At 73.4% G+C, this 113,058-nt stretch carries 103 protein-coding genes, 1 pseudogene and 2 riboswitches (1 of these 106 running past the window's edge); of the genes and pseudogenes, 59 read left to right on the top strand and 45 right to left on the bottom strand.

What is annotated here, in order from left to right:
• The first annotated feature begins 445 nt into the window (after positions 1–445).
• From ggt to K4S16_RS04680, 3 genes are all read left to right on the top strand, one after another.
• On the top strand, positions 446–2,308 hold the full coding sequence (gene ggt / locus K4S16_RS04690) for a gamma-glutamyltransferase (RefSeq protein ID WP_375708321.1): 1,863 nt from the start codon (positions 446–448) through the stop codon (positions 2,306–2,308).
• Between the two features lie 52 nt (positions 2,309–2,360).
• Positions 2,361–2,723, top strand: a complete 363-nt coding sequence (gene cutA / locus K4S16_RS04685; protein WP_149257505.1) for a divalent-cation tolerance protein CutA — start codon at positions 2,361–2,363, stop codon at positions 2,721–2,723.
• Positions 2,724–2,809: 86 nt separating this feature from the next.
• Positions 2,810–3,724 carry an oxygenase MpaB family protein gene (locus K4S16_RS04680; RefSeq protein WP_235036568.1) on the top strand — a complete coding sequence of 305 codons (915 nt, stop codon included), beginning with the start codon at positions 2,810–2,812 and terminating at the stop codon, positions 3,722–3,724.
• Between the two features lie 3 nt (positions 3,725–3,727).
• Here K4S16_RS04680 and K4S16_RS04675 read toward each other — a convergent pair whose 3' ends face one another.
• The 6 genes from K4S16_RS04675 to K4S16_RS04650 form a co-directional block, all read right to left on the bottom strand.
• Positions 3,728–5,269, bottom strand: a complete 1,542-nt coding sequence (locus K4S16_RS04675) for a DHA2 family efflux MFS transporter permease subunit (RefSeq protein ID WP_149257504.1) — start codon at positions 5,267–5,269, stop codon at positions 3,728–3,730.
• A 104-nt stretch (positions 5,270–5,373) separates the two neighbouring features.
• The gene (locus K4S16_RS04670; RefSeq protein ID WP_117399389.1) at positions 5,374–5,673 is read right to left on the bottom strand and encodes a metal-sensitive transcriptional regulator; all 300 of its coding nucleotides are present in this window, start codon (positions 5,671–5,673) and stop codon (positions 5,374–5,376) included.
• Between the two features lie 89 nt (positions 5,674–5,762).
• A complete protein-coding gene (locus tag K4S16_RS04665) occupies positions 5,763–6,353 on the bottom strand; it encodes a histidine phosphatase family protein (protein ID WP_149257503.1) in 591 nt (196 codons plus the stop codon).
• A 69-nt stretch (positions 6,354–6,422) separates the two neighbouring features.
• Positions 6,423–7,538 carry an alanine dehydrogenase gene (gene ald, locus K4S16_RS04660; protein WP_149257502.1) on the bottom strand — a complete coding sequence of 372 codons (1,116 nt, stop codon included), beginning with the start codon at positions 7,536–7,538 and terminating at the stop codon, positions 6,423–6,425.
• Positions 7,539–7,703: 165 nt separating this feature from the next.
• Positions 7,704–8,870, bottom strand: a complete 1,167-nt coding sequence (locus K4S16_RS04655) for a glycerate kinase (protein ID WP_375708320.1) — start codon at positions 8,868–8,870, stop codon at positions 7,704–7,706.
• 179 nt (positions 8,871–9,049) lie between these two features.
• On the bottom strand, positions 9,050–10,495 hold the full coding sequence (locus K4S16_RS04650) for an NCS2 family permease (protein WP_149257501.1): 1,446 nt from the start codon (positions 10,493–10,495) through the stop codon (positions 9,050–9,052).
• A gap of 171 nt (positions 10,496–10,666) precedes the next feature.
• Between K4S16_RS04650 and K4S16_RS04645 the strand changes: the two are divergent.
• The 9 genes and pseudogenes from K4S16_RS04645 to K4S16_RS04605 all read left to right on the top strand — a co-directional run.
• Positions 10,667–10,999: pseudogene (locus tag K4S16_RS04645) on the top strand (PucR family transcriptional regulator); the annotation flags it as partial.
• A gap of 14 nt (positions 11,000–11,013) precedes the next feature.
• Positions 11,014–12,312 carry a helix-turn-helix transcriptional regulator gene (locus K4S16_RS04640; protein ID WP_149257500.1) on the top strand — a complete coding sequence of 433 codons (1,299 nt, stop codon included), beginning with the start codon at positions 11,014–11,016 and terminating at the stop codon, positions 12,310–12,312.
• Between the two features lie 54 nt (positions 12,313–12,366).
• Positions 12,367–13,485: a DUF5685 family protein gene (locus K4S16_RS04635; RefSeq protein WP_268843209.1), complete on the top strand. Its 1,119-nt coding sequence runs from the start codon at positions 12,367–12,369 to the stop codon at positions 13,483–13,485.
• A gap of 113 nt (positions 13,486–13,598) precedes the next feature.
• Positions 13,599–14,231 carry a copper resistance protein CopC gene (locus tag K4S16_RS04630; protein WP_149257498.1) on the top strand — a complete coding sequence of 211 codons (633 nt, stop codon included), beginning with the start codon at positions 13,599–13,601 and terminating at the stop codon, positions 14,229–14,231.
• Positions 14,224–16,293: a cytochrome c oxidase assembly protein gene (locus K4S16_RS04625; protein ID WP_149257497.1), complete on the top strand. Its 2,070-nt coding sequence runs from the start codon at positions 14,224–14,226 to the stop codon at positions 16,291–16,293. The genes K4S16_RS04630 and K4S16_RS04625 overlap by 8 nt, the downstream gene beginning before the upstream one ends.
• A 58-nt stretch (positions 16,294–16,351) precedes the next feature.
• Positions 16,352–17,584: a sensor histidine kinase gene (locus tag K4S16_RS04620; protein ID WP_235036566.1), complete on the top strand. Its 1,233-nt coding sequence runs from the start codon at positions 16,352–16,354 to the stop codon at positions 17,582–17,584.
• Complete coding sequence (locus K4S16_RS04615) at positions 17,581–18,231, top strand: response regulator transcription factor (protein WP_149257496.1); 651 nt, start codon at positions 17,581–17,583, stop codon at positions 18,229–18,231. Before K4S16_RS04620 ends, K4S16_RS04615 begins: the two co-directional genes overlap by 4 nt.
• Positions 18,232–18,248: 17 nt before the next feature.
• Positions 18,249–19,184 (top strand): TIGR03621 family F420-dependent LLM class oxidoreductase, encoded by a 936-nt coding sequence (locus K4S16_RS04610; protein ID WP_149257495.1) that lies wholly within the window; start codon positions 18,249–18,251, stop codon positions 19,182–19,184.
• Positions 19,185–19,318: 134 nt separating this feature from the next.
• Entirely contained in the window at positions 19,319–20,416 is a 1,098-nt protein-coding gene (locus K4S16_RS04605; RefSeq protein ID WP_149257494.1) for a hypothetical protein, read from the top strand.
• Here the strand turns inward: K4S16_RS04605 and K4S16_RS04600 are convergent.
• A complete protein-coding gene (locus K4S16_RS04600) occupies positions 20,410–22,164 on the bottom strand; it encodes a hypothetical protein (RefSeq protein ID WP_149257493.1) in 1,755 nt (584 codons plus the stop codon). The two genes, K4S16_RS04605 and K4S16_RS04600, sit on opposite strands and share 7 nt — an antisense overlap.
• A gap of 101 nt (positions 22,165–22,265) precedes the next feature.
• Here K4S16_RS04600 and K4S16_RS04595 point away from each other — a divergent pair, with 101 nt between their 5' ends.
• From K4S16_RS04595 to K4S16_RS04585, 3 genes are read left to right on the top strand one after another with little or no spacing between them, the layout of a single operon-like run.
• The gene (locus K4S16_RS04595; RefSeq protein WP_160160848.1) at positions 22,266–22,940 is read left to right on the top strand and encodes a response regulator transcription factor; all 675 of its coding nucleotides are present in this window, start codon (positions 22,266–22,268) and stop codon (positions 22,938–22,940) included.
• On the top strand, positions 22,937–24,400 hold the full coding sequence (locus K4S16_RS04590) for a HAMP domain-containing sensor histidine kinase (protein ID WP_235036565.1): 1,464 nt from the start codon (positions 22,937–22,939) through the stop codon (positions 24,398–24,400). Before K4S16_RS04595 ends, K4S16_RS04590 begins: the two co-directional genes overlap by 4 nt.
• Positions 24,397–24,939: a hypothetical protein gene (locus K4S16_RS04585; RefSeq protein WP_149257491.1), complete on the top strand. Its 543-nt coding sequence runs from the start codon at positions 24,397–24,399 to the stop codon at positions 24,937–24,939. The genes K4S16_RS04590 and K4S16_RS04585 overlap by 4 nt, the downstream gene beginning before the upstream one ends.
• Here the strand turns inward: K4S16_RS04585 and K4S16_RS04580 are convergent, their stop codons facing one another.
• Both K4S16_RS04580 and K4S16_RS04575 read right to left on the bottom strand, forming a co-directional pair.
• Positions 24,940–25,656 carry a metal-dependent hydrolase gene (locus tag K4S16_RS04580; protein WP_200841685.1) on the bottom strand — a complete coding sequence of 239 codons (717 nt, stop codon included), beginning with the start codon at positions 25,654–25,656 and terminating at the stop codon, positions 24,940–24,942.
• A 142-nt stretch (positions 25,657–25,798) separates the two neighbouring features.
• A complete protein-coding gene (locus K4S16_RS04575) occupies positions 25,799–26,149 on the bottom strand; it encodes a helix-turn-helix domain-containing protein (RefSeq protein ID WP_235036564.1) in 351 nt (116 codons plus the stop codon).
• 89 nt (positions 26,150–26,238) lie between these two features.
• Here K4S16_RS04575 and K4S16_RS04570 point away from each other — a divergent pair, with 89 nt between their 5' ends.
• The gene (locus tag K4S16_RS04570; RefSeq protein WP_149257489.1) at positions 26,239–26,862 is read left to right on the top strand and encodes an NAD(P)-dependent oxidoreductase; all 624 of its coding nucleotides are present in this window, start codon (positions 26,239–26,241) and stop codon (positions 26,860–26,862) included.
• 1 nt (position 26,863) lies between these two features.
• Here K4S16_RS04570 and K4S16_RS04565 read toward each other — a convergent pair whose 3' ends face one another.
• From K4S16_RS04565 to map, 3 genes are read right to left on the bottom strand one after another with little or no spacing between them, the layout of a single operon-like run.
• A complete protein-coding gene (locus tag K4S16_RS04565) occupies positions 26,864–27,919 on the bottom strand; it encodes a DNA polymerase ligase N-terminal domain-containing protein (protein ID WP_149257488.1) in 1,056 nt (351 codons plus the stop codon).
• 19 nt (positions 27,920–27,938) lie between these two features.
• Positions 27,939–28,625, bottom strand: coding sequence for a helix-hairpin-helix domain-containing protein (locus K4S16_RS04560; protein ID WP_149257487.1), 687 nt, complete (start codon positions 28,623–28,625; stop codon positions 27,939–27,941).
• A 58-nt stretch (positions 28,626–28,683) separates the two neighbouring features.
• Positions 28,684–29,535, bottom strand: coding sequence for a type I methionyl aminopeptidase (gene map, locus K4S16_RS04555; protein WP_149257486.1), 852 nt, complete (start codon positions 29,533–29,535; stop codon positions 28,684–28,686).
• Positions 29,536–29,604: 69 nt separating this feature from the next.
• Here map and K4S16_RS44950 point away from each other — a divergent pair, with 69 nt between their 5' ends.
• Positions 29,605–29,781 carry a hypothetical protein gene (locus K4S16_RS44950; RefSeq protein WP_200841684.1) on the top strand — a complete coding sequence of 59 codons (177 nt, stop codon included), beginning with the start codon at positions 29,605–29,607 and terminating at the stop codon, positions 29,779–29,781.
• Here the strand turns inward: K4S16_RS44950 and K4S16_RS04550 are convergent, their stop codons facing one another.
• Positions 29,782–30,378 (bottom strand): hypothetical protein, encoded by a 597-nt coding sequence (locus tag K4S16_RS04550; RefSeq protein ID WP_149257485.1) that lies wholly within the window; start codon positions 30,376–30,378, stop codon positions 29,782–29,784.
• 88 nt (positions 30,379–30,466) lie between these two features.
• On the opposite strand from K4S16_RS04550, the gene npdG reads away from it, so the two are divergent.
• The 4 genes from npdG (at position 30,467) to K4S16_RS04530 (ending at position 33,428) form a co-directional block, all read left to right on the top strand.
• Complete coding sequence (npdG, locus tag K4S16_RS04545; RefSeq protein WP_149257484.1) at positions 30,467–31,159, top strand: NADPH-dependent F420 reductase; 693 nt, start codon at positions 30,467–30,469, stop codon at positions 31,157–31,159.
• A gap of 37 nt (positions 31,160–31,196) precedes the next feature.
• Complete coding sequence (locus K4S16_RS04540) at positions 31,197–32,282, top strand: TrkA family potassium uptake protein (RefSeq protein WP_149257483.1); 1,086 nt, start codon at positions 31,197–31,199, stop codon at positions 32,280–32,282.
• A 77-nt stretch (positions 32,283–32,359) separates the two neighbouring features.
• Positions 32,360–32,680, top strand: a complete 321-nt coding sequence (locus tag K4S16_RS04535; protein ID WP_149257482.1) for a hypothetical protein — start codon at positions 32,360–32,362, stop codon at positions 32,678–32,680.
• Positions 32,681–32,690: 10 nt separating this feature from the next.
• Positions 32,691–33,428, top strand: a complete 738-nt coding sequence (locus K4S16_RS04530) for a hypothetical protein (protein ID WP_235036563.1) — start codon at positions 32,691–32,693, stop codon at positions 33,426–33,428.
• Between the two features lie 95 nt (positions 33,429–33,523).
• Here the strand turns inward: K4S16_RS04530 and panB are convergent, their stop codons facing one another.
• Positions 33,524–34,375 (bottom strand): 3-methyl-2-oxobutanoate hydroxymethyltransferase, encoded by an 852-nt coding sequence (gene panB, locus K4S16_RS04525; protein ID WP_149257481.1) that lies wholly within the window; start codon positions 34,373–34,375, stop codon positions 33,524–33,526.
• A 153-nt stretch (positions 34,376–34,528) separates the two neighbouring features.
• Here panB and K4S16_RS04520 point away from each other — a divergent pair, with 153 nt between their 5' ends.
• From K4S16_RS04520 to K4S16_RS04510, 3 genes are all read left to right on the top strand, one after another.
• Positions 34,529–36,100: an MFS transporter gene (locus K4S16_RS04520; protein ID WP_149257480.1), complete on the top strand. Its 1,572-nt coding sequence runs from the start codon at positions 34,529–34,531 to the stop codon at positions 36,098–36,100.
• Positions 36,101–36,129: 29 nt separating this feature from the next.
• Entirely contained in the window at positions 36,130–36,759 is a 630-nt protein-coding gene (locus K4S16_RS04515) for a TetR/AcrR family transcriptional regulator (RefSeq protein ID WP_149257479.1), read from the top strand.
• 86 nt (positions 36,760–36,845) lie between these two features.
• The gene (locus K4S16_RS04510) at positions 36,846–38,978 is read left to right on the top strand and encodes a SpoIIE family protein phosphatase (RefSeq protein WP_235036562.1); all 2,133 of its coding nucleotides are present in this window, start codon (positions 36,846–36,848) and stop codon (positions 38,976–38,978) included.
• Between the two features lie 676 nt (positions 38,979–39,654).
• Here the strand turns inward: K4S16_RS04510 and K4S16_RS04505 are convergent.
• Entirely contained in the window at positions 39,655–41,442 is a 1,788-nt protein-coding gene (locus tag K4S16_RS04505; RefSeq protein WP_149257478.1) for an NAD+ synthase, read from the bottom strand.
• Between the two features lie 32 nt (positions 41,443–41,474).
• Positions 41,475–42,734, bottom strand: coding sequence for an MFS transporter (locus K4S16_RS04500; protein ID WP_308800779.1), 1,260 nt, complete (start codon positions 42,732–42,734; stop codon positions 41,475–41,477).
• Positions 42,735–42,789: 55 nt separating this feature from the next.
• On the opposite strand from K4S16_RS04500, the gene K4S16_RS04495 reads away from it, so the two are divergent.
• A complete protein-coding gene (locus K4S16_RS04495; RefSeq protein ID WP_149257477.1) occupies positions 42,790–43,815 on the top strand; it encodes a DUF5937 family protein in 1,026 nt (341 codons plus the stop codon).
• On the opposite strand, the gene K4S16_RS04490 is transcribed toward K4S16_RS04495, so the two are convergent.
• Complete coding sequence (locus tag K4S16_RS04490) at positions 43,755–44,774, bottom strand: terpene synthase family protein (protein WP_149257476.1); 1,020 nt, start codon at positions 44,772–44,774, stop codon at positions 43,755–43,757. The genes K4S16_RS04495 and K4S16_RS04490 overlap by 61 nt on opposite strands.
• A gap of 172 nt (positions 44,775–44,946) precedes the next feature.
• Between K4S16_RS04490 and K4S16_RS44945 the strand changes: the two genes are divergently transcribed.
• From K4S16_RS44945 to K4S16_RS04470, 5 genes are all read left to right on the top strand, one after another.
• Positions 44,947–45,771 (top strand): transporter substrate-binding domain-containing protein, encoded by an 825-nt coding sequence (locus K4S16_RS44945; protein WP_200841682.1) that lies wholly within the window; start codon positions 44,947–44,949, stop codon positions 45,769–45,771.
• Positions 45,729–46,598, top strand: a complete 870-nt coding sequence (locus K4S16_RS44940; RefSeq protein WP_235036561.1) for an amino acid ABC transporter permease — start codon at positions 45,729–45,731, stop codon at positions 46,596–46,598. The genes K4S16_RS44945 and K4S16_RS44940 overlap by 43 nt, the downstream gene beginning before the upstream one ends.
• Positions 46,595–47,422 carry an amino acid ABC transporter ATP-binding protein gene (locus tag K4S16_RS04480; RefSeq protein WP_149257475.1) on the top strand — a complete coding sequence of 276 codons (828 nt, stop codon included), beginning with the start codon at positions 46,595–46,597 and terminating at the stop codon, positions 47,420–47,422. Before K4S16_RS44940 ends, K4S16_RS04480 begins: the two co-directional genes overlap by 4 nt.
• A gap of 125 nt (positions 47,423–47,547) precedes the next feature.
• Complete coding sequence (glnA, locus tag K4S16_RS04475; RefSeq protein ID WP_149257474.1) at positions 47,548–48,909, top strand: type I glutamate--ammonia ligase; 1,362 nt, start codon at positions 47,548–47,550, stop codon at positions 48,907–48,909.
• Between the two features lie 27 nt (positions 48,910–48,936).
• A complete protein-coding gene (locus K4S16_RS04470; protein WP_149257473.1) occupies positions 48,937–52,014 on the top strand; it encodes a bifunctional [glutamine synthetase] adenylyltransferase/[glutamine synthetase]-adenylyl-L-tyrosine phosphorylase in 3,078 nt (1,025 codons plus the stop codon).
• 72 nt (positions 52,015–52,086) lie between these two features.
• Here K4S16_RS04470 and K4S16_RS04465 read toward each other — a convergent pair whose 3' ends face one another.
• The gene (locus K4S16_RS04465) at positions 52,087–52,968 is read right to left on the bottom strand and encodes a phosphatase PAP2 family protein (RefSeq protein WP_235036560.1); all 882 of its coding nucleotides are present in this window, start codon (positions 52,966–52,968) and stop codon (positions 52,087–52,089) included.
• A 237-nt stretch (positions 52,969–53,205) separates the two neighbouring features.
• Here K4S16_RS04465 and K4S16_RS04460 point away from each other — a divergent pair, with 237 nt between their 5' ends.
• Positions 53,206–54,816 carry an alpha/beta hydrolase gene (locus K4S16_RS04460; RefSeq protein WP_200841681.1) on the top strand — a complete coding sequence of 537 codons (1,611 nt, stop codon included), beginning with the start codon at positions 53,206–53,208 and terminating at the stop codon, positions 54,814–54,816.
• Between the two features lie 25 nt (positions 54,817–54,841).
• Here K4S16_RS04460 and K4S16_RS04455 read toward each other — a convergent pair whose 3' ends face one another.
• A complete protein-coding gene (locus K4S16_RS04455) occupies positions 54,842–55,234 on the bottom strand; it encodes an OsmC family protein (protein ID WP_149257472.1) in 393 nt (130 codons plus the stop codon).
• 81 nt (positions 55,235–55,315) lie between these two features.
• Entirely contained in the window at positions 55,316–57,451 is a 2,136-nt protein-coding gene (locus K4S16_RS04450) for a DEAD/DEAH box helicase (RefSeq protein ID WP_149257471.1), read from the bottom strand.
• A 299-nt stretch (positions 57,452–57,750) separates the two neighbouring features.
• On the opposite strand from K4S16_RS04450, the gene K4S16_RS04445 reads away from it, so the two are divergent.
• On the top strand, positions 57,751–58,335 hold the full coding sequence (locus tag K4S16_RS04445; RefSeq protein WP_149257470.1) for a hypothetical protein: 585 nt from the start codon (positions 57,751–57,753) through the stop codon (positions 58,333–58,335).
• A 105-nt stretch (positions 58,336–58,440) separates the two neighbouring features.
• Here K4S16_RS04445 and glnA (K4S16_RS04440) read toward each other — a convergent pair whose 3' ends face one another.
• Positions 58,441–59,865: a type I glutamate--ammonia ligase gene (glnA, locus tag K4S16_RS04440; protein ID WP_149257469.1), complete on the bottom strand. Its 1,425-nt coding sequence runs from the start codon at positions 59,863–59,865 to the stop codon at positions 58,441–58,443.
• 154 nt (positions 59,866–60,019) lie between these two features.
• Here glnA (K4S16_RS04440) and K4S16_RS04435 point away from each other — a divergent pair, with 154 nt between their 5' ends.
• Entirely contained in the window at positions 60,020–60,496 is a 477-nt protein-coding gene (locus K4S16_RS04435) for an RDD family protein (RefSeq protein ID WP_149257468.1), read from the top strand.
• Between the two features lie 103 nt (positions 60,497–60,599).
• Here K4S16_RS04435 and K4S16_RS04430 read toward each other — a convergent pair whose 3' ends face one another.
• Positions 60,600–61,295: a DUF4191 domain-containing protein gene (locus K4S16_RS04430; RefSeq protein WP_149257467.1), complete on the bottom strand. Its 696-nt coding sequence runs from the start codon at positions 61,293–61,295 to the stop codon at positions 60,600–60,602.
• A gap of 47 nt (positions 61,296–61,342) precedes the next feature.
• Complete coding sequence (gene lipA, locus K4S16_RS04425) at positions 61,343–62,269, bottom strand: lipoyl synthase (protein ID WP_149257466.1); 927 nt, start codon at positions 62,267–62,269, stop codon at positions 61,343–61,345.
• A 205-nt stretch (positions 62,270–62,474) separates the two neighbouring features.
• Here lipA and K4S16_RS04420 point away from each other — a divergent pair, with 205 nt between their 5' ends.
• On the top strand, positions 62,475–62,975 hold the full coding sequence (locus K4S16_RS04420) for a YfbM family protein (protein WP_149257465.1): 501 nt from the start codon (positions 62,475–62,477) through the stop codon (positions 62,973–62,975).
• Here K4S16_RS04420 and lipB read toward each other — a convergent pair.
• The 8 genes from lipB to K4S16_RS04380 all read right to left on the bottom strand — a co-directional run bounded on the left by lipB (position 62,957) and on the right by K4S16_RS04380 (position 71,943).
• Positions 62,957–63,670 carry a lipoyl(octanoyl) transferase LipB gene (gene lipB, locus K4S16_RS04415; RefSeq protein ID WP_235036559.1) on the bottom strand — a complete coding sequence of 238 codons (714 nt, stop codon included), beginning with the start codon at positions 63,668–63,670 and terminating at the stop codon, positions 62,957–62,959. The two genes, K4S16_RS04420 and lipB, sit on opposite strands and share 19 nt — an antisense overlap.
• A gap of 37 nt (positions 63,671–63,707) precedes the next feature.
• Positions 63,708–64,445: a peptidase E gene (locus K4S16_RS04410; protein WP_149257464.1), complete on the bottom strand. Its 738-nt coding sequence runs from the start codon at positions 64,443–64,445 to the stop codon at positions 63,708–63,710.
• 84 nt (positions 64,446–64,529) lie between these two features.
• Entirely contained in the window at positions 64,530–65,417 is an 888-nt protein-coding gene (locus tag K4S16_RS04405; protein ID WP_149257463.1) for a TIGR01777 family oxidoreductase, read from the bottom strand.
• 126 nt (positions 65,418–65,543) lie between these two features.
• On the bottom strand, positions 65,544–67,043 hold the full coding sequence (gene sucB / locus K4S16_RS04400; protein ID WP_149257462.1) for a 2-oxoglutarate dehydrogenase, E2 component, dihydrolipoamide succinyltransferase: 1,500 nt from the start codon (positions 67,041–67,043) through the stop codon (positions 65,544–65,546).
• Positions 67,044–67,079: 36 nt separating this feature from the next.
• A complete protein-coding gene (gene lpdA, locus K4S16_RS04395; protein WP_149257461.1) occupies positions 67,080–68,471 on the bottom strand; it encodes a dihydrolipoyl dehydrogenase in 1,392 nt (463 codons plus the stop codon).
• Positions 68,472–68,628: 157 nt separating this feature from the next.
• Positions 68,629–70,161 carry a leucyl aminopeptidase gene (locus tag K4S16_RS04390; RefSeq protein ID WP_149257460.1) on the bottom strand — a complete coding sequence of 511 codons (1,533 nt, stop codon included), beginning with the start codon at positions 70,159–70,161 and terminating at the stop codon, positions 68,629–68,631.
• A 62-nt stretch (positions 70,162–70,223) separates the two neighbouring features.
• Entirely contained in the window at positions 70,224–70,982 is a 759-nt protein-coding gene (locus K4S16_RS04385; RefSeq protein WP_149257459.1) for an adenosylcobinamide-GDP ribazoletransferase, read from the bottom strand.
• Between the two features lie 16 nt (positions 70,983–70,998).
• A complete protein-coding gene (locus tag K4S16_RS04380) occupies positions 70,999–71,943 on the bottom strand; it encodes a bifunctional adenosylcobinamide kinase/adenosylcobinamide-phosphate guanylyltransferase (RefSeq protein WP_149257458.1) in 945 nt (314 codons plus the stop codon).
• A gap of 65 nt (positions 71,944–72,008) precedes the next feature.
• Between K4S16_RS04380 and K4S16_RS46370 the strand changes: the two genes are divergently transcribed.
• Positions 72,009–72,923: a thioredoxin domain-containing protein gene (locus tag K4S16_RS46370; RefSeq protein ID WP_149257457.1), complete on the top strand. Its 915-nt coding sequence runs from the start codon at positions 72,009–72,011 to the stop codon at positions 72,921–72,923.
• A gap of 37 nt (positions 72,924–72,960) precedes the next feature.
• Positions 72,961–73,158 carry a hypothetical protein gene (locus K4S16_RS04370; protein WP_149257456.1) on the top strand — a complete coding sequence of 66 codons (198 nt, stop codon included), beginning with the start codon at positions 72,961–72,963 and terminating at the stop codon, positions 73,156–73,158.
• Positions 73,159–73,245: 87 nt separating this feature from the next.
• On the opposite strand, the gene K4S16_RS04365 is transcribed toward K4S16_RS04370, so the two are convergent.
• Positions 73,246–74,247, bottom strand: coding sequence for an aldo/keto reductase family protein (locus tag K4S16_RS04365; RefSeq protein ID WP_149257455.1), 1,002 nt, complete (start codon positions 74,245–74,247; stop codon positions 73,246–73,248).
• Between the two features lie 111 nt (positions 74,248–74,358).
• Positions 74,359–74,934, bottom strand: a complete 576-nt coding sequence (locus K4S16_RS04360) for a DUF3043 domain-containing protein (RefSeq protein ID WP_235036557.1) — start codon at positions 74,932–74,934, stop codon at positions 74,359–74,361.
• Between the two features lie 133 nt (positions 74,935–75,067).
• Here K4S16_RS04360 and K4S16_RS04355 point away from each other — a divergent pair, with 133 nt between their 5' ends.
• The 4 genes from K4S16_RS04355 to K4S16_RS04340 all read left to right on the top strand — a co-directional run bounded on the left by K4S16_RS04355 (position 75,068) and on the right by K4S16_RS04340 (position 77,781).
• Positions 75,068–75,877: a PspA/IM30 family protein gene (locus K4S16_RS04355; protein ID WP_200841680.1), complete on the top strand. Its 810-nt coding sequence runs from the start codon at positions 75,068–75,070 to the stop codon at positions 75,875–75,877.
• Positions 75,874–76,152, top strand: a complete 279-nt coding sequence (locus tag K4S16_RS04350) for a hypothetical protein (RefSeq protein WP_149257453.1) — start codon at positions 75,874–75,876, stop codon at positions 76,150–76,152. The genes K4S16_RS04355 and K4S16_RS04350 overlap by 4 nt, the downstream gene beginning before the upstream one ends.
• 138 nt (positions 76,153–76,290) lie before the next feature.
• Positions 76,291–77,208, top strand: coding sequence for a zinc metalloprotease HtpX (gene htpX / locus K4S16_RS04345; protein WP_149257452.1), 918 nt, complete (start codon positions 76,291–76,293; stop codon positions 77,206–77,208).
• A 3-nt stretch (positions 77,209–77,211) separates the two neighbouring features.
• Positions 77,212–77,781: a hypothetical protein gene (locus K4S16_RS04340; protein ID WP_149257451.1), complete on the top strand. Its 570-nt coding sequence runs from the start codon at positions 77,212–77,214 to the stop codon at positions 77,779–77,781.
• Between the two features lie 48 nt (positions 77,782–77,829).
• On the opposite strand, the gene nadA is transcribed toward K4S16_RS04340, so the two are convergent.
• The gene (gene nadA, locus K4S16_RS04335; RefSeq protein ID WP_149257450.1) at positions 77,830–78,984 is read right to left on the bottom strand and encodes a quinolinate synthase NadA; all 1,155 of its coding nucleotides are present in this window, start codon (positions 78,982–78,984) and stop codon (positions 77,830–77,832) included.
• A 236-nt stretch (positions 78,985–79,220) separates the two neighbouring features.
• Here nadA and K4S16_RS04330 point away from each other — a divergent pair, with 236 nt between their 5' ends.
• Together K4S16_RS04330 and K4S16_RS04325 are read left to right on the top strand one after the other, a co-directional pair.
• Positions 79,221–79,583, top strand: a complete 363-nt coding sequence (locus tag K4S16_RS04330) for an iron-sulfur cluster assembly accessory protein (protein ID WP_149257449.1) — start codon at positions 79,221–79,223, stop codon at positions 79,581–79,583.
• Positions 79,584–79,804: 221 nt separating this feature from the next.
• Positions 79,805–80,791, top strand: coding sequence for a carbohydrate kinase family protein (locus K4S16_RS04325; RefSeq protein ID WP_149258024.1), 987 nt, complete (start codon positions 79,805–79,807; stop codon positions 80,789–80,791).
• Positions 80,792–80,934: 143 nt separating this feature from the next.
• Here the strand turns inward: K4S16_RS04325 and K4S16_RS04320 are convergent, their stop codons facing one another.
• Positions 80,935–81,243, bottom strand: a complete 309-nt coding sequence (locus tag K4S16_RS04320; protein ID WP_149257448.1) for a sulfurtransferase TusA family protein — start codon at positions 81,241–81,243, stop codon at positions 80,935–80,937.
• Positions 81,240–82,418: a cysteine desulfurase family protein gene (locus tag K4S16_RS04315; RefSeq protein ID WP_149257447.1), complete on the bottom strand. Its 1,179-nt coding sequence runs from the start codon at positions 82,416–82,418 to the stop codon at positions 81,240–81,242. The genes K4S16_RS04320 and K4S16_RS04315 overlap by 4 nt, the downstream gene beginning before the upstream one ends.
• 163 nt (positions 82,419–82,581) lie before the next feature.
• Between K4S16_RS04315 and coxB the strand changes: the two genes are divergently transcribed.
• The 4 genes from coxB to K4S16_RS04295 all read left to right on the top strand — a co-directional run bounded on the left by coxB (position 82,582) and on the right by K4S16_RS04295 (position 86,861).
• Complete coding sequence (gene coxB, locus K4S16_RS04310; protein ID WP_149257446.1) at positions 82,582–83,373, top strand: cytochrome c oxidase subunit II; 792 nt, start codon at positions 82,582–82,584, stop codon at positions 83,371–83,373.
• On the top strand, positions 83,370–85,037 hold the full coding sequence (gene ctaD / locus K4S16_RS04305) for a cytochrome c oxidase subunit I (protein WP_149257445.1): 1,668 nt from the start codon (positions 83,370–83,372) through the stop codon (positions 85,035–85,037). Before coxB ends, ctaD begins: the two co-directional genes overlap by 4 nt.
• Positions 85,038–85,040: 3 nt before the next feature.
• Positions 85,041–85,451, top strand: coding sequence for a cytochrome c oxidase subunit 4 (locus tag K4S16_RS04300; RefSeq protein WP_149257444.1), 411 nt, complete (start codon positions 85,041–85,043; stop codon positions 85,449–85,451).
• Between the two features lie 141 nt (positions 85,452–85,592).
• Positions 85,593–86,861: an Ig-like domain-containing protein gene (locus K4S16_RS04295; protein WP_235036556.1), complete on the top strand. Its 1,269-nt coding sequence runs from the start codon at positions 85,593–85,595 to the stop codon at positions 86,859–86,861.
• A 7-nt stretch (positions 86,862–86,868) separates the two neighbouring features.
• On the opposite strand, the gene K4S16_RS04290 is transcribed toward K4S16_RS04295, so the two are convergent.
• From K4S16_RS04290 to K4S16_RS04270, 5 genes are all read right to left on the bottom strand, one after another.
• Positions 86,869–88,284 carry a M48 family metallopeptidase gene (locus K4S16_RS04290; RefSeq protein WP_149257442.1) on the bottom strand — a complete coding sequence of 472 codons (1,416 nt, stop codon included), beginning with the start codon at positions 88,282–88,284 and terminating at the stop codon, positions 86,869–86,871.
• Positions 88,281–89,549, bottom strand: a complete 1,269-nt coding sequence (locus tag K4S16_RS04285; RefSeq protein ID WP_149257441.1) for a hypothetical protein — start codon at positions 89,547–89,549, stop codon at positions 88,281–88,283. The genes K4S16_RS04290 and K4S16_RS04285 overlap by 4 nt, the downstream gene beginning before the upstream one ends.
• Positions 89,550–89,588: 39 nt before the next feature.
• Positions 89,589–90,419, bottom strand: a complete 831-nt coding sequence (locus K4S16_RS04280) for a CHAP domain-containing protein (protein WP_149257440.1) — start codon at positions 90,417–90,419, stop codon at positions 89,589–89,591.
• A gap of 8 nt (positions 90,420–90,427) precedes the next feature.
• A riboswitch (cyclic di-AMP (ydaO/yuaA leader) is annotated at positions 90,428–90,581 on the bottom strand.
• A 139-nt stretch (positions 90,582–90,720) separates the two neighbouring features.
• A riboswitch (cyclic di-AMP (ydaO/yuaA leader) is annotated at positions 90,721–90,919 on the bottom strand.
• 497 nt (positions 90,920–91,416) lie between these two features.
• Positions 91,417–92,466: a C40 family peptidase gene (locus tag K4S16_RS04275; RefSeq protein ID WP_149257439.1), complete on the bottom strand. Its 1,050-nt coding sequence runs from the start codon at positions 92,464–92,466 to the stop codon at positions 91,417–91,419.
• A 189-nt stretch (positions 92,467–92,655) separates the two neighbouring features.
• Positions 92,656–94,062 (bottom strand): NYN domain-containing protein, encoded by a 1,407-nt coding sequence (locus tag K4S16_RS04270; protein ID WP_200841679.1) that lies wholly within the window; start codon positions 94,060–94,062, stop codon positions 92,656–92,658.
• A gap of 161 nt (positions 94,063–94,223) precedes the next feature.
• Between K4S16_RS04270 and K4S16_RS04265 the strand changes: the two genes are divergently transcribed.
• The 3 genes from K4S16_RS04265 (at position 94,224) to K4S16_RS04255 (ending at position 97,222) form a co-directional block, all read left to right on the top strand.
• The gene (locus tag K4S16_RS04265; protein WP_149257438.1) at positions 94,224–96,038 is read left to right on the top strand and encodes a DEDD exonuclease domain-containing protein; all 1,815 of its coding nucleotides are present in this window, start codon (positions 94,224–94,226) and stop codon (positions 96,036–96,038) included.
• A gap of 39 nt (positions 96,039–96,077) precedes the next feature.
• Positions 96,078–96,827 (top strand): rhomboid family intramembrane serine protease, encoded by a 750-nt coding sequence (locus K4S16_RS04260; protein WP_149257437.1) that lies wholly within the window; start codon positions 96,078–96,080, stop codon positions 96,825–96,827.
• Positions 96,828–96,934: 107 nt separating this feature from the next.
• On the top strand, positions 96,935–97,222 hold the full coding sequence (locus tag K4S16_RS04255; RefSeq protein ID WP_149257436.1) for an Lrp/AsnC family transcriptional regulator: 288 nt from the start codon (positions 96,935–96,937) through the stop codon (positions 97,220–97,222).
• A 26-nt stretch (positions 97,223–97,248) separates the two neighbouring features.
• Here K4S16_RS04255 and K4S16_RS04250 read toward each other — a convergent pair whose 3' ends face one another.
• Positions 97,249–97,950 carry a cache domain-containing protein gene (locus K4S16_RS04250; protein WP_149257435.1) on the bottom strand — a complete coding sequence of 234 codons (702 nt, stop codon included), beginning with the start codon at positions 97,948–97,950 and terminating at the stop codon, positions 97,249–97,251.
• 17 nt (positions 97,951–97,967) lie between these two features.
• Positions 97,968–98,684, bottom strand: coding sequence for a FadR/GntR family transcriptional regulator (locus K4S16_RS04245; protein WP_149257434.1), 717 nt, complete (start codon positions 98,682–98,684; stop codon positions 97,968–97,970).
• 78 nt (positions 98,685–98,762) lie between these two features.
• Here K4S16_RS04245 and K4S16_RS04240 point away from each other — a divergent pair, with 78 nt between their 5' ends.
• Genes K4S16_RS04240 through K4S16_RS04225 form a run of 4 tightly spaced genes read left to right on the top strand, consistent with a single transcriptional unit; the run spans position 98,763 to position 102,770 of the window.
• Positions 98,763–99,794 (top strand): ABC transporter ATP-binding protein, encoded by a 1,032-nt coding sequence (locus K4S16_RS04240; RefSeq protein ID WP_149257433.1) that lies wholly within the window; start codon positions 98,763–98,765, stop codon positions 99,792–99,794.
• 47 nt (positions 99,795–99,841) lie between these two features.
• Entirely contained in the window at positions 99,842–101,050 is a 1,209-nt protein-coding gene (locus K4S16_RS04235; RefSeq protein WP_200841677.1) for an ABC transporter substrate-binding protein, read from the top strand.
• Positions 101,047–101,961 carry an ABC transporter permease gene (locus K4S16_RS04230; protein ID WP_149257432.1) on the top strand — a complete coding sequence of 305 codons (915 nt, stop codon included), beginning with the start codon at positions 101,047–101,049 and terminating at the stop codon, positions 101,959–101,961. The genes K4S16_RS04235 and K4S16_RS04230 overlap by 4 nt, the downstream gene beginning before the upstream one ends.
• Positions 101,961–102,770 carry an ABC transporter permease gene (locus tag K4S16_RS04225; RefSeq protein WP_149257431.1) on the top strand — a complete coding sequence of 270 codons (810 nt, stop codon included), beginning with the start codon at positions 101,961–101,963 and terminating at the stop codon, positions 102,768–102,770. The genes K4S16_RS04230 and K4S16_RS04225 overlap by 1 nt, the downstream gene beginning before the upstream one ends.
• Positions 102,771–102,837: 67 nt before the next feature.
• Here K4S16_RS04225 and trpD read toward each other — a convergent pair whose 3' ends face one another.
• Together trpD and K4S16_RS04215 are read right to left on the bottom strand one after the other, a co-directional pair.
• Positions 102,838–103,887 (bottom strand): anthranilate phosphoribosyltransferase, encoded by a 1,050-nt coding sequence (trpD, locus tag K4S16_RS04220; RefSeq protein WP_149257430.1) that lies wholly within the window; start codon positions 103,885–103,887, stop codon positions 102,838–102,840.
• Between the two features lie 100 nt (positions 103,888–103,987).
• Entirely contained in the window at positions 103,988–104,410 is a 423-nt protein-coding gene (locus K4S16_RS04215) for a response regulator transcription factor (protein WP_149257429.1), read from the bottom strand.
• Positions 104,411–104,574: 164 nt separating this feature from the next.
• On the opposite strand from K4S16_RS04215, the gene K4S16_RS04210 reads away from it, so the two are divergent.
• The 6 genes from K4S16_RS04210 to K4S16_RS04185 all read left to right on the top strand — a co-directional run.
• Entirely contained in the window at positions 104,575–105,159 is a 585-nt protein-coding gene (locus K4S16_RS04210; protein WP_235036555.1) for a heme-copper oxidase subunit III, read from the top strand.
• 40 nt (positions 105,160–105,199) lie between these two features.
• Entirely contained in the window at positions 105,200–106,111 is a 912-nt protein-coding gene (locus K4S16_RS04205; protein ID WP_149257427.1) for a c-type cytochrome, read from the top strand.
• Entirely contained in the window at positions 106,108–107,205 is a 1,098-nt protein-coding gene (locus tag K4S16_RS04200; protein WP_149257426.1) for a ubiquinol-cytochrome c reductase iron-sulfur subunit, read from the top strand. The genes K4S16_RS04205 and K4S16_RS04200 overlap by 4 nt, the downstream gene beginning before the upstream one ends.
• On the top strand, positions 107,202–108,836 hold the full coding sequence (locus K4S16_RS04195) for a ubiquinol-cytochrome c reductase cytochrome b subunit (protein WP_149257425.1): 1,635 nt from the start codon (positions 107,202–107,204) through the stop codon (positions 108,834–108,836). Before K4S16_RS04200 ends, K4S16_RS04195 begins: the two co-directional genes overlap by 4 nt.
• An 82-nt stretch (positions 108,837–108,918) precedes the next feature.
• Entirely contained in the window at positions 108,919–110,046 is a 1,128-nt protein-coding gene (locus K4S16_RS04190) for a glycosyltransferase family 4 protein (RefSeq protein WP_149257424.1), read from the top strand.
• 988 nt (positions 110,047–111,034) lie between these two features.
• A protein-coding gene (locus K4S16_RS04185) for a peptidoglycan DD-metalloendopeptidase family protein (protein WP_149257423.1) crosses the window boundary here: on the top strand, positions 111,035–113,058 show its 5' portion. Its footprint extends 196 nt past the window's final position; only the first 2,024 of its 2,220 coding nucleotides appear in the window; the start codon lies at positions 111,035–111,037; the stop codon falls past the right edge of the window.

Genomic DNA, 113,058 nt, shown 5'->3' with positions numbered 1-113,058 from the left:
GGTCCCCCAGGGCCTGAACCCGCGCCGCTGTTCGCGAGGTGATGGCTTGCCGAAGTCCCTAAGAATTCACCAAGTATGGGCAAAATAGCAACGTTTTGTGGGTGATTGCTGTACTCGCGCCGTTGGCGGATGCTGCCAAACCGCAGGTCGACGACGTGCCGCAGCGGGTCCCTCACGCTCGGCACAGGGGAGGCCGAATCCCTTTCTGGTGGAGCGTTCCGAGCGAATACGCCTCATTTCCAATGGGGAAAGCGCTTAATGATCTTTGCCCCGTGTGGACCACGTGGGGGGCGCGTCCGAGGTCGGCCGACGCGGACGGTGGCGCGGGGCCAAGATCGATGGCACCGTAGGGGCGCCGCGTTCGTCTGGAGGTCCGGTGTTGCGCTCCCCGTCGCCCTCGCAAGCGTCGTCGTTCTCCCGAGCATCGTCCCCGCTCCGCCCGCCCGTGCCGCCGGTTCGCAAGAGGCGGCGCACGGCCGTCACCGCCGCCGTGGCCGCGCTGACGGCCGCCGCGTCTCTCACCACCCCGGCCGCCGCGGGCGCCGCGCCGGTTCCGCGGCCCGCGCCGGGGCATCCCGCGCCGCCGGCCAAGCAGGCGGTCGCGACCGGGTTCGGGGGCGCGGTCTCCACCGTCGACCCCGACGCCAGCCGGACGGCCCTGGAGGTCCTCAGGCGCGGCGGCAACGCGATGGACGCGGCGGTCGCGTCCGCCGCCACGCTCGGGGTCACCGAGCCGTACGTGTCGGCCATCGGCGGTGGCGGCTACATCACGTACTACGACGCGAGGACGCGCCGCGTCCACACGTTCGACGGCCGCGAGTTCGCGCCGCGGCGGATGCGGCCGGACTCGTTCCTCGACCCGGCGACCGGCAAGCCGCTGCCGTTCGACCAGGCCGTCACCAGCGGGCTGAGCGTCGGCGTGCCGGGCACCCTCGCCCAGTGGGACCTCGCGCTGCGCCGCTTCGGCACCCGCGACCTCGGCGCCCTGCTGCGTCCGGCGATCAGGGTGGCGGACCGGGGGTTCGTCGTGGACCAGGAGTTCCACGACCAGACCGCGGTGAACGAGGCGCGCTTCCGCGACATCGTCCCGACCCGGGAGCTGTTCCTGCCCGGCGGAAAGGTGCCCGAGGTCGGCTCGGTGTTCCGCAACCCCGACCTCGCCGACACCTACCGCCAGCTGGCGAGGCGCGGCACGGGCTGGTTCTACGGGGGCGGGCTCGGCCAGGAGATCGTACGGACGGTCGCCGAGCCGCCGGTGGACCCGGAGGCCGAGCGCAACGTCCGCCCCGGCCTGATGGAGCGCGGCGACCTCGCCGAGTACCGGGCGGTGCCGCGCAAGCCCACCCACGTCTCCTACCGGGGCGCGGACGTGTACGGCATGCCGCCGTCGTCGTCCGGCGGCTCCACGGTCGGGGAGGCGCTCAACATCCTCGGCAACTTCCGGCTCGACCCGCGCGACCCGGTCACGGCCCTGCACTACTACCTGGAGGCGTCCAAGCTCGCCTACGCCGACCGCGGCCGCTACGTCGGCGACGCCGACAAGGTGGACGTGCCGCTGGACGAGCTGCTCTCCTCCGGGTTCGCCCGCGAGCGCGCCTGCCAGATCAAGCCGGACCAGGCGGCCCCCGCGCCGGTCGCCCCCGGCTCGCCCGACGGGCGCTACGACCCGTGCGTCCCGGCGGGCACCCAGACGAGGGCGCTGGCGTTCGAGGGCCCGCAGACCACCCACCTCGTCGTCGCCGACAAGTGGGGGGACGTCGTCTCCTACACGCTGTCGATCGAGCAGTTCGGCGGCAGCGGCATCACCGTTCCAGGACGCGGGTTCCTGCTGAACAACGAGCTGACCGACTTCTCCTTCCAGCCGCCGGCGCCCGGCCAGGCGCCCGACCCGAACCTGCCCGGCCCGCACAAGCGGCCGCGCAGCAGCATGGCGCCGACCGTCGTGCTCAAGGACGGGCGCCCGATGCTCGCGGTCGGCACGCCCGGCGGCTCGACGATCATCACCACCGTGCTGCAGATCCTGATGAACCGCGTCGACCTCGGCATGGACCTGCCGACCGCGCTCGCCGCGCCGCGCGCGACGCAGCGCAACACCCCGCAGGTCTTCGCCGAGCAGGCGTTCATCGACCGGTACGGCCGCGACCTCGCGGCCCGCGGCCACCGGCTGGAGCTGTTCCCCGGCCCGCCGCGGGGCGTGATCGGCGCCGCGACCGGGCTGGAGTTCCTGCGGCCCGGCCTCGTCCAGGCGGTCGCCGAGCCGACCCGGCGCGGCGGCGGCAGCGCGCTCGTCGTCCGTCCGGCCCGTTGACACTTGCCTACCCGGGTGCGTGCCCGGGCGGTGAACGGGAAGGAGTCGTGCCATGGCGCACTCATACGTGCAGGTGACGACCGCGACCGACTCCCGCGCCGAGGCCGCCGAGCTGGCCCGGTCGGCGGTCGCCGAGCGGCTCGCGGCCTGCGCGCAGCTGGTGGGTCCGATCGCCAGCACCTACTGGTGGGAGGGCGAGATCGAGTCGGCGGAGGAGTGGCTGGTGCTCTTCAAGACCTCCGCCGACCGGTTCGACGAGCTGGCCACCCTGATCACCGAGGGGCACTCCTACGACACTCCGGAGATCATCGCGACGCCGGTGGTGGCGGGCAGCATGGACTACCTCGCCTGGGTCACCGAGCAGACCGAGCCGGGGGAGCGGGACGAGGCGATCGCGGAGGACGACCAGGATTGATCGTGTGACCGCCGTCATGGCAGGGTAAGCCTCCAATTACGCGGTACGGGCGAAATGTTCGATCGCGGCGGCGGAAGGCGGTCGAGGTGCACGAGATCAACGGGGTGCCCGAGGCTGGCGGCGGAGTCCACGAGCTCGGCGCGGGCCACGGGGCCGGCGAGGACCACGGGCTGTTCGGGCCGGGCTCGGTGACGTGGCACGTCATGGGCGAGCCCGTGCTGATCGTCGGCGGGATCCGGGCGCTGCTCCTCCAGGCGCTCCACCCGCGCACGATGTGGGGGACCGCGCAGAACTCCGAGCTCATGGACCCCTCCGCGGCCTGGGCGCGGCTCGTCCGGACGGTCGAGTTCGTCCGCGTCCGCACCTACGGGACGCACGAGGAGGTCGAGCGGGTGGGCCGCCGCGTCCGCCGGCTGCACTCCAAGCTGACCGGCCTCGACATGCGCACCGGCGAGGCCTTCCCGGTGGACGACCCCGAGAACCTGCTGTGGGTCCACATGGGCGAGGTCGACTCCTACCTGGACGTGGCGCGCCGCGCCGGGGTGCCGCTGACCGCACGCGACGCCGACGCGTTCGTCGACGAGCAGCGGCGCGCCGCCGAGGTCGTCGGCCTCGACCCGGCGGACGTGCCGGCCACCGTCGCCGAGATGCGCGACTACTACGAGGAGATGCGGCGGCGGATCTGGGCGTGCCGGGAGGCGCGCGAGGGGCTCCGCCGCATGTTCAGCCCGGCCGTGCCGCGGCCGCTGCTGCCGCTGAAGCTCGCGGCGCCCGGCCTCGGGGTGCTGGTCGTGTCGACGCTGCCGCGCTGGGCCCGCCGCATGTACGGGCTGCCCGGGCTGCCGACGTCGGACCTGGCCGCGACGGTGACGCTGAAGGGGCTCTACCGCACCACGCAGGTCGTCCCGGAGAGGTTCCGGTACTCGCCGGACGCCCGGCGGGCCAAGCGGCTCACGCGCGAGCAGGAGACGGGCCCGGCCAGCTGGTCGATCGCCTCCTGAGCCTCACCCCGCCGGGGGAGCGTCCGGCACCGTGTCGCGGTCGCGGGCGCTGTGGTGGGGGAGGAGCAGCGCGGGCAGTATCAGCAGCGCGGTGAGGATGAGGGCGACCCAGAACGTGTGCGCGAACGCGGCCGCCAGCTTGGGCGCGAGCTGCTCGCGGACCCGCTCGGGGAGCTGCCCCATGGCGCCCGCGGCGCCGCCCCCGCCGCCCGCCTGCGGGATCCGGTCGCTGATCTGGCGGGACAGGACGACGGCGAGCAGCGCCGTGCCCACCGACCCGCCGAGCTGGATGATGATGTTCAGCGTGCTGCTCGCCCGCGGCACCACCGCCCGGCCCAGCGTCGTGAGCGCCGCCGACATGGTGGGCATCATCGTGCAGCCGAGCCCGAGGCCCCGCACGTAGAGGGCGCCGCCGAGCAGCCAGTAGGAGGTGTCCGCGCTCACCATCGCGAACGGGACGGTGCCGAGGACCAGCACGACGATGCCGACCGGGACGATCCGCCCGGCGCCGAGCTTGTCGGTCACCACGCCGGCGAGCGGCATCGCGGTCGCGGCGCCGAGGCCCTGCGGGGCGAGCAGCAGGCCCGCCGCGAACGCGCCCTCGCCGCGGGCGGTCTGGTAGTACAGCGGGATCAGCAGCATCGAGCCCATCAGCGCGATCCCGACGAGGAACACCGCGACGGCCGCGGTCGCGAACGTCCGGTCGGCGAACAGCCGCACGTCGATCAGCGCGCGCTCGCGCCGGCGCAGGCTGTGCAGCGCGAACAGCCCGACCAGGGCCGCGCCGCAGGCCAGCCAGGCGATCGTGGCCGGCCGCCCGAAGCCGCCGCCGCTGCTCGCCGTGGACAGGCCGTAGATGAGCAGGACGAACCCGGGCGGCAGCAGGGCCAGGCCGCGCAGGTCGAGGCCGGGCGCCGTGTGCGCCCCGTGGTCGTGCGGCACCTTCCACCAGGCGAGCGCGAGGGCGAGCGCGCCGACGGGCAGGTTGACGAAGAAGATCCAGCGCCAGTCGACGTCCTGGACCAGCCAGCCGCCGAGCACGGGGCCGAGCACGGGCCCGAGCAGCATCGGGACGCCGACGATGCTCATGACGCGGCCCATCCGGCGCGGCCCGGCCGCCATCGTCAGGATGGCCATGCCGGTCGGCATGAGCATGCCGCCGCCGAGCCCCTGCACGACCCGGAAGACGATCAGCGACCCGATGTCCCAGGCCGCGCCCGACAGCACCGACCCGAGGACGAAGAGCACGATGGAGGTCATCCACACGCGGCGCCCGCCGAACCGGTCGACGGCCCAGCCGGTGAGCGGGATGACGGTGCCCATCGCCAGCATGTAGCCGGTGATCACCCACTGGATCGTCGACAGGCCGGTGGAGAAGTCGCGCCCGAGCGTCTCCAGCGCGACGTTGACGATCGTGGTGTCGAGGATCGCCATGAGGGTCCCCGACACGATGACCAGGCCGAGGACGATCGTCGGCCGGTCGAGGCGTTCTCCGCCCGCGGCGCCTCCCGGCGGCGCCACCCCCGTGGAAGGGCTCTCGGCCATGGTCGGCCTCCTCGCGTCGGGTTCCGGTTGCCCCGTTTCCGTCGGTCTGGGCGCGAAACGCCCCGAGATCCGTCAGTCGTCGGCCGCCGCTCCCGGCGGGTCGCTCAGCCGCGGCGCATGAGCCGCCCGACGGCCGCCATCAGCTCGGTCGACATCGCGTCGCCCTTGCCCTCCTCGGCGCCCTCGGCCACGCAGTGCCGGACGTGCCCGTCCAGCAGGCCGAGCGCCACCTTGTCCAGCGCCGCCTGGACGGCGCTGATCTGCGTGAGGATGTCGATGCAGTAGCGGTCCTCCTCGACCATCCGGTCGATGCCGCGCACCTGGCCCTCGATCCGGGCCAGCCGCGTCTGCAACTGGTCCTTGGTGGCGGTGTACCCGCGGGTGGGGGTCTCGCTGGTCGCCATCTCCGTCCTCGCAATCCTTCCGGGGGCGCACGCCCGGGTACCCCTGGGGGACATCCCCCAACAGGTACCTTATGCGCTGGACGTCGCGCTCACGGTGCAGGCACGTTCCACGCGCTGATGACCGGCCGGTCGTGCTCGGTGCCCAGCGCCGAAACGGTCCCGGTGTCGAGGGCGAACAGCCGCCCCAGCGCGGGCTCCAGTCCGAGCCACCGCGCCGTCAGCACCCGCAGGACGTGCCCGTGCGCGACCAGCGCGACGTCGCCGTCCGCGAGCAGCGGCCGCGTCCGCGCGAGGACGGCGTCCGCCCGCGCGCCGACCTGCCCCACCGTCTCACCCGGATGGCCGGCGTCGCCCGGAACCACGCCGTCGTCCCACAGGTACCAGCCGGGGCGCTCCTTGCGGATCTCCTGGGAGCTGACGCCCTCGTAGCCGCCGTAGTCCCACTCCCACAGGTCGGGGTCTGCATCGTCCGCCGGCAGGCCCGCGAGCTCGGCCGTCCGCCGTGCCCGCTCCGCGGGGCTGACCAGCGTCCGCGTGATGGTCCGCCCGGCCAGCGCGCCGCGCAGCGCGCCGGCCTGCTTCTCGCCCAGCGCGGTCAGCGGCACGTCCGTCCGCCCGGTGTGCCGCCGCGCCCGGCTCCACTCGGTCTCCCCGTGCCGCACCAGGATCAGTTCGCCCATGACCGCCTGTCTACCCGGCGCTTGCCATTCGAAGAACCCCCGGAACGGGTGAGAGGGCGGGTGAGTCCGTCAGGCGAGGATCGAGGCGAGGGGCGTGTGGGGGAGGCCGTGGGCCTCGGCGACGTGGTCGTAGACGAGCGCGCCGGCGTGGGTGTTGAGGCCGAGGGCCAGGGCGGCGTCGGCGCGCAGGGCCTCGCGCCAGCCCTTGTCGGCGATCTGGACGGCGTAGGGGAGCGTCACGCCGGTCAGGGCGTAGGTGGAGGTGTTGGGGACGGAGCCGGGCATGTTCGCGACGCAGTAGAACGTCGATCCGTGCACCTTGTAGGTGGGGTCGGCGTGCGTGGTGGGCCGGGAGTCCTCGAAGCAGCCGCCCTGGTCGATGGCGATGTCCACCAGCACCGAGCCGGCCTTCATGCCGGCCACCAGCTCGTTGGAGATCAGCTTGGGCGCGCGGGCGCCGGGGATGAGGACGGCGCCGACCACCAGGTCGGCGGCGCGGGCCTCCTGCTCGATCGTGTAGGCGCTGGACACGAGGGTGCGCAGGCGGCCCTGGTAGACGGCGTCGATCTCGCGCAGCCGGTCCACGTCGACGTCCAGGACGGTGACGTCCGCGCCCATGCCGACGGCGATCTGCGCGGCGTTCAGGCCGGACACGCCGCCGCCGATGACGACGACCTTGGCGGGCGCGACGCCGGGCACGCCGCCGGGCAGGACCCCGCGGCCCCCGTTGGACGCCATCAGGTTGTAGGCGCCGACCTGCGGGGCGAGCCGTCCGGCGACCTCGGACATCGGGGCGAGCAGCGGCAGCGAGCCGTTCGGGAGCTGCACGGTCTCGTACGCGATCGCGGTGGCGCCGGCCGCCAGGAGCGCGTCGGTGCACTCCCGCGAGGCGGCCAGGTGCAGGTAGGTGAACAGGACCTGCCCCTCGCGCATCCGGTGGTACTCGGGCGCGATCGGCTCCTTCACCTTGAGGACCAGCTCGCCCTCGGCCCAGACCTCGTCCGGGCCGTCGAGGATCTTGGCGCCGGCGGCGGCGAAGTCGTCGTCGGGGATCGCCGAGCCGGTCCCCGCCCCCCGCTCCACGAACACCTCGTGGCCGCGCCGCGTGAGCTCGTGCACGCCCGCGGGGGTGATCGCCACCCGGTACTCGTGGTTCTTGATCTCTCGTGGGATACCGATCTTCACCGGGGGGCTCCTCCGTCAACGCTGACCAGGACGTACGCCTCCAGCGTGCGGCGCGGAGCCGACCCCGGGCTATGCGCAGCCTGTCAAGGCATCGACCCTTTCGACGACATGGTGTAAAGAGCGGTCCGCGGGGGCCGCCCGACGCGGCCGTTGGAGCGCTCCGAACTAGGCCGGGGCCGGGGGGAGCCACTCGTCGGCGATCGCGACCGTCAGCTGCTCCAGCAGCGGGCCCGCGCGGCGCACGCGGCGCTCGTCGTCGGGCTCGATGTCGGCCAGCGCGTAAGCCGCCTGGATCCGGGCCTTGCGGAGCTGCTCGCCGGTGAGGCTCCGGCGGCCGGCCACCGCGACGACCGGCGCGCCCGCGCGGGCGGCGGCGCGGGCGACGTGGACCGGCGCGCCGCCGCGCAGCGACCGGGCGTCGAGCACGCCCTCCCCGGTGACGACCAGCCGGGCGCCGCGGGCCTTCTCGGCGAATCCCAGCAGGTCGAGCATCAGGGCGGGACCGGGCTCGATCGTCGCGCCGAGGAAGGTGAGGGCGGCGAACCCGACGCCGCCCGCCGTCCCGGCGCCGGGCAGGTCGCGGGCCGCCCGGCGGGCCGCCGCCTCGGCCAGGTCGGCCCAGCGGCGCAGGCCCAGGTCCAGCAGGCGCACCTCGTCGCGGTTCGCGCCGCGGCGCGGCCCGTCCACGGCGGCGGCGCCGGTGCGGCCGAGCAGCGGCCCGGCCGGCTCGCCCGCCACCACCACCTCGACGCCCGACATGTCGAGCAGACCGCGCAGGTCGAGGGCGTGCAGCGAGCGCAGCGCCGCCCCGCCGGGCGGCAGGTCCCTGCCGAGCGCGTCCAGCAGCCGCCCGCCGAGGCCCTGGACGAGGCCCGCGCCGCCGTCGGTGCAGGCGCCGCCGCCGAGGCCGAGGACGATCCGCCGCGCGCCGAGCCGCACGGCGTGCGCGAGCAGCTGCCCCGTCCCGAGGCTGGAGGCGGTGAGCGGGCGCGGCCTGCCGCCGGGCAGCCGCCGCAGCCCGGACGCCTCCGCCAGCTCGACCACCGCGCTGTCGCCGTTCAGTGCCAGCCGCGCCGTCACCGGCCGGCCGGTCGGCCCGCACACCTCGACCTCGACCCGCCGCCATCCGGCCGCCACCGCGGCCTCGACGGTGCCGTCGCCGCCGTCGGCCACGGGCAGCTCCACGAGCGCGACGCCGGGCCGCGAGCGGCGCAGCCCGGCGGCGAGATGCCGGGCCGCCCGCGCCGCGGTCAGCGCTCCCGGGAACCTGTCAGGCGCCAGCAGGACGTGACCTGGCGGGGACGGGTGGGAGGGAGAGTCCGCGGACACCACAGCCACGCCTTTCACGCCGGGGGGTAAGGCCCTACCTTCTGCTTACGCCATGACGGCACTATTTGACACCCGCAACCGCCCTCGAGACTTCCAAACGGGCGAGTTCTGTCGCGGAGCGGTCACCGTGCGTCCGGTGTTTCCCCGGCCGGGGCGGATCGTGCGCGGACGATCCGGCGGGATCAGGTGACGCCGAGCCACTCCTCGATCGGATGGATGGCGAAGAAGACCACGAAAAGGGCGGCCACGATCCAGAGCGCGGGCGAGACCTCGCGGGCCTTCCCGCGGGTGACCTTGATGACCGCGTAGCCGACGATGCCCATGCCGAGGCCGGTGGTGATCGAGAACGTGAAGGGCATCAGCACGATGGTGAGGAACGCCGGGATCGTGATCTCCAGGTCGTTCCAGTCGACCTTGGAGACCTGCGTCATCATCAGCGCGCCGACGACCACCAGGGCGGGCGCCGCGGCCTGCGCCGGGACGGTCGCCGCCAGCGGGGTGAGGAACAGCGTCACCGCGAACAGCGCGCCCGTGGCGATGTTGGCCAGGCCCGTGCGCGCGCCCTCGCCGACGCCCGCGGCCGACTCGACGAACACCGTGTTCGCGGACGAGCTGGTGAGGCCGCCGAACGCGGCGGACAGGCCGTCCACCGACAGGATCCGGCCGAGGCGCGGCACCTCGCCCTTCTCGCTCACCAGGCCCGCCTCGTCGCTGATGCCGAGGATCGTGCCCATCGCGTCGAAGAACCCGGAGAGCACCAGTGTGAAGAGCACGACCAGCGCGGTGATGACCCCGGCCCGGCCGAACCCGCCGAACAGGGAGATCTCGCCGAACAGCCCGAAGTCGGGGGCGGCGAACAGCTTGTCGGGCATGTCCGGGGTGACCACGCCCCAGCCGCCCTGCTTGACGGTGGCGTTCTCCTGGATGAGCACGGCCCCGACGGTCCCGGCGATGATGCTGATCAGGATGGCGCCGGGCACCCGCCGCACGTACAGCACGATCATCAGCAGCAGGGTCGCCGCGAACACCAGCGTCGGCCACGTCTCCAGGCGGCCGCCGGTGCCGAGGGACAGCGGCGGGCTGGTGGCGCTGGAGGTGACGAACCCGGCGTCGTAGAGGCCGACCAGCGCGATGAACGCGCCGATCCCGACCGCGATCGCGTGCTTGAGCGCCAGCGGGATCGCGTTCATGATCCGCTCGCGGATGCCGGTGACCGCCAGCAGCACGATGACCGCGCCCTCGATCACCACGAGGCCCATCGCCTGCGGCCAGGTCATCACCGGGGCCGCCTGGAACGCCACGACCGCGTTGATGCCGAGGCCCGCGGCGAGCGCCAGCGGGGCGTTGCCGACCAGCCCCATGATCACGGTGGTGACCGCGGCGGACAGCGCCGTCATCGTGGTCAGCTGCGGGATCGACAGGGTCGCCCCGGTGACGTCCTTCGCCCCGCCGAGGATGAGCGGGTTCAGCAGGATGATGTAGGCCATCGCGAAGAACGTGGTGACGCCGCCGCGCAGCTCGCGCGGAACGGTGGTGCCGCGCGCGGTGAGGTCGAACAGCCGCTCCAGCGGCCCGCGCCCGCCCGCCGGCGGTGAATCGTCGGTCGGTCCGGCTTTGGTCTTGGACATGACGGGCGCTCCGCTTTCAGCAGCATTGTCTTCGGAAACGGCGAGCACAGGGTAGCCCTACCGGGCGGGGGTGTGGCCACCGGCTCCCTCCCGGGAAGGAGGTGTCGGGACGTGATTCCCGCCCTCCGCAGCGTGACGGGGGCGATGCGTCCCCTATAGCCTGCCCTGGTGCGAATGCGAGACTCCGCCGGGGCGACGGCCCTGGACTCCTACGCGTGGCTGCTCGCGTCCGTCCCCGAGCGGACGCGGTCGTCGTTCCGCGCGCGGATGCTCGGCCCGCTGGAGGAGTACGACAGCACCAGGCAGGCCGATCTCGTGCACACGCTGGAGGTCTTCCTGTCCTGTTCGGGGTCCTGGAGCCGCACCGCGACGCAATTGCACGTCCATGTGAACACGCTTCGGTACCGAATCCGGAGAATCGAGGACCTGACCGGACGGGATCTCGGCAGACTTGAGGACCGAGTCGACTTCTTCCTCGCCCTGCGCGCGGCGAGCACCTTGTAGGCGGTGGTCACACGATGGATCGGGAGACACTGGGGCAGCGCATCCGCGCCCTGCGGATCCGGCAGGGCGTGAGCCAGGCGCAGCTCGCCTTCCCCGAGCTGTCCGACAGCTACATCTCGCTGATCGAGAGCGACAAGCGGGTGCCGGCCCCGAGCGTCGTCGAGCTGCTGGCGGCGAAGCTGAACTGCTCGGCGACCTACCTCGTCAGCGGCGTCAGCGAGGACGTCGTGGACGAGCTGCGCGTCACCCTCGACTACGCCGAGATCGCGCTCAGCAACGGCGCGGCGGCGGAGGCGCGGGCCCGCTACGCCGAGGTGCTCGGCAGCGCCGACGCGGTCGCACTGCCCGAGATGCTGCACCAGGCGCGCTGGGGCCACGCCCTCGCGCTGGAGGCCGCGGGCGAGCTGGAGGCCGCGATCGCCGAGCTGAAGGCGCTGACCGGGCAGGCCTCGGCCGAGGCCGACCTCGACCACTGGGCGAAGGTGCACGTCGCGCTCAGCCGCTGCCTGCGCGAGCGCGGCGACATCAGCGCGGGCGTGGAGGCCGCCGAGACCGCGCTGCGGCATCTGATCGCCACCGGCGCCGACTCCACCGACGCCGCCGTGGACCTCGGCGCGGCGCTGCTGTCGGCGTTCATCGAGCGGGGCGACCTCGTCCGGGCCCGCCAGCTCGCCGCCCAGCTCGTCGAGCGGGCCGAGCGGATCGGCAGCCCCCGCGCCCGGATGGTCGCCTACTGGGAGGCCGCCTACGTCGCGGAGATCCGCGGCGAGTACGACGAGGGCGTCGCCCTCGCCGAGCGGGCGCTCATGCTGGCCGGCGACGGCGAGGACCCCCGCAACCTCAACCGGCTCCGCGTCATCTACGCCGGACTGCTGCTGCGGGCCAAGCCCGACCAGGCCGCGCGCGCCCGCGAGCTGCTCGCCCGGGTGCGCGAGGAGATCAGCGCCAGCTCGTCCGGCGAGATCGACGTCGCCTGGTGCCTGACCGAGCTGGCCCGCGCCGAGACCGCGCTCGGCCGCCCCGCCGAGGCCGTGGCCCTCGCCGAGGAGGCCCTCGACCTGCTCGGGGACGCCCCGCGCCGCGCCACCGCGGGCGCGCTGACCGTGCTCGGCGAGGCGTCGGTGCGGCTCGGCCGGCACGACCGCGCGGTCGAGGTGCTGACCCGGGCCGCGACCTGCCTGGAGGAGATGGAGTCCTCCCGGGAGGCCGCGCAGGCGTGGTTCGACCTCGCCGAGGTGCTGGCCGGGACGGGGACGTCCGACGAGCCCCGCATGGCCGCCTACCGCCGTGCCCTGACCTGCGTCGGGGTGTAACCGAACCGTCCCGGGCGCCGCCGCGTCAATGAATAATGCTGCGGTTGGTCTGAGATGGGGGAGTTGCTCGTGTTCGGTGTTGTATGTCCGTGCCGTCATGTTCTGTGCGGGTCGCTGTTCAAGGACTGGATGGCCCACCTGTGCGGGCTGTGCCTGGCGCTGCGGGCCGAGCACGGCCAGGCCGCGCGGCTCGTCACCAACTACGACGGGCTGCTCGTCTCGGTGCTGGTGGAGGCGCAGTCCCCGGAGCTGTCGCCGCGCCGCAAGGCGGGGCCGTGCGCGCTGCGCGGGATGAAGACCGCCGAGGTCGTCACCGCGCGGGCGCAGGGCGCGCAACTCGCCGCGGCCGCGTCCCTCCTGCTCGCCGCGGGCAAGACCCGCGACCACGTGGCCGACGGCGACGGGCCCTACGCGCGGCGGCTCGTCGCCGCCGCGGCCGGGCGGATGGCCGACAGGTGGGACGCCGCGGGCGGGCGCACGGGCGCCGCCGTCGGGTTCGACCCGGCGGTGCTGCGCGACGCCGTCGCCCGGCAGCCGGTCCTGGAGGCGGCGCCCGGCCTCGGGCTGCTCGACCTGACCGAGCCCACCGAGACCGCCGTCGCCGCCGTGTTCGCGCACACGGCCGTCCTCGCGGGCAAGGAGGCCAACGCCGAGACGCTCGCCGAGGCGGGCCGCTTCTTCGGGCGCCTGGCGCACCTGATCGACGCCGTCGAGGACCTCGCCGCCGACGAGGAGGCGGGCGCGTACAACCCGCTCCTCGCCACCGGCACCACCCCCGAGGAGGCCCGCCGGCACGCCGACGACGCGCTGCACGGCCTGCGGCTCGCGCTCGCCGACCTGGAGCTGGAGCGGCCGCGCCTCGTCCGGGCCCTGCTGGACCGCGAGGCGGGCCGCTCGGTCGAGCACGCCTTCACCGCCCCCGTCGACCTGTCGAAGGGGCCGCGCCCCCCGCGGCCCGGGCTGCCGATCCCGTGCTTCACCGGGGCGCTGGTCTGCGCGACCTGCGGGATCTTCCAGCCCGAGTGGAGCGAGCACCACGGCGAATCGTTCTGCGACCGCTGCTGGTGCAGCCGGCACGCCGACGGCTGCGACTGCTCCGGCTGCGACTGCTCCGGCTGCTGCGACTGCTGTGACTGCGACTGCTGCGATTGCGACTGCTGCGACTGCGGGTAACCGATCGGTGCCGTTCTCCCCGATCGCGCCATCGCGCGACCCGGGACGTGCCATGGTGGCGGGCTCAGTAGGGTAGACGGAGCCCTTCGACTCACTAGAGAACCCGGCCATCCATGAACATGTTCACGTCCCGCCGCCCCCTGCGCCGCCTCGGCCTGATCGCCGCCGCCGCCCTCGCCTTCGGCGCCCTCAGCGCGCCGCCCGCGCTGGCGCACACGAAGCTGGTCGGCAGCACGCCCGAGAAGGGCAAGGCGGCGGACTCGGTCACCGAGGTCACGCTGGTCTTCAGCGACAAGATCAGCGTGGCGAAGGTCGTCGTCAGCGACGGGCGGAAGAAGGAGTTCCAGGCGGGCGCGGCCGAGCGCGCCGGGACCAAGGTCACGCAGAAGCTCACCGGCCCGCTGCCCGCCGGCTCCTACACGGTCGCCTACCGGGTCGTGGGCGAGGACGGGCACCCGATCGAGGGCGACGACCTGGCGTTCAGCGTCACCGGAGGCGGCGGGGCGGCCGCCTCGCCCGGGCCGTCGGCGGGCGGGGTCGGCGCCGAGGAGCAGACGGGCCCGGCCGCCAACACCGACGAGCAGCCGCTCAAGATCGACCAGGAGCAGGCCGCCGAGGAGGACTCCGGCTCCGGGATGCTCCTGTGGGTGCTGATCATCGCGGGCCTGCTCGTGGGCGTCGGTATCGGGGTGCTCATCGTGTTCCGCGCCAAGCGCAAGCACCAGGCGGCAACCGGCGGTGAGTAAGGGCAGCCTGGCCGTCTGGCGGGCGGGGGCGGCCGCCCTGGCCGCGTCCGCCGTCCTGCTGGTGGCCGGGCTCGTCCTCGGCGGCTCGGTCACCGAGAAGGTCATCCCCGGCCTCGGCGACGCGGGCGCGCTCACCCGGTGGGGGCTGCCGGTCTCCCGGATGGCGATGGACCTGCTGTCCGCGCTGACCGTCGGCGCCCTGCTGGCCGCGGCCGCGTTCCTGCCCGTCGAGGGCGGCCGCGCCGCGCCGCGGCTGTCGAAGGACGCCCTCGGGTACCTGGGCGCCGCCTCCTGGATCGCCGCCGCCTGGGCCGCCGCCGCGGCGGCCACGCTGGTGTTCACCGTCGCGGACGTGCTCGGCCAGCCGGTCGGCGACGTCCTCACCGGCAGCGAGCTGAGCAGTTACGTCGGCTCGCTGCCGCAGGGCACCGCCCTCATGATCGTGGTGCTGCTCGCGGTCGTGGTCGCGCTGCTGGCGCGCACCACCACCACGCCCGCCGCCGCGTTCGGGCTGCTCGCCATGGCCGGGATCGCGCTGCTGCCCGCGCCGCTCACCGGGCACTCGGCCTCGGCCGCCAACCACTCCACCGCGACGACGGGCGTGGCCCTGCACGTCGCCGCGGTCGCCCCGTGGGTCGGCGGGCTCGCGATCGCCTGCGTCCACGCGCTGCTGCGCCGCGACCGGCTGGCGCTGGTCACCGGGCGGTTCAGCCGGATGGCCCTGTGGTGCTACGTCATCGTCGGCGCCAGCGGCCTGGTGAACGTGATCGCCCGGCTGCCCGACCCGCGGGAGATGGTCGAGACCGACTACGGGCGGCTCGCCCTCGGCAAGATCATCGCGTTCTGCCTGCTCGGCTGGTTCGGCTGGTGGCACCGGACGCGGACGCTGCCCGCGGTGGCCGGCGGCAGGCCGGGGGCGTTCGCCCGGTTCGCCTCCGTCGAGGCGGCCGTGATGGCCGCCACCATGGGCCTCGCCGTCGCGCTGGCCCGCACCGCGCCGCCCCCGCCGGCCGAGCCGGAGTCCGCGGTCAAGTCGCTGCTCGGCTACGACATGCCGCCGCAGGTCACCCCGCTGCGGCTGCTGACGCTCGGCCAGTTCGACCTGTTCTTCGCCGCCCTCGTCGCCGTGCTCGGCGGGCTGTACCTCGCCGCCGTGGTCCGGCTGCGGCGGCGCGGCGACTCCTGGCCCCTCGGCCGCACCGCCTCCTGGCTCATCGGGCTCGTGACGATCGTCGCCGTCACCCAGACCGGCATCGCCCGGTACGCGCCGATCCTGTTCAGCGTCCACATGGCGCAGCACATGGTGCTCAACATGCTGACGCCGATCTTCCTGGTCATCGGCGCACCGGTGACGCTGGCGCTGCGGGCGCTCAAGCCCGCCCGGCTGCGCGGCGACCGCGGGCCGCGCGAGTGGCTGACCGCCGTGCTGCACAGCCGGTACCTCGCGGTCGTCGCCCATCCCGCGGTCGCGACGCTCGTCTTCGTGGTGAGCACGTTCGCGCTGTACTTCACGCCGCTGTTCGAGGCCGCGATGCGCAACCATCTCGGCCACATCGCGATGATGGTCCACTTCCTGGCCAGCGGCTCCCTGTTCTTCTGGGTGCTGCTCGGCGTCGACCCGGCGCCGCGGAAGCTGCCCTACCCCGCCCGCCTCCTGCTGCTGTTCGTCACGATGCCGTTCCACGCCTTCTTCGGCATCGCCCTGATGAACATGAGCCAGGCGCTCGCCCGCGGCTGGTACACCTCCGTCGACCCGCCGTGGGGCACCACGATCCTGCACGACCAGCACACCGGCGGCGCCATCGCGTGGGGCTTCGGCGAGGTCCCGACGTTCCTCGTCCTGATCGTGCTGGCGTTCCAGTGGTACGCCCACGACCAGCGGCAGGCGCGGCGCATGGACCGCAAGGCCGACCGGGCGGCGAAGGCCGGCGGGCGGCCCGAGGACGACGAGCTCGCCGCCTACAACGCCCGCCTCGCGAAGCTCGCCGAGCGCGACCGCGCCGCCGGGCCGCAGGGCGCCGCCGAGCAGCAGGGCGCCGCGGAGCAACAGGACCGGGCGTGAGCGTGCGCTCCCCCGTGCGGGGGAGGGGCCTGACCGCCCGTTCTGCGAGGATCGAGCCGTGCTCCGTGTGCTCCGCCCGCTGATCGAGCCGGTGACCTGGCGGCGCTGGTCCCACCTCGTCGTGGGCGGCGCGCTGCTGATGCCGTACTGGTTCCTCGCGATCAGCCTCATCCCGCTGCTGCCGATGGGCAACGGCCTGTTCAAGGCCGTGCTGATGCTGGTCGTCATGCCGGCCGCGGCGACGTTCGTCACCGGGCTCGTGCCGACGGTGCGGCTGCTGGAGAGCTCCCTCGCCAAGGAACTGCTCAGGGGCCCGGCCGCGGCGCTCGTGCCCGGCTCGGCGGTCTCCTGGGAGAGCCGCGTCCGGGCCGCCGCGTGGTTCACCCTGCACCTCGGCACGGGAGTGGTGGTCAGCGGGCTGAGCCTGGCCCTTCCGCCGGCCGCCGTCGTGATGGTCCTCGCGCCGGCGGTGAGCTGGGACACCCGGTTCCTGGAGTCCTGGGGATGGCAGAGCGCCTGGCACCAGTGGCCCGCGCCGCCGATCGGGGTGGCGTCGCTGGCCCTGCTGCTGGCGCTGATCGTCGGGGCGGGCGCGCTGCTGGCCCGGCTGGCGCCGGTGTTCCTCGGGCCGTCCGCCGCCGAGCGGCTGGCGGACATGCGGGCCGAGGCCGTCAAGCTCGCCGAGCGCAACCGGCTGGCCAGGGAGCTGCACGACTCGGTGGGGCACGCGCTCAGCGTGGTGACCCTCCAGGCCGGCGCGGCCGGGCGGGTGCTCGACAGCGACCCCGGGTTCGCGCGCGAGGCGCTCGCCGCGATCGAGGAGTCGGCCCGGGCCGCGCTGGAGGACCTCGACCACGTCCTCGGCCTGCTGCGCGACGACCGGTCCCGCCCGGCCCCGCAGGCCACGCTGAAGGACCTCGGCCGGCTGCTGGAGCAGACGCGGATCGCGGGGGTGGCGCTGGACGCGGAGGTGGACCCGGAGGTGGAGCACGTCCCGGCCGCGGTGTCGCGGGAGGCCTACCGGATCGTCCAGGAGGGCCTGACGAACGCGCTCCGGCACGCGGGGAAGGTACCGGTGCGGCTCCGGCTCGGCACCGACGGGGAACGGCTGGAGGTCGAGATGACCAATCCGCTCGGCGCGACCCGCGGCGAGGGCGCCGGCCACGGCGGCGGCCGCGGCCTCGGCGGCGTCCGCGAGCGCGTCACCGTGCTGCGCGGCGAGATGTGCGCGGGGGCCGACGGCGACCGCTGGCGCCTGCGCGTCTCCCTGCCGCTAAGGTCCGGGGCATGACGATCAAGGTTCTGCTGGTCGACGACGAGCGGCTGATCCGGGCGGGGCTGGCCGCCATCATCGACGCCGAGGACGATCTCGCCGTCGTCGGCGAGGCCTCCGACGGGTCGGAGGTGCCGGGCGAGGTGCGCCGGCTGCGCCCGGACGTCGTCCTGATGGACGTGCGGATGCCGCGGCTCGACGGCATCCAGGCGACCCGGCACCTCCTGGCCACCGTGCCGGAGCCCCCGCGGATCATCGTCGTCACCACGTTCGAGAACGACGAGTACGTCTACGACGCGCTGAAGGCCGGCGCCAACGGCTTCCTGCTCAAGCGGACGCGGCCGGAGGAGATCCTGCAGGCGATCCGGATGGTCGCGCACGGCGACAGCCTGCTGTTCCCGGCGGCGATCCGGGAACTGGCCGGGCGGCACGGGCCGTCCGGCGCCGGGGGCGCGGACTGGCACGGCCGGCTGACCGGCCGGGAGGGGGACGTGCTGCGGCTGATGGCCAAGGGCTACTCGAACGCGGAGATCGCCGAGGAGCTCTTCGTGAGCCCGCAGACGGTGAAGACGCACGTCGGGAACATCCTCGCCAAGACGCAGGCCCGCGACCGGACGCAGGCGGTGATCTTCGCCTACGAGACGGGCTTCATCACGCCCGGGTGAGGTGGCAGGGTGACCGCATGAGGGACTTCCGCTTCGGGTTCAACGTCTTCGACATCGTCTCCCGGGAGGACTTCGCCGAGCGGTGCCGCCGCGGTGAGCGGTACGGCTACGACGTCGCGCTCGTGCCCGACCACCTCGGCGCCCCGGCCCCGTTCCCGACCATGGTGGCCGCCGCGGACGCGACCGAGCGGCTGCGCGTCGGCCCGCTCGTGCTGAACGCGGGGTTCTGGAACGCGCACCTGCTCGCCCGGGAGGTCGCCACCGCCGACCGGCTCACCGGGGGGCGGGTGGAACTCGGGCTCGGCGCCGGGCACATGAAGTGGGAGTTCGACGCGGCCGGGATCCCATGGGAGCCGTTCGCCGCCCGCGCGGAGCGGATGACCGGGCTGATCGAGGAGCTGGGCCGGCTGTTCGGCGGGGGCGACTACGAGCGGCACCGGCCGGTGGCCGAGTTCTTCGGGCTGGCGGAACTGGCGCCCGTGCAGCGCACCGGGTTCGGCGGGTCGGGCCCGCCGCTGCTGGTCGGCGGCACCGGCGACACGATCCTGCGGGCGGCGGCCCGGCACGCCGACATCGTCGGGATCGCCGGCGCGTACCAGATGAAGGGCGAACCGCCCGGGACGTTCCGGTTCGGCACCGCCGAGGAGGCGGAGGAACGGGTCCGCTTCGCCCGCCGGCACGCGGGGGACCGGGCGGCGCGGATCGAGTGGAACGTGCTCGTCCAGCATGTGCAGGTGACCCCCGACCGGCGGGCCGAGGCCGAGCGGATGCGCGCCGAGCGCGTCCCGTACATGACGGTCGAGCAGATCCTCGACACCCCGTTCGTCCTGCTCGGGACGGAGACGCAGATCGCCGAGCAGCTCCGGGAGCGGCGCGAGCGGTACGGGTTCTCCTACATCACGGTGCACTCGCCCTTCATGGACGTCCTCGGCCCGGTGATCGAGCGGGTCTGAGCCCCTCGGCGGCGGGACGGGCGCCGGGCGCGCCGGGCGTCCTCGGCCCGCAATTCGAACAGGGCTTACACCTCATTTACCTACAGGTAGCTACAAAAGAGACAGAAAGGAATAAGAGCGACGATCGGGGGATCATGGACGCCGTTACCCTGGCCGGGCTGCGCAAGCCGAGGCCCTATCCGGCGGTGTCGGTGCTGATGCCGACGCACCGCTCCGCCCGGGACGGCCGGGAGGACCGCATCCGGCTGCGCAACCTGCTGGGGGAGGTCCGGCGCCGGCTCCACGACGACCCCAAGGTGGCGCCCGACGCCGCCGACCAGGTCGTCCGGGAGCTGGAGCGCGCCGCGGGCGAGGTCGATCCGCGGCACGCGTCCGACGGGCTGGTGCTCTTCGCCGCCCCGCGCGGCGAGCACCACGCGTTCACGATCGGCCAGCCCGTGGACGAGCGGGTGGTCGTCGACACCGGATTCGCCACCCGCGACCTCGTCGCCGACTACACCCGCACGCCGCGCTACTGGCTGCTGTCCCTGTCGGACCACCGCACGCGGCTCTGGAGCGGTCTCGGCGCGGAGCTGGTCGAGCACGCGCGCGGCGGGTTCCCCGTCGAGCCGGAGCCGATCGACGAGGCGAGCGCCGGGCGGCTGGCCCGCCGGGCCGCCCAGGGCGGTGACGGCGAGCGCCGGCGCCAGGCCATGCGGGACGTGGTGTCCGCGCTCGAACGCGTCCTCGCGCGGGACCGGCGCCCGCTGCTCGTCGCCGGCGTCACCCGGCACCAGGCGCTCTTCGACGAGGTCGCCGGGCCGCACGTCACCGTGGCGGGCCGCGTCGACGGCAGCTTCGAGGGCGTCGCGCCGAGCGCGCTCGCCGAGGCGGCCCGGCCCGCGCTCGCCGCCTACGAGGACCTCCGCGAGGTCGGCGTGCTGTCGGAGCTGGAGGCCGCGCGCAGCATCCAGCGGTACGCGGGCGGGCTCTGCGAGGTGGCGGAGCTGGTCGAGGAGGGGCGCGGCGAGCACCTGGTCGTCGAGCGCGGCTACTACGCGCCCGCGGTGCGCAGCGGGGGCGAGCTGATCCCGGTGGACGGCATGCCCGGCGTGCTCAAGGGCGCGGACGTGGTCGACGACGCCGTCGACCACGTCATCGAGACGGTGCTGGAGTACGGGGGCGAGGTCACCTTCGTCTCGGACGGCTTCCTGATCGACCACGACCGGATCGCGCTGGTGACGCGCTACTGAGCCGGGCCCGCGCAGGACGGGTCGTGCCAGCCCACCCAGCCCAGCGACCAGAACCGTCCGGCGTGCGGCCGCCAGCCCGCAGGGTGCGCGGGCCAGGACGCCTCCGGCCGCGTCCCCTCCGGGAGGGGCACGACGACCGTGCACACGCCCGGCGCGGGCGGCCGTCCGGCGCGGACGTCGAAGGTGCCGAGGCGCGTCCACCACACGGGGTACATCAGCGCGGTCCTGACGGCCCAGTTGAGCGACGCGTCCGTGACGACCCCGCCGGAGGCCGGACCGGCGAGCGGGGGCTCGGCCGGCACGCGGCGCGCGTGCGGTCCCATGACGAACGCCAGCGCCGCGAGGTTCACGCCGGCGAGCGCGACGGCGGTCAAGGCCGTCCTGTTCAGCCTGGACGCCACGAGCAGACCGCAGAGCAGGGCGAGCGCGGCGAGCGTCGCCTCGCGCAGGTGCAGCGCGCCCCGGTCGGCGGTCAGGAACGTGACCTCGGGGAAGTCGAACCCGATGAAGACGTGGGTGCGGAGCCGCTCGCCGGCGTAGGCGGCGACCCAGACCCCGGATCCGCCCAGCAGGAGCGCGCACGCCGCCGCCAGTCCGACCGCCCTGCCGGTGGCGAGGCGCATGAGGGCGGCGGCCCCGGCGAGCGCGTAGACCAGCGCCACGCACGCCAGGTAGCGGCCGTAGGCGAAGTTGCCCACCCGGTGCTCGTCCGGCAGCGCGGCCGAGGAGGCGTAGGCGATGCCGCAGGTCGCGGCGAGCAGCACGCCCGCCATGATCCTGTCCGCCGCGGGCGCGCGCCGCCGCGCGAGGACCGCCGCGACGGCCACCAGCCCGGCCCCCGCCAGCCCCCAGGTGGACACGATCAGGTACCAGAGCTGCCCGGCCGCCCCCGACAGCGCCCACTCCTGCCCGGGGACCGTGGTCAGCCGCGACGTCAGGATCCCCGCGAGGTCCCGCGTCCCGCGCGGATACAGCTCGGCGCGGATGTGCGCGTTCAGCGCCGCGCCCGCCGCGTACCCGGCGACCGCGACCGCGCCCCCGGCGAGCACGGCGCGGATCCTCCGGCGTCCGGGCAGGGCCGTGACCAGCAGGGCGGCGCAGTGGACGGCGAGGAGGACCGATCCGCGGGTGTGCACCGCCGCCGTGCAGGACGCGACCAGGCTCGCGAGGGCGGCGTCGAGGGCGCGGCCGCCGCGGACGAAGCGGTCCAGGGCCAGCAGCCACGCCAGGACGAGCGTCGGCAGGACGGCGTCCGCGAGCGCGAAGGCGCCGAAGAACGTCGTCGCGGGCAGCAGCGCCGCCGCGAACGCGAGCGGCAGGGCGGACCGGCGGGCGAGGCCGAACCGGCGCGCCGCCGCGTACCCGAGCGGGAACAGCAGCGCGCCCAGCACCGCGTTGATCGCCATGACGGTCGTGTAGACCGTCGCCGGTTCGTGGGAGAACCAGTAGGCGGGGGCGAGGACGAGGGGGTACCCGCCCTGGTAGAAGGTGTTGCCGGACAGGTCGCCGCCCGGCCCGCCGGCCAGCAGCCGGGCGGCGAGCAGGTAGCCGGTCTCGTCCGGGTTCGCGGCCGGGCCGGTCCGCGCCCAGGCGAACCAGAGCCGGACGGCCGCCTGCGCGAGCACGCCGGCCGCGAGGAGCCAGGGCAGCGCGCGCGGGAACCGCCGGGCGCGGTCCGGCGGGGCGGTCGGCGCCTCGGCGGCCGGCCGGGAACCCTGGCGGCGGGGCGGGAGCAGGGCGAGCGTCATGCGCCCCACGGTTCCGGCGGGCTGTCATGATCGTGTGCCGGTGATGTCCGGATCTCGTGACACGAACGGCCAGATGATCGAGAGCGGCCGATAATGTGCGGGTGGCGAGCATTCTGTTCATCGAGGATGATCCGTCCGCCAGGGCGGCGCTGGAGCTGGCGCTGACCCGTCAGGGGCACGGGGTGACGTCCCGGGCCACCGGCGAGGACGGGCTGGAGGCGCTGCGGGCGCGGCGTCCCGAGATCGCGATCCTGGACGTGATGCTGCCCGGCATCGACGGGATCGAGGTGTGCCGCCGCATCCGCCGGGAGGACCCGCTGCCGGTCATCCTGCTGACCGCGCGGGGCGACGACCTCGACGTCGTCCTCGGCCTGGAGGCGGGCGCCGACGACTACGTGGTGAAGCCCGTGGAGCCCCGCGTCCTGGACGCCCGGATCCGCGCGGTCCTGCGCCGCGCCGACCAGACCCGCATGGACCGGTCCGTCTACGGCGACCTGGTCATCGACCGGACCTCGCTGAAGGTCACCAAGGACGGCGCCGACCTGCGCCTCACCCCGACCGAGCTGCGCCTGCTGCTGGAGCTGACGCGGCGGCCCGGCCAGGCCCTCACCCGCCAGCACCTGCTGGCCGAGGTGTGGGAGCACACCTATCCGGGCGACTCGCGGCTCGTGGACGCCTGCGTGCAGCGCGTCCGCGCCAAGATCGAGGACGAGCCGGCCGAACCGCGGCTGATCGAGACGGTCCGGGGCTTCGGCTACCGGTTCACGGCGCCGTGAGGCGCCTCCGGTTCGGGCTGCGGATGCGGCTCGCGGCCGCGTTCACCGCGGTCGCGCTGCTGGCGTCCGTGCTCGCCTCCGGCATCTCCTACGTGCTCCTGCGGCGGGTGATGCTGCAGCGCGCCCAGGACGCGGTGCTCAACGACGTCCGCACCGCCCTCGCCCAGCAGGTCCCGCCCAACCTGCCGCCCGACGCGGAACCCCTGGTCGCCGCGGCCCTGAAGGACGCGCTCGGCTCGGGCCCGGGACGCGAGGCGGTGGCGGTGCCGTTGCGCCTGGACGGCGGCGTCTCCCTTCCGCCCCCGGGCAGCCTGAACGTCGTCGTCACCCGCGAGTTCGCCCGGCGCGCGATGCGGGGGGTGGTGTTCCAGCGCGTCGTGAAGCACGACAGGGCGTTCGGCAGCGATCCCTACCTGCTCGTCGGCGCCCGCGTCACCGGTTACGAGACCACGGTGGACGAGCCGGCGCGGACCACGCCGCCGATGGTGTTCGTCACCGCGAGCCTGCGCCGGGAGGCCGCCGACCTGGGGCTGTTCACCCGCACCCTGCTGATCGCGGACGCCGCGGCGCTGGCGGCCGCGCTCGGCCTCGCGCTGCTGGCCACCGGGGGCGTGCTGCGCCCGGTGCGCCGCCTCGGCGCCGCCGCCCGCGCGCTCGGCGAGGGGAGGCTGGAAACCCGCGTGCGGGTGCGGGGCCGCGACGAGCTGGCCGACCTCGCCGTCACCTTCAACCGGACCGCGCAGGCGCTGGAGCGGACGGTGACGGAGCTGCGGGCGATGGAGGCCGCGTCCCGCCGGTTCGTCGCCGACGTCTCCCACGAGCTGCGCACGCCGCTGACCTCGATGATCGCCATGACGGGCGTGCTGGCCGAGGAGGCGGAGGAGGGCGGCGACGGGGCCGCGGTCCGGCTCGTCGCGGAGGAGACGCGGCGGCTCGTCCAGCTCGTCGAGCACCTGATCGAGATCAGCCGGTTCGACGCGGGCGCCGCCGCCCTCGTCCTGGACGACGTCAACGTCGCCGACGCGGTCGCGGCCACCCTGGACGCGCGCGGCTGGCGGGAGGAGGTGGCGGTGGAGGGCCCCGCGGACCTGTTCGTCCGGCTGGACCCGCGGCGGTTCGACGTCATCGTCGCCAACCTCGCCGGCAACGCCCTCAAGCACGGGCGCCCGCCGGTCTCGCTGCGCTTCGGACGGCCCGAGGACCCGGAGGCCGGCGGCGTCCGGGTCGTGGTCGCCGACCACGGCCCCGGGCTCCCCGACGACGTGGTCTCCGTGGTCTTCGACCGGTTCGTCAAGGCGGAGGCGGCGCGCTCGCGCAGCGAGGGCAGCGGACTCGGCCTGTCGATCGCGAAGGAGAACGCCCTGCTGCACGGGGGCACCCTGGAGGCGGCCAACGGGCCGGAGGGCGGCGCCGTGTTCACCCTGTGGCTGCCCGACGGAGAAGGAGGCGAGGGCCCATGAGGCGACGGCACCGGGTGCGGGCGCTCCTGGCGGCGGCGTCCTGCGCCGCCGTGGCCGGCTGCGGGATCCGGCCGACCGGGATCATCGCCGCGGGAGATCCGCCGATGGCGCAGGCGCACGCCGCCGCGATCACCGTCTACCTCGTGCGGGGCGGCGAGCCCGGGCGGGGCGGCAAGCTGGTCCCGGTGACGAGGCCCGGGCTGCCCGGCCAGGCGAACCTGGCCATCGAGCAGCTCACCGTGCCGCCGACCGAACGGGAGCGGCTGATGGGGCTGCGCACCGAGGTCCACGAACGGCTCGACGCGTACTCGGTCGACGACGTGTCCACCCCGGTGGGCCGTCGTGCCCAGCTGGTCGTCCGGCCGGCCGACCGGAAGACCGGGACGAGGAGGTGGTCGCGGACGGCCATGGCCCAGATCGCGTGCACCGGGCAGACCATCCAGGGCATCCAGAACGTCAACCTGTGGAGCACGTTGAGCTCGACCAGGAACGAATGGAGGGTCCTGACCTGCGAGGATTTCTCCGACATGCTCGGATGATCAGCCCCGCGTCAGCCACTGGGCGGTGATGTCGCCGAGCACGGACCGGACGGTCAGGATCGCGATGCCGAGGACCAGGACCGGCATCACCACCCATCGCTCCACCTTGCCGTCCGTCCGCGGGATGACAGGCAGTTCGACCCGCCACGGCAGCGGCCAGAAAACGGGACAGCCCCGCGGTGTCAGGCAGTCGCCGGCGACGTGGGCCAGGCAGCCGAGCGTCACCGCGAACCCGACGAAGCTCATGTCGATGTTGCGCATGAGCCAGACGGCGATCAGGGCCAGTGCGCAGTCGGCCAGCGCCGACTGCGGCTCCGCACCCTCGAAGTCGAGCCCGACGCCGCGCAGCCCGAGGCCCACGATCATGAACAGGCAGGCCCACCAGGCCCAGATGTAGTGGGTGGCGAGGGTGTCCATCGCCCAGCCGATGCCGACCGCGAACAGGATCGAGTGGGTGGCGTGCCGGTGCCCGCCCGACACCTTCCCGATCCACTTGCACATGTGGTTCGTGATCGGCCCGAAGGTGTTGGCGATCCGGCCGTTGTGGTGGTCGATGTCCGGCAGGATCGCGGCGCCGGCGCACACCACGGCGCCCGCCATGACCTGCTCCGGCGACAGCGCCACCGCGTGCTCGCCGAGCAGCCGCTCCTGCCCGATGATCGGGACGGCGGCCAGCCACGCCAGCGCGCCGCTCAGGGCATGCGTCTTGCCCATCATGTGCCGTTCCCCCGCCTTCCAGCGCGTATCGCCGCCCGTCTCAGGGCGGGACTCTAATCCGCTCCTGATCGTTTTCGGCGAAGACGCGCCGAAGGGGGCGTCACGTCCCTTTGATGCGCGGAGGGACCCGCCGGTTCCGCCGTCAGACGGCGTTCCGCTCCCGCGCGGAGACGACCGCCTCGACGTTCTCCTCGGCCCATTCGGTAATGGCCCCGATGGGCTTTTGGAGTGAGTGGCCGAGCGGCGTGAGGGCGTACTCGACGCGCGGCGGCACCTCGGCGAAGACGGTCCGGGTGAGCAGGCCGTCGCGTTCCATGGCGCGGAGCGTCTGGGTGAGGACCTTCGGCGTGACGCCGCCGATCAGGTTGCGCAGCTCGGTGAACCGGCGGGGGCCGCCGCTCAGGCTGAGCACGACGAGGACCGACCACTTGTCGCCGATCCGGTCCAGGATCAGCCGGGTCGGGCAGTCGGGGTCGAACGCGTTGCCCTTCATAGTTTCCATAGGGTACCTATGGCACGTTGAAGTGACCAGTATCTGATAGATACCTTCGGCGGCGACGACGACGTTCGAGGAGGTCATCGATGAGGATTCTGCTGATCGGCGCGACCGGCATGGTCGGCCGGCGGATCGCCGCCGAGGCCCGCGGCCGCGGTCACGAGGTCACCGGTGTCACCCGCGGCGGGAACGAGGGGACGGCCCGGGCCGAGGCGGGCGACGCCGCCGCGATCGCCCGGCTGGCCGAGGGGCACGACGCCGTCGTGCTGAGCGTGCCGCCGCCCCGGGACGGTTCGGAGACCGAGGGGCCCCTGCTGGCCGTCACCCGCGGCGTCCTGGACGCCCTGCGGCGGGCCGGCGTCCGCCGCCTCGTCGTGGTCGGCGGCGCGGGAAGCCTGGAGGCCGCGCCCGGGGTGCGGCTGGTGGACACCCCCGAGTTCCCCGCCCTCTACAAGAGCGAGGCGCTCGCCGCGGCCGCGCAGCTCGGCGTCATCCGGACGGAGGCAGGCGACCTGGACTGGACGTTCATCTCGCCTGCCGCGGTCATCGCGCCCGGCGAGCGCACGGGCACGTTCCGGCTGGGCGGCGACCGGCTCCTCACCGACGCCGGCGGCGACAGCCGCATCAGCGCCGAGGACTACGCCGTCGCCCTGGTCGACGAGCTGGAGAAGGGCAACGCCGTCCAGCGCCGGATCACAGTGGCGTACTAGGTCAGGAGGGGATGAAGCGCCAGGCGCCGGACTCCTCGCCCGGCTCGTAGGGGGAGTCCAGGCGCTTGGCGACGACGCCGGGCAGCCCCTGCTCGCGCGCCGCGTCCAGGACGGCACCGCCGTCGCCGGGGAACCAGGGGGCAGTCTGCCAGCGCGGCCCCGACAGGCCGAGGCCGTCGAGCCGCTCCCGCCGCTCCCGGTACGGGACGTCCAGCAGCGGATGCCCGTCCAGGTGCAGCACGTCGTAGACCATGTAGGTCTCGCGGCCGTCGAGGACGGCCAGCTCCCCGTCCAGCAGCGCGGGCCGGACGCCGAGCTCAGCCCCGAGCCGGGAGCCGAGCCCGCCGGGGCCGTCCACGTCGCGGCCCCGCCCGTCGGTGAACCGCGTCCGGCCGCCCTCGACATAGGCGGCCATCCGCTTGCCGCCCCATGCGAACTCGAATCCCCACGCCCGCGGGTCGCGGGGCAGGCGGGCCCGCTCCTGCGGCCGCATCGGGCGCAGCGACCCCGGGAGCGGCTCGGCGTCCGGGTCGGCGGGCGGGTCCATCCGGTGGATCATCCAGTTCTTCCCGCGCGTCCTGAACAGCACGTAGCGGCCGGAGACGCGCGAGCCGTGGATGACGACCTTGACCTCGCGCTCGGACCACTTCTCCGTCTCGTAGGTCCCGCGGTCCCAGATCGTCATCCTGCCCGCGCCGTACTCGCCGCGCGGGATCTCGCCCTCGAAGGCGGCGTACTCCAGGGGATGGTCCTCGGTGTGCACGGCGAGGTGGTTGGTCTCCGGGCTCCACGGCAGGCCCTTCGGCACGGCCCACGAGACGAGCACGCCGTCGCGTTCGAGCCGCAGGTCCCAGTGCAGGCTGGTCGCGTGGTGCTCCTGGATGACGAACGTGTCGTCGTTCCCGCGCGGCAGCGCCTTGTCGGCATGCGGGACCGCCGCGTCCTCGGGGACGGGCTCCGGCGTCCGCCCCGGATCCCGCTTGCCCCGGTACTCGGCGAGCCGGTCGCCCTCGCGGGCCGGGGGAGAGGAGCGCTTCGCGGACTTCTTCGGGGTCACGCCCGCTGCATACCCGCGATCAGCGGATGAAGACGGCGTAGTCGGCCAGATCGCCGGTGAGGGAGGGCGGCAGCCCCGCGACGGCGGACAGCTCCTCGGCGGAGAGGAACCCGCCCGTCTCCGCCCGTACCCGCTCGATCCTGTCCGCCAGTTCCGCGGTGATGCCGGGCAGCAGCTCCAGCGCCTCCGCGGGCGCGTGGTTGACGTCGACCAGCCCGCCGTCGTTGTACTGGCGCGGCAGGTCGGGCCGTCCGATGCGCAGCTCCTTGGCGAGGCCCGGGTCGGACGCGGCCAGCTCCCGCGCCTTCTCCCGCAGCAGCCGCTGCCGCTTGACCCGCTCCACGACGGCCTCGTTGTCGACGCCCGACAGCCCGTGCGGGTCGAACACCCCCCGCCGGATGAGGAAGGCGTGCCCGCAGCCCACCACCGCCAGGACGGCCATCAGCATGCCGGCGAACCGCACGTTGCCCCGGTCGTCGGCGGCGGACAGCATGGACAGCAGCAGCGCGAACACCCCGGCGTAGGCGACCGTCGACACCAGCAGGTGCAGGCTCCGCCGCCACAGCAGCGCGGCGGCGAACGTGAACGGCGTCGCGAAGCCGAGGCTCAGGAACGGCAGCGCCGCCCACGTCACGCTCAGCGCCGCCCGCCCCGGCGGCATGGTGTCGGACGGCACCCTCGGCTCGTACGGCGCTGGGGCGTTCATCTCTTGAGAGTCTCCCGGCCGGATGTGGGGCGAATCGGACTCTAGATCGAGGTGTGGGTCACGGGAGGGTGAGGATTTCGTGGCCGTCGTCGGTGACCAGCAGTGTGTGCTCGAACTGCGCCGTGCGCCGACGGTCCTTGGTGACGACCGTCCAGCCGTCCGCCCAGATGTCGTACTCGGGGGTGCCGAGGGTCAGCATCGGCTCGACCGTGAACGTCATGCCCGGCTCGATGACCGTCGTGGCGCCCGGGTCGTCGTAGTGGGGGACGACGAGGCCGGAGTGGAACGTCGTGCCGATCCCGTGCCCGGTGAAGTCGCGCACGACCCCGTACCCGAACCGCTTGGCGTAGGACTCGATGACCCGCCCGATCACGTTCAGCGCCCGGCCGGGCTTGACCGCGCGGATGCCGCGCATCGCCGCCTCGCGGGTGCGCTCCACCAGCAGCCGCGACTCCTCGTCGACGTCTCCGCACAGGAACGTCGCGTCGGTGTCGCCGTGCACGCCGCCGATGTAGGCGGTGATGTCGACGTTGACGATGTCGCCGTCGCGCAGGACCGTGTCGTCCGGGATGCCGTGGCAGATCACCTCGTTGATCGAGGTGCACAGCGACTTGGGGAACCCGCGGTAGCCCAGCGTGGAGGGGTAGGCGCCGTGGTCGAGCATGAACTCGTGGCCGATGGCGTCCAGCTCGTCGGTGGTGACTCCCGGGCGGACGTGCTTGCCGACCTCCTCCAGCGCCTGCGCGGCGATCCTCCCGGCGACCCGCATCCGCTCGATGGTCTCGGGCGACTTGACGTCGGGCTCGCCCGTCCGCGGCCGCTTCTTCCCCACGTACTCCGGGCGCGGAATGTTCGAGGGAACCTTGCGCATCGGGGAAACGCGTCCAGGCCGGAGCAACTGCGTCGTCATAGTGATGGAGTGTAGTCAGCGCGGTCCGGGCAACAATCCCGTGCCAGCGCATGATCGAGAGGAGCGCCCATGGCCGGTGACGACGGTGACTGGTGGTTCTGCCTGAAGCACATGAAGGTCGAGCACGGGGCCGGCTGCCCCGGCAAGGACCGGATGGGCCCGTACAAGACCGAGGGCGAGGCCGCGAACGCCCTGGCCATCGCCCGCGAGCGCAACGAGGCGTGGCGCAGGCAGAACGAGGACTGACTAGTCGGGGACCGGGCCGGAGACGGCGTCGAGGAGCCGGGCGAGGCGGCGCCGCAGCCCGCGCGGCGTCCGCGCCGGCTCCCGGCCCGCGGCCGCGCTGACGAGGTGCTGCGCCCCGTCGAACGACATGAGGGCCTCGTCAGGCGGGACGGTCAGCGCCTCGTGGGCGAGGCCGCGCAGCTCCCGGTCGCCGCCCTCCAGCGCGAGGACGGTCGCCCCGGTGCGGCGGGCGTCGTCGACCCGCTCCAGCAGCGGGACGGGCGCCTCGTCCTCGGCGACGACGAACAGCGTCTCGCCGCGCCGCGCCGCCTCCAGCCGCTCCAGCCCGATCCGCAAGTGCGCGGGCGCCCCGGCCGGCGGCTCCCAGCGCACCAGCGTGGGGGCGAGGCCCGGGGCGCCGCCGAGCCGGCTCTCGTCGTCGAGGTGCGCCGCCAGATGCCACGGGTCGCCCCCGGGCGTGCCGACCAGCAGCAGCCCACCGGGGGTCCGGGAGGTGACGCGCAGCGCCCGGCCGAACTCCTCGGTCCGCTCCAGCCAGCCGGTCGTCGACAGGACCTCGCGCAACATCGTCATCTGCTCGGCGTCCACGGGCACCATGGTGCCTCACGCGGCGGCCGGTGCAGGCCCTTTTCCGGAGCCGACCCGGCGGCGGGCGCCCGGACCCGCGCCTGGCAGACTCGGCCGCATGACTGAGCAGCAGAAGACGCCCTACGACCTCCCTGACGCGAGCGGCCTGTCCATCGGCATCCTGGGCGGGACGGGGGACCAGGGCAAGGGCCTCGCGCGCCGGTTCGCGCTCGCCGGGCACCGGGTGACGATCGGGTCGCGCAGGGCCGAGCGCGCCCAGGCCGCCGCCGACGAGCTCGGCGCGGACCTGCCCGTCTCCGGCGCCGAGAACCCGGTCGCGGCCGGCGGGTCCGACGTCGTGATCGTCGCGGTCCCGTGGGAGGGGCACAAGGCCACGCTGGAGTCGCTGCGCGCCGAGCTGGCCGGCAAGATCGTCGTGGACTGCGTGAACCCGCTCGGCTTCGAGAAGGGCAAGGGCGCGTTCGCGCTGCCGGTCGAGGAGGGCAGCGCCGCCGAGCAGGCCGCCGCCGTGCTGCCGGACAGCCGGATCGTCGCCGCGTTCCACCACGTGTCGGCCAGGCTGCTGCTCGACCCCGAGGTGAACGAGATGGAGCTGGACGTCCTGGTGCTCGGCAACGACCGGGAGGCCACCGACCTCGTCCAGGCCCTCGCCGGGCGGATCCCCGGGATGCGCGGCGTCTACGGCGGGCGGCTGCACAACGCCCACCAGATCGAGGCGTTCACCGCGAACCTCATCTCCATGAACCGCCGCTACAAGGCCCACGCCGGGCTCCGGATCACGGACGTCTGACCGGGGCGGACCGGTACGGTGCCAGGATGATGCCGGAATGAACGGCTCGGACGCCGCGCGGCGGCCGCTCGTCATGCTGCCGTCGTCCAGGACGGGGCCGCTGCGGGCGGTGGCGAAGCGGGTCGGGCTGGCGCTCGTCCTGCTGTTCCTCGTCGTGGCCGTCGTGTACCTCGACCGCGACGGATACCGTGACAGCGGCGGCGGGCGGCTGTCGCTGCTGGACGCCTTCTACTACGCCTCGGTGACCATGTCGACGACCGGGTACGGAGACATCACCCCGGTCAGCGACGGCGCGAGGTTCGTCAACATCGTCTTCATCACGCCCGTGCGGGTGCTGTTCCTCATCGTCCTCGTGGGCACGACCCTCGAGGTGCTGGCGGAGCGCACCCGCGACGACTGGCGAAAGTCCCGCTGGAGGGCACGCGTGCGCGACCACGTCGTGGTGGCCGGTTACGGCACGAAGGGCCGGAGCGCCATCAGGACCCTGCTGAGCACCGGGGTGCCGCCCGAGTCGATCGTGGTCGTGGACCCGGACCCGCGGGTGGTGGCCGAGGCCGCCGAGGCGGGATTCGTCGGCATCGTCGGGGACGCGACCCGCAGCTCGGTGCTGAAGCAGGCGTCCGTCCAGCGCGCCCGCGAGATCGTGGTGGCGAGCGCCCGCGACGACACCGCCGTGCTGATCACCCTGACCGCCCGGCAGCTCAACCCGCGCGCCGGCATCCAGGCGGCGGTGCGCGAGTCGGAGAACGCCCCGCTGCTGCGGCAGTCGGGCGCCGACCACGTGGTGACCTCGTCGGAGGCGGCGGGCCGGCTGCTCGGGGTCTCCACCACGCAGCCGAACGTCGGCGAGGTCATCGAGGACCTGCTGGACCAGGGGAGCGGCCTCGACCTGGTGGAGCGCGAGGTCCTCCCGGAGGAGGTCGGCCGTTCGCTCGGCGCGGTCGGCGACCCGGCGCTCGCGGTGGTCCGCGGCGGCCGGCTGCTGCCGTTCGACGACGTCGGCTGCGCCGTCCTCGAACCCGGCGACCTGCTGATCGTGGCGCGGTCCCTCGGCCGGCGCCGCGGCCCGTCCGGGCCCGACGGGTCCGAGGCCCCGGACGACCCGGGGGAGCGGACTTCCTGACGCGGGCGGGAGCGGTTTCGCCCTGCGCCGCGTCCTACTCCTGACATACCATCGGAGTGGCGACAGGCAGGGTGGAGATGAGAGAGAACCGGTCGGCAGACCCGTGGAGCGCGTTCCTGGCCCCTTCCGGGCGGAACGACGCGGTGCGGGCGCCCGGGGCCGCCCCCGCCGGGGAGCCCGGCGTCGCCGGCTACATCGAGCCCGGCGCGGAGGACGCGTGTCGCCGCGTGCTCGCCCAGTTGCGGGCGGCCAACGGCCCGATGTCGCTGGAGCAGATCCACCACGCGACCCGGCTCGGGCTGCTGGAGGTCGCGAGCGCCGTCGACACGCTCCGCGAGCGCGGCCTGGTCGCGGTGGAGCGGGAGATCGACGAGGTCGTCCGGCTGACCGGCGAGTGACCGCGGCCCGATGATCGGATACGTCGTCGCCGTCTCGCTGAGCTGCCTCGTCGGCATCGCCGAGCTGGTCAGCCGGTACCGGGACCGGCCCACCACGCTGGTCCGGGTGCCGAGCACCTGGGCGTACGTGCTGATCAACGGGGGAGCGGGCGCGGGCTCGCTGCTGCTCCTGCACACCTTCGACTGGCGCTTCGGCGTCCAGTCCGCGCACGTCGCGGAGGCGACGCAGGTGCTCGTGGCGAGCCTCGGCTCGATGATGGTGTTCCGCAGCGCGGTGTTCACCGTCCGGGTCGGCGACGAGGACGTCGCGGTCGGGCCGAGCACGCTGCTGACCTCGCTGCTGGCCGCCGCCGACCGGGGCGTCGACCGGATGCAGGCCAAGACCCGCGCGCACGAGGCGGGGGAGATCATGCGGGGCGTCTCGTTCGCCAAGGCGCGGCTGGCGCTGCCGACGTACTGCCTCGGCCTGCTGCAGAACGTGCCCGCCGAGGACCAGGCCGACCTGCGGACGGCCGTGGACGCCCTCGCCGGCAGCGAGATGACCGACGGTCAGATGGCCCTCAACCTGGGGCTGCTGCTGATGAACGTCGCCGGCCCCGACGTGCTGCGCTCCGCCGTGGAGACGCTCCGCGACGAGATCACGGCGGACGACGCGGCCCCGCGCCGCGTCCCGCCGCCGCGCGACGGCCAGGTCCACGAGGGCGGGCGGCCCCGGCCCGAGCCGGTCCGCTCCGACCCCGACCAGTAGCGAACGTCACACCGCGCGGGGAACGGCACACGGCCGCGCCGGTGACGGCGCGGCCGTGCGGGGGTGGGCCCGTTCGGCGCCGATGCCCGCGCGGGCTAGTGGTAGGTGTGCTCGGGCGCCGGGAAGACGCCGCCCACGACCTCGTCGGCGAAGGTGCGGGCCGCCTCGCCGAGCAGGGTGTTCATGTCGGCGAACTTCTTGACGAACTTCGCGGTGTGCGGGGTGAGCCCCGCCATGTCCTGCCAGACGAGGACCTGAGCGTCGGTGTGACCGCCGCCCCCGATGCCGATCGTCGGGATGGACAGGGACGCGGTGACGCGGGCGGCGAGGTCCTCGGGGACGCATTCGAGGACGACGGAGAACGCGCCCGCGGCCTCCAGGGCCTTGGCGTCGGCCATCAGCTCGTCGCCGTCCTGTCCGCGACCCTGCACCCGGTAGCCGCCGAAGGCGTTCACCGACTGCGGGGTGAGGCCGAGGTGGCCCATCACCGGGATGCCGGCCGCCACCATCGCCTCGGCCTGCGGGAGGACGCGGCGTCCTCCTTCAAGTTTGACGGCGTGCGCGCCGGTCTCCTTGAGGAACCGGGTGGCGGTTCTCAGCGCGTCGGCGACGCCCGTCTGGTACGAGCCGAACGGCAGGTCGGCGACGACCATGGCGCGCTTGGAGCCGCGGACGACGGCCGCGGTGAGCGGGATCAGGTCGTCCACGGTGACGGGGATGGTCGAGTCGTAGCCGTAGACGACCATCGCGGCGGAGTCGCCGACGAGCAGCACGGGGATGCCGGCCTCGTCGAAGACCCGCGCGGTGAGCGCGTCGTAGGCGGTGAGCATCGGCCACTTCTCGTGCCGCTCCTTGGCCGCCGCGATGTCGCGTACGGTGACCCTGCGCCCGCTCGTACCGCCGTAGAGTGCGGTCGGCTGCGCCGGGGATGGGACGGAAGAAGACATGCAGAACCTCCGCTGGTCTTGAGGCGCCACTGTGGCGTACCCAGACGGAATCGATGGTGCCACCTGACCAACGATTCGGGTACCCCTCCCCATTCCGAAAATTTCTTCGCCGGAGCGGGAAGAGATTCCGAAACGATACCGTTGCGTATCGACATGGACCCCCAGACGATCCAGCGGCGCCGGTGGTACATCCTCGGCGTCCTGACCATGAGCCTGCTGGTGGTGGTGCTCGACAACACCATCCTCAACGTCGCGCTCAAGACCATCGCCGACCCCGACAAGGGCCTGGGCGCCACCCAGAGCCAGCTCGAGTGGGCGATCAACTCCTACACGCTCGTCTTCGCCGGCCTGCTGTTCACCTTCGGGGTGGTCGGCGACCGGATCGGCCGCAAGCGCGTGCTCGTCGGCGGCATGGCGGTGTTCGCCCTCGCCTCGCTGGCCTCGGCCTACGCGCAGTCGCCCGAGCAGCTCATCTACGCCCGCGCCCTGATGGGCCTCGGCGGCGCCGCGGTCATGCCGCAGACGCTGTCGATCATCACCAACGTCTTCGAGCCGCACGAGCGCGCCCGCGCCATCGGCATCTGGGCCGGCGCGGTCGGCCTGGGCGTCGCCATCGGCCCGCTCACCGGCGGCCTGCTGCTCGCCCACTTCTGGTGGGGCTCGGTCTTCCTCATCAACGTGCCGGTCATCGCGGTCGGCGTCCTCCTGATGGCGTTCCTGGTCCCCGAGTCGCGCAACCCCGCCCCCGGCCGGCTCGACCCGGTCGGCGTGGTGCTGTCGGTGATCGGCCTGGTCGTCCTGTCGTACGGGATCATCCAGGGCGGCGAGAAGGGCGACTGGCTCCAGTTCCCCGTGCTCGGCCCGATCCTCGCCGGCGCCGCCTTCCTCGCGCTGTTCGTGTGGCACGAGGCCCGCACCGCGTCCCCTGCCTTCGACGTCCGGCTGTTCAAGGACGCGCGGATGTCGGCCGCCGTCGCGTCCATCGCGCTGTGCTTCTTCGCCGCGACCGGCGTGTTCTTCTTCGCCAACTTCTACATGCAGTCGGTGCGCGGCCTGACGCCGCTCCAGTCCGGCGCCATGGTCCTGCCGTTCGCGGTCGCCCAGCTCGCCTTCGCGCCGCGCAGCGCCGCGATGGTCCGCCGCTACGGCGCCAAGGCGGTCTGCACCGCCGGGCTGCTGCTGGTCTCCGCCGCGCTGGCGAGCTACCAGTTCGTCGGCGTCCACACCTCCATGTGGATCCTCGGTGCCATCTTCTTCGTGCAGGGCGTCGGGATGGCCAACGTGATGCCGCCCGCCACCGAGTCGGTCATGTCCGCGCTGCCGCGCGAGAAGGCCGGCGCCGGATCGGCCATCAACAACACCGCCCGCCAGGTCGCGGTCGCGATGGGCGTGGCCGTGCTCGGCTCCGTCGTCGCCTCCGTCTACCGCGGCGACCTGCGCGACGAGCTCGCCGCGCTGCCCGCGGGCGCGCGGCAGGCCGCCGCCGAGTCGATCGAGGGCGCGCACGCCGTCGCCGCCCAGATGGGCCCCGCCGGGCAGGGCCTGGTCGGCCCCGCCGACGCCGCCTTCGTGCACGCCATGCACGCCGCGTCCGTCGCCGCGGCCGTGATCTCCTTCCTCGGCGCCCTGGTCGTCCTGAAGTGGATGCCGGGACGCGGTGCCGCGGCGGCGCCCGAGCAGGCGCCGGCGCCGGCCGGGCGGCGCCCGGAGAAGGCAGCCGTGTGACGGGGCCGGTGTGGCAGGGTGAGGGCATCATGACCGGGACCGAGCGGCGGCACGCGGGGCGGCCTCGCAGCGAGCGCGCCGAGAAGGCCATCATCGAGGCCACCCTGGACCTGCTGGCCGAGGAGTCGGGGGTGGCGGGCGTCTCCATCGAGGCGGTCGCCGCCCGCGCCGGCGTCGGCAAGACGACGATCTACCGGCGCTGGCCCAGCAAGGAGGCGCTGATCGTGCACGCGCTCGGCGCCGTGAAGGAGCCGCTGCCCGAGCCGTCCGGCGCGTCCGTCCGCGAGGACCTCACCGAGATCGCGCGGCGCCTCGCGGGCGACCGGCACCGCCGCTACTCCCGGTGCTTCTGGAACGTCGTCGGCGGCGCGGAGAAGCACCCGGAGCTGTACGCCCGCTACCGGCAGGACGTCATCGAGCCGCGGCGCGACGTCGTCCGCAGGGTGATCCAGCGCGGGGTCGACTCGGGGGAGCTGCGCGCCGGCCTCGACGTCGAGGTCGCGATGTCGCTGCTGCTCGGCTCGCTGACCGCCAAGCGGCCCCAGGAGACGTTCCCCGAGGGGTACGCCGAGGCGGTCGTCGACACCCTCTTCGAGGGCATCGGCAGCGCCCGCGAAGGCCGTCCGGAAGCGGACGACGAGCGGTTTTCGGCGCGGTAAGCGCGATCTTCTCCCCTTACCGCTGCGTCATGCCCCATACTGTCGCTGGGTAGTGGTGAGACGACCGGCTGTCTGGAGCGCGTCACGTGAGATCCGTCATGGCGCCGCGAGGCGATGCCCCCGCCACCGATTCGGCGTCCCGGACCCTTGTCCTGGGCATCGACGGTGCCCGGCGAATCGTGCAGTGCGGCCCCAACGCCAAGGCCGTCCTCGGCCGTGCCCCCGAGGACCTGATCGGCCGCCCGGCCACCGACCTGGTCGGCGACGAGGCGAAGGCCGAGCTCGAGACGCTCCTGGAGGCCAACGACGCCGGCCAGGAGCGCAACGGCGTGATGGGCGTGCTGCGCGGCGACGGCGGCGCGTCCGCCGACGCCCTGGTCACCGTGCAGCCGATGCTCGGCGGCGGCCCGGGCACGGCGCCCTCCGCGCTGCTGTTCGTCCGGGTCGAGCTGCCGCCGAGCGAGCGCTACCAGGACCCCGCCCTCATGCGGCGCGCCCTGATGGACGACCCGCTCACCCGGTTCGGCGCGACCCTCGACCTCGACCAGTCCGCCCGCGGCCTCGTCGACGTCGTCGTCCCGCACTTCTGCAACGCCGCCTCCGTGCTGGTCCTGGAGAGCCTGGTCGCCGCCGACGAGGTGCACACCGAGTCCGGCTCGGCGGTGCTGCGCCGCATCGCGGTCACCTCCGACGACGGCAACCCGGCCTGGACCTCCACGTTCCCCGTCGGCGAGGTGCTCGTCTTCCCCGAGGGCACCCCGTACCGGCAGGTGATGGAGACCGCGCGGCCCGTCCACCTGCCGCACATCGAGGTGGACGCCGCGAGCGAGATCGCCCGGCTGTGGCGGCGCGGCCCGGCGGGCGAGCTGCTGTCCAACGTGTCGATGGTGCTGCTGCCCATGATCGCCAGCGACACGCTGCTCGGCTTCATCGCCTGCACCCGCATCCCCGGGTTCCGCAAGTTCGACGCCTACGACGTCGAGATCGGCATGGAGTTCGCCGCCCGCGCCGCCATCGTCATCGACAACGCCCGGCGCTACAGCCGCGAGCGGGCCACCGCGCTCGCGCTGCAGCGCAGCCTGCTGCCGCTGCGGCTGTCCGCGCCGTCCTCCGTCGAGGTCCGGCACCGCTACCTGCCGGGCAGCAAGCTCGTCGAGGTCGGCGGCGACTGGTACGAGTCGATCGCGCTGCCCGGCGCCCGCGTCGCCCTGATCGTCGGCGACGTCGCCGGGCACGGCGTCCGCGCCGCCGTCACCATGGGCCGGCTGCGCACCGCCCTGCACACGCTCGCGAACCTGGAACTGCCGCCCGCCGACGCCCTGCACGTCATGCACGAGCTGATGATCGAGCTGGGCGAGCAGGAGCCGCACTTCGCCACCTGCGTGTACGCGGTCTACGACGCGACCACCGGCACCATCGAGATCGCCTCGGCCGGGCACCTGCCGCCGCTGCTGGCGAGCCCGACCGGCGACAACGAGTACCTGAAGGTCCCGCCCGCCCCGCCGCTCGGCGTCGCGGGCGGCGCCGCCATCGAGAGCCGCGAGTTCACCGTCGAGGACGGCAGCCTCTTCGTCATCTACACCGACGGCCTCGTCGAGAACCGGGGCCGCGACATCGACGACGGCCTCGCCCGCCTCCAGAAGATCTTCGGGCGCGACTCGGTCGACCGCTCCATGGAGGACCTCGCCAAGACCACCCTCGCGGGCGTCTACGCCGACCAGCACCGCGACGACATCGCCGTCCTGATCGCCCGGCTGCGCCGCCTCCCGGCCGACCGCTACTCCTCCTGGACGCTGCCCGCCGACCCGGCCGCCGTCCGCCGCGCCCGCGGCCTCGTCCGCGCCCGCCTGGCGGAATGGGACCTGGAGGACCTCGACTACACCACCGAGCTGCTGGCGTCCGAGCTCATCACCAACGCGCTCCGCTACGCCCCCGGCGCGATCGAGCTGCGCCTCCTGCTGGAGCGCACCCTCGTCGTGGAGGTCCTCGACCGCTCCGCCGCCCTGCCGCGCCTCCGCCGCGCCGAGGACGACGACGAGAACGGCCGCGGCCTGCTGGTGGTCAGCCAGCTGGCCCACCGCTGGGGCAGCCGCCGCACCGCCGCCGGCAAGGTCGTCTGGTGCGAGCAGATCGTCCCCGGCGTAGACCCCGACGCCTCGGAACAGGTCCCCGCCTGGCCCGAAGAGGCCTGGCCCGGCGAACTCCACCACAGAGAGTAAAGGGGGGCGGTGTCTTCCCAGGGGGGCGACCCCCTGGAACCCCCGTTGCGAGCCGGGCGATCCTCACGCCACGGTTTCGGTGGGTTGTGCCCGTGCGGGTTCGTGTCGTGGCGCTGCGGTCGCCCGGCTCGGCGGGTCGGGCGACCTCCAGGCGCCAGAGCGCCTTCCGGCCGCCCGACCCGCGCCGTCGCTCAAGTCCACTCCAAGAGCGCCACAGCTGGCACATCCAAGAGCGTCAAGGTGTGCACGTCCAAGAGGGTTGGACCAAGAGCGTGGGGCGTGGACGGTTCACACCCTCTTGGACTTGGTGCTCAGCCGGGGCGCGGGCAGGCGCGTGGAGCGAGTGCAGCGAGCGGAACGCGCGTGCCCGCCGACGCAGGCGACCGCAGCGACGCCGCACAAGCCGCAACAGGCACAGAGACCGCGACGGCGGCGTGAGGATCGCCTGCGTCGTGACGGGGGTTCCAGGGGGTCGCCCCCCTGGGTGAACGCAGCGCGGGCAGGCGCGTGGAGCGAGTGCAGCGAGCGGAACGCGCGTGCCCGCCGACGCAGGCGACCGCAGCGACGCCGCACAAGCCGCAACAGGCACAGAGACCGCGACGGCGGCGTGAGGATCGCCTGCGTCGTGACGGGGGTTCCAGGGGGTCGTCCCCCTGGGTGAACACAGACCCCTGGGCTAACACTTCTCCCTCCAGCGGTTGGTTATGGGGAGGCGGCGGTCGCGGCCGAAGTTCTTTGGGGTGATCTTGGGGCCGGGCGGGTACTGGCGGCGCTTGTACTCGGCGATGTCGACGAGGCGGATGGCGCGTTCGACCAGGGCGGGGTCGTGGCCGGCGGCGACGAGGGCGTCGCGGCCCATGTCGCGTTCGACGTAGTCGGTCAGGACCGGGTCGAGGAGGGCGTACTCGGGGAGGGTGTCGCGGTCGCGCTGGTCGGGCCGCAGCTCGGCGGACGGCTCCTTGACGATGATCGCTTCGGGGACGGGCTCCTGCTCGAAGGGGTGCAGGAGCGGCGAGTCCGAGCCCACCTGGGTGTTGCGCCAGCGGGCGAGCTCCCAGACGGTGAGCTTGAAGACGTCCTTGATGGGGCCGAAGCCGCCCGCGGAGTCGCCGTAGAGGGTGGAGTAGCCGGTCGCGAGCTCGCTCTTGTTGCCGCCGGTGAGGACGAGGTGGCCGTGCTCGTTGGACAGGGCCATCCAGACGTTGGCGCGGATGCGGGCCTGGAGGTTCTCCTCGGCGAGGCCGTGCAGGTCGAGCTGCTCCTCGAAGGCCTCGACCATTCCGGCGATGGGGACGATGCGCGAGTTGATCCCCTGCCGCTTCACGAGCTCCTCGGCGTCCACGACGGAGCCCTCGGAGGAGTAGCGGCTCGGCAGCAGGACGGCGTGCACGTTCTCCGGGCCGATGGCGTCGGAGGCGATGGTGGCGACGAGGGCGGAGTCGATGCCGCCGGACAGGCCGAGGACGACGGAGCGGAAGCCGTTCTTGCGGACGTAGTCGCGGGTGCCGAGGACGAGCGCCGCGTACACCTCGGCGAGGTCCTCCAGGGGCCGCGCGACCGTCGGCGCCTCCGCGGGGTAGGCGGGCAGCGGGTCGGCGGACAGGACGCGCCGCTCGATCGTGATCGTGGTGCCGTCCTGGGCGTCGACGCGGGTGGGGCCCTCGTCGGCGGCGGGGCCGGCCGCGGGCAGGTCGAGGTCGGCGACGAGGAGGTGCTCGACGAACTGGGGGGCGCGGGCCAGGGGGGAGCCGTCCGGGCCGACGATGACGGAGTCGCCGTCGAAGACGAGCTCGTCCTGGCCGCCGACCAGGTTGACGTACGCGAGCGCGCAGCCGGCCTCGCGGGCGCGGTCGGCGCACAGTTCGAGGCGGACGTCGTCCTTGTTGCGCTCGTAGGGGGAGGCGTTGACCGCCAGCAGCAGGCCGGCGCCGGTGGCCCGGGTGACGCCGACCGGGCCGCCGTCCTGCCAGAGGTCCTCGCAGATGACGGTGGCGACGTCGACGCCGTGCACCCGGACGACCGGCAGCCGGTCGCCGCGCGCGAAGATCCGGTACTCGTCGAACACGCCGTAGTTGGGCAGGTGGTGCTTGGCGGAGCGGACGACCACCCCGCCGCCGTGCAGCCATGCGGCGGCGTTCAGCGGAAGGGCGCCGGGCCGCCGGGCCTTGCCCTCGCCGACGGGCGGGCAGTCGAGGTAACCGGTGACGACGGGCAGGTCGCCGAGGCCCTCGTCGGCGAGCCGGCGGGCGAGGCTTTCGAGGACGTCGCGGGACGCCTCGACGAAGGACGTGCGGAGCGCGAGGTCCTCCACGGGATAGCCGGTCAGCATCATCTCCGGGAATGCGACGAGGTGCGCGCCCGCCTCGGCGGCGCGGCGCGTCCACGCCACGATCTGGTCGGCGTTGCCGTCGAGGTCGCCGACGGTCGAGTTCACCTGTGCGAGAGCGATCCTGAGTTGTGCCACGGTCCAAGGGTAGAACCCCGGACCCGGTTTCGTCACTTTGACGAAAAGTGGGCGTCGAGCACGGCGGCGTGCCGTCGCCGGATCGCGGGGCCGAGCGCGAGCTGCGCCGCGGCGGCCGCGAGGGCGAGACCCGCGCAGGTCAGCCACAGTGCGGGCCCTCCGCCGGCGCCGAGCAGCTGGGTGCCGCCGAGCGGCGCCAGCAGGAAGCCGCCCGACCACGCCATCCCGTACAGGCCGCCGTACCGGCCGCGCAGGGGCGCGGGCGCGAGGTCGGCGACCACGGCCTGCAGGACGGACGCGGCGGTGATCTCCCCCAGCGTCCACACCAGGATCGTCGCGGTGTAGGCGGCCACCGACGAGGCGAGCGAGGTGAGCCCGTAGCCGACCCCGACCATCGCGAAGCCGGCCACGAGGACAAGGGTGTGGTCGCGCCTGGCCAGCCACGCGTTCACCAGCGGCTGGACGATCACGATCAGCACGCCGTTCGCGGCGATCGCCAGGCCGTAGGACCGCGGGCCGAGCCCGTCCTCCCTCATGGCGAGCGGCATCGTCGTCATGCCCTGCATGAGCACGAACGTGTAGACGAGGGTGACCAGCACGTAGCCGACCATCACCCGGTCGCGCAGCACCCGGCCGAACCCGCCCGCCGGCCCCGCGTGGACGTCCCGGACGCGGGTCTCGGGGACCGCCCGCCACACGAGCAGCCCGAACGCCGCGCAGGTGAGGGCGTCGATCCAGAACAGCCAGAGGAAGCCCTCCTGCGCGAGCGTCCCGCCGAGCACCATGGCGACCGCCCAGCCGAGGTTGACCGCCCAGAACAGCAGCCCGAACGCGCGCGGGCGGTCGGCGGGGGAGACGATGTCGGCCACCATCGCCTGCGCGGCGGGCCGGTACATGTCCAGCAGCAGGCCGAGCACCAGCGCCGCCGCGAGGATCGCGGCGAGGCCCTGGGCGTAGCCGAGCGCGAGCATGGCCGCGCCGGTGCCGACGGTCGCGGACGTCAGCGTCACGCGGCGGCCGAAGCGGTCGGCGAGCGCGCCGCCCGCGAGCTGCCCGACGAGCGAGCCCGCGCCCAGGACGGCCATCGCCACACCGGCCTGGGCCAGCGACAGCCCGCGCACGGTCGTCAGGTAGAGGCCGAGGAACGGCTCGACCATGGTCCCGAGGCGGTTGAGCAGGGTGCCCGCCCACAGCACCCAGTAGGTCCGGGGGAAGCCGCCGACACGGGGGCGCAGGAACGCCGCGAACCTGCCGGGAGGGGGACCGACAGGAGTCTCTTCCAGAGTGGTCACTTTCACGATGGTGGGGGCCTCGCGCGCGCCGAGACATTTATTTAGTCTGTACTAAATGATCGAGTTCGTCCTCGCGCCGGACGACGTGGCGCGGGTCCGGTTCGCGTTCTCACCGCTGTGGGAGATGGTGCGCAGCGTGCGGGTGCTCGCCGATCCGTCCGGCCACGCGCTCCACCTGCCGTGGGTGCGCAGGGTCCGGCCCCGGCTGCGCGGGCTCGGCATCGAGCCGCTGCTGGAGGTCGTCTCGCCCGCCGGGTACATCCCCGACTTCCTCACCCCGCCCCCGGACACGCCGCTGCCCGACCTCGGCGCGGAGCTCGCGGCCGTGCGCGCCGCCCCGCCCGAGGTCGTCGCCGCGGAACTGACCTGGACCGGGCACGGCAGGCGGCTCGCTCCCGCCCGCCGCGCCATGGCCGCGGATCCCGCCCGCGCCCTGGAGACGCTCGCCGACCTCCTCGAACGGTACTGGGAGGCCGCCGTGGAGCCGTTCTGGCCGCGCATCCGCGACCTCCTGGAGGGGGACGTCCTGCGCCGCAGCGCCGCGCTCGCCGCCGAGGGCGCCGCGGGCGTGTTCGCCGACCTGCACGAGGCCGTCTCCTGGCGCGCCGGGACGCTCACCGTCGACCGCCCCTGGGACTTCCGCGGGGAGCTGGCCGGGCGCGGGATCCTGCTCGTCCCGAGCGCGTTCGTGTGGCCGCAGGTCTCGGTGATGGTGCCGCCCTACCAGCCGATGCTCAGCTACCCGCCGCGCGGCGTCGCGACGCTCTGGGAGACCGGGCCGGCGGACGGGCCGCGCGCCGGCGCCCTGGCCGCGCTCATGGGGCGCCGCCGGGCCGAACTGCTCGCGGCGCTCGCCACGCCCGCCTCCACCACCGACCTCGCGAGGCGGACGGGGGTGACCGCGGGCGCGGTCAGCCAGCACCTCGGCGTGCTGCGCGCCTGCGGCCTCGTCACCGGGCACCGCATGGGCCGCCGGGTCCTGTACGTCCGCACGCCGGCCGGGGACGCCCTCGCCGGCGCTCAGCGCAGCGACGCGAGCGCGTCCAGGCGCGGCGGCGCCGGGGAGGCGTCCGGACCGTAGCGGCCGGACTCGGCGAGCCAGTCCATGTGCGCGCGCGGCGTGTCGAGCAGGACCTTGACGACCTGTGCGGCGGCGGCGCGCTGCGCGACCGTGAGGTCCAGCCGGTCGAGCATCGCGGGCAGGCTGCGCGCCGCCGACCACGCCTCCTCCAGCCGCTCCGCGATCCGGTCGGCCACCAGGGCGGCCGCGCGCGCCGCGTCCAGCCCGTGCTCCCCGGCGAGGACCGACGGCAGGTCGTGGACGTCGCCGCGCGCGGCCTCCATGTCGTGCGAGGCGAGGTCGTTGGCCCAGGCCACCGCGTCGGCGACGCCGTCGGCGAGGGTCTTCCACCGGGGCGTGCGCAGCAGCCGTGCGGGCAGCTCGACGCCGAGGACGGCCTCGATGAGGTCGAACAGGAACGGGCCGCACGCCCGGCGGCGCAGCGACCGGTACTCCGCCTCGGTCGGGACGTGCCCGATCCGCCGGTTGACCGCCTCCTCGGCGCAGCCGTCCCGATGAGCCTCCAGATGCAGCATGAAGCGGCGGCGCCAGTCGCGGCTCATCCCCTTGGACGTGGCCTGCCACAGCTCCACCAGCACCGCCTCCAGCGGGCGGGCGCCGGGCCGGGCGTGGCCGCGCCGCATCGCGCGCAGCAGGTCGTCGTAGAGCGCATGGACGGCGCTGCCGCTGTCGGCGAGGGGCGGGTGGTCCAGCGTGTCGTCCAGGGCCAGCGTCCAGGTGAGCCAGCGGGCGAACAGGTCCACGGCGGCGAGGTCGGCGGACGGCAGGACGCGGGCGGCGAGCCGTTCGCAGCGGGCCCGGCCGAGCGGGGAGGTGTCCGGATCTCCGAGCACCAGTCCGCGGCCGCGGGCCCAGGCCTCGACCTGCGCGCACAGCTGCCACGACTCCGGGTGCATGGCCGACGGCGTGGCCAGGGCGGTCACCCGGTCGGTCATCGAGAGAAGAAGTGAGATGTCCACGACGCGACCCACGCTAACGATCAGTGCCGCGGCCGCCCATGATCGCCACGTCAATTTCCGGGAAACGGATATCCGGGGACGGTCACGGGCGAGTCAGCCCCCGCCCCTGCCGTCCACCCGGGCGGCCGTGCGATAGTGCCTTGATCAGAAGGCAGCATGATCAGGAGGAAACGTGTCGAGACGGACGACACTCCGGGCGCTCGGCGCGGGGCTCGCGGCCCTGGCGCTGACGGCGTCGGCGTGCGGCGGCGACAAGGGCGCGACGGTGCAGGGCGTGAAGCTCATCGAGAAGGGCGCGCTCACCTCGTGCACGCACCTGCCCTACCCGCCCTTCCAGTCGGAGGACAAGAAGTCGGGCAAGGTCGTCGGCTTCGACGTCGACCTCATCGACCTGGTCGCCAAGCGGCTCGGCGTCACCCAGAAGATCGTGGACACCCCGTTCGAGACGATGAAGACGGGCTCGGCGCTCAACGCCGGCAAGTGCGACATCCAGATGGGCGGCATGACGATCAAGCCCGACCGGGTGAAGTTCATGGACGTCTCCGCCCCCTACTTCGACGCCACCCAGTCGCTGATGGCGAAGAAGGGCAGCGGGATCACCTCGCTCGACGACGTCAAGGCCAAGAAGCTCAAGCTCGGCTCGCAGGCGAGCACCACCGGCGAGGACTTCGTCAAGGGCAAGGGCTTCGACCCGCGCTCGTTCGACAACTCCAACGCGGAGCTGAACGGCCTGCGCACCGGCCAGGTGGACGTGATCGTCCAGGACGACCCGGTCGTCAAGGGCTGGCTGAAGGACCCGGCGAACTCCGGCTTCGAGATCGCCGCGAACCTCAACACCGGCGAGCAGTACGGGTTCTGGATGCGCAAGGGCCACAACCCCGAACTGGTGAAGCTCACCAACCAGGTGATCGCGCAGGCGAAGTCGGACGGGACCTACAAGCGGATCTACGAGAAGTGGATCGGTCCAATGCCGCCGAGCGCCGGCGGCGGATCGTGACCGCCGAGCCGGCCGGGGCGGCGGCGCCGGGCGGGCTGACCCGCCGGCGCCGCCGGCAGCTCTCCCTGGGCGGCCAGTACGGGATCTTCATCGTCGTCATCGTGCTGGTCGCGGCGCTCGCCGACTGGGGCACCCTGCGGCTCAACTTCGCCAACTGGGACGTCGCGAAGAGCCTGTTCCCCGACATCATCACGATCGGGCTGCGCAACACCGCCGTCTACACCGCGGTCGGGTTCGGCCTCGGCCTCGGCGGCGGGCTGGTCGTCGCGCTGATGCGGCTGTCGTCGGTGCCGCCGTACCGGTGGTTCGCCACCGGCTACATCGAGGTCTTCCGCGGCCTGCCGCTCCTGCTGATCTTCATCTTCGTGGGCGTCGGCGTGCCGCTGGCCTTCCCCGGCACCAACATCCCCGGCGGCGCCGCGGGGCAGGCGGGCCTGGCCCTCGGCCTCGCCGCCACCGCGTACATGGCCGAGACGATCCGGGCCGGGATCGAAGCCGTCCCGAAGGGGCAGCTGGAGGCGGCGCGGTCGCTCGGCATGTCGCACACCCGCGCGATGCGCTCGATCGTCATCCCGCAGGCGTTCCGGATCATCATCCCGCCGCTGACCAACGAGCTGGTGCTGCTCTGCAAGGACTCCTCGCTGGTGCTGTTCCTCGGCATCACGCTCGAACAGCGGGAGCTCACGAAGTTCGGCCGCGACCTCGCGGGCGAGCAGGGCAACACCACCCCGATCATCGTGGCCGGGATCTGCTATCTGCTCATCACGATCCCGCTGAGCCTGCTGGCCCGGCGGCTGGAGGCGCGGCAGCGCAGGGGGCGGCGATGACGAGCCTCGGCAAGGACACCGGGAACCCGGCGGCCATCGAGATCAGCGGTCTGCACAAGTCGTTCGGGGCGAACGAGGTGCTGCGCGGCATCGACTTCCGCGTCGAGGCGGGGGAGGTCGTCTGCGTGATCGGCCCCTCCGGGTCGGGCAAGTCGACGCTGCTGCGGTGCGTCAACCTGCTGGAGGAGCCCTCCGCCGGGACGGTCCGGGTCGGCGGCGCCGAGGTCACCGACCCCGAGGTCGACATCGACGCCGTCCGCCGCCGGATCGGCATGGTCTTCCAGTCGTTCAACCTGTTCCCGCACCTCACCGCGCTCGGCAACGTCGTGATCGCCCAGCGGAAGGTGCTGCGGCGGGGCCGGGCGGAGGCCGAGCGGACCGCCCGGGAGAACCTGGAACGGGTCGGGCTGGCGGACAAGGTCGACGCCTACCCGGCGCAGCTGTCCGGCGGCCAGCAGCAGCGCGTGGCGATCGCCCGCGCGCTCGCGATGGGCCCCGAGGTGATGCTGTTCGACGAGCCGACGTCCGCGCTCGACCCCGAACTGGTCGGGGACGTCCTCGGCGTCATGCGCGGGCTCGCGGAGGCGGGGATGACGATGCTCGTCGTCACCCACGAGATGAGCTTCGCCCGGGAGGTGGCCGACCGGGTGGTGTTCATGGACGGCGGGGTGGTCGTGGAGGAGGGCCCGCCCGCCCGGGTGATCGGCGATCCGGAGCACGAGCGGACGAGGACCTTCCTTTCGCGCGTCCTCGACCCGGCCGCCGCGCGGATCGAGGACGGTCCCGGGTCGGATATGTTCCGATCACCGGCCGCGGACGCGTAACGTCGCGGTAACAGCGGCCGGGCATACTGCAGATGTAGCCGGACCGGCTCAGCACGGCCGGCATGCCGGGCCCGCGTCGTCGACACCGCAGTCCCGCCGACAGGGCAGTACCGAGGGAGAGGGCATTGGACCGTCAGCAGGAGTTCGTGCTCCGCACTCTTGAGGAGCGCGACATCCGCTTCATCCGGCTGTGGTTCACCGACGTGCTCGGGTTCCTGAAGTCGGTGGCCGTCGCCCCCGCCGAACTGGAGGGCGCCTTCGGCGAGGGCATCGGCTTCGACGGCTCGGCGATCGAGGGCTTCGCCCGGGTGTACGAGGCCGACATGATCGCCAAGCCGGACCCGTCCACCTTCCAGGTGCTGCCCTGGCGGTCGGAGTCGCCGGGCGTGGGCCGCATGTTCTGCGACATCCTCATGCCGGACGGGACGCCGAGCTTCGCCGACCCCCGCTACGTCCTCAAGCGGGCGCTGGCGCGGGCCGCCGACCTCGGGTTCACCTTCTACACCCACCCCGAGATCGAGTTCTTCCTGCTCAACGACAAGCCGGAGGACGGCCGCGAGCCCGAGCCGGCGGACTCGGGCGGCTACTTCGACCACACCCCGCACAGCGCCGCGCACGACTTCCGGCGCAACGCCATCACGATGCTCGAGGCGATGGGCATCTCGGTGGAGTACAGCCACCATGAGGGCGCCCCCGGCCAGCAGGAGATCGACCTCCGGTACGCCGACGCGCTCACCACCGCCGACAACATCATGACGTTCCGGCTCGTCATGAAGGAGGTCGCGCTGGAGCAGGGCGTGCACGCCTCGTTCATGCCGAAGCCGTTCACCGAGTACCCCGGCTCGGGCATGCACACCCACATGTCGCTGTTCGAGGGCGACCGCAACGCCTTCTACGAGCCCGGCGCGGAGTACAAGCTCTCCAAGGCGGGGCGGGCGTTCATCGCCGGGCTGCTGCGGCACTCCGCGGAGATCACCGCCGTGTGCAACCAGTGGGTCAACTCCTACAAGCGGCTGTGGGGCAACGTCGGCTCGACGGCGGGCCTCGGGGGAGAGGCCCCCTCCTACATCTGCTGGGGGCACAACAACCGGTCCGCCCTGATCCGCGTCCCCATGTACAAGCCGCACAAGGGCCACTCGACCCGCATCGAGTTCCGGTCGCTGGACACGGCCGCGAACCCCTACCTGGCGTTCGCGGCGATCCTCGGGGCCGGGCTCAAGGGGATCGAGGAGGGCTACGAGCTGCCGCCGGGCGCCGAGGACGACGTCTGGGCCCTCACCGTGGCCGAGCGGCGCGCCCTCGGCATCGAGCCGCTGCCGCAGAACCTGGACGAGGCCATCCACGCGATGGAGCGCAGCGAGCTGATGGCCGACGTCCTCGGCGAGCACGTCTTCGACTTCTTCCTGCGCAACAAGCGCCAGGAGTGGGAGGACTACCGCCGCCAGGTGACCGAATTCGAGCGGAAGCGGCTGCTGGCCGTCCTCTGAGGCCCGTACCGGATTACGGTTGGTCCTGTGACCGAGTCCTGGACTTCCGACCGCCGTCCCTCGCTCGCCGGACGCCTGGCGCGGCTCGGCTTCACCCACGCGGCGCGGGCGGAGCGGCTGCTCGCGGAGGCCGAGCGGGACGGCTCGGGGCCCGATGACCGCCTGCTCGACGCGCTCGGCGGCACCGCCGATCCCGACCTCGCCCTCGACGGGCTGCTGCGCCTGCTCCCCGCCGCCGGCGGCGAGCTGCGCGCGGCGCTCGCCGCCGAGCCGGGGACGCGGGAGCGGCTGACCGCCGTCCTCGGGGTGAGTGCGGCGCTCGGCGACCACCTGGCGCGGCACCCGGACCACTGGCGGGTGCTGCGCGACGGCTTCGCGGGCCCGCTCGGCACCCCCCGCGACGACCTGCTCGCCGCCGTCGGCGCCGACCCGTCCGCCGAGGAGCCGGTGGCCCGCGGCGAGGACGCGCTCGTCGGGCTCCGCGTCGCCTACCGGCGCCGCCTTCTCGCGCTGGCCGGACGCGACCTGATCGGCCTGGCCGACGTCGCCGAGGTCGCCGCCGAGCTGGCCGACCTCGCCGCCGCCGCGCTGGAGGCCGGCCTCGCGATCGCCCGCGCCGAGGTCCCCGGGCACGAGGCGTGCCGGCTCGCCGTGATCGGCATGGGCAAGTGCGGGGGCCGCGAGCTGAACTACGTCAGCGACGTCGACGTGGTCTTCGTGGCGGAAGCGCGGGGTGCCGGCGAGACCGGTGAGGGGCAGGACGAGGACGCCGCGCTGCGCACCGCGACCCGGCTGGCGTCGGCGATGATGCGGGCCTGCTCGGCCTCGACCGAGGAGGGCTCGCTCTGGGAGGTGGACGCGGCGCTGCGCCCGGAGGGCAGGTCCGGGCCGCTCGTGCGGACCCTCGCCAGCCACCGCGCCTACTACGAGCGGTGGGCCAAGACGTGGGAGTTCCAGGCGCTGCTGAAGGCCCGTCCCGTCGCGGGCGACGCCGGCCTCGGCGCCCGCTACCTCGACATGATCACCCCGATCGTGTGGAAGGCGGCCGAGGGGGAGAGCTTCGTCGAGGACGTCCAGGCCATGCGGCGCCGCGTCGAGGCCGACCTGAACCAGCGCACCGCCGACTCCGAGCGGCAGCTCAAGCTCGGGCCGGGCGGGCTGCGCGACGTCGAGTTCGCGGTGCAGCTGCTCCAGCTCGTCCACGGCCGCGCCGACGAGAAGCTCCGCAGCCCGACCACGCTGGACGCCCTCGCCGACCTGTCCCAGGGCGGCTACGTCGCGCGCGACGACGCGGCGGCGCTGGCGTCGGCGTACCGGTTCCTGCGGCGCGTGGAGCATCTCGTCCAGCTGCACCGGCTGCGCCGCACCCACCTCGTCCCGGACGACGAGGGCGGCCTGCGCCGCCTCGGCCGCGCCCTCGGGCTGCGCACCGACCCGGTCGGGGAGTTCACCGCGCTGTGGCGGCGGCACGCCCGGGAGGTCCGCCGCATCCACGAGAAGCTGTTCTACCGGCCGCTGCTGCGGGCGGTGGCCCGGCTGCCGGGGGAGGAGTCCCGGCTCACCCCGGAGGCGGCCCGCGTCCGGCTGGAGGCGCTCGGGTACGCCGACCCGGCGGGCGCGCTCCGGCACATCGAGGCGCTGACCGCGGGCGTGTCGCGGCGGGCCGCGATCCAGCGGACGCTGCTGCCGGTCATGCTCGGCTGGTTCGCCGACGCGCCCGACCCCGACGCGGGGCTGCTCGGGTTCCGGCAGGTCAGCGACGCCCTCGGCACCACGCCCTGGTACCTGCGGCTGCTGCGCGACGAGGTGACCGTCGCCGAGCGGATGGCGTGGGTGCTCGGCTCCAGCCGCTACGCCACCGACCTGCTGCTGCGCGCCCCCGAGGCGGTCGCCCTGCTCGGCAGCGACACCGGCCTGGAGCCGCGCCCCTGCGAGGCGCTGCGCGCGGAGGCGCTCGCCGCCGTCCGCCGCCACAACGAGGGGCCGCGCGGGGCCGCCGCGCCGGAGGCGCGGGTGAGCGGCGCGCCAGAGGCGCGGGTGAGCGGCGGCGCCGAGGAGGCGGTCGGGGTGGTGCGGGCGCTGCGGCGCCGCGAGCTCTTCCGCGTGGCCGTCGCCGACCTGCTCGGCCTGGTGGACGTCCGCGCGGTGGGCGAGGCGCTGACCGGCATCGCCTCCGTCACCGTCGAGGCCGCGCTCCAGGCCGCGATCAACAAGATCGAGATGGAGTCCCGCGGCCCGCTGCCGACCCGGATGGCGGTCGTCGCGATGGGCCGCTTCGGCGGCCACGAGCTCGGCTACGGCAGCGACGCCGACGTGATGTTCGTGCACGACCCGCTGCCCGGCGCGGACGAGGGCGCCGCCGGTCGCGCCGCGCACGCCGTCGCCGAGGAGCTGCGGCGCCTGCTCGCGCTGCCCGCCCCCGACCCGCCGCTGGTGGTCGACCCGAACCTGCGCCCCGAGGGGCGCCAGGGGCCGCTCGTGCGCACCCTCGCGTCCTACGCCGCCTACTACGCCCGCTGGTCGGAGCCCTGGGAGGCGCAGGCGCTGCTGCGCGCCGACCCGATGATCGGCGATCCGGAGCTGTGCGAGCGGTTCCGCGCGCTGATCGACCCCGTCCGCTGGCCCGAGGACGGGATCGGAGAGGACGCCGTCCGGCAGATCCGGCGGCTGAAGGCGCGGATGGAGTCCGAGCGGCTCCCGCGCGGCGTCGAGCGGCGCCTGCACACCAAGCTCGGGCCGGGCGGGCTCGCCGACGTGGAGTGGGTCGCGCAGCTGCTCCAGCTCCGGTACGCCCACGAGGTCCCGGCGCTGCGCACCACCCGCACCCTGGACGCGCTGGACGCCGCGGTCGAGGCCGGCCTACTGAGCGCCGAGGACGCCGAGGTCCTGTCGGAGGCGTGGTGCATGGCCACCCGGATCCGGGGGGCGCTCATGCTGGTGCGGGGCCGGGCGTCGGACCTGCTCCCCACCGACCACCGCCGCGAGCGCAGCGCCGTCGCCCGCGTCCTCGACTATCCCGGGACGGGCGACCTCCTGGAGGACTACCGGCGGCACGCCCGCCGCGCCCGCGCCGTCGTCGACCGCGTCTTCTACGGCGCCGACTGAGCCCCCGGCCCGCGGGACCGGGCGGCGCGTAGTCCCCGGGATGTACGCGGTCGGCCCGGAGTCGTACGCCCGTCAGGGGCGGGTGGCGCCGCCGGTGGCGGCGGAGCCGGCCCCGGAGCCGCCCGTGCGCCGCCCGGTCCACTGGTGGAGCCGGTGCGCGACGTGGGTTCTCGCGATGATGAGCGGCGCGGGGCAGCGGGTGTACAGGATCCACGACACCCACAGCGCGCCGCCGATGAGCGCCATGCCCGCCACCGCGTCCAGCACGTAGTGGTTCGCGGTGGAGAGGATCACGACCACGGTGGTGGCGGGGTAGAGCACGCCGAGGAGCTTGGCCCACGTCTGCGTCGCCAGCTTGACCAGGACGAGCCCGCACCACAGCGACCAGCCGGCGTGCATGGACGGCATGGCCGCGTACTGGTTGGTCAGGCTCCCGGACGCGTCGCTGGCGTACAGGCCGAGCGAGTGCAGCGCGGTCACCGGGTCGACGAAGCCCTCGCTGTGCAGGAACCTCGGCGGCGCCAGCGGGTACAGCCAGAAGCCGATCAGCGCCACGCCGGTGGCGACCATGATCGACGTGCGGAGCCACCGGTAGTGCTGCGGCCGGTAGCGGTACAGCCAGACCACGACGGCGAGCGTCACGATGAAGTGCATCGTGGCGTAGAAGACGTTGGCGGTCCGCGCCAGCCAGGGCACGGTCAGCAGCGTCTGGTTGAGGTGCAGCTCGAAGTCCAGCCCCAGGTAGCGCTCCACGCGCAGGATCTCGTCGGCGTGCGCGAACGCCGGCCCGGTGCCGTCCTGAACCAGGACGATGCGCGTCAGCGTATAGCCGGTGTAGAAGAGGACGACCAGCAGGAGCTCGCGCCAGACAGGGGGCGCGGTGAGGATGCGGCGCCGCATTCCGGTGGCGCCGGCCTCGCTTCTGCGGGCCGCTGGGGGGGCGGGTTGAGCCATGGTACCTATCTTTGCCGCACGGCCCCCGAATGAGATCACCGCGACGAATGGTCTTCATCTCAGACTTGAGTAGTACGACCCTGATGCGGTATCCGGACTTTCGGGGGAGGGCCTCAGGGACGCCGGGGGACCCCCGCCGCTCCTCCTCCCACCGGACCCGTTGGAGCCGACCAGGAGTCAGCATAGAGGGCCCTGGGTAGATCCCGATCGCTTCACACGATGCGAACGGGAGGACGAATGGCCAGGTATCGGGGGACATCCGGCGTGATGCCGGTGGGCGGTGCGGCCCTGGCCGTCTTAGTGCTGCTCTCCCTCTCGGCGGGGGCGGGCCGCCCCCGCACGGCGCTCGGCGAGTCGCGCACCGCGCTCGGCGAGCCCCGCGCGGCGACCGGCACCCCGCCGGCGGCCGCCGGCGCGCAGGCGGCCGCCGTCCCGCGGCCGGCGTGGGGGCGCTGCACCGGCCTGCCGTCCCCGGCGCCCGGGAGCAAGCGGCCCCGCGGGGTGCGCTGCGCGACGCTCCGGGTGCCGCTCGACCACGCCAAGCCCTCCGGCGAGCGGATCGGCATCGCGCTGATCAAGGTGCCGGCGGCCGATCCGCACCGGCGCATCGGCTCGCTGGTGTTCAACTTCGGCGGCCCCGGTGGTGAGGGCGTCGACACGCTCGCCCAGGCCGCGGGCCAGTACGCCGACCTGCGCGCCCGCTACGACCTCATCGGCTTCGACCCCCGCGGCGTCGGCCGCAGCAGCCCCGTCGCCTGCGCGGACACCCGCCGCATGGACGCGCTCGCCGCCATGGACGACAGCCCCGACACCGCCGCCGAGGAGCGGGCGTACGCGGCCGGGCGCGCCGCCTTCGTGCGGCAGTGCGAGGCGCGGTCGGGACGGCTGCTGCCGCACGTCGGCACCGTCGACGCGGCCCGCGACCTGGACATGATCCGCGCCGCCGTCGGCGACGAGCGGCTGCGGTACTTCGGGATCTCCTACGGCACCTGGCTCGGCGGCAGCTACGCGCACCAGTTCCCCGGCAGGGTGGGGCGGGCCGTCCTGGACGGGGCCGTCGACACCCGGCTCAGCCGCGCCGACCTGGCGCGGCAGCAGGCGGCCGCGTTCCAGCGCGCCGCCGGCGAGTTCGGGACCGCATGCGCCCGGCTCGGCGCCAAGCAGTGCCCCCTCGGCAAGGACGGCCCGTCCGTCGCCGCGTCCATCGGCCGGTTCCTAACCGGGCTCGACCGGAAGCCGCTGCGCACCTCGTCCGGGCGGAGGCTCACCCAGAGCCTCGGCACGGCAGGCGTCGCCGCCGCGCTCTACTCCCAGGACGCCTGGCCGTACCTCGCGCAGGGCCTCGTCGACGCGGTGAGGCGCCGCGACGGGAGCCTGCTGCTGATGCTCGCCGACGTCCAGAACGGGCGGCGGCAGGACGGCACCTACAGCAGCCTCGCCGCCGCCAACACCGCCATCACCTGCGCCGACAGCACCGACCGCTACACCGTCCGCGACGTGCGCCGGCTCCTGCCGCGGTTCCGCGCGGCCTCGCCGATCTTCGGGGAGCCGCTGGCGTGGGGCCTGCTCCAGTGCACGGGCTGGCCGGTGCAGGGCGACCCCGCCGCGCGCGAGGTGTCCGCGCCGTCCGCGGCGCCGATCCTCGTCGTCGGCAACACCGGCGACCCCGCCACCCCGTACGCGTGGGCGGCCGCGCTGACCGAGGCGCTCGGCGGCGGGGCCGCGCTCCTCACCCTCAAGGGCGAGGGGCACGGCGCCTACGACACCGGCGACCACTGCGTCCGCGAGGCCGTGCACGCCTACCTGCTGCGCGGCGCGCTGCCGGCGGCGGGCGCCACCTGCGGCTAGCGGCCCGCGGCGCGCCCGGGGGCCGCTACACGACCTGCTCGACCTTCATCGGCTCCCGGAGCGCGTTGCCGACGGTGCAGTACTTCTCGTGGACGCGCGCGGCCACGGCCTTCAGGACGTCCTCGGCCTCGTCGTCGCCCTCGGGCAGCTCCACGTCGTAGGTGACCGTGATCGTGCCGAGCGTGCTCGTCGCGACCTTGTCGGCCTGGACGGTCGCGGCGAGGCGCGCCATCCGGTGCCCGCGCTTGGCCGTCAGCGGTTCGACGGTGACCAGCTCGCAGCCGCCGAGCGCGGCCAGCAGCAGCTCGACCGGCGTGAAGACGCCCTCGGTGTCCCCGTCCCCGATCGCGACCGCCGCGCCCCGGCCGTTGACGGCCCGGAAGCCGTCCTCGGTGCGCTCCACCCTGACCTCCGCCATGACAATCCCCTTTGATCGGCTGGTCTCCGCCCGCGAGAACGCGGGCATGCCCCGCGTTCTTCCCTGCGTCCCGGGCCTTCCCTACGTCCCGAGTCTCTCCTGCTCCTCGGCGACGATCTGCCGGGCGAGGTCGCGCTCGGAGATGTCGACCGCGTCGGGGGTCTGCTCCGCGAGGTCGCTGCGCCGCGCGTACTCGTCGAAGAGCATGGTCTTGACGTGCAGGATCTCCAGCATCCGCTCGTCCACGCCGCCGGGCGTGATCAGCCGGTGCACCTGGACGGTCCGCACCTGCCCCATCCGGTGCGCCCGCGCGATCGCCTGCGTCTCCATCGTCGGCTTCACCTGCGGCTCGCAGAGGATCACCACCGACGCCGCCTGCAGGTTCAGCCCGACCCCGCCCGCCTGGATCTGCGCGAGCAGCACGGCGTGCCCCGGCTCGGCGGTGAACTCGTCCACGATCTCCTGCCGCCGCGCCGGCGGGGTCTCGCCCGAGATCGGCCCGCGGGTGTCCGGCCCGAGCGCCTCCCCGACGGCGGCCAGCACGTCCCGGAAGTAGGAGAACACCACGACCTTCAGGTCGTTCTCGGCGGCCTCGACCACCAGCTCCTTCAACCGGTCGAGCTTGGCCGACCGCTTCGGGACGGCGTAGGCGGCCCGGCGCATCGCCATGAAGTTGCCCGCCGCCACGGCCTTGCGGTAGGCGGCCGCGTCGGCCCGGCTGAACTCCTCCAGCTCGTCCACGTGCACGACCTCGGGCAGCTCGACGAGCACGTCCCGCTGGTTGCGCCGCAGGTACACCGGCGCCACGGCCGACCGGAACGCCCGCGCACCCATCGCCGCGTCGTGCGGGCGGACCCGCTCGGCGACCTCGGGCCGCAGATGGGCGACGAGGCTCCGGAACTCCTCGACCCGGTTCTCCATCGGCGTCCCGGTGAGGAACAGGACGTTCTCCGTCCTGCGGCACCACTCGGCGACGGCGCGGGCGCGGCGGGTCTCGTGGTTCTTGGCGTAGTGGGCCTCGTCCACCACGAACATGCCGACCCGCACGTCCTCCGGGACGCCGAGGGAGTGGAGGGTGGCGAGCGTCGTCACCGCGATGCCGCCGTCCCCGGCCCACTTGCGCAGCGCCCCCGCGCGGCCGGACCCGTGCAGCGGGTGCGCGGCGATCGTGCTGCGGGTCTCGATCTCCCGGACCCAGTTGATCAGCACGCTCGCCGGGCACGCCACCAGGAAGTGCGTGGCCCCCCGCGCCCGCAGATGGGCCATCGCGGCGATGGCCTGGACCGTCTTCCCGAGCCCCATCTCGTCGCCCAGGATCACCCGCTTCTGGACGAGCGCGAACCGCGCCCCGAACGCCTGGTACCCGCGCAGCGACACCCGCCGGAACCGGTCGTCGAGCGGCTGGGCCTTCACCCGCGCCGCGAGGTCGGTCGGCAGGAAACCCTCGGCGGCCTCCCGCTCCGGGTCCGCCGCCGCGAGCTCGGCCAGGAGCGTCTGGTACTCGGCGGCCCGCAGCTCGAAGTCGATCCAGGCCTCGTCGGCCGACACGTGCGGCCGCAGCAGGTCGACCGACGCCTGGGAGATCAGCAGCCGGGTGCCGCGCGCCTCCTCGGCGGCGAGGGCCTCGGCCAGCTCGCCGACCGCCGCCCGCGCCCGCTCGCGCCGCGCCGGCGGCGCGAGGAGCCTGCGCCACCACGACCCGGCCGGCCGCGCGTCCTGCACCAGCGGCGCGACGCGCTCGTCGACCTCCTCCGCCACCGCGCGCGCCCGCGGCAGCTCCGGCCCCGCGTTCACCAGCCGGTGCAGCGCGACGACGGCGGGCGTCATCGCCTCGTCCCGCCGGTCGACGTCGATCCGCACCGTCGCCGACCGCTCCGCCGCCTCCGCCAGGCTCCCGGCCGCCGCGTGGAGCTGCTGCGCCGTCTGCGGCCCGATCCCGGGCAGCAGCTGGAGCCGGTACGGCGTCGAGTCGAGCACGTCCGCGACGCTGGTGAACCCGGCCTCCTCCAGCGGCCCGAGCCGCAGCCGCCCGTCCGTGACGTCCTTCAGCCGGGCCAGCGGTATCGAGGTGAGCTGCTCGCGCGCCGCCTCGGTCCGCAGCGGCGCCAGCGCCGCGTGCACGTCGGCCAGCGCCCGCCGGTGGTCGGCGACCAGGTCCCGCGCGGCGCCCAGCAGCGAGTACCCGCCCCTCAGGACGTCCTTGGCGTCGTATGCCATCCCGCCCTCCAACCCGCGCGTTCGGCCCACATGATGCCAGCCCCGCACGCGTGCGGCGGCCGCCCCGCCCGGGCGGCCGTGCGCCCGAGCCGATCCCTAACGCCGCCCCACCGTAGGCGGCCCCACCGACACATCGCGGGAGCGGCCCGGGGACCGGCGAGAACCCTGCCGCGCGCGGCGTCGCCGCGGAACCGACGGAGGCACGGGAGCGTCCCAGCACCACGGGTGAGAACTACGACCGAGCGCTGATGTCCCGGTCGCGGACACCGGCCAGGTCACGGGCGGAAAGGCGAAGACCGATGGAGCCGCAGAGACTGCGGATAGACCTGCCGGACCCGTCACCCGGCTTGAGTCGGCAGACCAAGTTCTGGCTGGTCTTCACGAGCGTGTTCATGGTGGCGGTGTTGGTGGGCGTGCCCGTCTTCCTGAAAACGGCCACCGATCGAGCGCCCCGAGAGGGCGACTGTCTGGAGGCGGAGGGGCGCGGCGGCAAGACCGGGTACACCGGCGACTTCCGCATCGTCGCCTGCTCCGCCCCGACCGCCGCATACCGAGTGGCCATGCTGGGCGGCCACCTGGGATGCGACGACAACACCTACGGAGAAACGGTCTCTTCCGGAGCCCGGGGCGGACGGTACCTGTGCCTCATGCTGAACGCGAAGGTCGGAGACTGCTTTCATCAGGAGGTCGGTTTTCCCGCGGGCAAGGCCACCAAGGTGGCGTGCGGGCCGTCGGCGACCTACAGGATCACTGCCGTGGTCCCTGGCAGGACGGACCCCACCCTGTGCGGCCCGGATGTGAATCCGCTGGAGGGGGAGCCCGCCAAGCCCATGGCGCTCGTCTATCCCCGGCCGCCCGTGACGATGTGCACGGTCGGCGTCTGACCGGGAGCGGTCCTGCGAGGAGGCGGTCCGCGGTCGCTCGCGGACCCGGGCCGGAACCGGGCTGAGGCGCGCCGACGACGTTCCGCGTCAGCGCGCCTCCGCGGCCTAGATGTCGTAGTAGAGCTCGAACTCGTGGGGGTGGGGGCGCAGGCGGATGGGGTCGATCTCGAACTCGTTCTTCATCGTGATGTAGGTCTCGATGAGGTCGGAGGTGAAGACGCCGCCCTCCAGCAGGTAGTCGTGGTCGGCCTCCAGGGCGGCGAGGACCTCGGGGAGGCTGCCGGGGACCTGCGGGATGGCGCGGGCCTCCTCGGGCGGCAGCTCGTAGAGGTCCTTGTCGACCGGCTCCGCGGGCTCGATCTTGTTCTTGATGCCGTCCAGGCCGGCCATCAGCATGGCGGAGAAGGCCAGGTAGGGGTTGCAGGACGGGTCCGGCACGCGGAACTCGATCCGCTTGGCCTTCGGGTTCGAACCGGTGATCGGGACGCGGATGCAGGCCGAGCGGTTGCGCTGGGAGTAGACCAGGTTGACCGGGGCCTCGTAGCCGGGGACGAGACGGTGGTAGCTGTTCACCGTGGGGTTGCTGAAGGCCAGCAGGGACGGGGCGTGCTTGAGCAGGCCGCCGATGTAGTAGCGCGCGTTGTCGGACAGGCCCGCGTAGCCGACCTCGTCGTAGAACAGGGGCGAGCCGTCCTTCCAGAGGGACTGGTGGCAGTGCATGCCCGAGCCGTTGTCACCGAAGATCGGCTTCGGCATGAACGTGACGGTCTTGCCCTCGGCGCGCGCGACGTTCTTGACGATGTACTTGTAGAGCATCAGGTTGTCGGCCGTCTTCAGCAGCGTGTCGAAGCGGAAGTCGATCTCGGCCTGGCCCGCGGTGCCGACCTCGTGGTGCTGCATCTCGACGTGGATGCCCGACTCGATGAGCTGGGCCACCATCTCCGAGCGCAGGTCGGTGTAGTGGTCCATCGGCGGGACGGGGAAGTAGCCGCCCTTGTAGGGGGGCTTGGCTCCGAGGTTGCCGCCGGGCTCCTCGCGGCCGGTGTTCCAGGCGCCCTCGACGGAGTCGAGGTAGTAGTAGCCGGCGTTCTGCTTGGTCTCGAAGCGGACGTCGTCGAAGATGTAGAACTCGGCCTCGGGGCCGAAGTAGCACGTGTCGGCGATGCCGGTGCCGCGCAGGTAGTCCTGGGCCTTGCGGGCGATGTTGCGCGGGTCGCGGCTGTAGGGCTCGCCGGTCAGCGGGTCGTGCACGAAGAAGTTCAGGATCAGCGTCTTGTGCTGGCGGAACGGGTCCACGACGGCGGTGCTCGGGTCCGGCAGCAGGAGCATGTCGGACTCGTGGATCTCCTGGAAGCCGCGGACGGACGACCCGTCGAACATCAGCCCGTCGGTGAAGACGCTCTCGCCGAAGCTCTCGACGGGGAAGGTGAAGTGCTGCATCTTGCCCGGCAGGTCCACGAACCGGCAGTCGACGAATCGCACACCTTCGTTCCCGATGTAGCTCAGGACCTCTTCGGCGCTGCTGAACATCCAGCCTCCTCAGGGCGGTTCTCGGCTTCACCGACGTTATGTCCGCGCCGTTTCCCGGCCATGTCTCGTATGTTTCCGCTGTGTTACGGGTCACTCCGGGCCTCCCCCCGGGAGCCGTGTCCGAACCTTCGGAGGGACGGGATAGCGTAGGGGCATGAGCGGTGGTAAGGCGGCCGGGCCGCGGTGGACGCAGACGTGGCTCGGCGGTGCGCGCTCGGCCGGCGCCGACCTCGGCGAGCCCGGGAAGCGGATCGGCCTCCCGGAGAGCGGCAGCGGATCCGTCGCGCCCTACGGCCGCCGGCTCCTCGCCCTGTTCATCGACTGGGGCCTGTCGATGCTGGTGGCGAGCCTGCTCGCGCGCTCGTTCGGGTGGGAGCCCGCCGAGCGCAGCACGTGGACGCTGCTCATCTTCGGCCTGCAGGCGTGGGTGCTCACCGCGTTCCTCGGCACGACGATCGGCAAGCGGCTGTGCGGCATCCGGGTCGCCCGGCTGGACGGGCGCCCCGTCGGCCTCGGCTGGGCCCTCGCCCGGACCCTGCTGCTGCTCCTGGTCATCCCCGCGCTGATCTGGGACCGCGACTACCGCGGCATGCACGACCGCGCGAGCAACACGGTCGTCGTCACCATCTAGCCTCGCCGTCACGATCCAGCGGGACGGCCGGCCCGGAAAGCCGGAAGCCGGCCACCCAAAAAAAGAAAGCGCCCCCGAGGGGGCGCTTTTTCTGTGGGGGGCGTCAGCGCAGCTTGGGCTTGGGGCCCTTGGGCATCTTCGCGCCCCTCGGCATCGGGCCCTTCGGCATCTGCATCGACCTGGGGAGCGCCCGGAGCCGGTCGTTCAGCTCGGCGACCTGGCCCTTGGTGAGGTTGCGGGGCAGCTTCATCAGGTGGCGCTGCAGCTTGTCGACCGGGATCTGCCCCTCGTCGTCGCCGACCTGGACGTCATAGATCTCCACCTGCTGGGCGGAGCGGGCGATGCGCTTCTTCTCCGCGCCGAGCAGCGGGCCGACGCGGTTGCGCGGGCCCTCCGAGACGAGCACCACGCCAGGGCGCCCCACCACGCGGTGCACCATGTCGAGGTTGCGGTTGCCGCTGACCGCCTCGGTCACCGTCCAGTTGCCGCGCATGTTCTTCAGCACCGCGGCGGCCGCGCCCGGCTGCCCGGCGATCACCTTGTACTGGGCGCGCTGCGCCAGCTGCCCGAAGACGATCATGCCGACGGCGAACGCGGCGAGGATGCCCAGCGGGATGAAGAACCAGAGCTGGCCGATGAGCAGCCCGATGAGGATGACGACGACGAGCGTCCCGATCGCGGAGGCGAACACGATCGGCAGGGCCTTCGGGTCGGCCTGGCGGAGCACCTGGGCGACCATGCGGATCTGCTTGAGGCGCCCTGGACTCTCCTGGGCCCCGTCCGTGGGCTTTTTCGACATGCGTCCAAGGATAGTCGGGTCGGGCGGCCGCCCCGCCAGCCCGGTCGTCAGCCGCGCGCGGAGACGGCCTGCTTGTAGAGGCGGCCGGCGCGGTAGCTGGACCGCACCAGCGGCCCGGACATCACGCCCGCGAAACCGATCTGCTCGGCCTCGGCCGACAGCTCCACGAACTCCTCGGGCTTGACCCACCGCTCCACCGGGTGGTGGCGGGGGCTGGGGCGCAGGTACTGGGTGATCGTGATGAGCTCGCAGCCGGCCTCGTGCAGGTCGCGCAGCGCCTGGGAGACCTCCTCGCGGGTCTCGCCCATGCCCAGGATCAGGTTGGACTTGGTGACCAGCCCGTCCTCGCGCGCCCGGGTGATGACCTCCAAGGAGCGCTCGTACCGGAACCCCGGCCGGATCCGCTTGAAGATCCGCGGGACGGTCTCCACGTTGTGCGCGAGCACCTCCGGCCGGGCCGAGAACACCTCGGCGAGCTGCTCGGGGACGGCGTTGAAGTCGGGGATCAGCAGCTCGACGCCGCAGCCGGGGACCGCGGCGTGGATGCGCCGGACGGTCTCGGCGTACAGCCAGGCGCCGCCGTCCTCCAGGTCGTCGCGGGCCACGCCGGTGACGGTCGCGTACTTCAGCCCCATCGTGGCGACGGACTCGGCGACGCGGCGCGGCTCGTCGCGGTCGAGCGCGGCGGGCTTGCCGGTGTCGATCTGGCAGAAGTCGCAGCGCCGGGTGCACTGGTCACCGCCGATGAGGAAGGTGGCCTCGCGGTCCTCCCAGCATTCGAAGATGTTGGGGCAGCCCGCCTCCTGGCACACCGTGTGCAGGCCCTCGGACTTCACCAGGCCGGTGAGCTCGCGGTACTGCGGGCCCATCTTCATCCGGGTCTTGATCCACTCGGGCTTGCGCTCGATCGGGGTCTGGCTGTTGCGCGCCTCGACGCGCAGGAGCTTGCGCCCCTCAGGTGTCACCGTCGTCACGGGTCCCAGAGTACGTCGCGATCTGCGGTCCCGGCACACCGGAGCCCTCCGCCGGGAGGGGCATCGATGGCGTATCGGAGCGATCTCGAACGTATGACGGTACTCCGCCGGTGCAGCCGATTCGCGTGTTTCGGCCATCTCCGTCAATGGATCTCTCTAGGGTGACTCCCTGTCGTCACGCAACAGCGTCAGCAGGAGGACCACCGTGGGTCTGGCAATGTCGTACCTCAGGGTGCCGCCCGTGCTGGAGGGCGAGCCCGATCCAGGCCGGATCGCGCGCCACGTCTTCGGCGACGCGAACTGGCGGCGGCGCGGCGCGGGCGCGCTGTTCGACCTCGGCCGGGCGTGGCAGGCCATGCACTACCTCGTCACCGGCGACCCGTGGGAGGGGCGGCAGCCCGAGGCCGACGTCGTCTGCGGCGGTCGGCTGCTCACAGAGGACGGCGCCGACGAGCTCGGCATGGACGTCATCTACCTCGCCCCGGACCGGGTCAAGCCCGCCGCCGACCACCTGGCCGCGACGCCGTTCGCCCAGATCGCCGGACGCTACGACCCGGCCGCGATGGTCCAGGCCGGCGTCCAGGACGCCGGCCGGCTGGACGGCGCCGCCCGCGAGCGGGTCTTCCAGCCCGCCTACGCGGGGCTGGCCGAGTTCTTCCGGCTCGCCGCGACCGAGGGCCAGGCCGTCTACAAGGTGATGGCCTGACCGGCGACCCCGAGCTGCGCCGTGGTGCGGTGGAACGTCTCCGCCGCGCCCAGCGCCGCCGCCAGGTGCCGCTCGACGAGCGGGACGATCTCGGCGACCGTCACGTCCCGGCCCAGCTCGCGGCTGAGGTTGGTCGACTGGGCGTCCCGGATCCCGCAGGGCACGATCCGGTCGAACCAGCTCATGTCGTTGTCGCAGTTGAGCATGAAGCCGTGCATCGCGACGCCGCGCGCCACCCGGATCCCGATTGAGCCGATCTTGCGGTCCGGGGTCCCGGGGACCCACAGGCCGCTGCGCCCCTCCACCGTCGCCGTCTTGAGCCCGAGGTCGGCGCAGACGTCCATCATCATCTGCTCGAGCAGCCGCACGTAGCCGACGACGTCCACGGGGTCGGGCAGCCGGACGATCGGGTAGCCGGTGAGCTGCCCCGGACCGTGCCAGGTGATCTTCCCGCCGCGGTCGACGTCCACGACCGGGGCGCCGGGGTCGCCGAACGGGCGGTCGAGCGCCTCGGTTCGCTTCCCCGCCGTGTAGACGGGCCGGTGCTCCAGCAACAGGACGGTGTCGGGGATCGCGTCGTCCACCCGCAGCGCGTGGGTGCGCTTCTGCAGCTCCCAGCCGTCCTCGTAGGGGACGGCCGCCTCGCCGAACCCCGCGTGCACCACCACCAGCTCACGTACGTCCACATCGCTCACACGGGCAAGCTTATGCCGTGATCGCCCGGACCGCTCCTCAGAACGCGGCGAGCAGCCGGGGCTCCAGCCGGTACTCCTTCGCCGTCCCCGGCCCGTCCGGCTCGATCCGGTAGGCGCCCGCCTCCCGCCGGTAGGACACGGCCTGGACGAACTCGGTGCCGACGTAGTGCAGGCCCACCGCCTCGTCGGCCGCGTACCCGCCCGGCAGCGTCCCCTCGCCGACGAGCTGCTGGAGCAGCGGGCGCCGCTGCGGGTCGCTGTCGTAGTGGACGCCGCACGAGTACGGCAGGAAGCCGAGGCCGTCGGTCAGCGGGCGCAGCTGCGGCCCGAACGAGTCGGTGTTGCCGCCGGAGTGCCAGCAAAGCGCGCCCGCGCTCTGCCCGGACAGCACGACGCCCTCCTGCCACGCCTCCCGCAGGATCTCGTCGAGGCCGTGCAGCCGCCACAGGGCCAGCAGGTTCGCGACGCTGCCGCCCGACACGTACAGCAGGTCCTGGCCGAGCAGGTGCGCCCGGACGTCGGGCACGTTCGGCATCGGGAACAGCGCGAGATGGCTGACCTCGGCGTCCATGGAGGAGAAGGCGGAGTAGGAGCGGGCGATGTACTCGGCGCCGTCGCCCATGGCGGTCGTCAGGAAGCACACCCGCGGGCGGTCCTGGCCGGTCAGGTCGAAGGCGTAGCGCAGCAGCGGGCTCGGGGCGAGCCCCTCCCTGCCGTCCGGCACGAAGCTGCCGCCGCCGATGGCGAGGATGTGCGGCTGTCCGTCGGTGCTCATGCATCCCCCTCGTAGGCGATCCGTCTCACCGCCACCGTATGGCCGCCGAGGGGGGCCGCCCGGGACTTTGACGTTTCTTGAGGGTCAAAGGACGGCGGCGAGGGCGGAGTCGACGTCCTCGTGCGCGAACCCGAACCCGGCGTCCAGCAGCCGGCGCGGCAGGACCCGCTGGCTGACCAGCGGCCCCTCGTCGGCGAAGCCGCCTAGGGCGGCGCGCAGCGCGAACTTCGGGACGGACAGCCGGGCGGGCCGGTGCAGGGCGCGGCCGACCGCCTTGGTGTAGGCGTCGTTGGTCACCGGGTTCGGCGCGGTCAGGTTGACCGGCCCGGCGATCTCGGTGTCGATGAGGAACCGCAGCGCCGCCACCACGTCGGGCAGGGAGATCCAGCTCGTCCACTGGCGGCCGTCGCCGAGGTCGCCGCCGAGGCCGAGCCTGAACAGCGGGAGGGTGCGCCCGAGGACGCCGCCCTCGCGGGCCAGCACGACGCCCGTCCGCGGGTGGACGACCCGGACCCCCGCCTCCCGCGCGGGCGCGGCGGCGGCCTCCCAGTCGCGGACGAGGTCGGCCAGGAAGCCCTGCCCGGCGGGGGAGTCCTCGTCGACCTCCCGGTCGCCGGTGTCGCCGTAGTATCCGATCGCCGACCCGCAGACCAGCACGCGCGGCCGGGGCGAGGCCGTCGCGATCGCCTCGGCGAGCGTGCGGGTGCCGACCAGCCTGCTGTCGCGGATCTTCTGCTTGTACGCCTTCGTCCACGGCCGGTCGCCGACCCCGGCGCCCGCCAGGTGCACGACGGCGTCCGCGCCCTCCAGCGACTCCCTGTCGACGCACCCGTCGGCCGGGGACCAGCGCGCCTCCCCGGGCCCGGACGGCTCCCTGCGCACCAGCCGGACGACGTCGTGGCCGTCCCCCCGCAGCGACTGCACCAGCGCCGAGCCGATGAGACCCGACGACCCCGTGACGGTGACCCTCATATCCCCAGCGTAGAGGGACGGCGCCACCGGGCGGTGGAACTCTCCGGCGGGTCCCGCGTTTCCCCGGACGCGCCGGGCCCCGCCGGCCGTGCGGCGCGGCGGGGTCCGGGCGGACGTGCGGGAGGGTCAGAGGCCGAGCTCGGCCTCGAAGTTGCCCTCCTCCAGGCGGTGCTTGACCGTGGCGAGGAAGCGGGCGGCGTCCGCGCCGTCGATCAGGCGGTGGTCGTAGGTCAGCGCCAGGTAGACCATCGACCGGACCGCGATGACCTCGCCCAGCTCCGGGTCGTCGATGACGGCCGGGCGCTTGACGACGGCGCCGGTGCCGAGCATGGCGACCTGCGGCTGGTTGAGGATCGGGGTGTCGAACAGGGCGCCGCGGCTGCCGGTGTTGGTCAGCGTGAACGTGCCGCCGGCCAGCTCGTCCGGGCTCACCTTGTTGGTGCGGGTGCGCTCGGCGATGTCGGCGATCCGCTGCGCGAGGCCGCCGAGGTTGAGCTGGCCCGCGTTGTGCACGACCGGGACCATCAGGCCGCGCTCGGGCACGTCCACCGCAATGGAGAGGTTCTCCACCTCGTGGTAGGTGACCTCGTTGGTCTCGCTGTTGATGACCGCGTTCAGCTTCGGGTGCGCCTTGAGGGCCTCGACCGCCGCCAGCGCGAAGAACGGCATGAACGACAGCTTGACGCCCTCGCGGGCCTGGAAGTCGGCCTTGGCCTGCTCCCGCAGCCGCGCCAGCTTGGTGATGTCCACCTCGACCACGGTGGTGAGCTGCGCCGACACCTGCAGCGACTCGACCATGCGGCGGGCGATCGTCTGCCGCATGCGCGACATCTTCTCGGTCCGGCCGCGCAGCGCCATCTGCTCGGCGGGGGCGCCGGCGGGCGCCGGGGCGGCGTGCCGCCCGACGGAGGCCGGGGCCGGCGCGGGGGCCGGGGCGGCGGGCGCGGCCGGGCGCTGGGCGGCCTGCTGGGCGGCGCGGGCCGCCTCCAGGACGTCCTGCTTGCGGATGCGGCCGCCGACGCCGGTGCCCTTCACCGTGCCGAGGTCCACGTTGTGCTCGGCCGCCAGCTTGCGCACCAGCGGCGTGACGTACGGGCCCTCGCCCGGCTCGGCCTGCGGCTGGGCGGGCTGCTGGGCGGGCTGCTGGGCCGCGGGGGCCGGCGCGGGCGGCTGGGGGGCGGGCTGCTGCGGCGCGGGCTGCTGGGCCTGCGGCTGCGGTGCCGGAGCGGGCGCCGGGGACGGCGGGGCGGCGGGCTGCTGCTGGGCCGGCGGCGGCCACGCCGCGGGCGGCGGGGCCTGCTGCTGCGCCTGCTGCGGGGCCTCCTGCTGCTCGGGCTCCGCCTCCTGCTCCTCGGCGGCCGGGGCGCCGCCGCCGGACGGCGCCTCGCCCTCGTCGCCGATGACGGCCAGCTCCGCGCCGACCTCGACGGTCTCGTCCTCGGCGACGGTGATGCTGGTGAGGATGCCCGAGGCGGGGGAGGGGATCTCGGTGTCGACCTTGTCGGTGGACACCTCCAGGAGCGGCTCGTCGGTCTCGACGCGCTCGCCCTCCTTCTTGAGCCAGCGGGTGACGGTGCCCTCGGTGACGCTCTCGCCGAGCTGGGGCATGGTGACGGAGACCGGCATGTCTCAGCGACTCCTTCGGAATACTTGTGCGGCTTGTCAGCCGTGCACGTGCAGTGGTTTGCCGGCGAGGGCGAGATGCGCCTCGCCGACCGCCTCGGACTGGGTCGGGTGGGGGTGGATCAGCTGGGCGACCTCGCCGGGCAGGGCCTCCCAGTTGTAGATGAGCTGCCCCTCCGCGATGAGCTCGCCGACGCGTGCGCCGACCATGTGGATGCCGAGGACGGGGCCGTCCGCGGCCGCGATCACCTTGACCTCGCCCTGCGTCCCCAGGATCTTGCTCTTGGGGTTGCCGGCGAGGTCGTAGGTGACCTCCTTGATCTCGTACCCGCGCTCGCGGGCCACGGCGGACGTGATGCCGACCGAGGCCACCTCGGGGTCGGAGTAGGTGATGCGAGGGACGCCGTCGTAGTCGATCGGCGGCGGGGTGAGCCCGGCCAGCCGCTCGGCGACGAGGATGCCCTCGGCGAAGCCGACATGTGCCAGCTGGGGGGTCGGGACGAGGTCGCCGACCGCGGAGATCGTGGGGACGTTCGTCCGGCAGTACTCGTCGACCTTGACGAACCCGCGCTCGGTCTCGACGCCGGCCTCGGCCAGGCCGATGCCGTCGGAGACCGGACCGCGGCCCACCGCCACCAGCAGCAGCTCCGCGTCGATCGTCTTGCCGCCCTCGAGGGTGACCGAGACGCCGCCCTGCGTCGTCTTGGTGCTCTCGAACCGGGTGCCGAGCTCGAACTTGATGCCGCGCTTGCGGAAGGCGCGCTCCAGGCGCTTGGAGCTGGACTCCTCCTCCAGCGGGAGCAGGTGCGGCAGCGCCTCGACGATCGTGACCTCGGCGCCGAACGAGCGCCACACGCTGGCGAACTCGACGCCGATGACGCCGCCGCCGAGAATGACGACCGAGCCGGGGACGTGCTCCAGCCGCAGCGCGTGGTCGCTGGAGATGACGCGCTCGCCGTCGATCTCCAGGCCGGGCAGCGACTTCGGCGCGGACCCGGTGCCGAGCACGATGTGCGCGCCCTCGATCCGGCGGGTCCCCTCGGCGGTGTCGACCTCGACCGCCGTCGGGCCGGCCAGCCGGCCGGTGCCGTGCACGACCTCGATGCCACGGGACTTGATCAGCCCGGTGAGGCCCTTGACGGTCGTCGAGACGACCTTGTCCTTGTAGGCGTTCACTCCGGCGACGTCGATGCCCTCGAAGGTGGTCTTCACGCCGAACTTCGCGGCCTCGCGGGACTGGTCCGCCACCTCGGCCGCGTGCAGCAGCGCCTTGGTGGGGATGCAGCCGCGGTTGAGGCACGTCCCGCCGAGCGACTCGTCCCGCTCGATGAGCGCGACCGACTTGCCGAGCTCGGCGGCGCGCAATGCGCACGCGTACCCGCCGCTGCCGGCACCTAGGACGACGATGTCGAAGGGGCCGTTGTTGGCCACTGGACGCTCCCTTTCCCCGGTTGTGGCGCCGCGTGGATCGCGGCGCCCTGGGCGGGGCGGGGCGCACCGGTACCCGGGCCCCCACCGCCACAAGAAAACCTATTCTGTTCTCCGCCCGCTCACAGCGCGCGGGGCCCCCGCGGGATTCCCGTGGCGACTACAGCACGCCCGCGGCGACGTCCTCGGCGATCTGGACCAGCGTGCGGGCCGCCGCGCCGGTGCCGCCCTTCGGCGTGTACCCGTACGGCTCGCCCTTGTGGAAGGCCGGGCCCGCGATGTCGAGGTGCGCCCACTTGACGCCGTCCGGCACGAACTCCTTGAGGAACGTCCCGGCGACCAGCATGCCGCCCCACCGCTCGCCGCTGATGTTGGCGATGTCGGCGACCGCCGAGTCGAGGCCCTTGCGCAGCTCCGCGGGGAGCGGCATGCCCCAGGCGGCCTCGCCCGCGCGCTCGGCCGCCGCGACCACCTTCTCACGCACGTCGTCGTCGTTGGCCATGACGCCGGCGGTGCGGGTGCCGAGGGCGACGAGCTGCGCGCCGGTCAGGGTGGCGACGTCCACGATGAGGTCGGGGGAGTCCTCGCCGGCGCGGACGAGGGCGTCGGCCATGACGAGCCGGCCCTCGGCGTCGGTGTTGAGGACCTCGACCGTCTTGCCGCCGTAGATGCGCAGCACGTCGGACGGGCGCTGCGCGGTGCCGCTCGGCATGTTCTCGGCGATCGCGAGGTAGCCGACGACGTTGACCGCGGGGCGCAGCTCCGCGATGGCGGCGAGCGCGCCGAGCACCGCGGCGGCGCCGCCCATGTCGGACTTCATCCAGTCCATCGCTTCGCTGGGCTTGAGGGACAGGCCGCCGGAGTCGAACGTGATGCCCTTGCCGACGAGGGCGAGGGTCCTGGACGCCTCGGGGTGGGTGTAGGCCAGCCGGACGAGGCGCGGCGGGTTCACCGACCCCTGCCCGACGCCCGTGATGCCGCCGTACCCGCCCTCGACGAGGGCCTTCTCGTCCAGCACCTCGATGGCGAGGCCCGTCTCGCCGGCGACCCGCTCTGCCTCGCCGGCGAAGTCCTCGGGGGACAGGTGGGACGGCGGGGTGTTCACCAGGTCGCGGACGAGCTTGACGGACGCGGCGAGGGTGCGGGCGCGCCCGACGGCGGCCTCCTCGGACGCGGGCGCGAGCAGCCGGATCTCCTCGACGGGGCTCTTGTGGCCGTCGCCGGTGCGGAAGGAGTCGAAGGAGTAGGCGCCCAGCAGCGCGCCCAGCGCGACGGCCTCGACGTCCGCGGCGCCGGAGGCGGGGAGCGCGACCGCGACCCGGGCGGTGCCGGCGAGGGAGCGGACGGCGGCGCCCGCGGCGCGGCGCAGGTCCTCGGCGGAGGGGCTCTCGCCCAGCCCGGCGGCCACGACGATCTTGGCGGGGACGGCGCCGAGCGACGGCAGCCTGGTCACCTCGCCGGCCTTGCCGGTGGCGCCGAGCGCGCCCAGCGCGTCGGCGAGCCTGCCGTCCATCGCGCGGTCGAGGGCTTCGGCGCCGGCGGCCGGTGCGGCACCCGCCTCCGCGGGGGCGACGCCGATCACGATCGCGTCGACGTCGAGTCCGGCCAGGTCTGCGCTGTCAAGGCTGATGCTCGTCACGTAGCCCGATGTTAGTCCTCTTGGTGACCGGTTTCGCCCTTTTGGATCAAGCATTGCCCGCCCGGGCGCTCCCGGGCCCGCGCGCCCGCGCGGCCCGGGGGGAGGCCGCCGCGCCCTCAGGGCAGCGCCGCGAGGACGATCAGCGCGGCCGTGGCGGCGACCTCGACGAGGGCGCCGAGCACGTCGCCGGTCACCCCGCCGAGGCGGCGGACGGCGCGGCGGAGCGTCAGCAGGGCGGCGGCCAGCCCGGCGGCCACCGCCGCCGCGCCGTGCAGCGCGCCGCCGAGGCCGCCGGCGGCGGCGCCCGCGGCCGCCGCGGCGGCGAGCACGGCGGCCGTGACGGCGAGCGCGGCGCGCGCCGGCACCGTGCCCGCCACCAGTGCCCCGAGGCCGCCGGGCCGCGCGGACGGCACGCCGGTGCGGCAGGCCCAGGGCAGCGCCAGACGGCCGGTGACCGCCGCGACGAGCGCGGCGACGGCCGGGTCCGGCGCCGAGGCCAGTGCCGCCGCCTGGACGAGCAGCGCCAGCAGCAGGGTGACGACGCCGAACGGGCCGATGTCGGACCGCTTCATGACCGCCAGCGCCTCGGCGGCGGGGCGCCCGCTGCCGAGCCCGTCCGCGAGGTCGGCGAGGCCGTCCAGGTGCAGCGCCCGGGTGGCCGCCGCCGTCGCGGCGACCGCGAGCGCCGCCGCGAGCAGGCGGGACAGGCCGAGCGCCTCGCCGGCCAGCAGGACCACCGCTGCGGCGCCGCCGGGGACCAGCCCGGCGGCGGGGGCGAGCAGCATGGCCGAGCGCGCGGCGTCCCGGTCGACCCGGCCGGTGCGCAGCGGGACGACGGTGAGCAGCGTGACCGCCAGCCGCAGGCCCGCGGTCATCGGGGTCCCCTTCCGGTCATCCGAGTTCCGTGACGCGGCCCGCGACGACCAGCGCCGCCTCCTCGGACTCGGCCGCGAGCCGCTGGTTGACCAGGCCGAGGGCGTCGCGGAACGCGCGCCCGGACGGTGTCGTGGGCACCAGCGACAGCCCGACCTCGTCGCTCACCGCGACGACCCGCGCCGCCGTGCCCCGCCAGGCCGCGACGAGGCCGTCCACCAGCGGCCGCACCCGCGACGGCTCCTCCCAGGCCTCCGTCTCGGCCATCGCGGCCGCGAGCCAGGTGCCGATGCCGTCCACCAGCACCGGGCCGGTCGCGGACGCGAGCGCCTCCGCGAGATCGGTCGTCTCCACCGTGCGCCACCACGCCGGGCGGCGGAGCCGGTGCGCGGCGACGCGCTCGGCCCACCCGGGGTCGTCGTCCCGGACCGGGCCGGTCGCGATGTAGAGGACGTCCGGGCACGCGGCCAGGCGCAGCTCCGCCTCGGCCGACTTGCCCGACCGGCCGCCCCCGAGGAGCAGCGTCCGGAACGGGCCGTGCTCCGAGCGGTTCCAGAAGGCCGTGCGCCGCTCCAGCTCGGACGGCGAGGGCAGGCGGTGGTCGACGTGCACGGCCTCGACCCGCGTCGCCGGCGTCACGGCCCCGACGCGGCGCAGGTACCCCAGGTGCTCCGGAGAACCCGCCAGGTCCAGCAGCACGGCCTCGTACTCGGCGCCCGCCGGCGGCTCCGGCCTGGTCCCCGGACCCGCCGCCACCAGCGCCCGCCCTCCGCCGGGCGCGATGACCTCGTACCCGCCGGGCACGTCCGTGCGCGGCAGGTCCTCCAGCGCGACGCCGTCGACCACGGCGGAGAACGGCGCGTGCCGGACGCCGGCCGAGCGCAGCCGGCCGCACGACGCGCACCGGCACCCCGGGGCCGGCCAGCCCTGTGCGGCGGCGATGCCGCGAAGCTCGATGTTCATCCCGTGGGGAACTCTACGGTTACGCTCGGCTCGAAGGATCACGACGTCCCCTCTGGAGGAGTCCGGTGGGCAACCCCCCGAACGCGCCCTGGCCCCCGCAACCGGGCCAGGGCGGGCAGCAGCCGCCCTACGGCCCGCCTCACGTCCCGCCGGGCGCACCCGCGCCGGGACCGCCCCCGGGACAGGGCTGGCATGCCGGGCCGTCCCATCCGCCCGGCACGCCCCCGATGCCGCCGCCCGGAACGCCGCCGCCCGGACGCCGGGGCGGCGGCGGCCTGGTGATCGCGCTGGTCGGCGCCGGGCTGGCGCTGGTGCTGGTCGCGGGCGTCGTGTTCGCCCTCCTCGTCCGGGGGGACGACGGCGGGGGAGACGGCGGCGGGGACCGGCAGCTGAGGGTCGGCAAGATCGCCGGCGGTGCGGAGGCCACGCCCCTCGCGGACGGGAGCCTCGTCATGGCCCGTCCGGGCGTCACGTCCCCGGTCGTCGACATCTACGAGGACTTCGCCTGCCCGCCGTGCGGCGCCTTCGACCGCAAGCACGACCCGATGCTCAAGCAACTGGCCGTCGAGGGCCGCGCCAAGGTCGTCTTCCACCCCATGCTGATCTTCGGCGAGGGGACCCAGCCGGCCCACGACAACTCGCTGCGGGCCGCGGCGGCGCTGCGCTGCGTCACCGACGGCGCGCACTGGCTGTCCTACCAGGACGCCCTCTACGCCCATCAGCCCGCCACCGAGAGCACCCCGGGCTACAAGGCGGAGGAGCTGCTGGCCTACGCGGCGCCGCTGGGGCTGACGAGCGGCGAGTTCACCTCGTGCGTGAAGAGCCAGCGCTACGCGGCCGGCGTGCGGACCGTCAGCCAGGGCTACATCTCGTCCGGGATCCAGGGCACGCCCAGCGTGCGGGTCAACGGGCGGACGCTCGCCCAGTCCGACACCGAAAGCCCGGACGCGCTGCGTCGCGCCATAGAGGCCGCGTCCTGACCGGCTAGTCTCACCGCGACGAGGGAGGTCGAGGGCGATGGCGTGGAGCTGGCGGCTGGAGAAGGCCGACGGGCGCATGATCGGCATGTCGGAGGAGACCTTCTCCACCCAGGCGGACGCGGAGAGCTGGCTGGGGGAGAACTGGCGGGGGCTGCGCGCCGACGAGGTCGACAAGGTCGCCCTGCTGGACGGCGACACCGTCGTCTACGGGATGAGCCTGCACGACCCCGAGTGACCGGCCCCGGCGACCCGGGGCGGCGGGGCCGCGAACGGCGAGGGCCGCGGAGCGTCGCGCTCCGCGGCCCTCCGGCACCTGCCCGGCTCAGGGGCGCCGGCGCGGGCTGACGGTCTTGGCCGGGTCGCGGATGACGACCCCGCCGAGGATCTCGTCGATCCGCTTCATCACGTCGGCGTCCAGCTTCACCCCGGCCGCCTTCACGTTGTCGGCGACCTGCTCGGGGCGGGACGCGCCGACGATCGCGGCCGAGACGTTCGGGTTCTGCAGCGTCCAGGCGATCGCGAGCTGCGCCATCGACAGGCCGAGGTCGTCCGCGACCGGCCGCAGGTTCTGCACCCGGGTCAGCAGGTCGTCGTCGAGGTAGCGCTTGATCATGTCGGCGCCGCCCTTGTCGTCGGTGGCGCGCGACCCCTCTGGCAGCGGCTGCCCCGGCTTGTACTTGCCGGTCAGGACGCCCTGCGCGATCGGCGACCAGACGATCTGCCCGATGCCCTCGCGCTCGCAGAGCGGGACGACCTCCTCCTCGATGACCCGCCACAGCATCGAGTACTGCGGCTGGCTGGAGACGATCCGGTCGAAGCCCATCTCGTCGGCGATCTTGAGGGCGCGCTCGATCTCCTCGGCCCGCCACTCCGACACGCCGACGTAGAGGACCTTGCCCTGCCGGACGAGGTCGTCGAAGGCGCGCAGGGTCTCCTCGAGCGGGGTCTCGTAGTCGAACCGGTGGGCCTGGTAGAGGTCCACGTAGTCGGTGCCGAGGCGGCGCAGCGACCCGTGGATCGACTCGAAGACGTGCTTGCGCGAAAGCCCCCGGTCGTTCACCCCGGGGCCGGTGGGCCAGTAGACCTTGGTGAAGATCTCCAGCCCCTCGCGCCGCTGCCCCTTCAGCGCGCGCCCGAGGACCTCCTCGGCGCGCGTGCCGGCGTAGACGTCGGCGGTGTCGAACGTGGTGACGCCCTCGTCGAGGGCGGCGCGCACGCACGCGCGCGCCGCGTCCTCCTCGACCTGCGAGCCGTGGGTGAGCCAGTTGCCGTACGCGATCTCGCTGATCTTCAGACCGCTCCGGCCCAGGTTTCGGAACTCCATGGCCCCGACCCTAGCCCCGGGTTGATCGTGCGATGCGCGGAGAACGCCGCCGCCGGCGCAGCGCAGGACACCGGCCGGGCCCCGTCTCCGGAGCCCTTTCCGGGCCCGTCCTCAGACCTTGTCCTTCTCGCCGATCCGCACCTGCGGGTTCGGGATCCGCAGCCGGCGGATCTGCATCGCGCGCATCGCGGCGTACATGCCGACGCCCTTGGAGTCCTCGCCGGGGTAGCGCTCGGCGGCCAGCCGCTTGATGCCGCGGCTCAGCATCAGGCCCTCAGCGAACACCACGAGGAGCAGCAGCGGCGGCACGAACAGCACCAGCAGCTTGGCCGCCGGGATCGGCAGCATGCTCAGCAGCACCAGCGCGAACATGAGGTACATCAGGTAGGAGCCGAACGTGCGGCGGGCGTCGACGTAGTTGCGCGCCAGCCGGCGGACCGGGCCCCTGTCCCGCTTGAGCATGTGCTTCTCGTCGCCCTTGGCCATGCCCTCGCGCGCCTTGGCGCGCTCGACGGCCTGCCGCTCCCGCACCTTGCGGTAGGCCTCCTTGCGGCTGGCCGGCGCCGTGATCGGCTGGCGGCGGCGCTTCTCGGCCTCGCTCCGCTTGGGCGTGGGGCGGCCCTTGCCGCCGGGCTTTACTACCTGAGGAGGATCCGGCGGGGCCTCCGGGGTACGACGCTTGAACACAGGTATCAGCCTACCGGCTGCGAACATCGTGGCTGCCTCGCGCGTTAACGCGTAGGGTGATAAGAACCCCAGCAGTGGTCATTGAGCCCAGTTCACGACTGAGGCGACAGCACGAAGGGACCGGCGCCGCGCGATGAGCGTGATGAAGCGAATGTCGATGATCTTCAAGTCCAAGGCGAACAGGGCCCTGGACCGGATGGAAGACCCTCGGGAGACCCTCGATTACTCCTACCAGCGCCAGCTGGAGATGCTGCAGAAGGTCCGTCGCGGGGTCGCCGACGTCGCCACCTCGCGCAAGCGTCTCGAGCTGCAGATCAACCAGCTCGAACAGCAGCAGAGCAAGCTGACCGACCAGGGCAAGAAGGCGCTGCAGGTGGGCCGCGAGGACCTCGCCCGCGAGGCGCTGACCCGCCGCGCCGGCCTGGAGGGCCAGCTGAACGACCTGCGCGGGCAGTACCAGCAGCTGCAGGGCGAGGAGGAGAAGCTCACGCTCGCCTCCCAGCGGCTGCAGGCCAAGGTCGACTCCTTCCGCACCCGCAAGGAGACGATCAAGGCGACCTACACGGCCGCCGAGGCGCAGACCAAGATCAACGAGGCGTTCTCCGGCATCTCCGAGGAGATGGGCGACGTCGGCCTGGCGATCCAGCGCGCCGAGGAGAAGACCGACACGATGAAGGCCCGCGCCGGCGCGATCGACGAGCTGCTGGCCTCCGGCGCCCTGGAGGACTTCTCCGGGCCGAAGGACGACATCCAGGCCGAGCTCGACCGGATGGGCTCCGGCCCCGGCGTCGACCTGGAGCTGGAGCGCCTCAAGGCCGAACTCGGCCAGGGCCCCGCGCCCAAGGAGCTGAACCAGGGCTCGCCGACCGCGCAGCCGCACCAGCAGCAGCAGGACGCCCCCCAGCAGGCCCCGTGGCCGCAGAACCCCGGGGGTGCCCAGTGATCGTCCGCCTGATGGGGGAGGGCCAGCTGGACGTGGCCGAGGACGAGCTGTCCTCCCTCAACACCCTCGACGCCGAGCTCGAGGCGGCGATCGAGTCGGGTGACGAGACCGCGTTCCGCACCGCGCTGCACGCCCTGCTGGAGAACGTGCGCAAGGTGGGCAAGCCGCTGCCGCCGGACAGCCTGGAGCCGTCCGAGCTGATCCTGCCCCCGGCCGACGCGCACATCGACGAGGTGCGCTCCATGCTGGGGGACGAGGGCCTCATCCCGGACTGACCCGGCAGGGGCCCCGGGCCGTCCTCCGGGACGGTCCGCGCGTGGGCAAGCGGGGGTGATGTTATGGACATCCGGGCACAAAACCCGTGCTCCGGGCGTTCGTACAAGTGAATAGGAGCAAGGACTGGGGGTGGCCGAATGGCCAGGACGCGTTACGCCTCCGACCGGGGGCTGACATCGCGCATGCTCGTGACGATGTTCCTGCTGGGGCTGGTGTACGTCGTCTTTGTGGGGGCATTTTTCGTCTTCGTACCGAATTGGGCCGGCGTCGCGCTGGTCTTCGCGGTGCTGTTCCTCCTCGCCCAGTACTTCTTCTCCGACCGCATGACGCTGTTCGCCATGCACGGCCGGGTCGTCTCCCCTCAGGAGGCGCCCGAGCTGCACGGCGTCATCGACCGCATCTGCGCGATGTCGGACGCCCCCAAGCCCCGGGTCGCGATCGCCGACACCGACGTGCCGAACGCGTTCGCCACCGGCCGCAACCAGAAGAAGGCCGTCGTCTGCGTGACGACCGGGCTGCTGCGCCGGCTCGACCCGGTCGAGCTGGAGGGCGTGCTCGCGCACGAGATGGCGCACGTCGCGCACAAGGACGTCGCGGTCATGACGGTCGCCTCGTTCCTCGGCATCCTCGCCGGCCTGATCACCAGGTTCGGGCTCCAGTGGGGCCTGTGGGGCGGGTTCGGCCGCCGCAGCAACGACCAGAACACCGGGCTGATCCTGCTCGCCGTCGTCGCGGCCAGCGCGCTCGCCTACGCGGTCAGCTTCCTGCTCACCCGCGCCCTGTCGCGCTACCGCGAGCTGTCGGCCGACCGCGCCGCCGCGCTGCTGACCGGCCGCCCCTCCGCCCTCGCCAGCGCGCTGACGAAGGTGAGCGGCGAGATCGCGCGGATCCCGACCAGCGACCTGCGCTCCTCGCAGGCGTTCAACGCGTTCTTCTTCACCCCGGCGCTCGGCAGGGGCGTCAGCGTCTCGGCGCTGTTCTCCACCCACCCGTCGCTGGACCGGCGGCTCGCGCAGCTGTCGAAGATCTCCGAGCAGCTCAGCAGGGGAGTGTGATCCGTGGGGTTCCTGGACACCCTGCTCGGCCGGTCCAAGCCGGCCAAGCCCGACCTCGACCAGATCTTCGGGCTGTCGACGGCGGCCGTCACCCTCGAGGCGGCGACGGGGTTCACCCCGACCGGGCTCGGCTCGGTGTGCTTCCGCGCGGCCGAGGGCGGGGCGTTCGCGCGGCTCCAGGCCGACGTCCAGGAGCTGCTGGACGCCGACGAGGGCCCCAAGGTCCAGATCAGCACCGACGGCTACGGCTACACGTGGCTGCTCGCCGAGCACCGGCCCGAGGAGCTGCCCGACCTCGTCACCGACCTGCACGCGGTGAACGCGACGCTGGAGGGGGGCGGGTTCGGCCCGCACCTGCTGTGCTCCCTCGTCGGGTTCAAGGGGCCGGACGGGCAGCGCCTTGCGCTCGTCTACCTCTACAAGCGCGGCACGTTCTACCCGTTCGCGCCGCTCCCCGGGGACAAACGCGACAACGCGCTCGAGCTCCAGGTGCGCGGCGCGATCGGCGCGGACCTGCGGTTCGAACGGGACCTCGGCCGGTGGTTCCCCGTCTGGGGCGCCCCCGGCCTCTGATCCCTCCGGCCCCCGCTCCCTTTCGGCCTCCGGATGCCCGGCGCCCGGTCAGGGCAGGGCGAGCATCTGGTCCAGAGCCATGCGGGCGTAGTGCGCGGTCTCCTCGTCCACCTCGATGACGTTCTCGACCTCGCCGGCGGCCAGCGACTCCAGCGACAGCACCAGGTGCGGCAGGTCGATCCGGTTCATCGTCGAGCAGTAGCAGACGGTCTTGTCGAGGAACATGACGTTCTTGTCCGGGTGGGCGTTCGCCAGCCGCCGGACGAGGTTCAGCTCCGTCCCGACGGCCCAGGACGATCCGGGCTCGGCGGCCTCGATCGTCTTGATGATGTACTCCGTCGAGCCGATCCGGTCGGCGGCCGTGACGACCTCGTGCCGGCACTCGGGGTGCACGAGGACGTTCACGCCGGGCACCCGCGCGCGGACGTCGTCGACCGACTCCTTGCTGAACCGGCCGTGCACCGAGCAGTGGCCGCGCCACAGGATCATCTTGGCGTCCCGCAATTGCCCGTGCGTGAGGCCGCCCTCGCGGCGGTGCGGGCTGTAGACGACGCAGTCGTCCAGCGAGAAGCCCATCTCCAGGACCGCGGTGTTGCGCCCGAGGTGCTGGTCGGGCAGGAACAGGACCTTCTTGCCCTTGCCGTAGGCCCAGTCGAGGGCGCGCTTGGCGTTGGACGAGGTGCACACCACACCGCCGTGCCGCCCGACGAAGCCCTTGATGTCGGCCGAGGAGTTCATGTAGGTGACGGGCACGACGTCGTCGGCGACGCCGGCGTCCTCCAGGACCTCCCAGCACTCCTCGACCTGGTCGAAGGTCGCCATGTCGGCCATCGAGCAGCCCGCGCCGAGGTCCGGCAGGATCACCCGCTGGTGGGCGGCGGTCAGGATGTCGGCCGACTCCGCCATGAAGTGGACGCCGCAGAAGACGATGTAGGGCGCCTCGGGGCGGGCCGCGGCCCGCTGGGCCAGCTTGAACGAGTCGCCGGTGACGTCGGCGAACTGGATGACCTCGTCGCGCTGGTAGTGGTGGCCGAGCACGAACACCCGGTCGCCGAGCGCCGCCTTGGCGGCGCGGGCCCGCTCGACGAGGGCGGGGTCGGACGCCGGCGGCAGCTCGCCGGGGCAGTCCACGCCGCGTTCGCTCGCGGGGTCGGCACCGCTGCCGAGCAGCAGCAGCGGAAGGTCGCGCACTGGGGTGGTCACGGCGGTCTCCCTTCGCGACGGGACTTATCGTCGCTTTGACGACTAATGATGGCACACACACCGGGGTGGTGGCGGTGTGACGTAGAACGCACCCGCCCATGGCGTTAAACATCGCCGAGAAGCGGAATGGCCATGTAGCGAGGTACGTTGTCCTACGGGAAGAGGCGTGAGACGTCTTCGAGGACAAGCGACAGTCCGCCGCGACCGCGGCGCAGCGAGACCCGGGAGCTGAACACATGACGGTTTCAGGCGAGACCACGCAGGAGACCACGCAGCAGGGCGTCATCCTCACCGACGCCGCCGCCGAGAAGGCCAGGGGCCTGCTCGAGCAGGAGGGCCGCGACGACCTTGCGCTGCGTGTCGCCGTGCAGCCGGGCGGCTGCTCCGGTCTGATCTACCAGCTCTTCTTCGACGAGCGGGAGATGGACGGGGACCAGATCCAGGATTTCGGCGGCCTGTCGGTGCGCGTCGACCGGATGAGCGCGCCCTACCTGACCGGCGCCACCATCGACTTCGTCGACACGATCGAGAAGCAGGGCTTCACGATCGACAACCCGAACGCGTCGGGTTCCTGCGCCTGCGGCGACTCCTTCAACTGACGCCCGCCGAGCGCGCTGACACGCGCCGAGCGCGACGGCCCCCGAGGGGCCGCGAGGGGCGGGCCGGGCCACTGGGCCCGGACCGCCCCTTCCTGCTGCCCTCCGGCGGTGGACGCGGCGAAGTGTCGCAGGGCGGCCATCTGTGGTGCGATGGTGAGTAGCCTGACGGGTTCGTACAGCCGGTGAAACAGCCGGACGACCACGACGAGGAGAGCGACGCCGTGCGCATCGCCGTGACCGGGTCCATCGCGACCGACCATCTGATGACCTTCCCCGGGAAGTTCACCGACCAGCTCCTGCCCGACCAGCTCGACCGGGTGTCGCTGTCCTTCCTGGTGGACGAGCTGGAGATCCGCCGCGGCGGCATCGCCGCCAACATCTGCTTCGGCATGGGCAGCCTCGGCAAGGAGTCCATCCTCGTCGGCTCCGTCGGCGACGACTTCGCCGACTACCGCTCCTGGCTCGAACGGCACACGGTCGACACCGCCTCGGTGCACGTGTCCGAGATCCACCACACGGCGCGCTTCCTGTGCACCACCGACCAGGACCAGAACCAGATCGCCACGTTCTACGCCGGCGCGATGAGCGAGGCCCGCTCCATCGAGCTCCAGCCGGTGGCCGACCGCGTCGGCGGCCTCGACCTCGTCGTCGTCAGCCCGAACGACCCCGACGCGATGCTGCGGCACACCGACGAGTGCCGCGGCCGCGGCATCCCGTTCGCGGCCGACCCGTCCCAGCAGCTCGCCCGGATGGGCGGCGCCGACGTCCGCCGCCTCATCGACGGCGCCGCCTACCTGTTCAGCAACGAGTACGAGAAGGCGCTCGCCGAGGAGAAGACGGGCTGGTCGGGGGAGGAGATCCTGTCCCGGGTCGGCGTGCGCGTCACCACCCTCGGCGCCAAGGGCGTCGTCATCGACCGCGAAGGCGAGGAGGGCGTGCACGTCCCGTGCGTCCCGGTCGACTCGGTCGTCGACCCGACCGGCGTCGGCGACGCGTTCCGCGCCGGCTTCCTGTCCGCGACCGCCTGGGGCCTGCCGCTCGAACGCGCCGCCCAGGTCGGCAACGCCATCGCCGCGCACGCCCTCGAGGCCGCCGGCCCGCAGGAGTACACGCTCGGCCGCCGGGCGTTCCTCGACCGCTTCGCGGCCGTCTACGGCGCCGACGCCGCGGCCGACATCGAGCCGCACGTCGCCTGCCCGACCCCGTAAGACCGCCAGATCCGGGCATGCACGAAGGGCCGCGCCGAACCGGCGCGGCCCCTCTGTGTTCCCGGCTTCCGTGTCTCCGGGCGTCCGCGCGCCCGGACCCGCCGCGGTGCCTCGGCCCTCCGCGGCCCCGGTCTTCGCGGCCCCTAGTACGTGCGGCGGATGTGGAAGCCCCAGCCGCCCTGCTGGAGCGTCTCCTCGCGGACGAAGTCCTGGGACTTCATCCGGCACCAGGCGGGGACGTCGGTGCGGGCGGCGGCGTCGTCGGCGAGGACCGCGACGATCTGCCCCACCGGGACCTCCCTGATCCGCTCGGCCAGCATGATGATCGGGATGGGGCACTTGCGGCCCAGCGCGTCGATGACGAGCACGGGCGGCGGGCCCTCCGGCTCCGCGGGGGGCGGCGCCGCGTCGCCGGGCGGGGGACCGGTCCTGGCGCGGCCTCGGAACCTCATGGGCGCGACCGCCTCCCTGTCTCGAGGGTGTTCATCGTCGTCCGGCGGAGGCGGGCGACGGCATCGGGGAGCGCGGTGAGGAACCGGTCCACGTCCTCCGAACCGACGCCACGCGGCAGCGATACCCGCACGTTCCCATGGGTAATCACTCCCATCGCCTCCAGCACATGGCTCGGACGCAGCGTATCCGCCGTGCACGAGCTGCCGGAGGAAACCGCGAAACCCAGCCGGTCCAGTTCGGTCAGCAGCGCCTCGCCCTCCACGTACAGGCACGAGAACGTGACCAGGTGGGGGAGCCGCCGGACCGGGTCGCCGACCACCTCGACGTCGGGGACGCTCCGCGGTACCTCCGTCCGGATGCGGTCCACCAGAGCGGAGATGCGCGGCGCGTCCGCCGCCATGTCGGCGCGGTAGGCCACCAGCGCGGCGGCGGCCGCCGCGATGGCGGGGACGTTCTCGAACCCGGGGACGCGGCGCCCCTCGCGCTCGTCGTCCGGCAGCGGCGAGCGCCACCGGGCGCCCTTGCGGACGGCGAGCACGCCGACGCCGGCGGGGCCGCCCCACTTGTGGGCGCTGCCCGCCAGGTACGACCACCCGCCGGGGACGTCGGCCCGGCCGATGGACTGCGCCGCGTCGACGAACAGCGGCACGCCGGCGGCGCGGCAGGCCTCCGCGACCTCGGCGACGGGCTGGAGGGTGCCGACCTCGTGGTTGGCCGACTGGAGGCAGGCCAGCGCGGTGTCGGGGCGCAGCGCCGCGGCGAACTCGGCGGCGTCGACGCGCCCGGTGCGGTCGACGCCGACGAGGGTCACCTCGCCGCCGTCGCGCTCGTGCAGCTCGGCGGCGTGCAGGACGCTGGAGTGCTCGACGGCGCCCGCGACCAGGTGCCGCCCGGCGCGCCGGCGCGCCTGGAGCCCCCCGAGGACCGCCAGGTGCACCGCCTGGGTGCCCGATGAGGTGAACGACACCTCGTCGGCACGGGCCCCCAGGACGCCGGCGACACGCGCGCGGGCGCGGTCGAGCAGCAGCCGGGCGCCGCGGGCCGTCCCGTACAGCCGGGCGGGATCGGCCCAGGCCGCGTCCAGCGCCTCGAGCAGGGCGGCGCGGGCCGCCGGGTGCGGCGGCTCGGTGGACGCGGCGTCGAAATAGCCGCCCGGAGTGCTCGGTCGTGCCACGTGAGAACACTAACCGGGCACCCGATCGGGGGTTCGCGCGACCCTCGCGCTAGGGTGTCCACCACACGTGTAAACACCGATCTCTCCGCCCGGCCGACCGGGCTTTCATCCGTGGGGAAGGCATTCCGTGAGTCCGACCCGCTCTAGGGAGCGGCGTACGCCTGTGCGCAGTCGCCGCGCATTGAAAAGCGCCGGCGCGCTAGGACTGCTGGCGCTGTCCGCCACCGCGTGCAGCGGTAGCCGCTTGGGCCTGCCCGAGCCGATCAGCGTCCAGGGCGAGCGCATGCTGAAGCTCTGGCAGGGCTCCTGGATCGCGGCGTTCGCGGTCGGGGCCGTGGTCTGGGGCCTGATCATCTGGGCGGTGCTGTTCCACCGCAAGCGCTCCGACGACCTGCCGCCGCAGGTCCGCTACAACATGCCGATCGAGATCCTCTACACGGCGGTCCCGTTCGTCATCATCGCGGTCCTGTTCTACTTCACCGCGAGGGACGAGAACTTCGTCGAGAAGACCACCAAGAATCCGCAGGTGGTCGTCGACGTGACCGGGTTCCAGTGGAGCTGGCAGTTCGACTACAAGGAGAAGGACGCCGCGGGCAAGGAGAAGACGGTCGCCTCCGTCGTCGGCCAGCCCGTCGCCCCGAACGGGCCCGCCGCCGCCAAGCCGGTGATGACGATCCCCTCGGGCCAGACGGTGCGGGTGCGGCTGCACGCCAACGACGTCATCCACTCGTTCTGGGTGCCGGCACTGATCTACAAGAAGGACGTCATGCCGGGCTACACCAACGAGTTCGAGTTCACGGCGAACAAGCTCGGCACCTATGAGGGCCGCTGCGCCGAGCTCTGCGGCGTCGACCACAGCCGGATGCTGTTCCAGCTGCGGGTCGTGACGCCGGAGCAGTACCAGAAGTTCATCGCCGATTCGAAGCAAGCACTGGCCGCGGGAGGTGCCAAGTGACCGCGACGAGTCACGCACCGAGCGCGCCGATCGCCGCGCCGCGGACGAGCAAGGGGCGGATCATCGCCTCCTGGCTGTCGTCCACCGACCACAAGGTGATCGGCTACCTCTACCTGATCACCTCGTTCTTCATGTTCCTGTTCGGCGGTGTGCTCGCGCTCATCATCCGCACGGAGCTGTTCAAGCCGGGGCTGCAGGTCGTCAGCAACGAGCAGTTCAACCAGCTGTTCACCATGCACGGCACGATCATGCTGCTGATGTTCGCGACGCCGCTGTTCGCGGGCTTCACCAACGTCATCATGCCGCTGCAGATCGGCGCGCCCGACGTGGCGTTCCCCCGGCTGAACATGCTGGCGTACTGGCTGTTCCTGTTCGGCAGCCTGATCGTCATCGCGGGCTTCCTGACCCCGGGCGGCGCGGCCAGCTTCGGCTGGTTCGCCTACGCCCCGCTGTCGGACGCGGTCCGCTCGCCGGGCGTCGGCGGCGACATGTGGGTGATGGGCCTCGCGATGTCGGGCTTCGGCACCATCATGGGCGCGGTCAACTTCATCACCACGATCCTGTGCATGCGGGCGCCGGGGATGACGATGTTCCGGCTGCCGATCTTCACGTGGAACGTCCTGCTGACCTCGATCCTGGTCCTGATCGCCTTCCCGCCGCTGGCCGCGGCGCTGCTGGCGCTCGAGGCCGACCGCAAGCTCGGCGCGCACATCTTCGACGCCGCGCACGGGGGCGCGCTGCTCTGGCAGCACCTGTTCTGGTTCTTCGGGCACCCGGAGGTCTACATCATCGCGTTGCCCTTCTTCGGCATCGTGACGGAGATCCTCCCGGTCTTCAGCCGCAAGCCGGTGTTCGGCTACATCGGCCTGGTCTTCGCGACCATCAGCATCGCGGGCCTGTCCATCACCGTGTGGGCGCACCACATGTTCGTCACCGGCCAGGTGCTGCTGCCGTTCTTCTCCTTCATGACGTTCCTCATCGCCGTGCCCACGGGGGTGAAGTTCTTCAACTGGGTCGGGACCATCTGGCGAGGACAACTGACGTTCGAGTCGCCGATGCTGTGGTCGCTGGGCTTCCTCGTGACCTTCCTGTTCGGCGGTCTCACCGGCGTCATCCTGGCGTCGCCGCCGATGGACTTCCAGCTGTCGGACTCCTACTTCGTGGTGGCGCACTTCCACTACGTCGTGTTCGGCACCGTGGTGTTCGCGATGTTCGCGGGCTTCTACTTCTGGTGGCCGAAGTTCACCGGCAAGATGCTGAACGACACCCTCGGCAAGGTCCACTTCTGGATGCTGTTCATCGGCTTCCACGGCACCTTCCTCATCCAGCACTGGCTGGGCGCCGCGGGCATGCCGCGCCGGTACGCCGACTACGCGAACGAGTTCCACGGGCTGAACGAGATCTCCAGCATCTTCTCGTTCGTGCTCGGCGCGTCGATGCTGCCGTTCTTCTACAACGTCTACATCACGTGGAAGCGCGGCAAGCGCGTCGACGTCGACGACCCGTGGGGCTACTCCAACTCGCTGGAGTGGGCGACGTCCTGCCCGCCGCCGCGGCACAACTTCAACTCGATCCCGAAGATCCGTTCCGAGCGGCCGGCGTTCGACCTGCACCACCCGCACGTGGGTGCCAAGGGCGAACTGGCCGGGGCGAAGGGGGAGTAGCCGATGCGCGTCCAGGCGTTCATGTTCTACGGTTGCGCGGTCTTCTTCCTCGCCACCGACATCGTGTACTGGCTCTGGTCCAAGGACTGGACGGGCACGACGGCGCTCGCGCTCGCGGTCGGCCTCGCCGGGCTCATCGGGTTCTACGTCCACTTCACGATCCGGCGCCTCGAGCGCGCCAACGCCGGGCCGCTGTACGAGGACGACCCGGAGGGCGAGATCGCGGACGCGGCCGGCGAGCTGGGCTTCTTCAGCCCGCACAGCTGGTGGCCGCTGTTCGTGGGGCTGTCGGCCTCGGCCGTGGCGCTCGGCGTCGTGTTCGGCTGGTGGCTGGTCATCCTCGGCGCCGCCGCCGCGGTCCTCACATCGATCGGAATGGTGTTCGAGTACTATCGGGGTCATTTCGCCCACTGATCAGTAAAAGATCCCCATCGGGGGCCGGTGTCCGCTTTGTAGCGGGTACCGGCCCTTTCACACATACTGGGCGCCGCTCCAGCGACCGGGCTGGGCAGCGGACCGATCGCCCAGGTGAACGACCGGGGGGTCCACATGCGGGTGAGTGGCTCGAGACCGGGAGGCCGGGGGCGGTACACCGCCGTGCTCGTCGGCGCGGGCGTGGTGGCGGGTGCCGCGGCGTGTTCGGGAGGCGTCGCACCGGACGGCAGGGACGAGGTGAAGCTCGCGGTGTCCCCGGGCGGGGGCGGCGGCAAGCTCAGGCCGGACAGCCCCATCGCCGTCGAGGCGCGGCACGGCACGATCGAGAACGTGACGGTGGCGACGAAGGACGGAGTGGTCGAGGGCGACCTGAGCGCCGACCGGACCCGGTGGCGGTCCCGGTGGACGCTGAAGCCGGGCACGGCCTACACGGTCGACGCCACCGCCCTCGGCAGGGACGGCCGGACGCGTACGGTCCGCAGCGGCTTCACGACGGCCGAGGTGAAGAAGACCAACGACGTCTCGATCGAGGCGCCGTTCAACCGGGAGACCGTCGGCGTCGGCATACCGATCATCGTGCACTTCGCCCGCCCGGTGCAGGACCGGGCGGCCGTGGAGCGGGCCCTGGAGGTCACCGCCGACCGGACAGTGGAGGGCGGCTGGAACTGGTTCGGCGCCCAGGAGGTCGTCTTCCGGACGAAGCAGTACTGGCCCGCCCACACGAAGGTGTCGTTCAAGGCGCACCTGAGCGGCGTCCGCACCGGCCAGGGCGTCTACGGCGGGAAGGACTACGGCGTCGACTTCAAGGTCGGCGACTCGCACGTCTCCACGGCCGGCGAGGACAGCCACAAGATGGTCGTGAGGATCAACGGGAAGAAGGCCCGTACGATCCCGACGAGCATGGGGCGCGGCGGGGTCCGCAAGTACACCACGACCAACGGCGTCCACCTCGCGATGGGCAAGGAGGACCCGACCGTCATGACGTCGGAGTGGGACGGCTGCGGTCCCGGTTGCGCCGGGTACTACAGCCTGACCGTCTACAAGTCGGTGCGGATCTCCGACAGCGGCGAGTACGTCCACAGCGCGCCGTGGTCGGTCGGCGCCCAGGGCAGCGAGAACGTCAGCCACGGCTGCATCAACGTCAGCCCGTCCAACGCCAAGTGGTTCTACAACCTCTCCCAGCGGGGCGACCCGATCACGGTGACCGGGAGCAGCCGGGAGCTGGAGCCGGAGAACGGCTGGGGCTACTGGCAGGTCAAGTGGCAGGACTGGACGAAGGGCAGCGCCCTGAAACGGTCGGTCACGACGGCTCCGCACGTGGACGCGGCGACCCTGTCGGCGCAGCGGGGGGCCAAGGTCCCCGGTGCGCAGCGGGCCGAGGGCAACTGAGCGCCGGCTAGTGCTGCGGCGGCGGGACCCGGACGCGGTGCATGCGCGCCCAGTCGCGGGCCATGGCGATCCGGTCGGGGCCCGAGGGGTGCGTGAGCCACAGCAGGTACTCCGCCGCGTCGGGGTCCAGGTCCGAGACGTTGCGCACGGACAGCGCGTGCTGCATCGACACGAACGTCGACGGGTCGCGGGTGAGGTCCAGCGCGTGGACGTCGGCGCGGGCCTCGATGCGGCGGCTCACGAGGTTCTGGACGGGGGCGGCGAGCGTCGTCCCGGCCGTCACGAGCGCGAGGAGGAGCGCGATGGACCTCGGGTCGGCCGCCCCGCCGCCGCGGCGGGCGTCCGGGCCGGCCCCGCCGGGACCGGGCGCGCCGGGATCGAGCCCGGCGCGCCGCAGGAGGCGCGGGGACGTCATCAGCGGGTACAGCAGGCAGAGTGCCCCGGCCACGCCGAGCGCGCCCACGAGCGTGCCCCACAGCACGTCGTCGCGCTCGGCGTGGCCGAGCTCGTGCCCGACGATCGACTCGACCTGGGCGGGGGGCGACTTCAGCAGCGTGTCGTAGAGGACGATGCGGCGCGTGGAGCCGAACCCGGACACGTAGGCGTTGAGCGACGTCGTCCGGCGGGAGGCGTCCGCGACGAGGACGTCCTTGACGGGCACGCCGTCCCGGCGGGCCATCGCCAGCAGGTCGCTGCGCAACTGGCCCGCGGGCAGCGAGTGGAACTTGTTGAACACCGGTTCGACGGCGAGCGGGTAGACGAACGAGACGAAGACGACGAGGACGAACCCGCCCGCGGCGGCGCCCGTCCACCAGTAGCGCGGGAAGCGGCGGGTGAGGGCGTAGAGCAGCAGGAGGGCGATCGTGTAGATGACCCACGTGACGGCGAGGGACTTCGCCTGGTCGACGAGCCACGCGGGCCAGCTCTGCGTGGAGAGCCCGTAGCGGCGCAGCACCGACTCGCCCCAGACGTCGAACGGCAGCCCGGCGATGCGCAGCAGCGTGGTAAGGGCGAGGGTGGCGGTGATGATGCGCAGCCACCGGCGACGTGTCCTGGCGGTGACCCAGCCGATGAACCGTGCGCCCAGCGGGGTGAAGCCCAGCACCAGGACCAGGACGAGTCCGACGGCGAGCCCGGAGTAGGCGGGCGGGTTGACGGCCGAGTCGAACGCCCTGGAACGGGCGATCTCGGCGGGGGTGAAGTCCAGTGCGGGGTCGGGTCTCACGCGCCCGCCGGGGACGTGCCCGGGCAGCGGGCTCCACGGGGTGGTCAGGGCGAGGACGGCCGCGACCCCGGCGAAGAGAACGGCGGCCGTGACGGCGGCGGCGACCCGGGGCCGCCGTGCCGGGGCGCCGGGGGCGCCGCCCGGCCTTCCGCCGGCGGTGCCCTCGGCGCTGCCCTCGTCCGTCTCCGCCTCGCTCATGCGAGCTCCTCTTTCACGTAGTCGCGCCAAAGTGCGGTGAAGCGCTCCCGCGTGAGGCCCAGCACGTCGCGCAGCGCCGCGGCCTCCGGGGCACGCCCGGCGGCCCGGTAGAGCCGGACGAGCGCCGCCTCACCGTACCGGTCGGCGACCATCCGGCAGGCGAGCCAGGCCTCCTGGTAGGCCTGGGAGAGGCGCGGGGAGCCGCCGGCGAACGCGTCGGCCGCGGGGAGCGCGGACGGCGCCCGCCCGGCGGAGACCTCGCGGCGCAGCTCGCCCGCCGCCGACCGGGTACTGATCTTGACGCGCCGGTAGCCGACGTAGTCCGCGAAGCCCTCGATCAGCCACAGCGGGGTGCGCCGGTCGCGGGCGCCGCCGGTGGCGACGTGGGTCAGCTCGTGCGTGAGGACGACGTTGCGGCCGAGCTCGTTGAGGCGGCCGAAGGTGCCGGGGGAGATGATGACGCGGTCCTCGCCGCGGCCGTCCCCGGGGGCGATGGTGGCGAGCGCGGCGATCTGGCCGAGGCTCTGCCCGGGGCCGGCGAGCGCGGAGGCGAGGGAGGCGTCGGCGGGGACGAGCGCGACGACCCGCTGCGCCCACCCCTTGCCGACCACGGAGGTGACGACCGGGACGGCCGCGTCCAGCCGCGCGGCGATGCGGTCGAGGCCGGTGCCGTCGCCGATGACGAGTCCGGCTCGCCCCCTGACCGCCGTCAGGGGGCCGCTGTCCCAGATGTCGGCGTCGTCGGTGAGGCCGCGGGACGTCCCGTCCCCGACGACCGTCCACGTCCCGCCGCGCGGGGCCAGCGTGAGGTAGCGGGTGCGGGCCACGTCGCTCCTGTCGAAGCCGCGCAGCCTGTAGCGCACCTCGATCCGGACGACGGCGTTGCCGCCGTCCATGGCCTCGGTGTTGACGATGCGCTCCCGCCAGTTCTCCAGGGGGAGTTTCCGGAGGTTGCCGTACATGAGGGCCTGGGCGTCCCGGAAGGCGGCGGGGGCGTCGCCCACGCTGGCGAGGAAGGCCATGCGGTCGCCGTCGCGGACGGCGCGCGCGCGGTTGGCGAGGACGGCGGCGGCCGTCTCCGGGCTGAACGTCCCGGCGACCCGCGAGGTGGCGGCGCCGGCGCCGCCGGCGCCGGGCGCCCCGCCGCCGGAGCGCGAGCCGACCAGGCCGGCGCCTCCGGCGAGCAGGGCGGCGGCCCCGCCCGCGCCCAGGGCGAGGACCCTGCGCCGCGTGACGGTGGCGTCCTGCCCGGGGCCTTCCTCCATGGGCGCGATCCTATGCAGGACGCGGGGCGAGGGGCGGCATCACGACCGGTAGTCCGGGTAGCCGTAGCCGACGACGTCGTCTGTGGAACGTTCCTTTACGCGGACGGCGTTGTCGGTGTTGCCCTCGACGGCCTCGATCGTGCCGTCGTCGATCTCCTCGACGACCAGGCCGACGTGCCGGATGTCGTCGAAGGACTTGCCGCCGTCCCACGCGTAGAAGACGATCGCGCCGGGCCTCGGCTCGGTGCCCCAGCGCCCGTGCTCCTGGAACCAGCGGGCGTGCGCGACCGTCCAGGCGTCGCTGCCGACCTGGTCGCCGAAGCCGATCTGCTCGCCGACCCAGGAGACGAACATGTCGCACCAGTTCGCGTCGCTGTAGCCGTCGAGGGACCCGCCGTCGCGCGCGAGCGTCTCCCGCGCGCGGGACGTGGACATGTACCACTCCTGGAACTTGGTCTCGCCGCCGCCGTCCTCCTCGACGCCCACCTGCGAGCGGGCGAGCCTGATGGCCTGCGCGGCGGTGGGCCGCGACTTCCCGGCCGCTCTGGCGGAGGGCCTGCCGGACGACACGGCCGACGGCCGCTCGGGCCGGGTCTTCTTGGGGGTCTTCGAGGCGCGGATCCTGGGCTCGCCCTCGGACTTGCGCCTGGACGGGTCGCCGTGCGCCGCCAGGCCGGGGGCCAGGTCGGCCGCGGCGGCGGACCTCACCGGGGTGGAGCCGAACGGCAGGACCGACGCCTGCGCCGTGGCGGCGGCGGTGCCGAGCACGGCGGCGCCGACGACGACGCCGCCGGTCGTCCGCCACGTGATGGAAAGGGGGTGCGGCTTCCGGTGCTTGCCCGGGGCCTTCTTGCGGTGCGCGCGTGGCACGGGGGGTCTCCTCGGCTTCCATGGCGCCTACCGGGTTAGCTGACGGGTTCGGGCGTGGAAGCCGCCCTACGGCCGCGAAGGCAGGCCGATTCACCCCGAAAGGACACAGTGGGTCCCCGGTTCCGCGTCGGACGCGCATGCGGGGCACGGCGGTCCGCGGATTCGGCGGTGGCGTGCCCGGGGGCGGGCACACCGGTTCGGATTGGGGGAGCTCCGGCGGCGGGGGGCGCCTGCGGAGCGAAAGGGGGGCCGGGGCGTGGTCGCGTGGCGGCCACGCCCCAGGTACCGCTGCGGGATTCTCTCCTTCTCTTCCAGACGCCTACCGGGTTAGCTGACGGGTTCGGGCGTGGAAGTGGCCCTACGGCGGCTCTCGCCGGTGCCCCGGGAGAGACGCGCCGATTCACCCCGGGTGCCGGAATGCCCGTCCGGAAAGACTCTCCGGACTCCGGCGGATATGGGTCCCCGGTTCCGCTCTTCGGCGGATTCGGCGCTGCCGCTGCGATCCTGGGGGCGATATGGGGCCCTGCGCGGGACCTGTCTCCCGCGTGCGAAAGAGCGGCGCCTGATGTTGTGTGCGGACGGCGCCCCGTCTCCGGGGCCGTCCGGGGCCTGCCCCGTGTAGGCCACTGCGGCAGCACGCTCGGCGCCATGCACGCGGCAAGCGTGCGCACGGTGGGGCGGGGGTAGGCCTGGTCTGCGTCGAGACCGTGCGGCGCCTGCGGGCGCCGCGGGACGGCACGTGGGGCGTGCCGCCCGGGGGTGCGGCGCGTGGCTCGCGCCGCCGTCACGCGGGTGCTGGATGCTCCGCGTGGGACCGGGGCGCCTGGGGGGCGCCGCGGGTCCACGGCGTCTGGAGGGCGCCGTGAGTGGTGACAAGGTACCAAAGCCCCAAGAGAAGGCAAACCCCCCCAAAATCAACAACGGACCAGGTCAAGCCCGGTCCGTTGTCGATGAGGGCCCCGTCACACCCGCGCCGCGGGGGTGTCAGGGCGGTGCGTCAGGGGCGTCCGGCGCCGTAGTAGTTGCTCAGGTAGTAGCCGGAGGTGATGTCGCTGATCTTGACGACGTCGCCGGTGTGCGGGGCGTGGATCATCTTGCCGCCGCCCACGTACATGCCGACGTGGCCGAGGTTGCTGAAGAAGACCAGGTCGCCGGGCTGCAGGTTGCTCTTGGCCACCCGCTTGGTCGCGGCGTACTGGGAGTTGGTGGTGCGGGTGATGCCGACGCCCGCGGCGGCCCAGGCCTTCATGGTCAGGCCGGAGCAGTCGTAGGAGCCCGGGCCCTCGGCGCCGTAGGAGTAGGGCTTGCCGAGCTGGGCGTAGGCGAAGTCGAGCGCCGCGCGGGCCGGACCGCTGGCCGGGCCGTTGTAGGTGCCGCCGGTGCCACCGCCGCCGCCCGGGCGCGACGGCGTGCCGCCGCCGAGCCGGCGCACGAGCGCCTTCTGCTTCTGGACCTGCTTGTCGAGCTCCTGCTTCTGCTTCTTCAGCTCGTCCTGCTTGGACTTCACCTCGTCGTAGGCGGACTTCGCCTGGGCCTGCTCGCGGCGGAGCCGCTGGGCCGTCGCGAGGAACTGGGTGAGCTGGGAGCTGCGCTCGTGCGACAGGTGCGAGAAGACGGCCGCCTGGTCGAGGATCGACTGCGGGTCCTTGCTGCCGACGAAGCCGGTGACGTCGGCCGAGTCACCGTTCTTGTACGCGGTGGCCGCCATCTGAGCGATCTTGGACCGCTGCTCCTCGAAGCTTGCCTGCTCCTGCTTGCTCGCCTTGGTCGCGGAGTCGAACTTCTTCTTGGCGACCTTGAGCTTCTCGCGGTTCTGGTTGAACTGCTCGACCTTCTGGTCCATCTGCTCGTTGAGCTTGTCGAGCTTCTTCTGGGCCTGCGCCCGGGTCGGCTTGGGCTCGGCGTGCGCCACCACCGGGGAGCAGGTCAGGGAGACCGCCACGGTCAGGCCGGCGACGGCCGCCAGGCGACGGGAGACGCCTCTGCCCGCGGAACCCGCCCTGCGGGCAGGCCGCTGCGCCGGTGCCCCGATGTGATCATTGGCCACGGTCGGTTTCGCCCCTCTCGTCCAACGACGTCAGCGGACGACATTAGCGAGGGGCAACAGCCGTCACAACCGATTCATCACTCTTTGATTGACATCTGCGGACATCATCCACTTTTCGTGACGTGATGATCACGGACCGCGAGGCTTGCCTTATGAGAGCCTTATGGCCGCCTTATGGGCGGGCCCGCCCTAGGAGCGGCCCAGCCTGCGCAGCAGCAGGGAGGAGGGGCAGGGGCGCGCGCTGGCGCGCCGCGCGGCGTCGGCGACCTCCCGGTCGGACGACACCACGACCACCGACCGGCCCGGCGGCTCCGCCCGCACGAGCTCGCCGATCAGCTCGTCCGCCGTCTGCCCCGGGCGGCTGAACAGCACCCGCACCCCGCGCGGCGCCGCGATGGCGACCGGCGCCTCCAGCTCCGCGCCGTCGAACACGCACGTGACCTCGGCGCGCGTCTGCGCGGCCAGCCCGCCGAGCCCGGACAGCAGCCGGCTGCGCTGGTCGGCCAGCGGCAGCTCCCCGTACCCGGTCTTGGTGACGTTGTAGCCGTCCACCACCAGGTGCACCTGCGGGAGCGTGAGCAGCCTGTCCAGCAGCTGCGGGTCGCTGTCGGACAGGGCCCGGCCGGGCAGCGCGCGGTGCGCCAGCCGGTCCGGCTCCAGCCCGCCGACCGCGTCGGCGGGACGGCCGATGGTGGAGGGCAGGGCCAGCTCCCGGCGGACGCCCTGCGCGGCGTCCACGAGCGCGTCGAGCAGCATCCGCAGCCGGACGTCGTCGACGTTGCGCCCCTCCCGCGCGGCCCGCCTGGCGGCCTCCGCCGCCTCCTCCGCCCGCGCGGCGCGGGCGCGCAGCCTGCGCAGCTCCTTGTCCGCGGCGGCGGTCGACTCGCGCGCGGCGGCGAGCTCGCGGTCGGCGTCGGCGGCGACCGCGAGGGCGCGCTCCTCCGCCGCCCGGTACCGGGTGCGCGCGTCGTGCAGCTTGCGGCGCAGCTCCGCGACCTCGGCCTTGGTCTCGCGGAGCTCGGCGCGCAGCTTGGCCAGCTCGGCGCCGCGGGCGTCGCGGGTCGCGGCCAGCTCGGCCTTCAGCGCGGCGATGCGGCGCTCGGCCTCCTCCTCCTCGGACGCGGTCGCCGAGCGCGCCAGCTCCTCGCGCGCCGATTCGACGAGCGCGGTCCAGCCCGCCGGGCGCAGCAGGTAGGCCAGCACCGCGACGCGCACCGGATCGGCCGCGGGCGGCACGTCCCCGCCCTCGACCACCTCCGCCAGGTCGGCCTGCGCCTCTCGGAGCGGCACGGCGACCCGCCGCCGGAACTCCTCGTCCTTCTCCAGCGCCGCCGCGATGTGCTGGCCCGCGAGCTTGGCGCGCTTGCGGCGCTCGAACCGCGCGAACCGGCGCAGCGGCGGGGGGACCTCGTCGGCGGGCAGCGTCCCGATCAGGTCGGCGGCGACCTCCACCACGCCCTGCCGCACCGCCTCGGGCAGCGGGCGGGCGAGCTTCTCCGCGGGATCCCCGCGGCCGGGGGTCGCTTCGGGGCCGCTGTCGATGATCCCGCTCCTTCCGGGCTGCGCCGCCGGTGGGCTGTGTGTTCCCGAGCGCACCCGCCCTAACCAGGGCGAACGCGTGATCGGACGGATCGCGCCGAACCCTCGGCGGGATGCCTCCCGCCCGTCCCCGCGGCCCCCGACCGGCGGGACGTCCCGGCACCCCCCAACCCTAGCGGCACGAAGTTCTGTCGGTGGGGTCCTCTACGGTCGCGCACATGACGGCTGCGCACGGTGTCCAGGGCCGCGGGGTCCAGGCGCACGGCGTCCAGGGCACCCTGGACGACCTCGGCACCCCGCTCCGCGACGTCACCTTCGTGGTGGTCGACCTCGAGACCACCGGCGGCTCGGCGGCCGACTCGGCCATCACCGAGATCGGCGCGGTGAAGGTGCGCGGGGGAGAGGAGCTCGGCGAGCTCGGCACGCTGGTCGACCCGGGCGGGCCCGTCCCGCCGTTCATCACCGCGCTGACCGGCATCACCACCGCGATGGTGACGGCCGCGCCGCGCATCGGGTCGGTGCTCCCGGCGTTCCTGGAGTTCGCGCGCGGCTGCGTCCTCGTCGCGCACAACGCCTCGTTCGACATCGGGTTCCTCAAGGCCGCGTGCGCCGCGAACGGCTACGCGTGGCCCGCCTTCCCGGTCGTCGACACCGTCGACCTCGCGCGGCGCGTCCTGTCCCGCGACGAGGTGCCCAACTGCAAGCTCGGCACGCTGGCCCGCTACTTCCGGACGTCCAACGAGCCGACGCACCGGGCCCTCGCCGACGCCCGCGCCACCGTCGAGGTCCTGCACGGCCTGATCGAGCGGCTCGGCTCGTTCGGCGTCACCTCGCTGGAGGAGATGCGCGGCTTCGCCAAGGCGCCCACCCCAGAGCAGCGCCGCAAGCGCCACCTCGCCGACGACGTCCCGTCCACCCCGGGCGTCTACCTGTTCGAGGACCACGCCGGCGAGGTGCTCTACGTGGGCAAGAGCGGCGACCTGCGCTCGCGCGTGCGCAGCTACTTCACCGGCTCGGAGACGCGGTGGCGCGTCCGCGAGATGGTCGGCCTCGCCGAGAACGTCCGCACGATCGTGTGCGCCACCGGGCTGGAGGCCGAGGTCCGCGAGCTGCGGCTGATCGCCGAGCACAAGCCGCGCTACAACCGCCGGTCCAAGTTCCCCGAGCGGGCGATCTGGCTGAAGCTGACCGTGGAGCCGTTCCCGCGGCTGTCCATCGTGCGGGAGTGCCGCGCCGACGGCGCCCGCTACCTCGGGCCGATCTCGTCGCGGCGGCAGGCGGAGGAGGCGCGTGCCGCGCTGCACGAGGCCGTGCCGCTGCGCCAGTGCACCCAGCGGCTGACGCTCCGGCTCATCGAGCGCGGCAAGGCGCGCTCGTGCGCGCTCGCCGAGCTCGGCCGCTGCGGCGCCCCCTGCGACGGCCGCGAGTCCGCCGACGCCTACGCCGTGCACACCGGGACGGCCCGCGCCGTCATGGAGGGCGACGTGCGGCCCGTCGTGGCCGCCGCCCAGGTGCGCATCGACAGGCTCGCCGCCGAGCTGCGCTACGAGGAGGCCGCCGCCCAGCGCGACCGGCTCGCCGCGTTCGTGCGGGCCGCCGCGCGCGGGCAGCGGCTCGCCGCGCTGGCCCGGCTGCCCCAGCTCGTGGCGGCGCGCCCCGCCTTCGACGGCGGCTGGGAGCTGTCGGTCGTGCGGTACGGCCGGCTCGCCGCGGCCGGCACCGTTCCGCCGAACGCCCGGCCCCGCCCCTACGTCGACGCGCTCATCGCGACGGCCGAGACGGTGTTCCCGCCCTCGGGGGAGGCGCCGGGCGGCGTCGCCCTCGGCGCGCCCCCCTCGCAGGGCGCGACCGCCGAGGAGATGGAGTGCGTCCTGCGCTGGCTCGACCTGCCCGGCGTCCGCCTGGTCGAGGTCGACGGCCCGTGGACGTGTCCGGTGCACGGCGCCGAGGGGTTGCGCGAGTGGATCGACAAGGCCTACGACCGGTCGTACGCCCGGCCTGAGGCGGCCCCTCGCGGGCCGCGCCGCCACTAAGGTGACGGTGTACACCCGGCAACCGGAGGACGACCCCGCATGGCACTGCCTCTCTACGACAGTCAGCCTGCGCGGCGCATCCCCTGGGTGACGTACCTGCTGATCGCGGTCAACGTGGTCGTCTTCCTGCTCACCCCGATGTCGAACTTCGCCGCCTGGTACGGCAAGGGTGCGGTCCGCGAGTGCAAGGCGACGCACTTCACGTTCGAGTACGGCGCCGTGCCCAAGGAGCTGACCACCGGAGACCAGCAGCCGCTGCCTTCGGAGGTCGTGCACGACTGCGGCCCCGCGAACTTCCGCAAGGCGCCCTGGACGACCGCGTTCACCTCGATGTTTCTGCACTCCAGCGCCCTGCACCTGCTGGGCAACCTGGTCTTCCTGTTCGTCGTCGGCATGGGCGTGGAGGACAGGCTCGGCCGGTGGCGCTACCTGCTCGCCTACCTGGCGTTCGGGCTCGTCGCCGTCTACGGGTTCGCCTGGACGTCGCCCGACGCCACCGTCCCGCTCATCGGCGCGTCCGGCGCGATCGCCGGGGTGATGGGCGCCTACGTGATCCTCAACCCCCGGGGCCGCGTCGTCAGCTGGGTGCCGCCGGTCATCGTGATCCGGCTGCCGGTGTGGGTGGTGCTCGGCTACTGGTTCGTCCTGCAGTGGCTGTCCCTCGGGGACGCCAAGAGCAACGTGGCCTACACCGCGCACATCTACGGCTTCGTGGCGGGCGTGGTGTTCGCGCTGCTGGCCCGCCGCGCCGGTCCGGCCCGCCGCCTGGCCGCGCTCAGCCGCGGCTGACCGCGGCCCCGTCCCGTACCCGCCGGCCCGGCGCGGGCGTCCCCTCGCGGTCGCGCGCCCGGCTTCCCCGGTAGGGTCGGAGCGTCCGATTCTGCGGGGAGGGTGCAGTGGTCACTGCGATCGTGTTCGTCAAGGCCGACGTCGCGCGCATCCACGAGGTGGCCGAGACGATCGCCGCGCTGGAGGGCGTCAGCGAGGTGTACTCCATCACCGGCGACCACGACCTCATGGTGATGGTCCGGGTCCGCCGCCACGAGGAGCTCAACGACGTGATCCCGGGCCGCCTCAACAAGGTCCCCGGCATCGTCGGCACCGAGACCCACATCGCGTTCCGCACCTACTCCCAGCACGACCTGGAGCAGGCCTTCGCCCTCGGCCTCCCCGACGCCGACTGACACCGACTGACGCGGCCGGGCGCGCGCTAGAAGCCGACCACGAGGGCGATGCGGTCGACGCCGGTCCCGCAGGGGCGGGCGGCGTAGCCGGGCACCTCGCGGTAGACGGCGCCCGGGGGCCAGCTCGCGGTGTTGGACGCCATGACGCGGCCGGGGGCGTTGACGACGAACGCGGGCGCGGGGATCTCCCGCAGCGCCGGGACGACCTCGTTCTCGAACGTCCGGGCGAACACGTCGGCGGCCGCGACGCCGGCGAACTCCCCGGCCACGCGCACCGGCGCCGACAGGGTGAGGACGTACTCGTCGCTGCACAGGTAGTCGACGTAGGGGCCGCAGACGGTCCTCTCGGCGCCGCCCTCGGGTCCCGTGAACCACTCCCAGGCGGTGTAGTCGTACAGGGCGCTGCTCTCGGGGTTCAGGTCGCGCAGCAGCTGGGACGGCCGCCCGGCCGGGCCGGTCTGCCACCACTCCATGTACCAGGCGGCGTCGGCGAGCAGGCGGGGCGCGGCGATGAAGCCGAGGCCGCAGACCAGCGGGCCGAGCCGCGCGAGCAGCAGCGGGCGCAGCCCGGCGAGGTCGGCGCGGGCGGGGGTGCGGCCGGCGCGGTGGACGTCCTCCAGGCACCGCTCCGTCGCGTCGCGCACCTGCGCCACGGTCGTGAAGACGCCGTCCAGGGTCGCGCGGACGTGTGCCGCCGCCGCGCCGACGGCCGGTGGCTCGGCGGGCATGGGTCCCCCTCGGGGTCTCAGAGTGCGAGCCGTCGTTCAATCAGACGTTCTACCGCATTCGAGACGTGACTTTCAGCGACATCGCGGGCCCGGGCGCCGTCGGCGGCCTCGATCGCGCCGACGAGCGCGGCGTGCTCGGCGCCGACGCCCCCGCGCCGGTCGGGCAGGTCGTGGACGGCCCAGACGAGCGGTCCGATCTCGGCCTGGAGCCGGATCTCCTCCCTGGTGAGCCGGCCGGACTGGGACGCGGCGGCGATCTCCAGGTGGAGCCGGCCGTCCAGCCGGCACATCCCGGCGCCGGAGCCCGCCTCGTCCATCTCCTCCAGCGTCCGGCGCAGCCGCCGGACGTCGCCGGGCAGCGACCGCGCGGCGGCGAGGCGGGCGGCGGCCCCGGCGATCGCGGCGTAGTGGTCGCCGAGATCGCGGAGCTCTTCCGCGCTGAGCGAACGCAGCCGCTCATCGAGATCGAACGCCCTGGCAGGGGCCCGGACGAAGCTGCCGCCGCCGCGCCCCCGGCGGGTGTCGATGAGCCCTTGTTGACGCAAGGCCATCAGTGCTTCGCGTAGTGTGACCGTTGATACACCGAGATATGCCGACAGGTCGGTCTCACTGGGCAGCTGTTCGCCGTCGCCGAGGAGGCCGAGCGCGATCGCGTCGCTGAGGCGCCGTACCACCGCGTGCACCCGCGCGGTGTTGTCGACGGGAGCGAACACGACGAGGTGCGCGCTGTCCATGGGCCCCCTCCCGGTGTTGACACAGTGATACCGGAACATCACTTGAACTTAAACCTATGAATCCATATGTTTTCGGTCATGCCGGCTTCAGCGGTGAGGATCCGCGATCTGCGCAAGACCTTCGGCCCCGTCGAGGCGGTGGCGGGAGTCGACCTCGACATCGGGGACGGCGAGTTCTTCTCCATGCTCGGCCCGTCCGGGTCGGGCAAGACGACCGTGCTGCGGCTCATCGCGGGCTTCGAGCGGCCGACGGCTGGAACGATCGAACTCGGCGGCAGGGACGTGACGTCGCTCGCCCCGTTCGACCGTGACGTGAACACCGTCTTCCAGGACTACGCGCTCTTCCCGCACCTGGACGTGCTCCGCAACGTCGAGTACGGCCTCAAGGTGCGGCGGGTGCCGAAGGCGAAGCGCCGCGAGCGGGCGCTGGAGGCGCTGCGCAGCGTCCGGCTCGACGGGATGGGGTCGCGCCGCCCCGCCGAGCTGTCGGGCGGCCAGCGCCAGCGGGTCGCGCTCGCCCGCGCGCTGGTGAACGAGCCGAAGGTGCTGCTGCTCGACGAGCCGCTCGGCGCGCTCGACCTGAAGCTGCGCGAGGAGATGCAGGTCGAGCTGAAGAGCATCCAGCGCAGGGCCGGCATCACCTTCGTCTTCGTCACCCACGACCAGGAGGAGGCGCTGACCCTCAGCGACCGGATCGCGGTACTCGACCGCGGCCGCGTCCAGCAGGTCGGCACGCCCGCCGAGGTGTACGAGCGTCCCGCCACCGAGTTCGTCGCGGGCTTCGTCGGCACGACCAACCGCATCGGCGAGGTCTGCGTGCGGCCGGAGAAGCTCCACGTCCACGACGGCGGCGCGGACGGCGCGGACGGGCCGGACGCGGGGGACCGGCAGGCGCTCGGCACGGTCGCCGAGGTCGTCTACGCGGGCGCGGTCACCCGGTTCGTCATCGACCTGGAGTCGGGGGAGCGGGTCGTCGCGCTGGAGCAGAACCTGCGGACCTCCTCCATGGACGTGCTGGGCCGGCGCGGCGCGCGCGTGCGGATCAGCTGGCACGAGGCGCACGAGTTCCGCGTGTCGGGCGCCGGCGCCGCGCCGGCGCGCACCCCTTGAACCACCCCGAAAACCCCCGAAAAAACCCCCACCATAAGGAGTTCCCCATGTGGTCCACGCGCATGGCGCTCGCCACCGCGGCGACGCTGGCGATCGGACTGGCGGCCGCCGCCTGCGGCGGCGACTCGGGCGACAAGGCGACCGGAGCCGGGCAGGGCGGCTTCTCGGTCCCCAAGGTGCCGATGCAGCAGTCGCTCGGCAAGAGCGAGGGCCAGGTCAACCTGGTCGCCTGGGCCGGGTACGCCGAGGACGGCTCCAACGACCCCAAGGTCGACTGGGTCACCCCGTTCGAGAAGCAGACCGGATGCAAGGTCAACACCAAGGTCGCCGGCACGTCCGACGAGATGGTGACCCTCATGAAGACCGGCGAGTACGACGCGGTCTCCGCCTCCGGCGACGCCTCGCTCCGGCTGATCGCCTCCGGGACGGTCGCGCCGGTCAACACCAAGCTCGTGCCCAACTACGCCGACGTGTTCGCCGGGCTGAAGAACAAGCCCTGGAACTCGGTGAACGGCACCTCCTACGGCATCCCGCACGGGCGCGGCGCCAACCTGCTCATGTGGCGCACCGACAAGGTCAAGACGGCCCCCGACTCGTGGGGCGCGGTGTTCGACGCGAACTCCCCGTACAAGGGGAAGATCACTGCCTACGACTCGCCGATCTACATCGCCGACGCCGCGCTCTACCTGATGTCGGCCAAGCCCGAGCTCGGCATCAAGAACCCGTACGCGCTCGACCAGAAGCAGTTCGACGCGGCCGTGGAGCTGCTGAAGACCCAGCGCGGGCTCATCGGCGAGTACTGGTCCGACTACACCAAGGAGGTCCAGGCGTTCAAGAGCGGCGACTCGGTCCTCGGCACGACTTGGCAGGTCATCGCGAACCTCGCGCAGGGCGAGAAGGCGCCGGTGAAGGTCGCCCTGCCCAAGGAGGGCTCCACCGGCTGGTCGGACACCTGGATGGTCGGCGCGAAGTCCAAGAACCCGAACTGCGCCTACAAGTGGCTGGACTGGATCGTCTCGCCCAAGACGAACGCGCAGGTCGCCGAGTGGTTCGGTGAGGCCCCGGCCAACGCCAAGGCATGCGCGGAGACCGCGGACAAGACGTTCTGCGACACCTTCCACGCCACCGACGAGAGCTACTTCTCCAAGGTGCACTTCTGGACGACGCCGATCGCCCAGTGCCTCGACGGGCGCAAGGACGTCAAGTGCGTCGACTACTCCAAGTGGACCCAGGCGTGGACCACGATCAAGGGATGACCGCTCCCGCCACCGCCGGCGGGAAGGACGGCCGCCCGGCGCCGGGGACCCGGCGCCGGGCGGCGGCCCTGCTGTACCGCCGCCCCCGGCTGCGCCTGTCGCTGCTGCTGTCGGCGCCGCTCGCCTGGCTGGTCGTCGTCTACCTCGGCGCGCTCGCCGCGATCTTCCTGACCGCGTTCTGGACGACCGACGTCTTCACCGGCGAGGTCGTCCGGCAGTTCACGCTCTCCAACTTCCAGATCCTGGTCGACGAGCCGGTGTACCGGACGGTCGCGCTGCGCAGCCTCGGCGTCGCCGTCGCCGTCACCCTCATCGACACCGCCATCGGCTTCCCGATGGCGCTGTACATGGCCAAGGTCGCCAGGCCGCGGTACCGGCCGTACCTGGTGATCGCGATCCTGGCGCCGCTGTGGGCCGCCTACCTCGTCAAGGCGTACGCGTGGCGGGTGATGCTGGCGCAGGGCGGCCTGGTCGACCAGGTGCTCGGGCCGTTCGGGCTCTCCGGCCCCGGCTACGGCCTCACGGCGACCGTGCTGGTGCTGGCCTACCTGTGGCTGCCGTACATGATCCTGCCGGTCTACGCGGGCCTGGAGCGGCTCCCGGACTCGCTGCTGGACGCCTCCGGCGACCTCGGCGCCCGCCCGCTGCGCACGTTCCGCTACGTCGTGCTGCCGCTGGTGTTCCCCTCGCTGGTGGCCGGGTCGATCTTCACGTTCTCGCTGTCGCTCGGCGACTACATCACCGTGAAGATCGTCGGCGGCCGGAGCCAGCTGCTCGGCAACGTCGTCTACGACAACATCGGCGCCGCCAACAACCTGCCGTTCGCGGCGGCGGTCGCCACGATCCCGGTGGTGGTGATGCTCGGCTACCTCGCCGCGGCCCGCCGCACCGGCGCGCTCAGGGAGCTGTGATGACCCTCTCGCCGGCCGCGCGGATCGCGCTGCGCGTCCTGATGTTCCTCGGCCTCGCCGTCATCTACGTGCCGCTGCTGGTCGTGCTGGTCAACTCCGTCAACGCCGACACCACGTTCGGCTGGCCGCCGTCCGGGTTCACCGGGCGCTGGTGGTCGCAGGCGCTGGACAACGAGGGCGCCCGGCAGGCCGTCCTCACCAGCGTCAAGGCGGGCCTCGGCGCGACGGCCGCCGCGCTCGTGCTCGGCACCATGGCGGCCTTCGCGGTGGCGCGCCACCGGTTCTTCGGGCGCGAGACGGTGTCGCTGGTCGTCGTGCTGCCGATCGCGCTGCCCGGCATCGTCACCGGCATCGCGCTCAGCAACGCCTTCCAGGTCGTGCTGAAGCCGCTCGGGATCGGGCTCGGCCTGTTCACCGTGATCGTCGGGCACGCCACGTTCTGCGTCGTCACGATCTTCAACAACGTGCTCGCCCGGCTGCGGCGCACCGGCACCAGCCTGGAGGAGGCGTCCGCGGACCTCGGCGCCGACACGTTCCAGACGTTCTGGCACGTCACGTTCCCGGCGCTGCGCTCCGCCCTGCTCGCCGGGGGCCTGCTGTCGTTCGCGCTGTCCTTCGACGAGATCATCGTGACCACGTTCACCGCGGGGCCGGGCGCCCAGACCCTGCCGATCTGGATCTTCAACAACCTGTTCCGCCCCAACCAGGCCCCGGTCGTCAACGTGCTCGCCGCGGCCCTGATCGTGCTGTCGGTGATCCCGATCTACATCGCGCAGCGGCTGTCGAACGGCGCGCGCGGCGTCGCGTGAGCGCGGTGCGGCCGGGTTGAGCGCCGTGGGGACGGGGCGAACGCCCGGGTGAAGGCCTGCGCGGGCGTCAGCCGCGCAGGCTCCGGGAGGCGTCGACCCAGCGGTCGAGGAGGGTGGTCGCGGCCCCCGAGTCGACCGCGGCGGCGGCGCGCCCGTAGGCCTCCCGCAGCGTCGCGGTGAGGTCCGCGGCGGGCGGCGCTCCCTCGTAGGCGGTGATGAGCGCGGCGGCGTTGAGCAGCACCATGTCGCGGACGGGCCCCGGCCGCCCCGCGAACGTCTCGCGCGCCACCCGCCCGTTGAAGGCCGCGTCGGCGCCGCGCAGGTCCTCCGGCTTCGCCGGCGGGATGCCGAGGTCGGCCGGGTCGAAGGTCGTCTCCGTCGCCGTCCCGTCGCGGACGACCCACACCGTGGAGGTGCCCGTGGTGGTCAGCTCGTCGAGCCCGTCGTCGCCCCGGAACACCAGCGAGGAGCAGCCGCGCGCGGCGAACACGCCCGCCATCACGCCCGCCATCCGCGGGTGGAACACCCCGACGGCCTGGGCCCGGGGGCGCGCCGGGTTCGTCAGCGGGCCGAGGAAGTTGAAGACCGTGGGCGTGCCCAGCTCACTGCGGGTGCGCGAGGCGTACTTCAGCGCCGGGTGGTAGAGCGGCGCGAAGCAGAAGGTGATGCCGACCTCGTCGGCGAGCCGCGCGGTGGCCTCGGGGGGCAGGTCGATCGCGACCCCGAGGTGCTCCAGCAGGTCGGCCGCACCGCAGGACGACGACGCGGCGCGGTTGCCGTGCTTGACGACCCGCACGCCCGACGCGGCCGCGACCACGGCGGCCATCGTGGAGACGTTGACGGTGTGGGCCCGGTCGCCGCCCGTCCCGACGAGGTCGGCGATGTCGCCGGGCACGTCGATGGGGGTGGCGTTGTCCATCATGCCCTCGGCGAGGCCGGTGACCTCCTCGACCGTCTCGCCCTTGGCGCGCAGCGCCACGGCGAACCCCGCGATCTGCACGTCGGTGGCCTCACCGGACATGATGCTGTTCATGGCCCAGGACGTCTCCTCGCTGGACAGCGAGGAGCCCGACACGAGGGCGTTGAGCAGTGCGGGCCAGGTGGTGCGCGCGTCCATGTCGCCTACAGGGTCGTGGTGGCCGGCGTCGTCAGAGGCGATGCCGGAGAAGGGCGGTCGTGGAAGGGCTACGGCGTGGCGGAAGGGCCGCGGCGGAGGGTCACAGGGCCGGGAGGCGGCTCTGGAGGCGCTGCCGCATCAGCCCGGCGAGCGCGTTCGCGAGGGCCATCGGGTCGATCGGCAGCCCCACCACGGCGTCGGCGCGCGACCAGGTGGCGAGCCAGCCGTCGTCGCGGCGGCCGATGATCGCGAGGACGGGCGGGCAGTCGTACACCTCGTCCTTGGCCTGCCGGCACACGCCGAGGCCGCCCGCGGGCTGCGCCTCGCCGTCGACGATCAGGACGTCGACGCCGCCCCGGTCGAGCCGGGCCACGACGGCCGGCTGGGTGGCGCACTCCTCGAACTCGACCTTCGGGAGGTCGGCGGCCGGACGGCGCCCGATCGCCATCCGGATCTCGGCGCGGGTGTTCGCGTCGTCGCTGTAGACGAGGACCTTCATCGGGCTGTCCGGGGCGGTGCTCATGCACGTGAGGGTACCGGGTGCGCGGCGCCCGTGACACGCTCGGGGAACCCTAGATGGGGGGTCATGCGTCACTCACTGGATAGGGGCGCAATAATGCTGGCGTGACAGCATCCGCGATAGAGACAACACCTCACGCACGGGCGAACCGTCCCAATCTGGTCAGCGTGGGGACGATCGTTTGGCTGTCGTCCGAGCTGATGTTCTTCGCGGCCCTGTTCGCGATGTTCTTCACGATCCGCTCTGTGACGATCGGCCAGTCCGGCCCCGACGCGTGGCCGGGCGCCCCGCTGGACCTGCCGCTGTCGGCGGTCAACACGACCATCCTGGTGCTCTCCTCGGTGACCTGCCAGATGGGCGTGTTCAAGGCCGAGGCGGGCAAGGTCGGGCGTGACGGGAGCCTGCTGAACCCGGCCCGCTGGGGCCTGCGCGAGTGGTACGTGCTCTCGTTCCTCATGGGCGCCTACTTCGTCGCCGGGCAGGCCTACGAGTACTCCCAGCTGGTCACCAAGGACGGCCTCACCTTCTCGTCCTCGGCCTACGGCTCGGTCTTCTACCTGGCCACCGGCTTCCACGGCCTCCACGTGATCGGCGGCCTCGTCGCGTTCCTGTTCCTCCTCGGACGCACCTACGCCGCCAAGCGGTGGACGCACGAGCAGGCCACGAGCGCGATCGTCGTCTCGTACTACTGGCACTTCGTCGACGTGGTGTGGATCGGCCTGTTCTCGGTCGTCTACCTGCTCGACGTCTGACCGACCCGACCCACCCGACATGACCCGAACGGGGACTTCCGTGAAAAGGATCACCGCATGGCGACGGCGCCCGTGGGCGGGCTACGCCGTCGTGCTGGCGGCCCTGGCGGCGATCGGCGCGATCTACGCCGGCTTCTCGCCGCGGACTGACCGAGCCGAGGCGCAGACCACCGCCCAGGCGGCGCAGGACCTGAAGAACGGCCAGCAGCTCTTCAACAAGAACTGCGCGAGCTGCCACGGTCTGAACGCCGAGGGCACCAAGGACGCCAAGGGCAACCCGATCGCCCCGAGCCTCATCGGCGTCGGCGCCGCGGCCGTCGACTTCCAGGTCGGCTCGGGCCGCATGCCCGCGGCCAACCCCGGCGCGCAGATACCGCGCAAGACGCCGATCCCCGAGTTCAACATCTCCCTCAAGACCGACTACGAGGAGAAGGAGAAGCGGGAGGCGGCCGAGAAGCAGAAGGCGCAGGCCGAGAAGAACCTGCACGACCTCAGCGCCTACGTCGCCTCGCTCGGCGGCGGCCCGGCGGTCCCCCCGGCGTCGGCCGTGGACCCGAAGACCGGCGACGTCGCGCTCGGCGGGAAGCTGTTCCGCACCAACTGCGCGCAGTGCCACAACTTCACCGGCCAGGGCGGCGCCCTCACCGGTGGCAAGTACGCGCCGTCGCTGTCGAACCCCGACGTCACGCCCACCCAGATGTACGAGGCCATGCTGACCGGGCCGCAGGCGATGCCGGTGTTCAACGACACCACGCTCACGCCGAAGGACAAGCAGGCGATCATCGCCTACCTCGTCCAGACGCGCGAGGAGCCGAACCCCGGCGGTAACGGCCTCGGCCGCATCGGCCCGGTGACCGAGGGGCTGGCCGGCTGGCTGGTCGGCATCGGCCTGCTGGTCCTGGCCGCCATGTGGATCACCGCGAAGAAGCCGAAGAAGCTGAAGAAGTCATGAGCGACGACAACAAGGACACGGCGGGCCGGCCCGGCCCGCGCGAACGTGTGATCGGCACGCCGTCCCCGGCGCGCGAGAAGGCCCTGCTGGCCGAGGACAACATTTCGGCGCCGGCGGGCGTGGGAGAGCAACTCGACGAGGCGTCGGCCAAGCGCGCCGAGCGGATCGTCGCGACGTTCTTCCTGGTCGCGTTCGCCGCCAGCGTGGCGTTCATCGCCTACTTCATCGGCTGGAGCGGCCGCGACGGCGGCATGCACGGCGTCACCCGGGCCCGCGAGTCCAACCTGTGGCTCGGCGGCCTGATGGCGCTGTCGTTCCTCGCGCTGGCCGTCGGCATCACCATCTGGGTGCGCCGGCTGATGACCAGCAAGCCGATCGTCCAGGAGCGGCACGAGCTGGCCGCCGACGAGGAGACCCGGGCGGCCTTCACCGAGGACTTCCTCGAAGGCGCCGACGACAGCGGCATCACCAAGCGGCCCCTGCTGCGCCGCACGCTGCTGCTGGCCGCCGCGCCGCTCGGCCTGGCCCCGCTGGTGCTGCTGCGCGACCTCGGCCCGCTGCCGGAGAAGCGGCTCCGCCACACCTACTGGGGCGAGGCCGTCAAGAAGGCGCAGGCGGAGGGCAAGAAGGGCGTCCGCCTGGTCGTGGACGGCACCAACAAGCCGCTGCGGGTCAGCGACTTCTCCGCCCCGGGCTCGATGATCACGGTCCTGCCCGAGGGCATCGAGGAGGAGGTCCCCGAGGACCAGGTGCTGACGCAGAACGCCAAGGCGGTCACCATCCTCATCAACGTCCCCGCCGAACAGTTCAAGCCCGCCAAGGGGCGCGAGAACTGGCACGTCAACGGGATCGTCGCCTACTCCAAGGTGTGCACGCACGTCGGCTGCCCCGCGGCCCTGTACGAGCAGACCACGCACCACATCCTCTGCCCGTGCCACCAGTCGACCTTCGACGCCACCGACGCGGCGAAGGTCGTCTTCGGGCCGGCGGCCCGGCCGCTGCCCCAGCTGCCGCTGTCGGTGGAGGACGGGTACCTCATCGCCACGAGCGACTACCACGAACCCGTCGGACCGAGCTTCTGGGAGCGCGGATGAGCGAGGCGACAGCCCCGAAGGCGGTCGAGGCGCCGCTGACGTTCCTCGACGACCGCCTCGGCTCCACCACCTTCTTCAAGCGGAACATGAAGAAGGTCTTTCCGGACCACTGGTCCTTCATGCTGGGCGAGATCGCCCTGTACTCCTTCATCATCCTGCTGCTGACCGGGACGTTCCTGACGCTCTGGTTCCAGCCGAGCATGACGGAGACCGTGTACGAGGGCTCGTACACGAAGCTGCAGGGCGTGAAGATGTCCGAGGCCTACGCCTCGACGCTGCACATCAGCTTCGACGTGCGCGGCGGCCTGCTCATGCGGCAGATCCACCACTGGGCCGCGATCCTGTTCATGGCGTCGATCCTCGCGCACATGCTGCGCGTGTTCTTCACGGGCGCCTACCGCAAGCCGCGCGAGCTGAACTGGCTGATCGGCATCGGCATGTTCACCCTGGGCATGCTGGAGGGCCTGTTCGGGTACTCGCTGCCTGACGACCTGCTGTCCGGCACCGGCCTGCGCATCACGCAGGGCGTCGCGGAGTCGATCCCGGTGGTCGGCACCTACATCTACATGTTCCTGTTCGGCGGCGAGTTCCCCGGCACGGACATCGTCCCGCGCCTGTACATGCTGCACATCCTGCTCATCCCGGGCCTCCTGCTCGGCATGGTCACCGCGCACATGATGATCATGTGGGTGCAGAAGCACACGGCGATGCCGGTCAAGAACCAGACCGAGCACCAGGTGTACGGCTACCCCTTCTACCCGGTCTTCATGGCCAAGACGGGCGCCTACTTCCTGTTCACCTTCGGCGTCCTCGCGCTGCTCGGGGCGTTCGCCCAGATCAACCCGATCTGGCTGTTCGGGCCGTACGACCCCGGTGCGATCTCGTCGGGCTCCCAGCCCGACTGGTACATGGGCGTCCTCGAAGGCGCGCTGCGCATCATGCCGAACTGGGAGGTCTCCGCCTGGGGCCACACGGTCAGCTTCAACGTGCTGATCCCGGCCCTGGTGCCGCTCGGCATCGTGTTCGGCGGCGCGGCGGCCTGGCCGTTCGTCGAGCAGTGGGTGACCGGCGACAAGCGCCACCACCACGTGAACGACCGGCCGCGCAACGCCCCGGTCCGCACGGCGACGGGCATCGCGGCGGTCACCTTCTACGGGCTGCTGTGGGTCGCCGGCGCCAACGACGTCATCGCGGACAAGTTCCACGTGTCGCTGTTCGCGACGACGTGGTTCTTCCGGGTCGCGTTCTTCCTCGGGCCGATCATCGCGTTCATCGTCACCAAGCGGATCTGCCTGGGCCTGCAGCGCCGGGACGCCGACGTCGTCGGGCACGGCGTGGAGAGCGGCGTGATCCTGATGTCGCCGGACGGGAAGTTCTCCGAGCGGCACGAGGCGCCGCGCGACGAGGAGCGGCACGTCCTGCTCTCCAAGGAGAACGCCCGGCCCGAGGCCCCGGCCCGCGACGCCCGGGGCATCCCGGCGCCCGGCACCAAGGGCCCGATCGGGCACCTGCGCTCGCGCCTCAACCGGGCGTGGACGTTCGACGACATCCCCGTCGAGGAGCACGAGCACCCGCACGGCGAGCAGGCGGAGATCGAGGGCGGCGCCACGTCGCACGAGGTCCGGCACTGATCGTCCGCGCATCCGGGGCCCGTCACCGCATCGCCGGTGGCGGGCCCCTGCGCGTGCCGGACGGCCGGGAGGCCGCCCGGCGATGACCAGGACGCTGTTCGTCACCAACGACTTCCCGCCGCGACCGGGCGGCATCCAGGCGTTCGTGCACGGCCTGGCCGTGCGGCGCCCGCCCGGCTCGGTCGTCGTCTACGCCCCGGCCTGGAAGGGCGCCGCGGAGTTCGACGCGCGGCAGCCGTTCCCGGTCGTCCGGCATCCGGGCTCCCTCATGCTGCCGGAGCCGGGGGTGCTGCGCCGCGCCGCGGACGTGCTGCGCGCGGAGGACTGCGACTCGGTGGTGTTCGGGGCGGCGGCGCCGCTCGGCCTGCTGGCCCCGGCGCTGCGCCGCCGCGGGGCGGAGCGGCTGGTCGGGATCACCCACGGGCACGAGGCGGGCTGGGCGGCGCTACCGGTGGCGCGGAACCTGCTGGGCCGCATCGGGGACGGCGTCGACGTCCTGACCTACCTCGGCGAGTACACCCGCTCCCGGATGGCGCGCGCGCTGTCGCCAGAGGCGGCGGCGCGGATGGCCCGGCTCGCGCCCGGCGTCGACGAGGCGCTCTTCCACCGGGGCGCGGGCGGCGAGCAGATCCGCGCGCGGCACGGGCTGGCCGGCCGCCCGGTGGCGGTGTGCGTGTCCCGCCTCGTCCCGCGCAAGGGGCAGGACGCCCTCATCCGCGCCTGGCCCCGCGTCCTCAGGTGTCTGCCGGACGCCGCCCTGCTCCTCGTCGGCGGCGGGCCCTACCGGGGCGACCTTGAACGCCTCGCCGCGTCCCTCGAGGTCGAGCGCTCGGTCGTCTTCACCGGCGGCGTCCCCTGGGAGGAGCTGCCCGCGCACTTCGACGCGGGCGACGTCTTCGCGATGCCGTGCCGCACCCGCCGCCGCGGCCTGGACGTGGAAGGCCTCGGCATCGTGTACCTGGAGGCGTCCGCCACCGGCCTCCCGGTCGTCGCGGGCGACTCGGGCGGCGCCCCCGACGCCGTCCTGGACGGCGAGACGGGCCTCGTGGTGCCGGGCCGCTCCGTCCCCGCCATCGCCGAGGCCGTGACGGGCCTTCTCGAAGACCCGGAGCGGGCCAGCGCCATGGGCGAGAAGGGCCGGGCCTGGATCGAACGGGAGTGGCGGTGGGACGTCCAGGCGGGCCGCCTGGGGAAGCTGCTCACCCCTTGAACGTGACCGCCCCCAGGGCGAGGACCCGCCCCCGCGCCGTAGGCGGGTCCTCGCCCTGGGGGCGGCGGCTCAGCGGCGCCTGAACGCGCCTGATCCGGGAGTGCGTCGTTCCGGGCTCGGGCACCCTGGGGCGCCCGAGCCCGGAACGACGCCGTGGGCGCGCGCCCCGCCCCCGGAGACCTGTTCCACGCGGACCGCCCCTGCCGAGGTGGGGTGGGTGTGATCCTCCGCCGCCCGACCCGGTGCCCTTGCGGGAGAGAACCTGGAGTCGGGCACACCGCGCGGGACGGCCGGCGGGTACGGATCGGGTCCGCGTGGACGGGAGCGCGGGGCACGGCCCCGGCATCCGGCACCGTGGGGCCCGGCCCCGCGACGGTGCCCGACCGCGGACGCGCAGGAGGCGTGGACGGCCCCCGGGGAGATCCCGTGTCGCGGTGATCGTGCCATCGGGGCCCACCTCCTGCCGCTGCTCTGCGTCCGCGGTCGCTGACGTTTCCGAAGCTAGAGCCGTTCGCGGGCCACCGCCGCGCCATTAATGCGCACTTAATGAGCGGATCAGTCATCGCTAAGCCGCCGCCTGCCGGCGGCCCGATCGGCCGGGGCCGGGGGAGTGCGCGGCGGGGCCTCGTCCGGTGCCCGAAACCCTCGGGGAGAGCCCGCCGCGCCCGTCCGTGCCGGGGCTCCGCTCCCGGGAGGGCGTGAACGCTCGGTGGCCTCCGCGCGTATTCCAGGAGAGCGGAAGCGCCGTGGAAGAAGGGTCATTGGCCTTTTTCGGCACCGGTTGACATATAGGCGGCTCCAGGGGCGTATGCTCCCGGAGTGATCGGGCGGGTTCGCGAGAATCCGTCCGGGGATCGCGGCGGGAGCGAGCGGGCTCCGACACCGCGGTCCCGGTATGTCTCAGCGGGACGGCCGCCGGGCGACAGCCCGGCGGCGCGGAACCCTCTCGGCGTTCGCCGTGCTCTCCGTCTCCTCCACAGGAGACGACATGGCGCGACGCGATTACGGGCATGCGTCCCGGAGCCAAACGCATGCTTCACCGTGGGCGGAGACGTCCGCGCGCCCGTCCTCGGGACCGGAGCCCAAGCGAGGGCTCTGGTCCGAGGACCCCCAGTGGCCCGAAGGGTCCTGGTGGTCCGAGCAGCCGGACTGGTCGGAGCGGGGACGCGGGTCGTCCCGGCGCGAGCCGAAGCCGACGCGGCGGGAGGCGAAACGGCGCGAGGCCAAGGCCCGCGCACGCCGCTCCGGCGAGGGCGCCGAGCGGCGGCGGCCGCGCGCCCAGTGGCCGGAGCCGCCCGACCGGCGCGGCGACGCGGGGACCGAGCGCTTCGACGCGCGCGGCGGCTACGACCCCGCGGGCTACGAGGCCCGCACGAGGCGGGACCCCCGCACCGAGCGGCGAGACGCCCCGACCGAGCGGTTCGACGCCCGCAACGGCGGCCGCGATGCCCGCACGACGCGGGACGACCGCACCCCGCAGTTCGACGCCCGCACCGACCTGTTCGACGCGCGCAGCGGCGGACAGGACGCCCGCACGAGGCGGGCCCCCCGTATGGAGCGGCGGGACGCGCCCACCGAGCAGTTCGACGCCCGGACGGACCGCTTCGACGCGCGCAACGGCGGGCGCGACGCCCGCACGGAGCGGTTCGACGCGCGCAGCGGCGGGCGCGATGCCCGCACGAGGCGGGGCCCCCGCACGGAGCGGCGGGACGCGCCCACTGAGCGGTTCGATGCCCGGACGGAGCGCTTCGACGCGCGCACTGAGCGGTTCGACGCGAGGGCCGAGGGGCTCGGCGGGGCCGCCGGGCGGTCCGGGCGGGACCGGTCGCGCGAGTACCCGCCGCGCGGCGGGCGCGCGCGGCGCGCGGAGCGCCCGCGGCCCGGACCCCGCGCGGAGCGGCGCCCCGAGCGGCCGCCGCGCCAGGAGCCGCGGCGCCGCCAGTCGCCGCCGCGCCCCGGCCCCAAGGCGGTGCCGCGCCGCGGCCGGCGGCCCACCGACCGGCTGAGCATCGGCGCGATCGTCCTGTCCACCGCGGTCGGCCTGTCCCTGCTGGGCATCGCCGAGCGGGCGCTGCTCGACGGCGGCCCCCTCGGCGGGTCCTCCGGTCCGGTCGGCTCGCAGCGCGCGATCAAGCCGCCGAAGCCCGGCACCGGGACGCCCGCGCGCCCGCAGCAGCAGCCGCAGCAGCCGCAAGGCGGCGGCGGTGCGGCCGCACCCCCGGCCGGCCCCGACCTCGGGGTCCTCGCCACCCAGGTCCGGAAGCTGACGCTGGCGCAGCGGGGCGCCGCCGCGCGGCAGGCCTACGGGGCTGCGCTGACCCGGCAGCCGTTCGTCGGCGCCACCCGCCAGAGCGCCGACAGGACCTGGGTCTTCGGCACGAGCGCGATCCCCGTCCCGGAGACCAGCGCGGCCGGCCCCGAGCTCGCCTTCTACACCGCCCACTGGACGGGCGGGAAGTGGCAGGTCGGGCTCTCCGGCGGGACGGAGTTCGCCGCGCTCCTCGGAGCCGCCCCCGCGAACCTCATGTCGGCGTCGGAGTCGCGCCTCCTGCGCAAGTACGGCGCGCTGAGCTCCGCGCAGGCCACCACCCTCGTCAACGGGACGCGGGCGGGCGACCGGCTGATGCTGCCCTGGAAGATCGGCCAGGTCTGGTCGATGACGACCTCCGACGACGCCGCCTCCCGCCCGCTGGCCTCGCTGGCGTTCTCCGGGGGCGACGGCCGCGTCCTGTCCTCCGGCGCCGGCCGCCTGTACCGGTTCTGCTCCAGCCAGGCCGGCGCGGTGGTGATGGTGATCCACCCGAGCGGCCTCGCGTCCACGTACTACGGGCTGCGGAGCATGACCGAGCTGCGCGACGGCAGCGTCGTCGAGCAGGGCGACGCGCTCGGCCGCACCGGCACGGCCCGGCCCTGCGGCGGGGCGGCCGCGCCCCGCGCCGAGGTCGGCTTCGGGCTGCGCCGCGGCGGCGGCGCGGTCCCGCTCGACGGCGCCGCGATCGGCGGCTGGACGTT

The organism is Actinomadura sp. K4S16 (assembly GCF_008327685.1).
Classification (GTDB): domain Bacteria; phylum Actinomycetota; class Actinomycetes; order Streptosporangiales; family Streptosporangiaceae; genus Spirillospora.
This window is presented reverse-complemented; position numbering and strand designations above follow the sequence as displayed.

What these genes read in the sequence shown, in the direction of transcription:
- cutA (WP_149257505.1), top strand. Translation starts at nt 2,361, where the DNA reads ATGGCGCACTCATACGTGCAGGTGACGACCGCGACCGACTCCCGCGCC.
- K4S16_RS04675 (WP_149257504.1), bottom strand. Translation starts at nt 5,269, where the DNA reads ATGGCCGAGAGCCCTTCCACGGGGGTGGCGCCGCCGGGAGGCGCCGCG.
- K4S16_RS04670 (WP_117399389.1), bottom strand. Translation starts at nt 5,673, where the DNA reads ATGGCGACCAGCGAGACCCCCACCCGCGGGTACACCGCCACCAAGGAC.
- K4S16_RS04665 (WP_149257503.1), bottom strand. Translation starts at nt 6,353, where the DNA reads ATGGGCGAACTGATCCTGGTGCGGCACGGGGAGACCGAGTGGAGCCGG.
- K4S16_RS04650 (WP_149257501.1), bottom strand. Translation starts at nt 10,495, where the DNA reads ATGTCCAAGACCAAAGCCGGACCGACCGACGATTCACCGCCGGCGGGC.
- K4S16_RS04640 (WP_149257500.1), top strand. Translation starts at nt 11,014, where the DNA reads ATGGATCGGGAGACACTGGGGCAGCGCATCCGCGCCCTGCGGATCCGG.
- K4S16_RS04635 (WP_268843209.1), top strand. Translation starts at nt 12,367, where the DNA reads ATGGGGGAGTTGCTCGTGTTCGGTGTTGTATGTCCGTGCCGTCATGTT.
- K4S16_RS04630 (WP_149257498.1), top strand. Translation starts at nt 13,599, where the DNA reads ATGAACATGTTCACGTCCCGCCGCCCCCTGCGCCGCCTCGGCCTGATC.
- K4S16_RS04615 (WP_149257496.1), top strand. Translation starts at nt 17,581, where the DNA reads ATGACGATCAAGGTTCTGCTGGTCGACGACGAGCGGCTGATCCGGGCG.
- K4S16_RS04610 (WP_149257495.1), top strand. Translation starts at nt 18,249, where the DNA reads ATGAGGGACTTCCGCTTCGGGTTCAACGTCTTCGACATCGTCTCCCGG.
- K4S16_RS04605 (WP_149257494.1), top strand. Translation starts at nt 19,319, where the DNA reads ATGGACGCCGTTACCCTGGCCGGGCTGCGCAAGCCGAGGCCCTATCCG.
- K4S16_RS04600 (WP_149257493.1), bottom strand. Translation starts at nt 22,164, where the DNA reads ATGACGCTCGCCCTGCTCCCGCCCCGCCGCCAGGGTTCCCGGCCGGCC.
- K4S16_RS04585 (WP_149257491.1), top strand. Translation starts at nt 24,397, where the DNA reads ATGAGGCGACGGCACCGGGTGCGGGCGCTCCTGGCGGCGGCGTCCTGC.
- K4S16_RS04580 (WP_200841685.1), bottom strand. Translation starts at nt 25,656, where the DNA reads ATGATGGGCAAGACGCATGCCCTGAGCGGCGCGCTGGCGTGGCTGGCC.
- K4S16_RS04575 (WP_235036564.1), bottom strand. Translation starts at nt 26,149, where the DNA reads ATGAAGGGCAACGCGTTCGACCCCGACTGCCCGACCCGGCTGATCCTG.
- K4S16_RS04570 (WP_149257489.1), top strand. Translation starts at nt 26,239, where the DNA reads ATGAGGATTCTGCTGATCGGCGCGACCGGCATGGTCGGCCGGCGGATC.
- K4S16_RS04560 (WP_149257487.1), bottom strand. Translation starts at nt 28,625, where the DNA reads ATGAACGCCCCAGCGCCGTACGAGCCGAGGGTGCCGTCCGACACCATG.
- map (WP_149257486.1), bottom strand. Translation starts at nt 29,535, where the DNA reads ATGACGACGCAGTTGCTCCGGCCTGGACGCGTTTCCCCGATGCGCAAG.
- K4S16_RS44950 (WP_200841684.1), top strand. Translation starts at nt 29,605, where the DNA reads ATGGCCGGTGACGACGGTGACTGGTGGTTCTGCCTGAAGCACATGAAG.
- K4S16_RS04550 (WP_149257485.1), bottom strand. Translation starts at nt 30,378, where the DNA reads ATGGTGCCCGTGGACGCCGAGCAGATGACGATGTTGCGCGAGGTCCTG.
- npdG (WP_149257484.1), top strand. Translation starts at nt 30,467, where the DNA reads ATGACTGAGCAGCAGAAGACGCCCTACGACCTCCCTGACGCGAGCGGC.
- K4S16_RS04540 (WP_149257483.1), top strand. Translation starts at nt 31,197, where the DNA reads ATGAACGGCTCGGACGCCGCGCGGCGGCCGCTCGTCATGCTGCCGTCG.
- K4S16_RS04535 (WP_149257482.1), top strand. Translation starts at nt 32,360, where the DNA reads ATGAGAGAGAACCGGTCGGCAGACCCGTGGAGCGCGTTCCTGGCCCCT.
- K4S16_RS04530 (WP_235036563.1), top strand. Translation starts at nt 32,691, where the DNA reads ATGATCGGATACGTCGTCGCCGTCTCGCTGAGCTGCCTCGTCGGCATC.
- panB (WP_149257481.1), bottom strand. Translation starts at nt 34,375, where the DNA reads ATGTCTTCTTCCGTCCCATCCCCGGCGCAGCCGACCGCACTCTACGGC.
- K4S16_RS04520 (WP_149257480.1), top strand. Translation starts at nt 34,529, where the DNA reads ATGGACCCCCAGACGATCCAGCGGCGCCGGTGGTACATCCTCGGCGTC.
- K4S16_RS04515 (WP_149257479.1), top strand. Translation starts at nt 36,130, where the DNA reads ATGACCGGGACCGAGCGGCGGCACGCGGGGCGGCCTCGCAGCGAGCGC.
- K4S16_RS04495 (WP_149257477.1), top strand. Translation starts at nt 42,790, where the DNA reads ATGATCGAGTTCGTCCTCGCGCCGGACGACGTGGCGCGGGTCCGGTTC.
- K4S16_RS04480 (WP_149257475.1), top strand. Translation starts at nt 46,595, where the DNA reads ATGACGAGCCTCGGCAAGGACACCGGGAACCCGGCGGCCATCGAGATC.
- K4S16_RS04465 (WP_235036560.1), bottom strand. Translation starts at nt 52,968, where the DNA reads ATGGCTCAACCCGCCCCCCCAGCGGCCCGCAGAAGCGAGGCCGGCGCC.
- K4S16_RS04460 (WP_200841681.1), top strand. Translation starts at nt 53,206, where the DNA reads ATGGCCAGGTATCGGGGGACATCCGGCGTGATGCCGGTGGGCGGTGCG.
- K4S16_RS04455 (WP_149257472.1), bottom strand. Translation starts at nt 55,234, where the DNA reads ATGGCGGAGGTCAGGGTGGAGCGCACCGAGGACGGCTTCCGGGCCGTC.
- K4S16_RS04450 (WP_149257471.1), bottom strand. Translation starts at nt 57,451, where the DNA reads ATGGCATACGACGCCAAGGACGTCCTGAGGGGCGGGTACTCGCTGCTG.
- K4S16_RS04445 (WP_149257470.1), top strand. Translation starts at nt 57,751, where the DNA reads ATGGAGCCGCAGAGACTGCGGATAGACCTGCCGGACCCGTCACCCGGC.
- glnA (WP_149257469.1), bottom strand. Translation starts at nt 59,865, where the DNA reads ATGTTCAGCAGCGCCGAAGAGGTCCTGAGCTACATCGGGAACGAAGGT.
- K4S16_RS04435 (WP_149257468.1), top strand. Translation starts at nt 60,020, where the DNA reads ATGAGCGGTGGTAAGGCGGCCGGGCCGCGGTGGACGCAGACGTGGCTC.
- K4S16_RS04430 (WP_149257467.1), bottom strand. Translation starts at nt 61,295, where the DNA reads ATGTCGAAAAAGCCCACGGACGGGGCCCAGGAGAGTCCAGGGCGCCTC.
- K4S16_RS04410 (WP_149257464.1), bottom strand. Translation starts at nt 64,445, where the DNA reads ATGAGCACCGACGGACAGCCGCACATCCTCGCCATCGGCGGCGGCAGC.
- K4S16_RS04405 (WP_149257463.1), bottom strand. Translation starts at nt 65,417, where the DNA reads ATGAGGGTCACCGTCACGGGGTCGTCGGGTCTCATCGGCTCGGCGCTG.
- sucB (WP_149257462.1), bottom strand. Translation starts at nt 67,043, where the DNA reads ATGCCGGTCTCCGTCACCATGCCCCAGCTCGGCGAGAGCGTCACCGAG.
- K4S16_RS04390 (WP_149257460.1), bottom strand. Translation starts at nt 70,161, where the DNA reads ATGCTTGATCCAAAAGGGCGAAACCGGTCACCAAGAGGACTAACATCG.
- K4S16_RS04385 (WP_149257459.1), bottom strand. Translation starts at nt 70,982, where the DNA reads ATGACCGCGGGCCTGCGGCTGGCGGTCACGCTGCTCACCGTCGTCCCG.
- K4S16_RS04380 (WP_149257458.1), bottom strand. Translation starts at nt 71,943, where the DNA reads ATGAACATCGAGCTTCGCGGCATCGCCGCCGCACAGGGCTGGCCGGCC.
- K4S16_RS04370 (WP_149257456.1), top strand. Translation starts at nt 72,961, where the DNA reads ATGGCGTGGAGCTGGCGGCTGGAGAAGGCCGACGGGCGCATGATCGGC.
- K4S16_RS04365 (WP_149257455.1), bottom strand. Translation starts at nt 74,247, where the DNA reads ATGGAGTTCCGAAACCTGGGCCGGAGCGGTCTGAAGATCAGCGAGATC.
- K4S16_RS04355 (WP_200841680.1), top strand. Translation starts at nt 75,068, where the DNA reads ATGAGCGTGATGAAGCGAATGTCGATGATCTTCAAGTCCAAGGCGAAC.
- htpX (WP_149257452.1), top strand. Translation starts at nt 76,291, where the DNA reads ATGGCCAGGACGCGTTACGCCTCCGACCGGGGGCTGACATCGCGCATG.
- K4S16_RS04330 (WP_149257449.1), top strand. Translation starts at nt 79,221, where the DNA reads ATGACGGTTTCAGGCGAGACCACGCAGGAGACCACGCAGCAGGGCGTC.
- K4S16_RS04320 (WP_149257448.1), bottom strand. Translation starts at nt 81,243, where the DNA reads ATGAGGTTCCGAGGCCGCGCCAGGACCGGTCCCCCGCCCGGCGACGCG.
- K4S16_RS04300 (WP_149257444.1), top strand. Translation starts at nt 85,041, where the DNA reads ATGCGCGTCCAGGCGTTCATGTTCTACGGTTGCGCGGTCTTCTTCCTC.
- K4S16_RS04290 (WP_149257442.1), bottom strand. Translation starts at nt 88,284, where the DNA reads ATGAGCGAGGCGGAGACGGACGAGGGCAGCGCCGAGGGCACCGCCGGC.
- K4S16_RS04285 (WP_149257441.1), bottom strand. Translation starts at nt 89,549, where the DNA reads ATGGAGGAAGGCCCCGGGCAGGACGCCACCGTCACGCGGCGCAGGGTC.
- K4S16_RS04265 (WP_149257438.1), top strand. Translation starts at nt 94,224, where the DNA reads ATGACGGCTGCGCACGGTGTCCAGGGCCGCGGGGTCCAGGCGCACGGC.
- K4S16_RS04260 (WP_149257437.1), top strand. Translation starts at nt 96,078, where the DNA reads ATGGCACTGCCTCTCTACGACAGTCAGCCTGCGCGGCGCATCCCCTGG.
- K4S16_RS04250 (WP_149257435.1), bottom strand. Translation starts at nt 97,950, where the DNA reads ATGCCCGCCGAGCCACCGGCCGTCGGCGCGGCGGCGGCACACGTCCGC.
- K4S16_RS04245 (WP_149257434.1), bottom strand. Translation starts at nt 98,684, where the DNA reads ATGGACAGCGCGCACCTCGTCGTGTTCGCTCCCGTCGACAACACCGCG.
- K4S16_RS04240 (WP_149257433.1), top strand. Translation starts at nt 98,763, where the DNA reads ATGCCGGCTTCAGCGGTGAGGATCCGCGATCTGCGCAAGACCTTCGGC.
- K4S16_RS04235 (WP_200841677.1), top strand. Translation starts at nt 99,842, where the DNA reads ATGTGGTCCACGCGCATGGCGCTCGCCACCGCGGCGACGCTGGCGATC.
- K4S16_RS04230 (WP_149257432.1), top strand. Translation starts at nt 101,047, where the DNA reads ATGACCGCTCCCGCCACCGCCGGCGGGAAGGACGGCCGCCCGGCGCCG.
- K4S16_RS04225 (WP_149257431.1), top strand. Translation starts at nt 101,961, where the DNA reads ATGACCCTCTCGCCGGCCGCGCGGATCGCGCTGCGCGTCCTGATGTTC.
- trpD (WP_149257430.1), bottom strand. Translation starts at nt 103,887, where the DNA reads ATGGACGCGCGCACCACCTGGCCCGCACTGCTCAACGCCCTCGTGTCG.
- K4S16_RS04215 (WP_149257429.1), bottom strand. Translation starts at nt 104,410, where the DNA reads ATGAGCACCGCCCCGGACAGCCCGATGAAGGTCCTCGTCTACAGCGAC.
- K4S16_RS04200 (WP_149257426.1), top strand. Translation starts at nt 106,108, where the DNA reads ATGAGCGACGACAACAAGGACACGGCGGGCCGGCCCGGCCCGCGCGAA.
- K4S16_RS04195 (WP_149257425.1), top strand. Translation starts at nt 107,202, where the DNA reads ATGAGCGAGGCGACAGCCCCGAAGGCGGTCGAGGCGCCGCTGACGTTC.
- K4S16_RS04190 (WP_149257424.1), top strand. Translation starts at nt 108,919, where the DNA reads ATGACCAGGACGCTGTTCGTCACCAACGACTTCCCGCCGCGACCGGGC.